This window comes from Bacillus sp. JK74 (genome assembly GCF_053663395.1).
Genome location: NZ_JBSJQB010000007.1, coordinates 1 through 115,343 on the forward strand (window position 1 = coordinate 1; position 115,343 = coordinate 115,343).

A 115,343-nucleotide genomic window follows, 5' to 3' on the forward strand; every position below is an offset into this window, starting at 1 on the left:
TTTTGAGAGAACACTCTCAATGGTTTGGTGGCGATAGCGAAGAGGTCACACCCGTTCCCATGCCGAACACGGAAGTTAAGCTCTTCAGCGCCGATGGTAGTCGGGGGTTTCCCCCTGTGAGAGTAGGACGCCGCCAAGCTGTCTTAAACCAGTTCATGATGAACTGGTTTTTTTATATGAAAGATCACATAGATATATAAAGCTAATGCCTTTCAAGGGCATTAGCTTTTTTGTTTACATTGATTTTGCTTTGCTGTTGTGATTTTGAAGATTGTTTGATTTTATTGTCTCGAGTATTCTTAAACTGAACACAATCAGCAGCATAAGGACCATCAGTGCAGTAAACAGCCAGAATGCAGTTTGTGCGGGATATTCATCTAAGCTCCAGCCGACGGCGATCGGAAGGAGTGAACCTCCTAATCCGTTTGAAGCAAGCAGAATACTGGTAGTCGTTTCTGTCTTTCCGGGATAAAAATGATTCGTGATGATTAGGGCTATTGCAAACATGCCTGCCATGAACAGCCCTAAAAAGAAGCAAAGGGCAAAGCCGAACCATACGTTTTTACTTAGTGCCAATACGGTAAGTGCAGCTAGACCTCCAATGCTTATGAGACGAAGATAACGGTGATATGTCAGCTTTTCTGATACCGGGCCTGTTAATAACCTTCCGATGATCATCCCCGTCCAATACACTGTAACTGTTATCGTTGCCAAAGAGTTGGGGATATCCCATTTCTCAGCGAAAATGGAGGGGATAAAATGTACAATTGAAACTTCACTGCCGCCGTAAAAGAAGAAGTAAGCCCCCGCCAAGGTAATAAAAAGCAATCCGTGTGACTGATAACCGGTGCTTTCTTTTTTAGTGTCATCGGAAGAGACCTCTTTTCGGATGAGAAGCTGATCAATACTGCCGAAACTCATCTGCTTCCATGCGATTAAAAGTGCAAAACTGGATAACCCTAATACTAAAAAAGCAATTGTCCACCTGTGGTTGTTGATAAGAAAGCCTGAGAGCAGAGGCATGAAAAGCGCACCTAATCCGTAGGCCACTTCCATCTTGCTCATGGCCACAGCCTGTCTTTCTTTAATAGCGGTGAGGATGATCGTGCCTACACAGGATTCCACCAATCCGGCGCCAAGCCCCGCGATGCTGACGAGAAGAAAGAGCAGCGGCCAGGGCGGCAGGAAGGTGATGAACATTTCACAGCTGATGAGTGCCATGCCAAAGATAACGACGTTTTTGCGCCCAAGCTTTTTCACCATGTAAGGCATTCCGATGACACCGATGAGAAAGCCCATGAACTGAGAGAATACCAATACACCGCCATTACTGTAGCTTTGTGAATAATGTGTGAGTAACTCAGGCAGTACGGCTCCCAGAATAACAAGTGTAAAAGCAATCGATCCATAAGAAAAACAGCTTATCCACAGCAGACGAGTTTTCATCATTTTATCTCCTTATTGGTAAAATAATATTTCTCTCTACTCGTATGACATGACGTTTTTACAAAAAATCCAAGTATTGTTACTATATCACATAACTTTTTCTCATACATCCCTTATGGTAACGTTAACAAATTGTTAACATTTTTTACAAGAAAGATCGTTGACATTATTTTCAATAATTAATACGATAAAAAGCGAAATTCTAATAATTTCATAGGGGTGGTATTTGTGGGAACGAAGGAAATCACGAATCCAGACAGCTTGTATTACAGTGTTGACGATGTAGTAATGGAGCGCGGAGAAGGGATTTACCTGTACGATCAAGAGGGGAATGAGTACATTGATTGCGCTTCTGCCACATTTAACTTGAATTTAGGATACGGTAACAAAGAAGTCATTGATACGGTTAAAGAACAAGCCGATAAGCTGATCCATGTGACATCATCTTTTCAAACAGACGCTGTAAATAAACTGGCAGAAAAACTAGTAGAAATCGCCCCCGATAATCTCACAAAAGTACACCCTAAAGTCAGCAGCGGTTCCGGTGCAAATGAAGGAGCTATTAAAATGGCTCAGTATTACTCCGGAAAAACCGATGTCATCTCCTTATTTCGAAGCCACCTCGGACAAACGTATATGACTTCCGCTTTGTCCGGCAACTCATTCAGAAAAGAACCTTTCCCGCCGCAAATTTCTTTTGGCCTTCAAGTCCCCGATCCGTATTGCAGCCGCTGTTTTTATAATCAGAAACCTGATTCATGCGGTATGCTGTGCGTAGAAAGAATTAATGATTTTATTGAGTATGCGAGCAATGGAAAAATTGCCGCCATGATTATTGAACCGATATCCGGAAACGGTGGAAACGTCGTTCCGCCTAAAGAGTATTTTAAACAGCTGAAACAGCTTTGTGATGAACACGATATCGCCCTGATTTTTGATGAAATTCAGACCGGGTTCGGACGGACGGGCAAAATGTTTGCCGCGGACCACTTCGATGTGAAACCTAATATGATGACGGTAGCAAAAGGGCTCGGGGGCACAGGCTTCCAAGTCGCCGCCACTCTGACGGAGGACAAGTATACCGGGCTTCCGGGGTATACGCACTCCTTCACGTACGGCTCAAATGTGATGGCCGCCGCTGCCGCGTGTAAAACCATAGATATCATGCAGCGTCCGGGATTTTTGGAAAATGTAACGACGGTCGGTCATTATATTATGGATCGCTTAGAAACGATGAAAGAGGATTTCGCTTTTATTTCTGAGGTAAGAGGCGTCGGTCTTATGATCGGTGTGGAGATTGTAAAAGAGAACAATGAACCGGATGTGGAGCTGACCAATTATATTGCAAAACGGGCAATGGATTACGGGCTGATTCTCCGGACATCCCGTTACGGGTTCGGAAATGTATTTAAAATCCGTCCGCCTTTAACCATTACACTTAGTGAAGCCGAAGTGCTCTGCTACAGACTTCGCAAGCTATTGGAGGAAATCAAGTGAGAGACTATATCATTGAGCTTGGACAATTTGTTTATCATAAGGTGAAAAATCAAAAAGGCACGCTGAAAAACCGGCTCGTAAACGGCTATTCTCCGGGAGGCGACGCCCAATTTAACATAGACGCCGCTGCTGAGGAGGCGGTGCTGGATTATATTCAAGAAAAGGGCCATCCGGTTGCTTTTTACACGGAGGATGGCGGCCTGAAGCTGATTGGAGAAGATCCGCAATATATTTTAATTGTAGATCCGATAGACGGAACGCGCCCGGCCGCCGCGGGGCTTGAAATGTCGTGTATTTCGATTGCGCTTGCTTCATATAAGCCAAACGCAAAGATTAAGGATATCGAATTTGCTTTTTTGCTTGAATTGAAATCGGGCGCTTATATGTACGGTGATATTTACAGCGATGTCATTCAATTTGAGGGGTATCAGGGAGATTTGCCGAATTTGAGCGGAGTGCGGGATATTAAAAATATGTTTTGGAGCCTTGAATTTAACGGGCATCCGGCGAAGCTGATGACGGACGCATACGGCCATCTGATTGACCAATCGGCTAATAATGGCGGGGTTTTTGTTTTCAACAGCGCTTCTTATTCGATTTCACGAATTATCACGGGGCAGATGGATGCTTATGTGGATATCGGCAATCGTCTGCTGAAAGATGATCCGAAGCTGCTTTCAGATTTTCAGCAGGTCGGGAACGGACAGGTGCTGCATTTGTTTCCTTATGATATTGCCGCAAGCGTCTTTTTGGCGAAGAAAGCGGGAGTGGTCATTACGGATGCATACGGCCGGTCTTTGGACGAAACGCTTCTGACAGATTTAAGTTATCAGAATCAGCAATCATGTATTGCGGCATCAACGAAGGAGCTTCATCAAACATTGTTAGACCAAATCCGCTGGGGCAGAAAGGAAGAGAAATATGAAGGCGTTGGTCTGGACTCCTAATGATAAGCTTGAATATCAAGAGGTGGACGAGCCTCAAATTCGGAAATCCAATGATGTGAAAGTGAAAATTTTCGGCACCGGTATATGCGGAACGGATTTAAATGTGCTGAAAGGAAAAATGAATGCAACCCATCATATGATTATGGGGCATGAATCGGTGGGAGCGGTCGTGGAAATCGGACCGGACGTGACAAATGTAAAAGTCGGAGACCGCGTCGTGATAGATCCTACGCAGTTTTGCGGGAAATGTCATTATTGCCGGAGAGGGCTGACGTGTTATTGCGAAACCTTCGAGGATTGGCAGCTCGGAATCGGGGCGCACGGAACGTTTGCGGAATATTACGTGGGAGAAGACAGGTTCATGTACAGAATTCCGGATTCAATGGAATGGGAGCGGGCCACATTGGTTGAGCCTCTCTCCTGTGTGCTGAATGTTGTGGACAAAGCTTCGATTCAGCCGGAGGACTCGGTCTTGGTTTTGGGGTCCGGACCGATCGGACTGCTTGTGCAAATGATGGTGAAAAAACTGGCGCGATTGACGGTTGCGACTGAAATAGGCAGTTTCCGAAGCGAAGCGGCGAGCCGGATATCGGATTATGTCTACCACCCTGAAGCATTAACCGTGGATGAAGTGAAACGGATTAATCAAGGAAGAAAATTTGATGTGATTTTTGACGCGATCGGCAATCAGCTTGATTGGGCTTATCCTTTTATTGAAAAGGGAGGCAGAATCGTGCCGATGGGCTTTGATGATACGTATGAGATGACAGTCAGGCCGTACCAGCTGCTGTCAAACGGCGTAACGATTGTGGGCACAGGTGAAGCCCGTCAGATCATGGAGGCTGCGTTAGCATGCGCGTCCGACCTTCCGCAGCTCTATGATTTTATTACGGAAAAGACGGAACTGAAGAATTATGAAGAAGCCATTGATCATCTCATGGGCATCGACCCGGTGACAAAAGAAAGAAAGGATATCAGCGCAATAAAAACGATTCTTGTGTCTGATCCGGAACTTTTATAAAAGCGGAAACGGCTCCAGTGAGAGCCGTTTTCTTTTCTTATTTATACGGTCTTGCACATTTCTTTAAAGTTTAATATGATACTCTTTGTTAACCATTCCTTTCCTCAACGACATTATACTCTGAGCGTGTCCCCTTTTTCCCCGTAAGCTTGCCTCATATTCCCCAGATAAAAATCAATGTTTCCAACTGATAAGGTGCGGATTTTTATAGTGAAAAGGAGTCGTTATCATTTGAAAGATTATACGTTACAGCAGCAATGGTTCGGAAATGTCCGTAAAGACATTCTGGCCGGTATTCTGGTTGCTCTCGCTCTGATCCCTGAGGCGATCGGATTTTCAATTATTGCAGGTGTCGATCCGATGGTCGGCCTTTATGCATCATTTTGTATCGCGATTATTATTTCTATCTTCGGCGGCAGACCGGGAATGGTTTCAGCCGCTACGGGTTCAATGGCGGTTGTCATGGTGACATTGGTGGCTGATTACGGGCTGCAGTATTTGTTTGCGGCAACCATTTTGACAGGTATTATTCAATTTATTCTTGGTGTCAGTAAGATAGCGAAATTGATGAAATTTATTCCGCGTTCGGTCATGATCGGATTTGTGAATGCTTTGGCGATCTTGATTTTTTCTGCGCAGCTGCCGCAGTTCAAAGGAGCTTCATGGGTCATGTACGCCATGCTTGCCGGATCACTGGCTATCATATATCTTTTGCCGAAGGTTACGACGGCTGTGCCGTCTCCGCTGGTGGCGATTCTTGTCATGACGATCATTGCGGTGGTCTTCCATGCGGATGTCCGCACGGTCGGTGATATGGGCGGGATTACAAGTTCACTTCCGCATTTCTTGATACCGGATGTTCCGTGGACGTTTGAGACATTGCGGATTATTTTCCCGTATTCACTGGCGCTGGCATTCGTCGGATTGCTTGAGTCGTTGCTGACGGCCCAGATCATTGACGAAATGACGGATACGGATAGTGATAAGAACAAAGAAAGCCGCGGACAAGGCATCGCCAATATTGTGAACGGGTTTTTCGGAGGCATGGCCGGATGCGCCATGATCGGCCAGTCTGTCATTAATACGAAAGCCGGCGGACGCGGCCGGTTGTCGGCTTTTACGGCCGGAGCGTTTTTAATGTTTTTAATTGCCGTATTAAGCGGTATCGTCGTGAAAATTCCGATGGCTGCGCTTGTGGCCGTGATGGTTATGGTGTCCATCGGCACGTTCGACTGGTCATCGATTAAAGGTTTGCGGAAAGCGCCCCTTACTGATTCGATCGTTATGGTGATTACCGTCGTGACAGTCGTTCTGACAAATGATTTATCGAAGGGTGTTTTCGCGGGTGTGCTGCTAAGCGCAATCTTTTTTACGGCGAAAATTTCTAAGCTGAAGATTGTGTCACATTCCGAACAGAAAGATGTCAGAACTTATAAGGTCACGGGACAGATCTTTTTTGCTTCCGTGTCTGAACTGATGAATGCCATCGTTTATGATGAAGACGTGAAACGGATTATCATCGATTTGACCGATGCCCACGTGTGGGATGATTCTGGAGCGGCTGCTCTTGAGAAGATTGTCGCCAAATGTAAAGAATACGGAATTGAGGCTGAATTAAAGGGATTAAATCAGAAAAGCCGAGATTTAATGAAGCAAATGGCATAGAATTTGTGAAGTCCGGATGAATATATCCGGGCTTTTTTTCGGTTAAATTTGGCGATGTGCATTGTTATAATGAATGAGACTTGAAAACCGTATATAGGAGACTTGCATATGATGTGGCTTCAGAAGTTGAACCAAGTGTTGGGGAGAATCATGCCGCTTTTGACTCCGTCAAGTGTGGCGGCGGGTGTGCTGTTATCTCAGCATATCAGCTGGATGGCCGGCGCTGTGCCGTGGATATTTGCATTTATTACATTTACGGGCAGTCTGAGTGCCAATTTTCAATCGCTGAAGCGCAGTATCGAGAAGCCGCTCCCGATGATCATGGCATTGTTTGTTCTGCATATTTTCATGCCTGTTTTTGCATGGGGAAGCGGCCATCTGATTTTCAGCGGTGACCCTTTAACTGTGACGGGGCTGATTATGGGTGTGGTGATCCCGACCGGAATTACGAGTTTGATTTGGGCTGCGATGTATAAGGGAAATGTCGGATTGACGCTGTCTATTATCCTGGTTGATACCGTACTTTCTCCTTTTATCGTACCGTTAAGCCTGTCTGTCCTGGCCGGGGCGAATGTTCAGATGGATGTGTGGGGCATGATGAAAGGGCTGGCGGAGATGGTGGTGATTCCGTCCATCGCAGGGATGATGGTCAACCAGTTTTCCCCGCCGGTAAGGACTCAGGCGATAAGCCGGTCATTGTCTCCTTTTTCAAAAATCTGTCTGATGATTGTCATTGCCATTAACAGTTCGGAAATCGCGCCGTATGTCACGCATGTGGATATCAAATTTGCGGGCATCGCTGGCATGGTATTTTTTATTGCCATGACGGGTTATGCCGTGGCTTGGCTGATCGGAAGACTGATGAAGCGGAGCCAGGATGAAATCGTGTCTCTGATTTATACGGGGGGCATGCGCAATATCAGCGCCGGAGCTGTTCTCGCCGTGTCTTTTTTTCCGTCTCAAGTGGCGGTTCCGGTCGTCATCGGGATGCTCTTTCAGCAAATCCTTGCCGCTTTGTTCGGCTATTTGCTGAGACGCTTTGAACTTAAGCCGGTCGTGATCAAGTATGAAAAAAACCGCTCAGCTACGTGAGCGGTTTTTTCCGTACAGCCAGCTTAGTGCTGAATTGAATTGTCGTTTGAACGCTTCTTGATGGTGCACGGCACCCTCTTCGATCGTAAATGAGAGCTGAGATTGAGAAAAGCCTTTTTGCCTCAGGCTTTTGTACACGCCTTTATTTTGTCCGATCATGGTGTTTTGGATGTTACATTTTTGCTCTGCTTCACGGCTGCCGACAGACATATAGATACGCCGCCGTGCCGGCCGCAAAGGTGCGGAGCGGACATAATCTGCTGATTTTTCATACCAGAAGGAACCGGAAATACAGCCGATTCTGCCGAATATTTCAGGCTTTTGCAGCATCGCGTATATCGAAAACAGTCCGCCTAATGACGCGCCGATCAGTCCTCTCGTTTCCGAATGTGCAGAAATGTGATGCATATCTTCAACAGTTGGAATGATGACATTTGTCAGCTCCTCAAGAAAGAGCCTCCCTTTGCCGCCGAAATCATGAAACGCAGGGCTCAGGGAAGGCGCGGGCCACGGTGTGTACTCATCGAGTCTGTCAGCCGGTTTGATGCCGATGAAAATCAATTCGGAAAGTGTTCCGTCTGCAAATTGGAATTCAAGCTTATCTATCTGTTCTAAAAACAAAGATCCTCCGTCAAGTACGTACACACAGGGTAAAGCCCCCGTTTGAACCGAATAGGACGGAGGAAGATACACAGTGCATTCCCTTCCGTTTATCCGGTGTTCTGTAAGGGTGCCTCTCATGCGTCCAGCCCCTTCTTTTGCTTAAACAGAAGAAAAAAGAAATAAGGAACGCCGAGAATCGCAAGAATAATTCCCGCCGGCACTTCTGAAGGCTGAAAGAACAATTTGCCCGCAAAGTCGGCGGATATGACGAGGAGCATACCGACCAGTCCGCTGACCGGTAATGAGTATCTGTGCTCAATGCCGGCGAGCCTGCGGGAAATATGGGGCGCGATCAGTCCGACAAATGCCATGCTGCCCGCTGCGGTTACACATGCGCTGATCAAAGCGATGCAGGCAATGAGTAAAATGGTTTTTTCTTTATTGGTTGAAACACCGAGGCTTTTCACCGTGTCCTCATCGAAACGAATGGTATCCAGCAATGACGTTTTCGCCATAAGAAGAGGAATGAACAAGATCAGCCACGGAAGGATTGCCGTAATGGTCATCCAGTTTGCCGACCAGATGCTGCCGTTTTTCCAAACCATCGCCATCTCATAATCCTGCGGGTCCATTTTTAATGATAGAAATAAAGACAGCGCGCTGAATCCGGAATTCATGGCGATTCCGACGAGAATAATTCTGCCCGATTCCAGATGCCCCCGGTGCCAGGCGAAAATATAGATCAGCACGGCCGCCATCAATCCTCCGATGAGGCCGAAGACAGGCATACCCATCGCAGAGGCAAGTGCCGTCGCTTCAGATTGTCCCTGAAACAGAAGCATAAACGTGACGATTCCCGCTCCGGCTCCTGCATTAATGCCCAAAATACCGGGATCGGCAAGACCGTTTTTGGTAATGGCCTGAATAACGGCTCCGGCTATCCCCAATCCGAGTCCGATGGCAGCAGCCATGACTATGCGCGGCAGCCTCAGCTGAAACAGCAAAATGTCATATTGCGGATTCGGATGGATGCGGAAAAGCGTACTGAGCAGTTCACCCGGCTTTGCGGAAAAAGAACCGCTTGTCATGCTGAAATAGCTTACGAGCAATATGAGAGCAATCAGAATGATATAAATTCCGGCCATTTTACGCACCACGCTGATCCCCTCCTTTTCTTTTAATCAAATAAAGAAAGAAAGGAACACCGATGATAGAAGTGACGACTTCAATAGGCGTCTCAAACGGGTAATTGATGAATCGGCTGGCAAGATCGCAAAGGGTCAGGAAGACGCCGCCGATGATGCACGCGCATGGGATCAGCCTGCTGTAGTCCGATCCGACGAGAAAACGTGTGATGTGCGGAACGACCAAACCGACAAAGGCAATTTTTCCGGCGAGCGCCACCGAGCTTCCGGTCAATATGACAACGGCTGCCATCGCCATGAGTTTGATGGTTCTTTTCTGCTGTCCCAGACTTTTTGAAATGTCGTCTCCTAATGATACGGCAGTGACCTTTTTGCTGAGAATCATGGCCGTGATGATTCCGATCGCAAAAAATGGGACGGCCAGTTTCAAAAAATCAGGGTTCATTTGATGCAGTCTCGCACTGTACCAAAAACTGAGATCCTGCGAAATTTGAAAATAAATCGAAAGCGCAGCCGACAGACTGCTGAGAAGCATACTGGTTACCGTTCCGATAATGGCAAGCTGCACAGGGGTAAAACCGCCGGGAAGAATGGAGGCCAGCCCGAAAACAAGAGCCGCGCCGAATGCGGAACCGATAAACGAGTATATGATCATTTCAATGGATGTCGATTGAGGGAGCAATACCATGCAAAGGGTGATGATAAAAGCGGAGCCGTCCGACACACCCATGATCGAAGGCGAGGCCAGATAGTTCCGTGTGATTCCCTGCATGAGCGCCCCGGAAACAGCAAGGGCGGCGCCGATAAACATAGCGCCGGCAGCCCTCGGGATTCTTGAATGCCATATGATCTGATGGTCGGTATTCTCCGGATTAAAGTGCAGCAATGCGGAGAACACGGTATGGAAGTCAAGCTGCTTTGCGCCGTATAAAACGGAAAGGAGCAGTGACAGAACAATGGCAATCGGTGAAGCAATGATAATAATGTGTGTCCGCCGTTTTGCATACATGTGAAAAACCTACTCTTTATTAGTCTTGAGTCAATTTGTCAGCCGCAACCTGTAAGAAGCTGATTTTACTCCACGCGGTTCCGCCTTGGGCTAATGGATCAATCGTATTGACGTATACATGGTCTTTTTTGACTGCCTTCAGGCTCTTCCAGATCGGATTTTTCTCTAAGTCTTTCAAAGCGTCCGGCTTATCTGCGTTTTCGTCATCAGAAAATTGTACGAAGATATGGTCAGGGTTCATTTCGCTTAATTTTTCAAGAGAGATCAGTTCCTGCGCTTTCGCCGCTTTGACTTCGTCCGGTGCCTTCAGGCCTAAATCACCGTAAAGCGTGGAGTTGAAATAAACTTGTTCAGGATAAATATAAATATTGCCTTGTCTGATTCTGATGACCAGTGCGTTTGACTGTTTCGCTTTGCTGTTGATCTTTGTTTTTGTCTTTTTCAGGTCCTGTTCGTAATCTGCGATGATTTTTTTCGCTTTTTTCTCTTTATCTGTAAGCTGGGCGAGCAGCATCATGTTTTCTTTCCAGTTTGATGAGATATGAGAGACAGGGATGGTTTCAGCGGTGCCGCTCAATTTTTTCAACGTTTTTTCCGGGAATTTGGTTGATGCCAGAATGACGTCCGGCTGCAGCTCAAGAATTTTTTCCATATTCGGCTGCATTTTTTCTCCCGTTGATACGGATTTATCTGTAATATCTTTAAACAGTTCCGGGAATTTGCCGGAGAAAGAAATTGCTCCTGCCGGATGAACGTCAAGCAATTTGGCGTCTTCCATTGATTCTACGCTGCCTGTAATGGCGATTTTGTCAGTCGGCGCTTTGACTTCATATGTTTTTCCGAGATATTCGATTTTCTGTTTATCTGAAGAAGCGTCCTTTCCTTTACTTGCTGTATCAGATGTTTCTGAGCTTCCGCAAGCCGCGGCCGTGAAAGCCAAAAGCAAAATCATGAAAGCGAATGCCAATTTCTTCATCTATTGTTCCTCCTGTTCAATTGATAACTATTATCAATTGGAATTATAGAGAATGAACAGGGATAAGACCATGGATAATTTCCGGCATTACCATGGACGATCTTCGGATAAAATGGAAATGCTTTGCTCGATCATCCGCTGATGTCCGCTTGGAGAATATTCAATCCACGGGTCAGATGAAATGGGAAACACGCGTTTATTGCTGACGGCACTAAGGTTCTGCCATATCCCGGTCTGCTGAATCCGCTGAAAATAGCGAAGCGTTTCCGGTTCTTTACAAGTGAAAAGCATGATGCAGTCAGCCTGGCAATCCGCCAGCATTTCCAAGGAAATCTTTTCGTCAGGAGCAAAAGATTCCGGTTTTGCGGAGGCAAAGTCTAAATCACCGAAGAAGACTTCCTCAATACTGTTGTTATGGGCGATGTACATATTTTCTTTATATACACGGACAAATAAGAACCGCTGATGCCGCACGTGTTTAAGAGCATCTTTCGCTGAATGGGCGAGACTTTGATAAGTTTTAAGCCAGTGCCGCGCCTCCTGCTCTTCATTCAGATATGCGGCTGTGCGAAGAAACTGGTCTCTCCAATTCTCTTGAGCCGGAAGATAAAAAACTTCAGTGATGTCATTCAGGCGCTGTTTTTCTTCTTCACTGACAGAATCGAGACTGAAAATGATGTCCGGGGCAGCTTGAGACAGCGTGTGCAGGTTCTCTTCCCAATTTGCATTATAGCGGTAAGCGCTCAGGTGAACCGGAATATCGGAAGAGAATTGTTTGTAATAATAGGCCGTCCATTTCGGGTGCAGCGCCGCAGCGTAAGGCACGTGATGCAGAGGAATCAGATGCCCCATCGTTTCTTTTCCGTACGCGGCCATTTTTGTTCGTCTTTTTTTCATATAGCTTGTAGGTGAGCTGCCGGTATGTTTTTTAAAGATGCGGCTGAAATAAAATTCGTCCTGGTAGCCGATTTGATGAGCGATTTCCCGCAGTTTGCAGCTTGCCTTGGCCATCAGTTTTTTCGCATTGGTTATGCGGATGTCTGTGATATATTCAGTTACGCTCTGCCCGTATAGTTTTTTAAAGGTTTCACTGTAATGCTTGGGACTGATTCCCGCCATATGAGCGAGCTGGGTGAGTGTGATTTTTGTGTCGGACTGAGCATGTATGAATTGTTTTGTCTGTTCGATCGCCGCTTTCGTATTATTTTGATGGCATACTTTTGCGGCATAAAGGTCGTACATCAGCTGCTGAAAGTCGGCTGTATATTTCATTTTCTGCACTCCATCCGCCGATCGCACGTTTTCAGAAAGTGATTGGAGCCGGCTTGTCAAATGATCAACCGTTTGTAAATTCATTTGCTGAAGTCCGTGGAAGATGTCTTCCCCGTTATCCGGAAGCATCGCTTCATCATCTGAGGAATAGGAGAAAACACGGAGTCTGACGATATACAAATGGATGCCGCCTGACGATATAGGGGCAATATTGAAAGTCTCATCACAAGGACAGATGTAGAGCGTTTCCTTCTGCAGCGGAAAGCTGTCTGTGCCGATATCAATTTGTCCCTCGCCTTTCACATGAAAGATCAATACGGGGGAATCAGTGAGCTGATGCTCTGACAGAAGGTCGGCTGTTTTTTTTACGGAGATGATATCAATGGGCTGAAAGAATAATGTGTTTTTCATGAGAAACCACCTTTTAGGAAACATTCATTTAAATGATAACTGTTATCAATTGAATTGTACCAAATAAATGAATGTTTTCCTATAAAAAGCGGAAATGTGAAATGCGACAAAATGTTACACGTGTAACACGAATGTTGTCAGTATATGAGGTATTGTTTTCTTAGAGTTTTGAATTGGTCCAGCCGGCGTTGATATGTGCCGGTGATGTCTTCAATGGAAGCGCCTTTTTCTATTTTTTTGCGTACCCAGCCGTTACCGATCAGCTTGTCAAAAGAGCCTGTCGGCAAGAATGAAAAGTCATTCGGATATAAGTCATGCATGGTTTTCAGAATGGAGAGCCCTGTTTTTGCCGCTTCAAATGTGTTTCTGTTTGTTACGTAGACTTGTACGCCGTGGCACAGCTTGCCCTGGTGCTTGGAGAAGCTGGGGATGAATGAAGCGGCTCTGAAGGTGACGCCCGGAAGCTTGAGACTGTTCAGGCGTTCTTCGAGCTCGGTGCTTTTCATATAAGGCGCGCCGATAAGTTCAAACGGCTTTGTCGTGCCCCTTCCTTCGGACACGTTTGTGCCTTCGATTAGTCCTGTCGCCGAATATGCGAATATGCTGTCCGGGGTCGGGATATTTGGCGAAGGGAGGACGAACGGCAGACCGGTATCTTCAATCGTCATCGTCCGCTTCCAGCGCTTCATTTTTACGACGGTGAGGTCGGCGCCAATATGAAACTCTTTATTGAATAAAAGAGCAAGCTCACCGATCGTCATGCCGTGCTTCAGCGGGATCGGATACAGTCCGACAAATGAAGCGTAATCCGGTTCAAGAACCGGGCCGTCCGGATTTCGTCCGCCTTGCGGATTCGGCCGGTCCAAGACATAAAAAGGAATGCCTTTTTCTTTGGCCGCTTCCATGGCATAGGCCATTGTATAAATGTACGTGTAGTATCGCGTTCCGACATCCTGAATATCGAAAATCAGCACATCTGTATCTTTCAGCATGTCAGGCGTCGGTTTCCTCGTTTCCCCGTATAGGCTGTAGACGGGAAGCCCTGTTTTTTCGTCTATATAGGATGTGACTTTGTCTCCGGCCTGAGCATCGCCGCGGACACCGTGCTCGGGTCCGAATAATGCCGTCAAATGGATGTCTGGCGCCTCATACAGCACGTCAACGCTGCTTTTCAATGATGCGTTCACACCGGTCGGGTTGGTGATCAGCCCGACCCTTTTTCCCTTCAGTTCCTGTTTATAATCTTTCAGCAGGCGGTCGATTCCTGTTTGGATGCTTGGTTTCTTGGCGGTATGAAGGTTTCTGTCAGAAGCCGCCGAGACTGCCGTCATAGCACTGATGACGACAAGTCCGGCGAGAAGTGCAGCCGTATGTGTTTTCATAATCAGCCCTCCTGTTTAAAGCGGTTTTCCGGTCTTCAGATTGATACCGAAACCATAAGGATACAGTGTCGTTCCCGGATGCGTGACGGAAGGAATGTCAGCGGGCAGCCTGCCTTGCGGTGTTGTCTGTCCGAATATCGCTTCAATGCCTGCCGGAATGTTTGGCTGGAGGAATTGTCCGTCTGTATATCCTTTAAAGCCGTAGACTGCGATAAGGGCTTCAGCTTCTTCAAAATTCGCGGCGTCGTAAGGATTACGCAGGCTCATCAGCACAAAGGGTTTTTGGTTCGATTGTGCGGCTTTCATGACGGCCCGCGGAAATGCGGTCGTCCACTTGCCGGGATCTGTGACGGAATCGTCAATCACGCCGTCGTTTACGACAGGGTCATTTTTTACGACATAGGAGCCTGTAATCACGTAATCCGCATCAGATACCAGCTTTTTGTGTTCATCATGAAATGTGCGCTCGGCGAAGTTCATTTTACTGATGGTTACCGGCCGGATTTTTTTCTTCTTGATGAGCTGCCGGATGGTTTGTTCCATTGACGCTGTTTGATCTTCATAAGGAGCGGCAATGAGAACGCGGCTGTTCTTTTTCGGTTTGAATGGGAGCGTGCGGTTTTTGTTTTGTAAGACGGTGACGGATCTTTCCGCGATTTGTTTTTCAGTTTTCAGGTGATTTTTACTGCCGACGGTTTTCTTTGCTTTTGCAATCTTCTTTTTCAGATTTGTCTCTTTCGGTGCGGGATATATCCCTCGTTTTATTTTCAGGGAAATGATGCGTTCAACTGATTTGTTAATTTGCTGAAGCGGAATTTCCCCTTTTTGCACCGCCTGTTTTAAAGCGGAATGAACCCGGGCAAAGCGGTTTTCCGTTTTCAGCGATGTCACTTGGGCCGGCATCAGGGCAATATCGACTCCTGCTTTTACTGCCATGACGACCGCCTCTTCCTGGCCGAAATGATCGGCAATGGCTTTCATATTTAATGCATCCGTAACGATGACGCCGTTAAATCCCATTTCCTCACGGAGAAGATGAGTCATCACTTTTTTCGAGAGTGTGGCGGGTACGAGGATGTCTGAACCGTCCAGCTTGCTTTTATAGGTTGTATCGTCAAAAGCGGGAAATTGCACATGGGCTGTCATGATCATATCAGCTCCGGCCTGAATGGCCTGCCGGAACGGATAAAGTTCAATTTGACGCAGCCTTTCTTGATTGTGGGTGACAAGCGGAAGACCGTAGTGGCTATCGACATCCGTGTCGCCGTGTCCCGGGAAATGTTTGACGGCGGCAGCGACATTCTGCTTTTGCTGAGCCTTCATTGAGGCAAGGCCGAGTGAAGCTGTCAGATCACGGTCTGAACTGAACGACCTGACGCCGATGACAGGGTTTCCGGGATTATTATTGATATCGAGAACGGGAGCGAAATTCGTATTAATGCCCAGTGCTTTCAGTTCTTTCCCGATAATGGCGCCGGTCTGGGACGCGTAGGCTGTTTTTCTAGCAGCCCCGAGCGCCATATTGCCTGGGAAATGAGTGCCCTCACCAAGTCTAGTTACGATGCCGCCCTCCTGATCAATGCTTAATAATAGCGGAATGTCAGGGCTCGCCTTTTGAAAGGCATCTGTCAGGCGTACCGTTTGCTCAGTATTTTTTACATTTTCTGCAAATAAGATGACGCCGCCGAACCGGTACTTTTGAATAAGCCCTGCGACTTCGTCATTCATTTGGGTAAGAGCCTCAGGTGATGACTGCCCCTTTTTTTGCCAATTACGAAAATCAGGCATAAGCATCTGCCCTAATTTTTCATCTAATGTCATACGGGATACCGCTTGTTCCGCCTGTGACGGAATATCCGGTTTTGTCGATGCATGATGCGTGCCGAAAACAATAAACAACAGTAATACAGCTGAGATGAAAAGTTTCATAATGGTGCCCTCCTGCCGTCATAGTTTGGACAAAAGACATGGGTTGTCATTCAATGGCTTCATAAATCGCTTTTATGACGCTGCCGTAGCTTCCGGTCGGGAAAAGATCCCCTTCAAAAACATTCGGGTTTTCACCGGGGCTGACGACGGGGGAATGCTTTTTATTGGTCAAAAGTGCGATCCCCAGCTTATAAGCGGGATCAATAATCGTGATGGTGCCGGTCCATCCCGTATGGCCGTATGCCTGCCTGCTTGCATAAGGTCCGAACATCCACTCCATATCCGGGCTGCCGTTTTTCCGCCAGCCGAGAGCGAATGTCGGATCAGAGGATGCCGCGGTTGTGAACAAATCGGCCGTTCTTTTATTGAAGAGAGAAACATGTTTATAACTGCCGCCGTTCAGCATGACTTGAAGTAGGACGGCCATATCATCAGCTCTGGAAAACAGCCCGGCGTGTCCGGACACTCCTCCCATTGAGTAAAATGCTTTTTCATCGTGAACTTCCCCCTGCAGCGTATACGTCCTGATGTGAGGGAAATGGATGACTCCGTCACGTGTGTTGCCTAAACGTTCAGTAGCTGCGAATGCTTTTTCTTTAAAACCTTTTCGCAGCGGATTGAACAGTGTGTGCGTCAGTTTCAGCGGTTTGTACAGTTCTTGTTCCGCATAGGTATCAAGGGTTTTTCCGGTTATGTTTTCAATGATGCAGCCGAGAAGCATGTAACCGATATCGCTGTATACGTGTTTTGTTCCCGGCTTGTATTCAAGCGGGATTTGGGTGAGAAAACGGATCGTTTTATCCCGTTCTTGTGAATATAAAGGGCCTGCGGTGTCCGGCTGATAGAAATAAAAGCTTGCCGGCAGACCGGATTGATGCTGGAGCACATCGATGACGCGTATGCGGTCTTTTCCTTGAATCGGATCGCTTTTTCTGTCCTTGAAATCAGGAAGGTAAGCCGAGACTTTTTGATACACATCAAGCTTTCCCTGGCTGACGAGTCGCTGTAGTGCAAAATTGGCCGCGTACATTTTTGTATTGGAAGCTAAATCAAACATGGTTGATGTTTTCATTTTTTTCGGACGGGATAAAAGGGTGTTCCCGTCATATTTTTTGCTGTAGCCGTATGCTTTCTTTTTGATCACCCGTCCGTCCTTTACGACGACGAGGACGGCTCCGGGGAATCCTGCTGCGATGTCTTTTTCAATCATTTGATCAACCTTTCTGAGCTTTGCTGCGTCGTATAATTTGGATTGGGCTTCGGCTTTGTGCTGCGGCAGAAAAGAGAGGCTGATGACCATTGTGAGTACGGCGGCTGTCAGTGTTTTCATATTCTGATCCCTCCCGGTTTATTCAAATTCAGCAGCCATGTCATCCTTAAATCCGAATGCATAAGTGAAGACAAAGCCCGCCGCGTAAGAGATGAAGAGACCGATGATATACAAAACGATTTGAGCCGGCTGTACGAGAAACGAGAGCGGAAGGCCGGAGACACCGATTGAAAAAGTAGCCACTTGAAAATGGGCTTGAAAAGCGCCGCCGATTCCCGCCCCTAAACACGCTGTCAAAAACGGCCGGCCGAGCGGGAGCGTGACGCCGAAGATGAGCGGCTCTCCGATTCCGAGCAGACCGGATGGAAGTCCGCCGCCGATCGCTCTTTTTAATGAGGCTTTTTTTGTTTTCATAAAGATGGCGAAGGCCGCGCCTACTTGACCCGCGCCTCCCATCGCGAGAATCGGAAGAAGCGGGTCATCTCCGATTGATCGAATTAATTCCAAATGTACGGGAGTCAAGCCCTGATGCAGGCCGGTGACGACAAGCGGCAGGAAGGCGGCTCCCAGTACAAACCCTGAGAGCACTCCCCCGACATTCAGCAGCGACAATAAACCTGATGTAATCAGATCAGAAATAAAACCGCCTGCAGGGATAAAAACGACATATGTCACCAGCCCGGTGATAAGTAAAGACAATGTAGGCGTGACGATAATGTCGATGGATTGATGGACGTACTTTCTGATAAACCGTTCGGTATAAGCGATAAAAACCGCAGCGAAAAGAACGCCGATTAATCCTCCCCTGCCAGGGAGCAGATTCTCTCCGAACAAACTGATATTGGCGATCTCAGGGTTAAGGATCAATATGCCCGCAAGGCCTCCCATCGCGGGTGTCCCGCCGAATTCCTTCGCCGCATTGATGCCGACAAGGACGCCGAGGTAAGCGAACAAGCCTGAACCGATAACCGTTAAAATAAGTGCGATTTGAGATTCTTTCGGGAGCCAGCCGGCCTGAATGACGGCTTTCGTAATACCGGTGATTAAACCTGATGCAATGAGTGCGGGAATAAGGGGAATGAAGATGCTTGATATTTTTCTCAGAAACAATTTGATGGGTGTGGTGTTTTTTCTGTTGAGATCGGCTTTTTTCCGTGAGGCGGCTTCTTTTAAATCAATGTTTTTTCCGGATGGCATAAGTTTTGCGAAAGCGTCGGCGACATGATTGACGACACCCGTGCCGAGAATGATCTGCAGTGTTTCAGCTTCGACGACGCCTATTACCCCGTCAAGCCGTTTCAGCGCCTCAATATCCGTTTTGTCCCGATCTAAAGGTGTAATCCTCAGGCGTGTCATACAGTGGGTAAAGCCTGAAATATTCGATGAACCGCCGCAATTGTCCAGGATATCTTTGGCCAGTGACTGATAAAATGCCTCTTTGCTCATGGAGATCCTCCTTTTTCCGTACGATTTTTCCCGGGGAGCTATGCCTGAAACGCGTCCTAAAAGCGCCTGCGCCGAACATGAAAACGGCGCGGGCTCGTAAAAGCACATTATTTTTCACCAAAGAACGATCAGCGTTCTTTTTCTCTTGAAACGTGCTGTTCAATGGCTTTATCAATGAATCCTTCTGATTCTTTGAGCAGTGCCTTCGCGTGTGTTTCGTCCGAATTCGTCTTCAGCATGACGATTGCCGTTTTGACATGGCTGCCTGCGGCCTCAAGCGTTTCTTTTGCCTTGTCGTACGGAACGCCAGTGATGCTTTGGATAATGCCGATTGCGCGTTCTTTCAATTTTTCGTTGCTGACATGAACGTCCACCATTAAATTTTCGTACACTTTGCCGCTTTTAATCATCACGGCCGTGGAAATCATGTTCAGAATCATTTTATGTGCCGTCGCGGCTTTCATTCGTGTTGACCCTGTAATCACTTCGGGGCCGACAATGACTTCAATGCTGTGATCGGCAAAGGTGCTGATCAATGAGTTCTTATTGCATGTGAGCGCGACGGTTTTGGCGCCGATTGTTTTTGCATATTTCAGCGCACCGGCCGCATACGGCGTGCGCCCGCTTGCCGCGATGGCGATCACGGTGTCTTCTGCGGTAAGCCCGATCGTTTTGAGATCGAGAGCGCCGGTTTCCTCGCTGTCTTCTATACCTTCAGCCGCTTGCAAAAAGGCGTCTGCCCCTCCGGCCATCAGACCGATGACGGTGTCGGGACTTACGCTGTATGTAGGCGGGCATTCAACCGCATCCAGTACACCGAGTCTGCCGCTTGTGCCCGCTCCCGCATAAATCAGCCTGCCGTTTCGCCGCAAGGACTGATGGGCGAATTGAACGGCAATCTGAATATCGGGCAGCACCTGCTGAACGGCTTCAGCCACTTTGAAATCCTCTTCGTTAATGATGCGGAGAATTTCCATCGTGTCTGCCTGATGGATTGAAGCGGTCTGCGGGTTTCTGGTTTCTGTGGTCAATCTGTGAATGTTAAGCCGGTCTGTCATGATTGTACCCTCCCAAGTCGTTAATACTTGAAGTATATGGGCTTCTGAATAGATGTTTCAAGAAAAATCGGCAGGGATGAGATGAATAATCAAGCGCTTTCACAAAAAATGATGCAGAATGTGCTGTTCACCGATCGGGCCGATCCTGCGCCGCCCTTTGTCAATAAAACCGGAAGACCGGTACAGGTTCTTTGCACGTTGATTGCGATGGTTTACAGCAAGCACGATTTCATCACACCAAGGAAAATAATTTGCGACAAAAGCGGGGAGCTGCAGCATCGCTTGTTTGGCATAACCTTTTCCCTGATGCGGCGCATGTAATGACAGCGCACTCAGCAAAATGGCAGACACATTGTTCGAATACGGGGCAATGGTTTCTTTTGAGGTATGTAAAATAAAAAAACCGACGGGACGGTCTTCTTTTAAAATGACTGTCGGGTAGCGATCCCGGATGACAAGCGCCTGCGGCAGGACATCTATCGGCAGAGCTGTGAACTTTTTATCTTCTTCACTCAGCACAAACCCGTTCAGCCCGTCTGCATGCTCCGGTTTATAAAAGGACAGGGCTACATCCATGATATCTACTCTCCTTTTTTATAATTGATCCAATTCATCTTCTGATAGAACACGGCAGCCTGCCCGTTTTAAAAGAGCGGAAGTGATGCCGTCTCCGAGTATTTTTTTTCCTGAGAAAGTGCCGTCATAGATAAAGCTGCTGCCGCAGGACGGACTGTTTTCTTTAAGGATGACCGTTGCGGCGCCTATTTCTTTTGCGTATGCTAACGTTTTTTCCGCGCCGTCCATATATAAAGCTGTAACGTCTTCGCCTGATGCCGTTACGATTCTTGCCGTTCCGTTCAGCACGTCTTCACCCGTGCCGCCGATGATTTCCGCCGGTTCGCGGGGAGTGGTGAAGCCGCCCAAAAGTTCGGGGCAGACCATAACAGCTTTCTTTTCTTCTACGAGTCTGCGGATTTTTTCCGAAGCGGCGTGAGAGCCGTTATATCTGCATTCGATACCGCCGAGACAAGAGCTGACTAAGATCATCTGTGTCCATTCCCTTCAATATTTTGATACTTTCATCATAAATGAAATAAGAGAGGAGGGATGAGTTTTTCAGTTAAAAAACGGGTAAAAAAGTTTGAAAATAAAAAAAATATTTTTTCTCTTTACAAATGGGGTGCAACCTGTATATAATAACTTTTGTCAGCTCGACGCGGACACAACGGCCCGTTGGTCAAGCGGTTAAGACACCGCCCTTTCACGGCGGTAACACGGGTTCGAATCCCGTACGGGTCATATGGAGGATTAGCTCAGCTGGGAGAGCATCTGCCTTACAAGCAGAGGGTCGGCGGTTCGAGCCCGTCATCCTCCACCATATTTGCCGGCCTAGCTCAATTGGTAGAGCAACTGACTTGTAATCAGTAGGTTGGGGGTTCAAGTCCTCTGGCCGGCACTGTTTTCCAAAAAAATACGGAGGGGTAGCGAAGTGGCTAAACGCGGCGGACTGTAAATCCGCTCCCTCAGGGTTCGGCAGTTCGAATCTGCCCCCCTCCACCATTTTTGGGCTATAGCCAAGCGGTAAGGCAACGGACTTTGACTCCGTCATGCGTTGGTTCGAATCCAGCTAGCCCAGTATCAGACACCTTTTGCATAAAGGTGTCTTTTTTTATCAGCATTTTGTTTCGATTTTTGATTGTTCATCAGATATACTATTTTTAAGCTGCTGTTAAGGCAGTATATTCTGTATTTTCCATCTACACCCTGCCTGAAATTTGGTAAAATAAATGTAATAAAAAAAATGAAACCTTTTAAAACAATCAACGTATAGATACAGACCGGTGAAGGGCAGAGGTAAGATAAAACATGGAAAACCTGATTAAAAAAAGAATCAAGCAAGTCAAAAAAGGCGATCAAAATGCGTTTGCAGAAATCGTTGACCTTTATAAAGATAAGATTTACCAGCTTTGCTACCGCATGCTCGGCAATGTTCACGAAGCGGAAGATATTGCGCAGGAAGCTTTTATCAGAGCGTATGTCAATATCGACAGTTTCGATATCAACAGAAAGTTTTCAACGTGGCTTTACAGAATTGCGACCAACCTGACCATTGACCGCATCCGCAAGAAAAAGCCTGATTACTATCTGGACGCAGAAGTAGCGGGAGCAGAAGGTCTGACGATGTATTCGCAGATCGCCGCAGACGGGGTTCTCCCTGAAGACGCCGTATTGTCATTGGAGCTGTCGGACACAATTCAGAAAAAGATTTTAAAGCTGCCGGACAAGTACAGAACAGTTATTGTATTAAAGTATATTGACGAACTCTCTTTAATTGAAATCGGGGAGATTCTGAATATCCCTGTCGGCACCGTCAAGACAAGGATACACAGAGGCAGAGAGGCTCTTAGAAAACAATTGAGGGATCTTTAAGTGGGGTGATGAAATGAGCTGTCCTGAACAGATTGTGCAGCTTATGCATAAGCATCTTGATGGAGATATCCTTCCTGAAGATGAAAACGTATTAAAACAACATTTGCAGTCATGCGGGAATTGCAAACGGCATTTTCATGAAATGGAGAAATCCGTAGCACTCGTCCGAAGCACATCGCATGTCACGGCCCCTGCTGATTTTACTGCCAAAGTTATGGCGAATCTTCCAAAAGAGAAAAAACGCGCTTCTGTAAAACGATGGATCAAAACTCATCCGATGATTGCAGCCGCAGCGGTTTTTGTGATTTTAATGGGCGGCGGTTTTTTCAACAGCTGGCATAATGACCACAATTTCAGTGTGTCCAAACAGCCGAACCTTATCGTGCAGAATCACACGGTCACCGTCCCTGAAGGCGAGACCGTAAAGGGCGATGTCACAGTAAAAAACGGCAAGCTGTTCATTGAAGGAAAAGTCGACGGCAATGTGACCGTCGTCAACGGAGAAAAATACATGGCCTCAGCCGGACAAGTCACCGGGCAGATTGAAGAGATTAACCAATTGTTTGACTGGGTCTGGTATGAACTGAAATCGGCGGGCCAGGGCGTCGTGAGCGCTTTGGATCCGAATGAAGATGAGTAAAGCGTATAATCGCTTTACTCTTTTTTTTATGCATCGCCGTGCTGGCCCATTTCACTTGAGAAATCAAAATGTGGTATAATGAGCACGCTATATGATGTACATATTGCTCATGCAGCACAATTCATAACGGAAAAAACGAAATGACTGAATTCTTGGAGGACGAGGAAATGGCTTTTGAGGACATCCCATTTTTGCAATACCTCGGCAATGCCGTTGATATTCTCCTTGTTTGGTATGTGATATATAAATTAATCATGGTCATACGCGGGACGAAGGCGGTTCAGCTTTTAAAAGGAATCGTCGTCATCGTATTGGTCCGGATGGCCAGTTCATATTTGGGACTCAGCACGCTTCAGTGGCTGATGGACCAAGCGATAACATGGGGATTTTTAGCGATCATCATTATATTCCAGCCTGAGCTGAGACGGGCGCTTGAACAGCTCGGACGGGGCCGGTTCTTTTCCAGGAGCGGAACCCCCGTGGAAGAAGCGCAGCATAAGACAATTGAAGCGATTACAAAATCGATCAGCTACATGGCGAAACGCCGCATCGGCGCACTCATCGCCGTTGAGCGCGATACGGGAATGGGCGATTATATTGAGACGGGCATCCCGCTTAATGCGCAGGTCAGCTCGGAGCTTTTGATTAATATCTTCATCCCGAATACACCGCTGCATGATGGAGCGGTCATTATGAAAAATAACGAGATTGCGGCGGCAGCCTGTTATCTGCCGCTTTCTGAAAGCCCGTTTATTTCAAAGGAGCTGGGGACGCGTCACAGAGCGGCTGTCGGCATCAGTGAAGTGACGGACAGCTTAACCATTATTGTATCTGAAGAGACGGGCGCCATCAGTGTGGCCAAAAACGGAGACCTTCACAGAGAATTGACGGAAGAAGAACTGAAAGAAATGCTTGAAGCCGAGTTTAAGAAGAACGCCAGAGACACTTCTTCTAACCGCTGGTACTGGAGGGGCAAGAAAAATGGATAAATTCTTAAACAACCGCTGGGCTGTAAAGATCATTGCATTGCTCTTGGCGCTGCTGCTTTACGTTGCGGTTAACAACAACCAGGCGCCGACTCCGAAAAAGCCGGGGGAATCCTTTTTTCCGACATCAACGACTGACGAGGCTACGCTTACTGATATTCCTGTAAAAGCATACTACGATGAAGCGAACTATGTCGTCACCGGCGTGCCCCAGACGGTAAATGTCACGATTAAAGGCTCGACAAGCGCGGTGAAAAAGGCGAGACAGACGAAGAATTTTGAGATATACGCCGATATGAATAAGCTGAAGACCGGGACTCATAAGGTCGAATTGAAGGCGAAAAACGTATCGGACGGACTGACGATCTCCATTAACCCATCAGTCACGACGGTTACGATTCAGGAAAAAACGGCTGAGAGTTTTCCCGTGGAAGTTGAATACTACAATAAAAGCAAAATGAAAAAGGGATATACCCCTCAGCAGCCGATTATCAGCCCGAAAAACGTGCAGATTACAGGTTCGAAAAATGTGATTGATAACATTTCGCTTGTCAAAGCATCCGTGAACCTTGAAAATGCAAATGAGACCATTGAAAAGGAAGTGAAGGTGACCGTCTATGACAAAGACGGCAACGCACTTCCTGTTGATGTTGAACCGTCAGTCATTAAAGTGACGGTTCCCGTAGCCAGTCCGAGCAAAAAGCTTCCTTTCAAAATCGAAAGAAAGGGAAGTCTTCCGGACGGGGTGAGTGTTGCGAGCATTGACTCGAATCCGAGTGAGGTGACGGTTTACGGCCCGCAGGATGTGCTGGATTCACTGGAATTTATTGACGGCGTATCTCTTGATTTAGGCAAAATTGATAAAGATACCGATATCAATGCCGATATCCCGCTTCCTAAGGGTGTCACTAAGGTATCACCGGAAAAAATCACGCTTCATGTTAAAGTGGACAGTGAAGACAAAAAGGATTTTGACAATGTCGCAATCAAGACGGTCGGACTGGGAGGCTCACAGCAGATTGAGTTTCTCGACCCTGAATCGCAGGCGATAAATATTACGGCCAAAGGCTCTCCCGCCAACATTAAGGCGCTGAAAAAGTCGGACATTGAACTGTATGCCAATGTCTCGGACTTGGATGACGGAGAGCACTCTGTAAAGCTTGAAGTAAACGGCCCGCAAAACGTCACATGGTCCCTGTCAAAAGACACGGTTAAGATCAAGCTGACTTCTAGGAAAAACACAAGTTCAAATAAAAATGACGGCGGCTCCGCTGATTCCGGCAATAAGAACGGCACAAGCGGAGACGCAGACAAAGACAAGAACAAGAACCGGGAAGACGACACTGACAGCGATCAGAATAAAAGTCAAAACCAGGATCAAAATCAAGACCAGGATGAAGACGGATCAAGCGCTGATTCTTCTTCAACAGAATGAAAAAGGAGCGATACAAAATGGGCAAGTATTTTGGAACAGATGGTGTAAGAGGTGTTGCCAACAGCGAGCTTACGCCAGAGCTGGCCTTTAAAGTGGGGCGTTTTGGCGGTTATGTCCTGACCAAAGATAAGCAGCGCCCGAAAGTGCTGATCGGCCGTGATACACGTATCTCCGGACATATGCTGGAGGGAGCCCTTGTCGCCGGACTTTTATCGATCGGAGCTGAAGTGATGCGCCTCGGCGTTATTTCTACGCCGGGGGTATCCTATTTAACGAAAGCCATGGATGCTGAGGCGGGCGTCATGATCTCCGCTTCTCACAACCCCGTACAGGATAACGGAATTAAATTTTTCGGAGGGGACGGCTTTAAGCTTTCTGATGAGCAGGAGGCCGAGATTGAACGTCTCATGGATGAACCGGAAGATAAGCTGCCGAGACCGACAGGCGCGGACCTCGGGCTTGTGAACGATTATTTTGAAGGCGTTCAAAAGTATCTGCAATTTTTAAAGCAGACGGCGGACGAAGATTTTACGGGCATTCATGTAGCGCTTGACTGCGCCCATGGTGCGACATCTTCCATTGCGACGCACCTTTTTGCCGATCTCGATGCTGACGTATCTACAATGGGGACGTCTCCGAACGGATTAAACATTAATGATGGCGTCGGTTCTACACACCCGGAAGCGCTGAGTGCTTTCGTCAAAGAAAAAAACGCCGATATCGGCCTTGCGTTTGACGGAGACGGCGACCGCCTCATTGCCGTTGATGAAAAAGGAAACATCGTCGACGGCGATCAGATCATGTACATATGCGCGAAGTATTTGAAATCAGAAGGCCGTCTGAAGGATGATACCGTCGTATCGACCGTGATGAGCAACCTCGGTTTCTACAAAGCGCTTGAAAAAGAAGAAATCAAAAGCGTTCAAACGGCAGTCGGCGACCGCTATGTCGTAGAAGCGATGAAAAAAGACGGCTATAATGTCGGCGGCGAGCAGTCAGGGCACCTTATTTTCCTTGATTACAACACTACCGGCGACGGTCTCTTGTCCGCGATCATGCTTGTGAATACGCTGAAGGCGTCCGGCAAAACCCTTTCAGAACTTGCGGATGAAATGAAAAAATTCCCGCAGCTCTTAGTGAACGTGAAAGTGACGGATAAATATAAGGTAGAAGAAAACGCTAAGGTGAAGGCCGTTATTTCTGAAGTGGAAAAAGAAATGAACGGAGACGGCCGGATTTTAGTGCGCCCGTCAGGCACCGAACCGCTCGTACGCGTGATGGCGGAAGCGAGAACAAAAGAGCTTTGTGACGAATATGTCACAAAAATCGTGGATGTCGTGCGGACAGAAATGGGAGCGGAGTAGCGAAGTTTATAAGCAGAGAGCGAACAAGACAAGTGCGATCAGCATAAAATGATAGTAAACATGATGCCGGGGCGGCAAAAAATAATTGACCGTCCTTGGCACATGCTGTAAAATCAAGCTTGTTCAGCCTTTGTTTTTCACTTGCAGGAAAGGCGGGATTGTTTGCATCTTTTATAATTACAGCGCCCGAACTAAGCGCCCGAAAAACGGCTTAGTTGACGAGGATGGAGGTTATCGAATTTTCGGCGGATGCCTCCCGGCTGATTCATTTAGATCACAGCCGTAAGGATTTCTTCAAACCGGAGGGGCGACTCTCCGAACAAAGAGAAATCACATGATCTTCCAAAAAAACATGTGGGAGGGGACGATTGAAAGTCCCCTTGTAATTTGACTTTCTTCGTCTCCTTTTACACCTTTAGGAGGAAGAAAATATGTGTGGAATTGTAGGTTACATCGGTCAGCTTGATGCGAAAGAGATTTTGTTAAAAGGATTAGAGAAGCTGGAGTACCGCGGCTATGACTCTGCCGGTATCGCTGTGGCGAATGAGCAGGGCGTGCATGTGTACAAAGAAAAAGGCCGCATCGCCGACCTTCGTGAAGTGGTGGATCACACGGTTGAATCTCAAGCGGGAATCGGCCATACACGCTGGGCGACTCACGGCGAACCAAGCTTCCTGAACGCTCACCCGCATCAAAGCGCACTCGGCCGCTTTACACTTGTTCATAACGGTGTGATCGAGAACTATGTTCAGCTGAAGCGCGAGTATCTTGAAAACGTTGAACTGAAAAGCGACACGGACACTGAAGTAGTCGTTCAAATGATCGAGCAATTTGTGGCGGGAGGACTCAGCACAGAAGAAGCGTTCCGTAAAACACTGACTCTGTTAAAAGGCTCTTACGCAATTGCATTATTTGACGGTGAAAACACAGACACCATTTACGTTGCAAAAAACAAAAGCCCTCTGTTAATCGGCCTTGGAGATACGTTTAACGTCGTGGCATCTGACGCGATGGCTATGCTTCAAGTAACGAATGAATACGTTGAGCTTTTGGACAAAGAAATGGTGATCGTGACAAAAGACGAAGCCGTGATTAAAAACCTTGACGGTGAAGTCATGACACGTGCGTCTTATATCGCTGAGCTTGACGCCAGTGATATCGAAAAAGGCACATACCCTCACTACATGTTAAAAGAAACGGATGAGCAGCCGCTTGTTATGCGCAAAATCATCCAAACGTATCAGGACGAAAACGGCAGACTGGCCGTGGCGGGCGATGTCGCTGACGCCGTGGCGGAAGCGGACCGCATTTATATCGTGGCTTGCGGAACGAGCTACCACGCCGGTCTTGTCGGGAAACAATATATTGAAATGTGGGCAAACGTACCGGTTGAAGTGCATGTAGCGAGTGAATTCTCTTACAACATGCCGCTTCTGTCTAAGAAGCCGCTCTTTATCTTCCTTTCTCAAAGCGGAGAAACAGCGGACAGCCGCGCCGTGCTTGTTCAAGTCAAAGCGCTGGGTCACAAAGCGCTGACGATTACAAACGTTCCGGGATCAACGCTTTCCCGTGAAGCGGATTACACATTGCTTCTGCACGCAGGCCCTGAGATCGCCGTGGCATCAACAAAAGCGTATACGGCTCAGATTGCCGTCCTCGCGATCCTTGCATCAGTTGCGGCAGAACGCAACGGCGTTGATATCGGCTTTGATTTAGTCAAAGAATTAGGTATCGCGGCAAATGCCATGGAAGCCCTCTGCGACCAGAAGGACGAAATGGAAATGATCGCGCGTGAGTACCTGACTGTTTCAAGAAACGCTTTCTTCATCGGCCGCGGCCTCGACTACTTCGTATGTGTCGAAGGCGCCCTGAAGCTGAAAGAGATTTCTTACATTCAGGCAGAAGGCTTCGCCGGCGGCGAGCTGAAGCACGGAACAATCGCCCTGATCGAAGAAGGAACACCGGTCTTTGCGCTTGCGACACAAGAACACGTCAACCTGAGCATCCGCGGAAACGTGAAGGAAGTCGCAGCCCGCGGCGCCAACACTTGCATCATCTCGCTGAAAGGCTTAGAAGACGCAGACGACAGATTCATCCTGCCGGAAGTCAACCCTGCGCTTGCTCCGCTGGTATCTGTTGTTCCATTGCAGCTGATCGCTTACTACGCTGCGCTGCACCGCGGCTGTGACGTTGATAAACCGCGCAATCTTGCGAAGAGTGTGACTGTGGAATAATATATTTAACCCCTTTGGTTATTAGCCAGAGGGGTTTTTTAATGCGGAAATGAGAAATACATACTCTTTGCGATTGTAAAGAAATCCCCTTTTATATATTGAAAAGGAATAACACCTGCTTTATAATACGAGATGCATTCCGGTTAACATCCATAAATGTAATCATTAGTAAATCATTTTTGTGTATGTCTCATCGGAAAGTAAACACCTCAGCAGTTTTCATCATGAACTTCCATTATATAAACGTAATCAATCGATTACACATCCAAATTATGATTAAAAAAGACTTTAAAATCCCTTTTGAATTTGCCGGCTCCTGACCCATTATGAACACCTAGACTAGATATGAAAATAACAACATTTTGCAATACTCCGGTTCAATTCTTAAAAAAGTCCTGACAACAATGATAGGAGTGGAATGATGTCAAATCTTTTAGAAATCAGAAACATCAGCAAATCTTTTGGTCATAAAGCTGTTTTAAAGGATGTTACATTCAATGTGCCTGCCGGATCAATTGTCGGTTTTATCGGTGATAACGGCGCAGGCAAATCAACAACATTTAAAACGATATTAGGGTTAATCTCTCAAGATAGAGGAAAAGTGAAAATCTTTGGTGAGGAGAATCTGGATAAACATATAAAGTTTAAAGAAGATATTGGGGTCGTATTTGATGCGATGAATCTGCCCGCGCACCTTACGATAAAGCAGCTGAACCATGTATTTAAGAAACTATTCGACGCTTGGGACCAAGACCATTTTTACCGGTTGGTTCATTCTTTCTCTTTACCTATGGACAAAAAAGTGAATACATTCTCGCGCGGCATGTCAATGAAGTTATCTGTAGCTGTTGCTTTGTCGCATAATGCAAAATTATTACTCCTGGATGAAGCAACGGGAGGGCTTGATCCTTCTTCAAGAGATGATCTGTTAAATGAATTAAAAAGCTTTGTGAGTAAAAGCAACGGCGGTATTTTACTTTCATCGCACATTATGACTGATGTCGAGAAGATAGCCAGCCATATCATTATGATGAAAGATGGCGAAATTTTATTAAATGAAGAGAAAGATAAGGTTCTTGAAAGCTATACCGTTATAGATGTTGATGAAGGCCAATTGGCTGAGCTTGACGAAGATATCGTTCTAGCAAAAAGGAATCATGGATCTTATTGGAGTGTGCTTGTATCGGATCAACAGAAGTTGCCGAATGGCGTAACGGCCAACACCATTTCCATAGAAGAAATCAGCGTCTTTTTAACGAGGAGTGAAAACATTGAGAGGTCTGTTACTGACTAACTATTACTTGGTTTATCGGAGTTTCTTTGCATACACAGGGTTGGCCATATTGGTATCAGCAGTCATTTTTTATTTTGGGGATGCTTCAATGCATCGTTTTGTTGCTATGCTGATTATATTGTTTGTCGTTATGCCCGCACTTGAGGTTATAAAGTATGAGAGCAAGTCTGGCTATGACAGGTATGTCCTGACTTTACCGGTCAGCAGAACAAATATTGTTCAAAGTCACTATTTCTTTTATCTTTTGATTGTTGTGATCGGAGCTGTAATATCTTATGGTATTTTCGTTGTATACAGCCTGGGTTCTGATGAACCAATTGACGGCATATTTAATATTGTCTCTTTTGGAACGTTCATCGTTCTCTTTGCCGGTGCAATCGTTTATCCTCTTCTCTACATGATAGGCCCGGAAAAATCCGATGCTATCGTGATTGGAGGGGCAATGGGGGGACTTTTTGCTACCTTTGGATTGCAAAGTGTCGTTGGGTATGTAGCAGAACAAGTACCGCTGTCATTTTTGCACATAAATCCTTCTTTATATGTTCCGATTATATATCTCATGATCGGCGTTATCTTATATATCATTTCATTTTTCATTGCCGCAGCTATCTATCATAAAAAAGAATTTACAACAGGATAAGGCAAGGAACGGGCTCATAAATTCACTTAAACTTTAAGCAGACAGCCGCCCGCACAATGGGCGGCTGTTCTTCTAATTAAAACTGCGTTGTCACATCGTACTCATAATCAATCTTCAATTTCACATTTTTCATAGCCGATTTTGCTGTTGCGAGTGTGTTGTATTTAAAATTCCAGATGCTTGAGACTGAGAGGTTATCTTCCAGTGTGATATCGTAATTTCCTTGAGTGGAGCTGTTTGCGAGTGCGCGGTGCCACACTTTATTTTCTTCTGACATTATGCAGTGTCTTGTGTTTCCTTGACTTGGTATTTGAGTCGCGGCGGTGCTGATTCTTTTCACTATGGCGTCTTTTGGAATGCTTGTCTGTTTGGTTAAGTCGAGCCTGAGAACAGTTGAATCTGATCCATTCGGACTGAGGTTTGTATTTCCTTTATTTTCAGCCGTGCCGCTGAATGAGAAGGTCTCGCTTCCGGTTTTGATTCGATCGTAAATGGAGAGTGTAAAGTATATATCGTCAGTGTATGAGCCGCGGGACACTTTTACGTAGAACGTCTCGTTGTTTTCTTTCGCATCTGTAATGGCATAGATAAAAGGAAGCGGCGTATCAGGGTTTATCACTTCTGTGCCTTTACTGATCAGCACTTTGTTTTTATTATAAATTTCAATGCTCATTCCCTTGTATTCACTTCTTGTTGAGCTCCTAACATAGAGTCTTTCTCCCTTATTTGCCGTGAAAGTGAAGTACGATTCTTTTTCCCCTTCCGGCAATATGGCAGTATCAATATTTTTATATTTCCAGTAGCCTACTGGATTGGCAGTTTCAAATGAGTGATTTCCTGTAATAGCGCTTATTTGTGATGAGTTCTTTTGAGACGCAGAGGCAGAGGCTGAAGGTGCAAACAATACGCCTGATAATACGATTGCACTGACAAATAGTATAGATATATACTTTTTCATGGAAAAATCCCCCTTTTTGACTACATCATACATAAAAAACCCCCATAATGTAAACATTTGTTATTTTAGGTTAAAATCAACTGGAAAACAGCCGATACAAACACTAGAACATTATCTCAAGCGGAGGTTAAAAACATGCGCCTAAACGCTCGTTATATAAAAAATCAAATAATGGCTCAGCAAGCGCTTCAGCGGTATTCTTCCAAAACAAATGTGAAAGATGCGGCAAAAGGGCCGGACAGCTTATTGATTCAGGCAAGCGGCACCCGCGATCTCAGCCAGGTGAATTATTCAAGGAGCGGTGTCACTGAGAAAGGGAGCAGTCTGTCCCGTTTATATCAATCCGCAAATCAGAAAACGATTACGGATAATGGGAATGAGACGGTAATAGACGCTAATAATCGGTATGAGTCTGAGAGTGATATTGCGAGCAAGATTCTTGATGAGAAATACAGCCGTATCAATGAAATCAATAAACGAAAACCAGATCCTTTGCATTATATTAAGGACAAATACCAGCGTGCCTATTCACCTTATTTCAGAAGTGATTTATCAGAATCGGAGCGTCAGGCTGCTTATCATAATGAAACGGAATGGCTGTTTAAGGGGAAAGCCCAGAGCTATGATTTCCGTGATGCGGCGTTTCGGGGTGAAACGCTCAACGGAGAGATTCAAGGAGAAAATGAAAAGGTGTTTCAGAGAGGGCAGGTCAATCAGCAAATCGGTGTGCTTTTTCATCGGAATCATATTCAGATTCCGGAGGGTGCGAATCTTACATTTACGATATCACCGATTGATTATCTGTTAAAAGTGAGCGGGATTGACGATAAAGAGCTCACTCAGCAGATTGAAGCCGTCTTAAACTCCGGGGAAAACAGCAAAGAGCTGTTTGCGCACATCATTCGCAGCCGGAGTGATGACTCCTCGCAGTTTACGCCGGAAACATATGAGAAATATCAAGTCGTTCGGGAAATGTATGAGGTGACCGGCTATCATCTGAAAGACTTGCAGATCGTGGACGGAAAGTACGTCACAGAAGACGGCCGTGACCTTTTAGACGTCTATAAGGAAGCGCTGCAGCACGATCCTTTGCTGAAACATACGGCGGCAGAAGCGGCCGCCCATTACGGACAGGCGCTCACGAAGCTTGCGAGAACGGGTTATGACGCCATTCCTGATTTGGTGCTGTCCATTGAGTATAAAAACGGATCTCTGCGTGATGCCGGTCAAAGCAGGCAATACGGATCTGGGGATACAGATTGGCTTTCTGAATGGAAACGGGAGCTGGGTGTGCGTATATAAAATGAGAAAAAAGCTGACGAATGATGCCGTCAGCTTTTCTTTATGTGTTTTCTTAAAACTCCTCATACTCCGCCGGGTCTTGGCCGTTTATGCGTCCGTCGGGGCGGGTAAGCGAGTCGATGATGTTCATGTCGTTTTCATCAAGGGAGAAATCAAAAACAGAGATGTTTTCAAGCTGGCGCTCGGGCGATGCTGATTTTGGAATCGGGATGGCGCCCAGCTGGATATGCCAGCGCAAAATGACTTGAGAAATGGTTTTGCCGTATTTGTCCGCAATCTGTCCGAGTTTTTGATCGTTTAATACTTCGCCGGCGCGGGATAACGGGCTCCATGATTCTGTCACGATGCCCTGTTCTTCGTGCCATTGGCGCTGCTGCTGCTGATTAAAAGCGGGATGCAGTTCAATTTGGTTGATGCCTGGCTTTACGCCGGTTTCACGTTCGAGCCGTTCGATATGCTCAGGCAGGAAATTACAGACGCCGATGGAGCGGATCAGGCCCCATTTTTTCGCATCAATCAGTGCCTGCCATGCTTCCAGATAGCGGTCTTGTTTCGGATTCGGCCAATGGACGAGATACAGGTCATAGTAGTCCAGACCGGCGCGGTATAAAGATTCTTGGATGGTTTGTACAGCTTTGTCATAGTCATGGTAGCGCCCGGGCAGCTTGGACGTCACGTATAGCTGTTCTCTCGGAACAGAGCTTCTGCGGATGGCTTCTCCGACCGTCCCTTCATTTTCATAGTTATAAGCGGTATCAATCAGACGGTAGCCGATATCAATGGCGCTGGTAATGGCATGAACGCCATTGTTTCCATTAAGAGCGTATGTACCGAAGCCGATCGCGGGAATGCTTGTCCCATCCAGCAGTTTCTTTTGCGGAATTGTCCCAGTCATCATTAAATCCCTCCTTGTTTTCTACTTTACCATTATTCTTACAAATGAAACATAATAATGGAAGGAAATGAGATGATCCGCACATGAAAAAAGCTGACGGAGAACCGCCGGCTTTAAATTTGAAACATCCATGCTACAACAGGGCCGAAGACCGACCCTAACACGGCGCAGAGCGTCATGGAAACAGAACTCATGGAGACCGTTAATTCTCCGTACTCCATTGCTTTTGAGGTGCCGAGCGCATGGGAGGCGCTCCCGAATGCAATTCCCTTCCCGAGTGAGCTGCGGATGCGGATCCACTTGAGAAGCAGCGGTCCTAAGATAACGCCGGAAAACCCTGCGATCATGACGAACACGACTGTCATGGAAGGGACACCGCCGATACCGGACGCAATCTGTATGGCGACAGGCGTCGTAATTGATTTTGGGATAATTGACAAAATCAAACTCCGGCTGATGCCGAACAGCTCTGCAAATAGCAGGCCGCTGACCATTCCGGAGAATAAACCGGCCAACACGCCGCCGATGATCGGAAACATATACTTGATTAACACCCGGCGCTGCTTATAAAGCGGGTATGCCAAAGCCACCACGGCGGGGCCGAGCAGTGAATTGATCCATTGTCCGCCGATCATATAGTCTTTATACGGAATATGAAAAACAAGCAGCACGGCGATAATGAAAATCGTAGTCGTCAAAACCGGTATGAGAAAGGGATATGGAAAGCGCACATATAATCTCACCATAGCCAGATAGGCGGCGGCCGTGAACAAAATTATAACGATTGCGATACATGCTTGCTGCACTTCTTTTTCTCCTTTCTCTGATTGGCTTTGTGCTCTAACAGCTGGCTCGCGTATCCTGCGGCGATCATTGTGACGATGGTGCTCAGCACGATGATCAGAAACAGAGCAGCCCCGCTGGCGGAAAACAGTGACGGGTAATTGATGACACCCGTCATGGCCGGAATGAATAAGAGCGGAAGAAAAGACAGCAAAAATCCGGCTCCGTCTTCAATCATTTTGACGGGAATGATCTTAACCGATAAACATATGATCAGCAGGATCAAACCGATGATGCTTCCGGGAATGGGCAGGTGAAAGAACTGCTGAACGGCTCCCCCGATAAAGGAAAATGCGAATAAAATAATGATTTGCAAGATGATGCGTATGACTTTCACGACAATGCTGTTCTTTGGAGAAGAGCAGCTTCCCCCTTTCTTGATGTTTCTATAAGTTTCTTTACTTTTGGCACATATATTTGTACTATACAAATATATGTATGCAAAATATTTCTATATGTTTTTTGAGTAAATGTGCATATGTTTGTATTATACAACTAATGTTGCTGTTGTCAATGTAAGGAGTGAGGCGTTTGTCAAAACAAGATCCGATTGAATTAATTGAATATGAGCTCACCACTTTTATCAGGAGAGCTGTTTATCTTGATAACTCCGACCGTAAAATCGGACATCTGGAAAGGGCTGCGTATTTGTTACTACGGCAGCTGGATGAATTCGGGCCTGCGCGTGTGAAGGAATTGGCCGAATCATTTAAGCTGGATATTTCTACATTGTCACGCCAGGCAGCGGCCTTGGAGTCGAAAGAGCTGATCCAGCGTTTTTCTGATCCTTCTGACGGGCGGGTCAGTCTGTTTGCGATTACGAAGCTTGGCAAACAGAGGTTAAAAGCTGATAAAAAGATGCGCCTTGAGCGGTATCATCGTATGCTTGACGATTGGTCCGGCGATGAAAAAGAAATGTTCGGCCGGCTTTTGCTGCGGCTGAATGAGGCATTTATCGATTAATGCATGATTTTTGCCGGGTTAAGCAGGATTATGGCGTATACAAGGGAGAATGGAAGAGAGTAAGGCTTTACGCCATTCTGCTTAGCAAAAATAATATTGAATAGGGGGCGGAAAACGTTTCTCCTGGGAAATAATGTTTCTCGGAGGCTGCGGCATTTATTATCTCAATATTCATAATTCAATGAAAATGAAAGCGCTTTATTTTTACTCCGGTGGTCCAGAGTGTAAGGTGTTTGCCTGAAAAAAACAATTGTATTTTCCACGAAAATTTATTATGATGGAATAAGGAAATTGGAGATTATATAACGATAGGAAGATAGAATATTTCTAATATTGCGGGAAATGAAGATTGAGTTAGGGTCAACAGGTGCACCTTCTGCTTCATTATTTCACATATATCAGAGCTGTTAAGAGGAGGAAGCGAAGTGGCAAACAAAGAATTAAAGAGAGGCTTAGGCGCGCGTCATATACAGATGATTGCGCTGGGCGGCACGATCGGTGTCGGTTTATTCATGGGGTCATCCAGCACGATCGGATGGACCGGGCCGTCTGTCCTGCTGGCTTATGCGATCTCGGGTATCTTTATCTTTTTTATCATGCGTGCGATGGGCGAAATGCTCTATGTAGAGCCGAGTACAGGGTCGTTTGCGACATTCGGCCATAAGTATATACATCCGTTAGCCGGCTATATGACGGCGTGGAGCAACTGGTTTCAATGGGTGATCGTCGGGATGTCTGAAATTATCGCCGTCGGTTCGTATATGAAATATTGGTTTCCTGATCTGCCGGCATGGATTCCCGGCATTATCGCCATGGCCATTCTCGGTGCGGCGAATTTAATTTCAGTAAAATCTTTCGGTGAGTTTGAATTTTGGTTTGCCATGATCAAAATCGTCACCATTATTCTGATGATTGTGGCCGGAATCGGAATTATTTTCTTCGGTTTCGGTAACGGAGGGCATGCGATCGGATTATCTAATTTATGGTCGCACGGCGGTTTCTTTACAAATGGTTTTTCAGGATTTTTCTTTGCTTTGTCTTTGGTTGTTGCGGCCTATCAAGGGGTCGAGCTGATCGGAATTACGGCAGGGGAAGCGAAGGACCCGCAAAAAACGCTGCGAAGCGCGATTCAGAGCATTATCTGGCGGATTTTGATTTTCTACATTGGTGCGATTTTCGTAATCGTTACCGTATATCCGTGGAATGAGCTTCACTCACTCGGCAGTCCGTTTGTTTCGACATTTGCGAAAGTCGGGATTACGGCGGCGGCCGGTTTGATTAACTTTGTTGTGATTACCGCTGCGATGTCCGGATGCAACAGCGGGATATTCAGTGCAGGACGTATGCTTTATACGTTAGGCGTGAACGGACAGGCACCGAAATTCTTTAAGAAAGTTTCTTCGAGCGGTGTGCCGATATTCGGTACGCTTGCGGTATTAATCGGACTTGTGATCGGTGTCGTGCTGAACTACATCGCGCCTCCGAAAATTTTTGTTTATGTGTACAGCGCGAGTGTGCTGCCGGGAATGATTCCGTGGTTCGTCATTTTGATCAGCCATCTCGGTTTCAGAAGAGCGAAAGGCGCTGAGCTTGATAAGCATCCGTTTAAAATGCCTTTTGCGCCGTTTACAAACTATTTGACGATCGCTTTCTTACTCATGGTATTGATCGGCATGTGGTTTAACAAAGATACGCGGATTTCTTTGGTTGTCGGGGTGATTTTCCTGGCGATTGTGACGGTCAGCTATTATGCGTTCGGTATCGGCAAGCGCATGCCTGGTGAAAAATCGAAAATAGAAGACGCTGTATAATTCAAAAAGACACCTCTCTTACAGGGGTGTCTTTTTCGGCTTGTCCGCGAGTGGTATACTGGTTAAAAAAAGCAGAACCGGGGGAAACATCGATGAGTCATTACCGTACGTTATTATTTGATATAGACAATACGCTGCTGGATTTTACCGCTTCAGAAACCGATGCTCTTCAAAAATTGTTCCAAGGTTCAAAGCTGGAGCTGACGGCAGAGGTGGAAGCCCGTTATAAAGCGTTAAATCAAGGGCTGTGGAAGGCGTTTGAAGAGGGGGAAATGACCCGCGATGAAGTGGTGAATACACGGTTTGCCCTTTTGTTTAAAGAATACGGACTTGAAGCCGACGGCGTGCTGATGAATCAGGCGTACCGCCAATACTTAGAAGAAGGGCACCAGATGATAGACGGAGCTTATGAGCTGATTGAACGGCTGAGTCCTTTATTTGATTTATACATCGTGACGAACGGCGTCTCAAGATCACAATATAAGCGGCTGGGCGACTCCGGTCTGTATCCGTTTTTTAAAGATGTGTTTGTATCTGAGGACACGGGTTTTCAAAAGCCGATGAAGGAATACTTTGATTATGTATTTGCGAGAATTCCCGGTTTTTCTGCCGGGCACGGGCTTATTATCGGCGATTCATTGAGCGCGGACATAAAAGGCGGTCAGATGGCGGGAATGGATACGTGCTGGTTTAATCCCGGAAAGAAAGCAAATGAGTCCGGGATCATCCCGACGTATGAAATTCATTCGCTTGATGAGCTGTATGATGTGCTGAACGTGGAGCGAAAAGCCGCCGCTCATCTGTAAGGAGAATACGATGAAGATTGCACATACGAAGTTACTGATCAGGGGTTTTGCATTACTATCAATCTTTCATGCGATTCTTCAGCTTCCTCCCGGCCGGGGGGAGCTGAAGGTTTTTTTGTCTGTGCTCGTGATGATGCTGACGGCTAATGACTGCCTGCGGCCGCTATATATGAAGAGAAGGCCGGCTGTATATCAAGGCTCTTTTCTCCTGAGCAACGTTATCGCGGGAGTTCTTTTGTACAATGTCTATAGTGTGGGGACACAGGCCGTAATGGTGCTTTTATTGGCGGAGGTGCTTATTACTGATCAGCAGATTCCGGCTGTTTTGTTAACGGTGAATGCCGCCGCATTTGCCGCAGCTTTATACGCCGGAGGAGCGGGTGTCAGTGATATCGTGCCGCCATACTTCATCATGTTTGCGGTGATTTATTTATATCGGAAAAACCTGCAGGAGAAGTCGAAGGTAGAATTGCTGAACCGAGAGCTGAAAACCGCTAATGATACACTGAAGGAATATTCAGACCGGATTGAGGAACTGGCCGTTACGAAAGAAAGAACAAGAATTGCGCAGGAGCTGCATGATTCGCTCGGTCATTATCTGACTGCTCTGAAAATGAATTTAGAATTTGCCGGGAAGACAGCCGGGCATCAGCCGGACAAAGTGAAGCAGATCATTCATAAAGCGCATGATCTTACGAAAGAATCCATTTTAAAGCTTCGCCAGGCGGTTACGCTGCTGCAGGGCTCTTTGGCCGGGCGGGCGTTTGAGCAAGAGCTCCGTGACATTTTCAGTCATTTTCAAGAGGCGGGAGGCATTCGCTTCGAGCTGGAGACGGACGCGGCCATAGAAGCGGAACAGCCGGATGTGAAGCATTGTCTTTATCAATCCGTTCAGGAAACGATTACGAATGCGATAAAGCATGGACATGCTTCATATGTTTCTGTCCGGATTCAAAAAAACCGAAACATGATATTGGCGCATATTCATAATAACGGCTCAGCCTGCGGAACGATCATAAAATCAAATGGTCTGAAAGGAATTGAGAAAAGAGCGGCCGCACTTGGCGGAGAGGCTGTTTTCTCTTCCGGGAAGGAAACGGGTTTTGACGTGAAAATAAGGATTCCATGCAAGGAGGAATAATCAAGTGAATGTCATGATTGCAGACGACCAGTCCATTGTGAGAGAGGGGCTGAAAATGATTCTGAGTCTTCACGAAGGAATTCAAATATCGGGAGAGGCTTCTTGCGGCGAAGAGGTACTCCGGCTGCTTTCTCAAACCGAAACCGATGTGATTTTGATGGATATCAGAATGCCCGGTATGGACGGAATCGAAACGACAAAAGCGGTAAAAGTGCGATATCCTTCCGTAAAAGTCATCATTCTGACAACGTTTGAAGATGATCACTATATTTTTGCCGGGCTGAAAAGCGGAGCCGACGGCTATCTCTTGAAGGATGCTGATTCAGATGAAATTACCGCCTCCCTTCAAGCCGTTTATGAAGGGAAGATGATGCTGAATCCCAAAATCACGGTTTCCGTCGTAAAAGCGCTGAACAATTTGGAGATCCCTGCGGTGCAGGAAGAGCCGCGGTCAAAGCTGAAGGAGATTCTCACGCCGAGAGAGCTTGATGTGGCGAAACACATTATGGAAGGCAAAAGCAATAAACGCATTGCCGCAGACTTATTTCTGACTGAAGGCACTGTGAAAAACTATGTATCCAGAATCCTCGATAAACTTGAAGTGTCAAACAGAACCGAGCTTACCTTATATTTGCAAAAATTGCTATAACCCCGCTTCACCCTCCTCTCTCCCTTTTTATCACTAAACATATGACGAAAGTAATACCCATATCGAGTACGAAAGTGAATAGAAAACAAGGATCGCCAAGAGTAGAATAAGTGCAGACATGACACAAGGAGTGCTGCACGAATGCTCGAATTAACGGATTTGACAAAGAAGTACGGCGATTTTACCGCTGTCAATCATATATCACTGCGCATCGAAAAAGGAGAGATATTCGGTCTGCTGGGGCCAAACGGCGCCGGTAAATCAACAACGGTGTCGATGATCAGCACCGTGCTCCCGCCGACGGGCGGAACAATCTGTATTGACGGAGCCTCATTGCAGGAGCAGCCTGCGGCCATAAAAAAAGTGATGGGAGTCGTCCCGCAGGAAATCGCTTTATATCAAGCGTTAAGCGCAAAGGATAATTTGGCTTTTTTCGGAAGTCTGTACGGACTTTCCGGTAAGGAACTTTGTAAACGGGTTGATGAAGTGCTGGACATCATCGAATTACAGGAACAGCGAAATCAAAGGATATCTGAGTTTTCGGGCGGCATGAAAAGACGGGTGAATATCGGTGCCGCGCTAATGAATGAACCGAAACTATTCATTTTAGATGAACCGACCGTCGGAATTGATCCGCAATCCAGACACCACATTCTTGAAACCGTGAAGACGTTAAATCAAGAAAAAGGGATGACCGTCATCTACACGAGCCATTACATGGAAGAGGTCGAATACCTCTGTGAAAAAGCGGCGATCATGGATCACGGCTCAATCATTGCCTGCGGGACGAAAGACGAATTGAAGCAGTCAGCCAAAGCCTCTGATACCCTGACCGTGAATGCAGAGGGGCTGAATGATGATGCCGTTAAAAAAATCCGCCGCATTCCCGGTGTTGCTGAGGCTGCTGTCAGCCGGCAGACCATTACGATGCTCGTCTCTGCGGCAGATCGCAATATCCTTGATATTGCGGATGATATCAGGAAAACCGGTATCACCATTAAGGGCATTCATTTCGAGGAAGCCAATCTGGAAAGCATTTTCCTCCGGCTCACCGGCAAAACGCTGCGGGATTCATAGGGGGCGTCATGAAAATATTATTCAGGCTGATCTTATTAGATTTTCGGTTATTGGCCGGCGCAAAGTCTTTCTATATAAAACTGCTTCTGTTTCCGGCGCTGATGATTTTCATTTTAGGAACGGTTTTTCACGGCGATTCGAAAGTGAAGCCATTTCAGACCGCGTTTTATAATGCGGATCACGCGGAGAGTTCTTTGGGTGAGATATTAAAGAATGACGTGCTGAAACAAAACGATCTCATCCGTGTAAAAGATATAGGCAGTTATCAAGAAGGGAAACAGCTTGTCGAAAGCGGCAAAGTCTCCGTTTTTGTATACGTGCCGAAAGGCTTTGCAAAAGCGGCGGAACACAATAAAAAAACAAGTATCAAAGTCATCTCGGACCAACAAGGCTCTGTAAACGGAGACATTGTGGAAATGATGGCCGATTCGTTTATCACCAGAGTAAAAGCGGAATTCAGCGAAGAAAAAGCGGTGCTGAAGCAGTCGGGACATCTGTCAAAGGGAGATGTCAGCAAAATCATCAGCGGCCTTTCGGGTGAACGTGGACAGGCTGTCACCATTCCGAAACAGTCCGCAGGCAATCACGCGGCTCCGATTGATGCGATGCAGTATTATTCAATCGCAATGGTCGTCATGTTCTCCATTATGACCGCGTTTGCGCTCATTCACGGGATAGTGGAAGAGAGACAGCAGCACACGTTATTCAGAATCAAATCAATGCCTGTTTTACGTATCCAATACGTGGCGGGTAAGCTTTTGGGAATCATGTTTGCCATCCTGATGCAAATGGCTGCTGTCATCATCGCAAGCAGCATCTTATATCAGGTAAAATGGGGCAATTTGTTTGAAGTATTGCTGGTGACGATCGTTTATTCATTTGCGATCGGCAGTATTGTGCTCCTTTGGGGGGCTGCTGCAAAAAACCACGAGACCGTCTCAAGCATGGCGGCTCCTATTCTGTATGGCTTCAGTTTTTTAGGAGGAAGTTTTATCGCAAAAGACGGCTTGCCTGACAGTTTGAAAATCGTGCAGGAGCTGATACCGAACGGCAAAGCGATCAACAGCTATGTCAGTGTCACGCAGCATGCCGGTCTGAGCGGTATTGCGGCGGATTTGGCAGAGCTTGCTGCCATCGGCGCCGTGTTTGTATGTTTGACCGTCTGGGTGTTTAAACGGAAGGAGGCGGTTTCATGACGCAGCTGTTATTCATGATCAGACATCAGCTGAAACTGATGCTGCAAAATCGGGCTGCCATCTTTGCGACGATTTCCGCCCCGCTCCTTCTCACATATTTCTTTTCCTTTTCTGCGGAAGGCAGTCAGCAGAAGGAAGTATATGTAGCTGATGAGGATCAGAGCGCCTATTCAGCGCAATTTATGAAAATGATTCAGACAGCCGGCCATATAAAAGTCACGAAGGTCACGGAGGACGTATTAAAAACAAAGGTTAATCATCAGGATATATCCTTTGGATTGCTGATCGGCTCTCATTTTGAAGAGACATTATTTTCCGGAGATGAATTGAACGTTTCATTTATTCAGAATGAAGAAAAGGGTGATGCTGTTTTGACAGAGCAGCTGATTGCGCAGCAGGCGGGCGCGCTGAAAAAAATAGTCCGCGATGCAAAAGTGATATCCCGCACGCTGCACACCGACGGGAAGCAGGTGGCAGCTGATCTCTTGAAGGATATTCAGGGTCATTCCGCCGTCACCGTTGACCGCCATCACGTTTATGAAGGCGGACAGGCAGCCGACAGACTTATCGGATTTTTAGTGATGTTTATCTGGTTCGTTGCAGTCCAAAGCCTGCGATCATTTATAGATGAACAAGAAAATCATACATATGACAGATTGCTGAGCACGCCCGTTTCCTATACGGCATATGCAATTTCTAAGTTTGCGGCGGCGTATCTTTTCGGACTTCTCCATATTATCGTGATTCTCGCTGCCGGAACATTCATGCTGCACATCCGTTTTGCTGATCATGTTTTTGCTGCTGGAGCGGTGCTTGCGGCCTGCTCGTTTGCGCTGACTGCTGTAACGATGGCCGTGATACCATTCATGAAGAGCCAAAAGCAATTCACGTCGCTTGCTTCCGTTTTTATAGCTGTCACGGGTTTATTGGGAGGGGCTTTCTTCACATTAGACACGGCTCCGGAGTACATGCGGATGCTGTCATTGTTTACCCCTGAAAAATGGGCGATCGGCGCGTTTCAAAACAATGGCGGAGGCAGCATGCAGATAGTGCCGCTGAGCCTGTTTCTTGCCGCCGGTGCAGCGTCATTGGTTTTATCACTCTATTTGATAAACCGTAATATGAAAAAACACAGTTAGGAGGATGGCTGCTTTGTATATGGCAGAAATCATCGGAATCATAGAAGTGCTCGCTGGAGCCGCAATGAACGTATGGATCGGCTGGCTCGGAAAAACCTTTTTCGGTAAGGATGACAGAAGTTCAAGAGTCGTGTTAAGAATCTGCGGCATCTTTCTCATAATCAATGGCGTTTCCAGAGCGTTTCATATCTAGTTCACAAAATATTCCGGACTCTTTTATAAAATGTAATCTTTTTCCTTGGGAATCATGTAAAATAGTATAGGATTCTACGAAAAGAATAAGAGGAGGAAGAAACATGAAAAAGAGACTCGTTTTGCTATTTGCCGCGGCCGCTGCTGCTTTGTTGCTTGTGAGCGGGTTGTGGGCTCCGTCAGCGTCTGCGGCGCCGGCCCCTGCTTTAACACAAATCCGTATTATCGGTGTGACGTCTGACGGTCAGAATTACCAATGGGAAAATATCGGGCCGAACCAAATCAGCGCATCAAAACCGATGAAGGGGACAACGGGTTATTTAGCCGTATATTTCCAAGGGTATCCGAACAATAACTCGATTCAGGCGTTTAACAACGGAACGAATATTACAAATCTTACGTCAAAAGCGCTGGAAGATGAATATACGAAAAACGGCAATATCGTTACAGGCTATATTAAATATTACAGCGTTCCTCTTTCTTATGTCAGTTCAGGAACGTTCTCTTTCTCCGCAACGGGACTGAACGGTCCGTACACGCCGTTAAGCAGCGGATTTTTCTCCATTCAGGTACAGAGTTAAAACAGCCGCCCGGTGCTTTCATGTATAGTTTTTCTCTCTTTCCGGGAAGCTATTCCTAAAGAAAAGGGAGGGCTTACATGATGGACAGGACACTTGGATATTTGCGCGAGTCGCTTTCGAACCACTTGGAGCATGATGTGTGCCGGGGGATTTATAAAAAGCTTCAGGTGAAGCATTATGCAAATGAAGGCGAGTTCGTGAAAGATCTAAATGATCTGGAAATGGATGCGCTGAATCAGGTGCTTGAAAAGGAAATCAAATATGCTGAGAACGAGCAGGATGAGAAGCGCACGATGGAATTGAATGAAGTATATGAGCTCCTGTTTTAAAAAGCCTCCCGGCGGCCGGGAGGCTTTTTATTGTTTCGGAAACAGTTTACAGAATCATCCAACCCTTTGTATAATGGATAGTTGTGAAAAACACAGACGGAGGAGAAACATGAACGAAATAAAAAAACAGACGGTTCTTGAGTTGTCATCGGTTGAAAAAGCTTTGGTTTTTCTGGTGCCGCCATTATTAGGGCTGGTCATCGGATGGTTTCTGCCGGTCATTGCGAAGTGGGCCGTAACATTGGATTGGCTGCCTTTTCACGGGCCGCTGGAAATAATCGCTTCCTTTCACGGATGGAAGGCTGCGGCTGCAACCGCCGTTATCGGCTTAATTGGGGGAGTGTGGCTGACGCAGGCAGCTTTTAAAGAAAGTCTTGTGGCAGTCGTGACGGACAGCGAGGTGTCCTTAACCATATATAATGAAGAAAGCGTGTTTTCGAAAGACAGCATTTCCGGTGTGTTTACGGATGGGAAGTATCTTGTCTTATTAGGCACTGAAGGACAGGAGCTTTTTCGGGAGAAGCTTGAGCCGGCGGTTGAAAAAGCGGCTGATGCGTTTCGCGCGCATGGGTATGTCTGGCTGGGGACGGAAGATCCTTTTAAAGAAGAATACAAACGGTGGGTGCCGGACACGCCGGATTTGGAGCCTGGGGCAAATGCTCTTTTAAAAGCGAGAGAAAAGGCGCTGAAAGAGGAGGAAAAGGCAGATGCGAAAGAGCTGAAAGCGGAAATATCCAAACTGGGCATTACTGTGCGGGAGAAAGGATCGCGCCAATATTGGCGGATCTATAAAACGCCGTCTGCATAAAAAAGCTGCCGCCGTTTGATACGGCCGGGCAGCCCGGGAACAGATTATTTCTTCTTGTCATCATAATATTGAACCGGGTACATGGAGCCTTCCGATACCATTTTGTTGTCTTCAATATCTTCGGGATGCGGATTGCCTGCTTTGTTGACGGGGAATGATTCAATATCCTGCTTCCCGGAGAGCGATGTTTTCATATTGCGGATAAAGTTCATCACCTTTTGGCGGTTTGATTTATCTTTGAGCAGGTAGGAAGTCACTCCGACAGTCGACACGGCAAGTCCTGAAATGAGCAGTTTTTGTTTCACGATAAAAACTCCTTTCTATTTCTGGCTTGCAGTAGTTATTCCCGCTTAACGGCTGTTTAAACATCGGAAGGTTAATTTTGGCTTGCCGCTTTAATGCGATAAAGATTGACAAAACTATTTTCAGAATAATATTATAAATATATGATAGCGCTGGAGTCATATTTTAATTGAAAGGTGTTAACTTTATGAATCAATTACATCGCAGAATGGGAACGTTTGCACTCATGATGGTCGGACTTGGGTCGATGATTGGCTCCGGTTGGTTATTCGGGGCGTGGCGGGCGGCTCAGATTGCGGGACCTGCCGCAATTATTTCCTGGATTATCGGTATGATCGTTATTTTGTTTATCGCACTTTCTTACAGTGAATTGGGTTCAATGTTCCCCGAAGCCGGGGGAATGGTAAAATATACTCAATATTCTCATGGATCATTTATTGGATTTATCGCAGGATGGGCAAACTGGATTGCGATTGTTTCCGTTATTCCGGTGGAGGCGGTTGCGTCTGTTCAATATATGAGCTCATGGCCGTGGGACTGGGCAAAGTGGACAAGCAATCTCGTTCACAACGGCACACTTACGGGAGAGGGGCTCGGCTTCGCATCCGTATTGCTGATTATTTACTTTTTACTGAATTATTGGACAGTTAACTTGTTTTCAAAAGCGAATTCATTGATTACCATCTTTAAAATTATTATTCCGGGGCTGACAATCGGAGCGCTGCTGTTTACCGGTTTTCACGGCGGAAACTTCACATCCGGTTCAAGCATTGCGCCGAACGGCTGGGCGAGCGTGCTGACGGCGGTGGCCACATCAGGTATCGTATTTGCGTTTAACGGGTTTCAAAGCCCGATTAACATGGCCGGAGAAGCAAAAAATCCCGGCAAATCGATTCCGATTGCGGTTGTCGGTTCGCTGTTGGTCGCAACCGTCATTTACGTCCTATTGCAAATCGCATTTATCGGTGCGGTTGAACCTTCCATGATCGTTCACGGCTGGAGTCACCTGAACTTTAACTCTCCATTTGCCGATTTGGCGATCGCATTGAATATCAATTGGCTTGTCATTATTCTTTATGCGGATGCGTTCGTATCTCCGTCGGGAACGGGTATCACATATACCGCTACGACGTCACGCATGATTTACGGCATGGAAAAAAATAAATATATGCCGAGCATTTTCGGAAAGCTTCATCCGCTGTACGGCGTGCCGCGCCAAGCGATGATTTTCAACCTGATCGTATCGTTTATCTTTCTGTTTTTATTCAGAGGATGGGGCGTGCTTGCTGAAATCATTTCCGTTGCGACGCTGATTTCTTATATCACGGGTCCAGTGACGGTGATGACGCTGCGGCGGACGGCGGCGGATTTGTACAGGCCTCTCCGTCTGAAAGGCCTCAGCGTGGTTGCACCGCTCGGCTTCGTGTTCGCGTCTCTCGTGCTGTATTGGGCGCGCTGGCCGTTAACAGGGCAGGTGCTGTTTATCATTTTGATCGGCCTTCCGATTTATTTCTACTACCAAGCGAAAGTGAAGTGGAAAGGATTCCGCAGAAACTTTAAAGGCGGCGTCTGGATGGTTGTCTATCTGCTCAGCATGATGGTCATTTCATGGCTCGGAAGTGAAAAATTCGGCGGTCTGAACATCATTCCGTACGGATGGGATATGGGGCTGATCGCAATCGTTGCCCTTGCCTTCTATGCGTGGGCGCTGAAGAGCGGATTCAAGACTGAGTATTTGAAAGACGCCAAAGCAATCAACGATCAATTAAAAGGCGGACAGGCGGAAGCCGCCGCCGGAAAAGAATAATGATTGATAAAAACCTTGCGGTAACGTTCCCGCAAGGTTTTTTTATCGGGCAAAAAAACATGGGTTCGGCATCATCCCCGAACCCATGCTCGCTCGATACAGGCTGACGATGATTGAGAGCAAGCCTAACGACGAAAACCAAGGCCAGTATTCTTTTTTTTCATGATTTCTCCGCCTTATCAATAACTGCCTTCCATACTAAACAATGAATGTAAAATATATGTTGGGCAACTATTAATCTTTTATGTTTCTTCTTCTCCATGCTTCATCCTTTTTCCTGTACTCTAAAGTCAAAGTTTTAGAGACAAAACAAATAATTAACCACAGAAAAAATACAGTACGTAAGTTTAGATTACAATAATTGTATAATAAATTAAAATATAGGATAATAAACAAATAGCACGAGGTAATAAGTATGAAAACGCGAAAATTTTTTGCAACGTTATGCATCGTTACTCCCTTAGTGTTTGGAAGTTTTACGAGTGTTAAGGCTGTGGACTCGTATAATTCAGAAACAGTAAACTACATATTGAAAATGAATCCGAATCTGGCGAAAAAAGAATTAATTGAATCCGTTAATGATCTAGTTAAACAAGATAATAAAACATCTAATGAAATCTTAGAGGAAATTAAAACAGAATTAAAGAAGCAAGAAAAGCTAGATAAAGAAGAAGATAAAAGTAATAGAATGAGCACAATGGGCAAGAATAGCGGGCCAAAAATTATAGGATCAAGCTCCAAAGGTAATGTTTACTATACACCTGCATCTACTTTTGGGCTTCCGCATGGACATGTTGGTATGTACTATAAGGGAAATCAAATTGTCGAATCGGTTCCTAAAAAAGGTGTTCGTGCAATAGCATCCTCGAAACGTAAGGTCGAAAAAAACGCTGTAATTCAAAATGTAAAAGTTTCTAGTTCTAAAAAAATAATTCAGTAAATTGGGGTTATAGCAGGGTTGGGAAGGATGGTTATTCATATAATTTTGCAACAAATAGAAAATCAAGTCATTATGGTGATAAAAACTGTTCAAAACTATTATGGTCAGCTTTTAAGCTGAAGGCTGGCATAGATATGGATAAGGATAAAGGACTGGGCGTCTACCCTAGAGACATCAGAGATTCCGGTTATACAAAAACTATTAAAACAATTAGATGAATTATTTTCACTCCCTAAGTTTATTTAGGGAGTCATATTATTTTAAGGAGTGAGATTATATTTGAACAAGATTAAGTGGTTAATAATAATTGCGGTCATAGTATTAATAGGTATATTTATATGTATCGGAACTTTTAAATATACTAATACAGTTTCTGATGTTAAACAAACTGAAACAGAAAAAGAAAAGAATTTCTTGAATGATAAAATTGCAGCTATATATTATTCAGCTACAATAGATTACCCTAAAGATGGGAGTTATACTGTATATATTGATGAAAAAGGAAAAGCAACAGCTGTAAAAGGAGATGCTATTGAAGTTGGAACCATTGCACAAGATGAAAAAAACATAGTTAGACAGGACAAAAAAGAAGTTTATATGATAGGCGATAACTTTAAAAAATTCCCGATGCAGCATCAAGTACATACAAGTTATGGGCAATCATCAGGCCATTTAATAAAAGAAAATATCTTTTATTTTTTGAATAATCAAGGAGTCGGTGAAAACCATTATAATAGTTTAATTAGATGGGGTAACAGCAGTGGATTTCATGAAAAAGTTATTCCGGGTTTCTATACAAGTACCGGTAATGACGGTGAATATATTTACGTGATAAATGAAGATTCTTCAATCAAAACACCGACTTTTCAGGGTATTAAAATAGATAAAGATAAAGTTACAGTTGGGAAAGGAACAACAATTCCTATATTAAATGAAGAAAATTGGAGTGTTTATTCACAGATAATAGTTAAAAAAAGCTCAGCCTTTTTTATACTATATAACCAAACGGATAAATCAAACAAAGTACAATTCAAAGTAGCAAAAATTGATTTAAAGCATAATAAGTTTAAAGGTGCATATCCTTTAGGCAGTTATCATATCCCTGATGAAATTTCTCAGCTGGCTATTCCTCTTTCCACTAATAACTTTTTTGTAAAAAATGACACTTTATATCATTTGGCAGCTAATTCAATACTTTATACTTTCGATCTGAAAAGTATGAAGCCGAAGAAAAAACTCCCATTACATAGGTCAACAAAATTTGAAAACCAAGCAAAATTCACTTATTTTGACGAGTCTGAAATTTTCTTGTTAGAAATAAGCAAGGGCGGGAAATATGTGATTAATTCTTACTCTTATAAAAACGGAAAAAAATTAAAATCTACTCCTATCAGAGGACTTGAGAAAATTATTAACAATACCCATGTTTCTGAATATGACTTTTTTATGATTAAGAAAAACAAAGAAGTATGGAGTGATTAGATATAAATGGCTAGGCAGCTGAGTGAGTATACTTAAGGGGAAATTAAATTCACGAAGGAGAATAATAATGGATGAGCTAGATATTGCTTTTGGTATTTTACCACTTTCTATTATTGTCTTATCGATTATATTCACTTATATTTTCAAAAAAGTGTATATAATGCCGCTTGTCAGCATAGTTGTTTCTGTCATACTAATGTTTACTGTTTTTAATCTATCTTTCTGGGGATGGGTTGTTGTCTATGGTTTAGTATCACTAATATTATCATATATTACAAATAGTATAAGAAAGAAAATAGATAATAGAAATAAATAATTATATTCCTTTGATTAAAAAGGTATCACAAGTAATTCATCATTACTGTGATACCTTTTTACAATTAAGGTGAATCTCAGCCTAATAATAACATGCCCCGCCCGCTATATAACCCATGATGGCGTTTGCATTATCGGGCAAAAAACATGGGTTCGGCATCATCCCCGAACCCATGCTGGCTTTATGATTTGTATTCTTTTTTAACCTTTTGGAATATATCCGCATAGTTGGTAAACACACCGGTTACGCCCCAATTCAGCAGACGGCGCATGTCCGTCTCGCTGTTCACGGTGTAAGGGTGAAGCAGTAGGCCGTGGCTGCGTATGTTCCGGACGTTTTGAGCGTTCAGCGCTTTGTAATCCGGTCCGATTCCGACGGCATATGTTTTGATGTCCGTTAAATCTGCGTCAGTCATTGACGTCATCTGTTCCGCTTCAAGCAATTGGACGGCGGGAAGTTTCGGATCGAGCTGTTTGATTTTCAGAAGGCTCTCCCTGCTGAAAGACTGAATGATCACTTGTCCAAGTTTCGCATGCTTACCTGCCAATTTGTATTTTTTCAGTGAGGCGATCAGTTTTTCTTCCATACCCGGATATGTTTCGGGCGCCTTTGTTTCAATATAATAGTTTGCATGTCTGCCGAACCGTTTTAACACGTCATCAAGTGTGGGAACGCGAAGTCCGGCGTATTGCGGTTTTGCTTTTTCCGGATAGGCCTTATTGAACCAAGAACCGGCGTCGAGCTTTTGAATCTCTGCTAATGTATGATCCTTCACCCAGCCTTGTCCGTTTGTGGTGCGGTCCAGTTTTTCATCATGCATGACGATCAGCTTGCCGTCTTTTGTCATTTGTAAATCCAGCTCAATATAGTCAGCCTTCATTTTTTGCGCAGTTTCATAAGAAAGGATCGTGTGCTCCGGGACATACCCCGAAGCACCGCGATGGGCAATGGTTAAAATTCTGTCAGGAGACAAGAGGTTTCCTTTTCCCGCCGCCGATACAGGCGTGACGATGAATGACAATAAACCGAATGAAAGCAATACCAAAGCAAACAACTTATGTTTCCGCATGTTTTCTTCCCCCTTAAAAATCAATATCTGTCTCTAGTGTAGAAAATCGTTGTAAATGCTGTACTGCAAAAATATTAATCTTTTATGTTGTTTTCTTACACATGCTCCGCCCGCTTGCCCGTATTCCACGTCATAGCCAAGAAGACGATGGACAGCACGCATGAGGAGATAAGCATGATAAAGCCGCCGTTCCAGTCAAAGCGGTCTACGACATAACCCATGATGGCGTTGGCGAAAGCAGAGCCTCCGATGTAGCCGAAAAACCCGGTTAAGCCGGCTGCCGTTCCCGCCGCTTTTTTAGGCGCAAGGTCAATGGCCTGAAGTCCGATCAGCATGACAGGCCCATAGATTAAGAATCCGATGCTGATCAGCGCGATATTATCGATGAGCGGATGACCGGCAGGGTTAAGCCAGTAGACCAATACAGCGATAAATACGCCGGCCATGAACAGCACGCCGGCCGGTGCGCGGCGGCTTTTGAAAAATCGGTCGCTGATCCAGCCGCACAAAATCGTTCCCGGAATTCCCGCATATTCATAAAGGAAATAAGACCATCTGGAGTCTTCAGGAGAGAACCCTTTCGCTTCCGTCAAATAAGTCGGCGCCCAGTCAACGACACCGTACCGCACGAAATAAACAAAGACATTGGCAAATGCGATATACCACAGAAATTTATTATTCAGCACGTATTTGAAAAGAATTTCTTTGGTCGTCATCTCTTTTTCCTGGTCTTTGAACGCATGTTTCGGATAGTCATTCCGGTATTCTTCAATCGGCGGAAGCCCGCAGGATTGCGGCGTGTCCCGAACGAGAAGAACAATCACAAATGAAATGACGATGGCGATAATCGCCGGAAAGAAAAATACGCTTTTCCAAGTAACAAACATGGCGATGCCGAGAGTCACGAGCGGGGCGAGAATACCTCCGCCTATGTTATGGGCGACATTCCATATCGACATTTTCGTGCCGCGTTCACTGATGGAAAACCAATGAGCCATCGTCCGTCCGCAAGGCGGCCAGCCCATTCCTTGAAACCATCCGTTAATAAACATAAAAATGAACATAATCGTCACGCTTGACGTGACCCATGGCATGGAAACAAATAAAATGTTGACGACACCTGACAAAAACAGACCTGTCGCAAGGAAATACCTCGGGTTGCAGCGGTCAGACACCATCCCCATAATAAATTTGCTGAAGCCGTAAGCGATTGATACGGCCGCAAGCACCAAGCCAAGTTCCCCTTTTGAAAACCCTTGTTCCTGAAAATAAGGAATAGCGAAGGCAAAGTTTTTGCGAAGTAAATAATACCCGGCATACCCGATGAAAATCCCCAAAAATACCTGCAGCCTGAGCCGTTTATAGGCCGCATCCGTCTTTGAATCATCCAATCTCTCAATATGCGGAGCCGGCTTGAACAATTGAAACATCATATCCTCCCCTTTGCTGAACGTCTATCATGATGTATGTATGACTCCTTTCCTTAGAAATGACAAAAAGAACCAGAAATCACCCTTATGAAAGGGCGCGGTTTCCTGGTTCTCCTCATCTCCATCCAAAAATCATTAACTTGTATATGATAGCGCTTTCTTAAATTACCACAGTCTGACGTGGATGTAAACGCTTTAAGGAAAGTTTTCATTTTTTTGAATAAATAACCGGAGGGAATATCAGCCGGAGCGCGAAAGATTTGAGGTACTCGATTTTGTACTCAGGCATAAGATGTGTTAGGCCGAACTAAGAAAAGCGAAGGGAGTGCATCTGTTGATTGATGAATTGGATTTTGCGTTCGGTGTTCTGCCGCTTTGTATCATCATCCTGTCAGTCGCCGGAACGTACCTGTTTAAAAACGCGTTCATTATGCCGGCTGCCGCTTTGGCCGTTTGCCTTATATGCACCTTTACCATATTGAATTTCTCGTTTATCGGGTGGGCCGTCGTGTACACGCTCGTCTCTTTCGCGTTATCGCATATTACGATGGTGGTGATCAGCCAAAATAAAAAATAGGATCGGCGGCAGCCGATCCAGCTATCAAAAGCAGAGAACACATCTCTGCTTTGTTTTATTTATGAATGTGCAGGAATTCCTTGATGACCGCGGTCTGTTCTTCTTTCGGATAGCTTCTGTACAGATGGCTGGCTAAGCGGACGGGGTCACCGAAGAAGTACCGCTCATATTGTGTCTGCCTTGTTCCAAAGGGGCTCATGGTCAAATCCCATGCGAGGCGGAACACTTTTACCCGGTCTTCAGCGTTCAATTCGGCCGCCTGCAAATATTGGTCAAGGTCTCCTCTGATGTCGGAACGGAACGCTTTTTCAGTCGGCAAAGTCACCATTCCGCTTGCCCCGATCAGCTGGATGATTTCCGTGAAGCGCGGGTAGATGTCAGGGAAAATCGCGCTGACCACACGAAGCGGAGTGACACTCGGACGCATATAACCCCATTCGTCTGTTTCCGCATCATTCTCCGACTTTTCCAAAAGGGCTTTCATCGTTTCCAGACCGGTGATGATCTCAGCCATCTTAGCCTGAATATGCTGATATTCGCCTACATCTATCGCATCGACAAGCGTTTGGGCGAGGCCAAGGAGAAACTCCGTCTTTACAATTTGTCTCGTGATAACTTGATGAAATGCGAAGGCGTTAAAAGAGCTTTTCATATTAAAATCAAAAGCCGCCTCGTAATTATTGTAAAAAAATACGCGTTCCCAAGGGACCAAAACGTGATCAAATACAACGATAGAATCCATTTCTTCATATCTTGAGCTGAGCGGATAATCAAACGATGATTTTCCGAGTACGAAAGATTCCCTGCAGATAAATTTTACTCCCTTTGTATTGGAAGGAATTGAAAAAGCGAACGCTTCATCCGATTCAAAATACATCTTAGGCAGAGAAACCACGAGCACTTCATCCGTCAGGCCGCCTTGTGTGGCTAAAATCCGCGCGCCGTGTATGATGAGGCCTTTTTCATTTTTATCGACGACTTTTGCCGAGATAGGTGTCGGCGATACGTTTACGCCCATTTGTGAACGATTCACCTGAGGGGTGATAAACGTGTGCGTAAAAGAAAGATCCTGTGCGGCAGCGCGTTCGTACAGCGCTTGAACATGTTCCGGAAAACAATGATCGCGGTCTTTCAAAAGCGCGGCAGAGGAGGCGAAGCTCATCAGCACGGTATTCATATAATCCGGGCTTCGTCCCATCATTCCGTGCGTGTGCCTGGCCCAATGTTCGAACATGTTTCTTCTTCTTTTTACGTCTTCTTTCGTTTTCGGCTGCAGGTATGAAAGCCCGGCCCGTTCTTTTTTACCGGGAAGACTGTAAGTCATTTGATCTATCATGTCCGGTTTCGTTTGCAAATCATAAAGAGAGCGCTTCGTTTCCAGAAGGCCCTTAAATGCGGGATGTTCAGAAATCTGTCCCTCGATCTTTTCACCATCAAGCCAAATCTCATTTCCAAGCTGATTTAATCGGTCAATGAACATTTTGCCATTAATGATACCCATCATGTCGCCCTTCTTTCTTTGCAGATCCACTACCTCATTATATTGAAAACGAAATTGGGTGTTCCGGTTATTTCCAAAGGGGAAGAGCCTTTTTTGATAAGGGGGGTGAAGGGATTGCATCATAAAAAAACCCCTTAAGCAGAGGGGTTTTTAACTGATCATGTCTTTGTATCGTTGTTCGAGGACAAAGTCTATCATTCCGGTGATACGGGTGTTTTCAGATTTTTGTCTGAAACGGTCAGACACTTGGATTTTCCTTGAAAACGGAAATACAGCAAAAATCCAAACAAGGCCGGCCAGGCCAAAAACCATTTGCAGAACCATTTCAATCAATTCATTAAAATGAGTGCTGAAAAAAAAGATATATAATGTGATGAAAGTGACTGTACATACGATTTTGACAGTATGTCGGAATGTGAGGGGCGGTTCAGTGAAACACATTTTCATTTGATTCAGTGTGAGCGAATCTTGTTTCATCAAATATGTAAGCAGTTCTTTGTCATTTTGACTTCGCGGAATCAAATCATTTTCTATTTTTTGAACGGTTTCCCTGTATGTCTCCATATCAATCTTCATGCGAATCCTCCTTTAAAAATAACTCCAAGAATACTCATTGAGCATTCCTGGAGCAAGGAGCTGCCTGTTCAATTATAGAAATAGTGATAAAACTGTGCTGAACAAGGCTGCAGCTCCTCCTAATTCAGGTGCTAAAACGACTAAAGCACCGATCCCTACAATAACAATAATTCCTGCGCCTGCAATAGCCATGGTATTCACGACAGAATCCCAATCCGGAGAGTACACCTCTTCGGAATCCGGCAGCCTGAAGCTCTTTTGTTTTATTTTAAATGTAATGGTAGTTGTTAGTCCAGTTGTAGCACTGTCACCGACCGGAATATCAGGTGTATAAATTTTAAATTGAATATTCAGCGATCCCGCAGACGGATTGACATACACTTCTAAATAACCGTTGCGGACTGACAAGCTCAGACTGTTAAGCAGGTTTTGATAGGAATCAATTTGTGATGCTGTAAAAGAGACTTGTGAATCTCCCATCAGACCGGTAATATAAGCTCCCGGTTTGCCGTTTGTAATGGTAACTGTGTTGGGAGAACCTTCGCTTGGCACTGTTGCCAAAAGTGAAGTGGATAAAAGAATATCCATTTCAGGTGATGTATAAATGGTTTCTGTCTTGTCGAATTCAAACATGGCATTCGCAAGATTCGATATATTTTCTAAAGCAGGAATGGTTGTTAAAATGTCCGTCAGTGTACGCAGTCTTGCATCATACACAGGATCAGAAGGCGGATGGACGCTGCTTGCACCCGAGTCTTTTCCGGAGTATCCGTCTTTGTCAATGGCGACTTTTCCCGCTCCGCTTCCGATCGTTCCTTCATAAAATTGATCAAAAGCCCAGTTTTTCGGCATCGGGTATCCGAGGTTGCCGCTGAATCCGGTCGACATGTTAGCCGTAAAGCTATATTTGGTCAGACCTGCTTCTGACGTCCGGATACAAATGTTTCTCGGTCCGTATACCCCGATTTCATATTTCGGCGCAGTTGAGAACGCCTGCATTTTCATAAAAGCTGACTTGATTTCTTGGAAGTAAGGGATGATTTTATCCGTGACTTCATAATCATACGCATCAAAATCGACGGCAAAGTAAATGGTCGTTCCTGACGGAAAACCTAATCTTCGGGCGGCTGATGCAGCGCTGTACGCATCTCTCGTTCCTTGGTCTTTTACAAAATAAGAAGATTCATAGCCGCCGTCCTGATAAATCGGAAACACGCTTAAGCCGGCATTGAAAATCGCGGAAAGTTCTTTTGACGTTAACGCTTTCGATGTCAGTCCGCTGCTTGTCCGCACATTCCCGGTCAGATATCTTCCCACGATCTTATAGCCATTCTCACGCAAAGTTTTAGCCGTATCTGCCGTCAAAATGGCAGCGGTGTCACAAGCTGAAGCAGCCCGCGTTGTGTCGCCTGAGCTTGATAATAAAGCTTTAATCGTCGGCATGTCCGCATAACCTGTCTGCGGCAGACACATAAATTCTTGGAAAGCTTTCACTGCCGATACAACTCCGACGCCGTATTTTCCGTCGAATTCACCGGGGTCAAATGATTTCCCATTACAGTAAAGCGCGTATTGCACAATCAAAACAAAGCCTGTCCGTGAATCGCCGGGAGTCAAGGTAGGACATAAGCTGGTCGTTCCGTTCCCGAAAAATCCATTGGCGACGCTTGTGCTCATGCCTTCTTCTTTTTGCAGAGCATAAATGAGAGCCTTGTTTGTATCGCGGGCATATAAGCCGTCACAAGGCATCAAGCCGATGTAGTCATTGTAATCCCGGTTCAGGTTCTGCTGGATTTGGCGGATTCTTTTGTCGCCTCCCGCTACTAACCGAAAAGCGCTCATATCCAGCAAGGCCTTCATAATGAGTGCCGTGACGATGCCGTCTTGCTTAGTGAGCCCGGCCGCTTTTTGAAACTCTTTTACAGCGCTTTCGGTATTTTCATAGAAAACGCCAGAAAATCCGCCCGGGTTAAATCCTTTACACCACAGCGCCCCCTGCAGAATGTAATTCATGTTTGTCGGCTTAGAATCGGGAGCCTGCTTTTTCAGCGGTTTAAACAATCTTTGTGTCGTCGGTCCGAAGTTATCGGCGGGTTCTGAAATACCAAGCTCAATTTGAAGCGCCCGTGTCAGACCGTAAATGGTATCCCAGCCTGTTTTTCCGTTTTCCGGCACCTTGTTGTACCCGTGTCTGCCTTTGTACGTCTCATTCAGCCATTGTTGTGTTTCCAGGACCATTTCGTCCATTGCAATCCCTCCATTATGTGTAGTGTGCGTTCATTCATAGGTGGCAAACGTATGACAGTTTGTCATGGGCGCAGGAGTTTGTCCGAGGACAGCCCCATCATACAATCGCAGCACAAACGCCGAAAGAGAGGCATTGATAGGAAAAGATCTCTCTATGACAATTGATATAAAAACAGCAAAATGGATAGCGGTTTAAAGTAACTTTATCACTTAGTCAGAAATAACAAGAATCATAAGTAGTAGTCATATAGTCATTTTTAGGGCTGTTCATACCTCTTCCTGCAGTCAAAATGGTTAGTTGGACGGATTTATGATTAGCTATATTGTCATTAACATAAATAGGGTAAATAGTTACAGGGAGGAAGGGTTTTCTCGATGAAAAGCAAAAAGATTTTTAAGTCGCTCATCATTATTTTTACTCTTTTAATCAGCGGAATTGGTTTTATGGGTTTTTCTTCTCCGCAAAAAGCAGAGGCTAAAGACTGGCTTCATACTTATAAAAGCGGGTATTTCACTAACTATGTGATCAATACGTATCACCCTAAATTCACTAAGACGACAAAAAAGTACAGCTTGAGAGCCGTGACTTTTAAATCCAACAGTAAAGGGAAGGGCACGTATAAAATATACGTCCAAAAGCAAGTCAACGGCAAAGGTGCCTGGAAAACAATCAAAACCGCCAATGCAAAGAAAAATGGAACGACTTATTTTGAAACACCTTCGTTAAAAAAAGGAGATTCATACAGATTTAAAATGGTCAATCAAGGTTCGAAAAAACGTGTCAATTATAGTGCGAGTTGGATTGTATTCGCTTCATAATTTTGATTTTCAGCTTATAATGTTTTAGCTGCCGCAGCTGCGGCAGCTTTTTATTTTCTCCGGAGCTCAACCGCCAGGAGGGCCCCCACCTGTCTCTTCGGGCGTACGTTTGTATTCACCGCATCATTCTGGATTATGCGGAAAGGTACATCGCTTCAATGATAAGCCAATCCCGGGTCCTTTTGATTTGTTTGAAAATGTTCTGATATAAAAAAGGCGTGCCGCGGTGTAAAATGGCTATATTGATAAATATGGAGGTTGAGATGGATCAAGATTATATGACTGAGCTTGTCTCAGTCCAGCTGAAGAAAATCCGGTCGGAGAGAGGCTACACACAGGAGAAAATGGCGGATGTGATCGGCCTTTCTAAAAAGTCGCTGGTGCAGATTGAGAAAGGGCGGGCGCTTGCGGAATGGCCGCACGTTGTGGCGGTTTGCGCGCTTTTCAGATCGAGTGAAACACTGCAATCCGTATTAGGAGATGATCCGCTGGAGGTCATTGAAACGGTTGCTCACCGCACAATTGACAGGCCGAAGGGGAAGACGATGGGCGGCAAGGTGTGGTGGAAAGCCATCGAGAAAAAAGGCGAGTTCCGCTTGCAGCAGCATTTGATTTCCCACCATTACCGCATCCTTGATTCTTATGATGATCTGTGGTTCAGCAGTTTTGAAAAGGCAGAGGCTTTGGAGCGGCTTGATGAGCTGTTTTTGGAGGCGGAGGAAGCGAAGCGCTGACGCACCTCCGGTTGATGTATTTTCTGACAAGTGAGAAAATATGTATAAATTCCAGCCGAAGGAGAGATTCGAATGAAGCCTGAAGATATCGTCCGAAGCGGCCCGAATCAGTACATATGCAAGGAAGGAATCGCAAAGGAACTTCCGGGGCTGCTGGAGACATTCAGAAAACCCGTTATTGTGACCGGAATCAAATCCTATCAGGCGTTCTCCGATTACGGCGGCGGTTCTTCCTGGGATGTGATTCAGCACAACGGATACTGTTCACCTGAGGCGGTGCGTAAGGTCTGTGAGCAGGCGGAAGACGCGGATGTGATCATCGGTATCGGAGGCGGCACGATTTTGGATTTGGCAAAAGCGGCGGCAGACCGGCTTGATATTGAGGCTGTGATGGTTCCTTCCATTGCGGGGACGTGTGCGGCAAGTACGCCGTTGAGTGTCATATATGATGAGAGCGGCAATTTTATCAGAGTTGATTATCACAAGCGTTCAAGCTATTTGACGCTTGTTGATCCGCTGTTTTTGCTTTCCTCTCCCATTGAATATATGAAAAGCGGGATCGGTGATACGCTGGCGAAATGGTATGAGGCCGAGGCGGTCATCAGAAATACGGAGGAGGCGCCGCCGCTGATGGCGCAGGCGGGGCTGAGACAGGCGGAATATATCCGTCATCTGTTATTGCGTTACAGTGAAGCCGCCGTCGTAAGCATGGAGAAAGGCGAGCTGTCCGTGCCGTTCATCCATACGGCGGAAACGATCATTATGCTTGCGGGAACGGTCGGCGGGTATGGCGGCCGTTTGTGCAGGATGGCAGGGGCGCATGCGGTCCACAACGGCCTCAGTTTTCTTCAGGAGACACATCAGGTGCTGCACGGCCAGAAGGTTGCTTACGGCATATTGGTGCAGCTCGCGCTTGAGAATCGGAGACATGAGATTGAAGAGCTGCTTCCGTTTTACCGCCGGCTCGGTTTCCCCGTCAGTCTCTGTGATCTCGGCATCCTTGACAACCATGAGGAAGCAAAGCGCCGCATCGCTTCTCACGCCTGCCGGGCGGAAGAATCGTTATGCTTAATGGGGCAATATTGCGAGAAGGACGTGTCAGCGGCGATTGAATCGCTCGAATCAGCGCAAAAGACAGGATAGAGCTTGTAATCTGTCTTGTCTTTATTTTTTGAATATTTCCGTTATAATGAGTGGGGTATAGAAAGGGAGGGGCCAAAGGACATGTATCAGGCGAAGAAGATGTTGTTATTAGGATCAGGCGAGCTGGGGAAAGAAGTCGTCATTGAAGCGCAGCGGCTCGGGGTTGTCACTGTAGCCGTTGACAGCTATGAGCATGCTCCCGCCATGCAGGCCGCGCACAAAAGCTATGTGATTGATATGCTTGATAAAGCGCAGGTCAGAGAAGTCATTGAGAAAGAAAAACCGGACTTGATCGTGCCGGAAGTGGAAGCCATTGCGACGGATGAGCTGCTGAAGCTTGAGGAAGAAGGGTTTCACGTCATTCCGAATGCGCGTGCGGCAAAGCTGACGATGGACCGTGAAGGCATCAGACGGCTTGCGGCAGAGACGCTTCATCTTCCGACTGCCGGCTATGAATTCGCGAATACATATGAAGAATTTAAAGAAGCGGCAGAAACAATCGGCTTTCCGTGCGTGGTAAAGCCGCTGATGAGCTCTTCCGGAAAAGGGCAAAGCGTGTGCCGCTCGGCTTCCGGGCTGAAAAGCTGCTGGGACATGGCAATGGAAGGCGGCCGGGTGAAAAACGGCCGGGTCATCGTTGAGGAATTCATTCCATTTGAGTCAGAAATCACTCTTTTGACAGTGCGCGCGGCGAACGGTACGTCCTTTTGCGCGCCGATCGGACATGAACAAAAAGACGGTGACTATATTGAATCATGGCAGCCTCATCATATGACGGAACAGCAGATTGAAGAGGCGAAACACATTGCGAAAAGCATAACGGATGAGCTCGGCGGATACGGTTTGTTCGGGGTGGAGCTTTTCCTTACTGAAGATAAAGTATATTTCAGCGAGGTGTCTCCCCGTCCGCATGATACGGGGCTCGTTACGCTTGTGACGCAAAATTTGTCAGAGTTTGCGCTGCATGTCCGCGCGATATTGGGATTCCCGATTCCGGAAATCACTCAGCTGTCGCCGGGGGCAAGCCGTCCGCTGAAGGCGCCTAAAGAGCTTGCTGATTATGCGGTTGAAGGTTTGGAGAAAGCTTTGGCGGTAAAAAGCACTCAGGTCCGCGTATTCGGTAAACCCGTCACGAAAGTCGGACGCCGTATGGCGGTTGCGCTTTCTGCAGCCGAGACCGTTGAAGAGGCCAGAGAAAGAGCGGCCGAAGCACTCAGTCATTTATCAATTACATAAAATGATCTTAAAAGGCGTTTTACCGTAATGGTAAGGCGCCTTTTTTGTTTGGACAGACTATATACTGGAAAACGGGGTTGTGAGATAATGTATGAGGCCGTTTTGTGCTGGTTTTTTAATTCTTGAAACTTTTTATGTCCGCAATCGTTATATGTAATGTTCTCATTTGACGGAGAAGGAAATAACAATACATCATACGGCTTTTCATTCATCAAGAACGGACAATCCGGATCGCAGCATGGAATATTTAAGCAGGGTAATCCGGAATAGAGGAAACCATGATTGCTTACCTTAATATGAACGGCGAAAAAACAAAAATCACCAGATTAGATTGTTCAAATAACACCAAATGCTGTATAATAAAAGAATTTGAATGATAGCATCGAAAGAATTTCATTTTATGTTTCCTTAAAATGTATTCTTTATGCATACGCAGTCCGATTTGATATGGTTTTAATTGGAGGTTTGTGTAAACTGTGAATTATATACCTAGTATGATTACAATTGGAAATTTCATTTGCGGGCTCTTATCGATTCATTCCCTTTTGTATCATAATATACACTCTGCGGTGATCTTTATTTTCACCGGGATGTTTCTTGATTTCTTTGACGGTTTGGCCGCCCGTAAGCTGAACGCGGTATCGGAGATGGGAAGAGAGCTTGACTCTTTTGCTGATCTCGTGACGTTCGGCGTAGCGCCGTCCATGCTCGCTTACAGTGTTTCACTATATACGCTTCCGTTCATCGGAATTTTAATCGCGCTTTCCTACAGCATCTGCGGGATGATCCGTCTTTCCAGATTTAATATTGAACAAAGCAAGCTGCCGACGTTTATCGGGATGCCGATTCCGTTTGCGGGTATGTGTCTTGTCATTTTGAGCTTTATCAATAACGCTTTTCTTCTGGGGGCGGGAACGATCGCGCTCGGTTATTTAATGGTCAGCAATATTAAATTTCCGCACTTTAAAAAACAGGCGCCTGAAAACCTGGAGAGCAGAAGATGGAATTAGTTCAGCAATTAATATCCGATTACGGATATATCGCGATTTTTCTCATGCTGACACTCGGTATTATCGGATTGCCTATTCCGGATGAAGTCATGATGACGCTTGTGGGCTACTTCGCTCATATAAACGTGCTGAATTACGGGCTCTCCATTCTGATCAGCTTTATCGGAGCGCTCCTTGGGATGATTATCAGCTACTTCATCGGCAGAAAAGCCGGCCGCCCGTTTATTAATAAGTTCGGGAAATGGGTCGGCCTGAAGGAAAAGAGGATGGCGAAAGTAGACAGGTGGATGAAGAAGTACGGGCCGTACACCATTATTTTAGGCTATTTTATCCCCGGCATCAGACACGTGACCTGCTACTTTTCCGGAATCGGCAGAATGGAATTCAAAACCTACTTATGCTTCGCCGCCATCGGAGCGTTTTTATGGTGTTTTATTTTTATTACTATAGGAAAATTCATAGGAGTAATCAATGTTTAATACTGCCGCTAAAGTTCTTTACCGTTCATTGATTGAACTGACTAATAATCGATTGACGTCTTATCTCATTAAAAACTTCTGTGAATCGAAACTGAGCAAGCCGATGATTCCGCTGTTTTCCAAACACTATCGCATTAACTGGAATGAAACGGAACGCACGGCTTCTGACTTTGATTCACTGGCGTCATTTTTCATTCGTGATATTAATTTGAATCTCCGCCCCGTGGCAAAAGAGAAGAACGCCATCGTCAGCCCGGTGGACGGCGTCGTTCAGACGGTGGGCATGATTAATCCCAATCAAACTTTCATGGTAAAAGGGAAGGATTATTCGTTCGCTGAACTGACGGGGTTTAAAAGCGCCGATCACAAGTATAACGGCGGGTGTTTTGCCGTGCTTTACCTGAGCCCGAGACATTACCACCGCTTCCATTCTCCCGTCAGCTGCACGTATCAAAAGCTGGCCGAGCTGGGGAAACGCTCCTATCCCGTTAATACGATGGGGTTAAAGTACGGGAAAGATGTGCTCTCAAAAAATTACCGTTATGTGTACGAGCTGACCCGTGCTGATCAGCAGATGCTCATGATTCCGGTAGGTGCGATGAATATTAACTCGATCGTTCAGACAAACACCGGAAACCGGCTTGAGACGGGGGAAGAGCTGGGCTATTTTTCATTTGGATCGACCGTTATTTTAGTATTCGAGAAAGATATGTTTACCCCTTCGGATAACCTGACTGAAGGCCGTGAATTACAGGTCGGTCAGATCATCGGTTATGCGGAGTCACAGGAGGAGGCGTCCGCTTTATAAAAGCTGCTCCTCTTTTTTATATGGTGTAAGGAAGTGAACTTTATGGAAGAAAAGGATTTGGGAAAGCTGATAGAACAGTACCGGCATACAGGCGATCAGCAAATTCTTGAAGCGGTGCGGGAAGCATGCCGGCCTGTTGTTGAGGCGCTCATCTCAGAACTGGCTGAAGACAGCGCCGATCTTCTGCGGGCAAAAGGCCGTGACCGTTTTCCGTTTATTATCGGCAAGTATCAGACCGCGGCCGGCCTTTCGCTTGAGACCTTTTTGCGCAATACGTATCGGTTTTATTTTCAGCAGGTTTTAAAAGGCGAAGCGTGACTGGAAGAAAGAGTACGGACGGAAATGTTCATCTTTCGCCCGTTTTCCTGTATGATATAGTATAGTGTGCGTGATCATTAATATAATTGAACAGGGTGTATAAATCATGGAAAAACAATATAGAGTTTTACTTTATTATAAATATGTAAAGATTGATGAGCCTGAAGAGTTCACGGCTCAGCATTTGAAGTTTTGTAAGGAGCTCGGTCTGTTAGGCCGTATTTTGATTTCTGAGGAAGGCATTAACGGCACGGTGTCCGGAACAGTTGAACAGACGGATCAATACATGAATGCGCTGAAAGCTGATCCGCGTTTTGCCGACATGCCGATCAAAATTGACGAGGCTGACGGCCATGCATTCCGCAAAATGTTTGTGCGCCATAAAAAAGAGCTGGTGACGCTTCGTCTCGAAGATGATGTTGATCCGAATGTCACGACGGGCAAGCATTTGAAACCGAAAGACTTTTATGAGCAAATGCAGGATCCTGACACGATCGTGATCGACGCCAGAAACGACTATGAGTATGACCTCGGTCATTTCCGCGGAGCGGTCAGACCTGATATTGAGGCGTTCCGTGAGCTGCCGGACTGGATTGAAGAACACAAAGACATGCTTGAAGGCAAAAAAATCCTCACGTACTGCACAGGAGGCGTACGTTGTGAGAAATTTTCCGGCTGGCTGCTGAAGCAGGGCTTTGAAGACGTGTCCCAGCTTGACGGCGGTATCGTCACTTACGGTAAAGATCCTGAAGTGCAAGGGCAGCTGTGGGACGGACAGTGTTATGTGTTTGACGAAAGAATCAGCGTACCGGTCAACCGCGTAGAGCACGTTATCATCGGAAAAGATTATTTCACGGGCGAGCCGTGCGAGCGTTATGTGAACTGCGCAAATCCGGCATGTAATAAAAAAATGATCTGCACACCTGAGAATGAATACAAATACATGCGCAGCTGCAGTCACGAATGCCGTACGAACGAACGCAACATGTATGTGAAAGAGCACGAAATGACTCAGGAAGAAATCAATGAACGCCTTGCTTTGATTGAAAAAGAGGATCATGCGGCGATTGATTAATAGAAAAGACCACCAATGAGGTGGTCTTTTTTGTGTTTACATACTTTCTGTCCGTGCGGTCTGGTCTGCCGTGACAGGTCCTTTATATGTGAAAGCTTTTTCCCATTTGGATACGACGATGCAGGCGACCGCATGGCCGGGCACGTTGACACCGGTTCGCGCCATGTCCATGACGCGGTCGACACCGGCAATGATGGCGACGCCTTCCGCGGGGAGACCGACCGCATTCGCTGTCGCCAGAAGCACGACGAGTGAGCCTGACGGGACGGCGGCAATGCCTTTGCTTGTCATGACGAGCACAAGCATCATCAGAAGCTGCTGAGAAAGCGGCATCTCCACATGAAACGCCTGCGCCAGGAAAATACAGGACACCGATAAATAGAGGCTGGAGCCGTCACAGTTCAGCGATAAACCTGACGGAACCACAAAGGAGACGACCCTCTTCGGACAGCCATATTTCTCCATCCGATCCATCAGCTGAGGCAGAATGGTTTCTGTGCTTGTCGTGGAGAAAGCGATCAAAAACAGATCCCAAATCATTTTCAGCACTTCAAAGTACTTGATTTTAAAGATAAGCCCCACGATCGGAAACAGAACGAAGAGTATCAGGAACAGCCCGAGAAACACAGTGCCGATCAGCTTCAGCATCGGGAGCAAAAGCGCGATTCCGAATTGCCCGACGGAGGCGGCCATCAGGGCGAGAACGCCGATCGGAGCGGTGACCATCACCATCTGCGTCAGCTTGAACATAATATTTGCCGTGGATTCAAAGAAATTCATGACAGGTGCGGAGGCTTTGCCGATGCCGGCTGCGGCAACACCGAATAGGATCGCGAAAAAAATGACGGCGAGTAGATCATTTTTCGCCATAACGTCAATGATGTTAACGGGGATAATATCAAGAAGCATTTGTTTCAGGTCGACTACTTTTTCCGTATAGCCGGAAAGCTCGTGAATGTCTTTTTTAGCAAGATGAGAGAGGTTAAGTCCGACTCCCGGCTTCAGCACGTTTGCCAATAACAGACCGAGCGCCAGAACGAGCGTCGTAATCACTTCAAACCAAATAATCGTTTTGATGCCGAGACTGCCCATTTTTTTCATACTGCCGCTGCCGGCGGCTCCGATAACAATGGTCGAAAACACGATCGGCACGACAATCATTTTAATCAGGCGGATAAATCCGTCTCCGACGGGCCGCAGCGCCATCCCGAAATCCGGGAAGAAATGGCCGATCAATGCTCCGATGGCTAAAGCGATCAAAATCTGGAATGCGATAAATTTTTTCAAGCGAATCCCCCTTTTACTTGCGCATTTCTTACGTAATTCGTGAAGCAGGCGGCAACCACCTTCCTCTCCGCCATAAATTTGTCACATTATTGACTGTGCGAAAGGAAGGATTGCTTTACATTATGTAAGCGCAATCATTGAATATGACAAAAAGTCCGCATTGGAAAAAAAGAAGGAGCATAAAAATAAAGAAAGATTTCTGCTGAAAATATTAAAAATTTTGATAATTATCCTCTTATAAGTGGTATATTTGATATGATATGGTCAACTGCATTCTCATATATCTGTGCATACAAGATTCGGGACAGAAAAAACATGCAGCCCAGAAAAGACTGAAAATTTAAACAATTAGAAGAAAGGTGTGCTTTTGTTGAATCAACTGATTGAAAGACGTAAGGTCACAGCTAGAAAAGAAAAACCGGATTCCGCTTCATTGGGATTTGGCAAGTACTTCACAGATTACATGTTTGTCATGGATTACGAAGAGGAGAGAGGGTGGCATGATCCGAGAATCACACCTTATGAACCGGTCCATCTGGATCCTTCCGCATCGGTTTTCCATTACGGGCAGGCCGTATTTGAAGGGCTGAAGGCTTACAGGTCAGAAGACGGACGGGTGTTGATGTTCCGTCCTGACCAAAATATAAAACGGCTGAATAAATCGTTACGGCGGATGAGCATGCCGCCTCTTGACGAGAAGCTGGCGCTGGAAGCATTGATACAATTGGTGGAGCTGGAGCGGGAATGGATACCGATAGAAAAAGGAACCTCTTTATATATCCGTCCGTTTGTGATTGCGACTGAGCCTTCTTTAGGCGTCCGGCCTTCAAAGCGTTACAAGTTCATGGTTGTTCTGACGCCGGTCGGTTCGTATTACGGCGATCAGCTGAAACCGATCCGCATTTATGTGGAGGATGAGTATGTGCGTGCCGTCACCGGCGGAGTGGGCGACGTCAAAACGTCCGGAAATTATGCGGCCAGCTTACAGGCTCAGCGGAAAGCCGAAGAACTGGGGTACGATCAGGTGCTTTGGCTCGACGGGGTGGAAAAGAAATATGCCGAAGAGGTAGGGAGTATGAATATCTTTTTCATCATAAACGGAGAGGCCGTAACGCCGGCGTTAAACGGAAGCATTCTCGGGGGCATCACACGCGCATCTGTGATAGAGCTGTTAAAAAGCTGGGGCATCCGTGTCAGAGAAGAACAGGTCGCCATTGATGACATCTATGAGGCTGCAATGAGAGGCGAGGTGTCAGAAGTATTCGGTACGGGAACCGCAGCCGTCATCTCACCGGTCGGCGAGCTGCACATTCACGGAGAAACAATTGAGCTGAATAACGGCTTGATCGGTGAAGTGTCAGAAAGGCTCTATGAAACGATTACCGGCATCCAGGTCGGGAAGGTGCCGGATTCGTTCAGATGGGTGGTTGAAGTATAAATGAAAAAAGAACCCCTGCGCTGCAGGGTTCTTTTTTGGATTATTGGGATTTTACGGCTTGCACGCGGGCTCTGCTTTTCCGGTTTTTCAAGTAATAAGCGGTGTAGCAAACGGCCATAAAGGCAATTCCGCAATAAAGGGCGATGGCCTGGTTCGGATCAAAAGCGATGCCGATACAGGAGGCGAGGCATAGGAGAAAGGCCGCTATCGGTACGGCCGGATATCCCGGCGTCCTGTATTTCAAGTCTGAAAGCTGGTGCCCTTCTTTCAGAAACCGTCTTCTGAACAAAAATTGCGAGGCGGCGATGCTCATCCACACAGCCACTACCGCAAATCCTGAGACAGAGACGAGAACAAGATAGACTGTATCCGCTGCAAATACGCTTGACAACAATGACAGAATGCCGCCGATCATACTGAAGATCAGAGCGTTAAAAGGAATGCCTTTAGAGGTCAGCCTGGCAAAGGCGGGATGAAGCTCCCCTTCTTTAGACAGGGACCACAGCATACGTGATGACGCGTACAGCCCTGAATTGGCCGCGGACAGAAGCGCCGTTAAAATGACGAAATTCATCAGATCGGCCGCATAAGGCACGCCGACTCTGTCAAATACCGTGACAAACGGGCTTTCAATCACACCGGCTTCCTTGATGGAGATCATCCCTGACAGCACAAAAATCGTTCCGATAAAGAAAAGCGCCAGCCGCCAGACTGTGGTCTTAATGGCGCGCGGAACGGTTTTTTCCGGATCGGCGCTTTCCCCGGCAGCGATTCCGATCAATTCCGTCCCTGAAAAGGCGAAGTTTACTGAAAGCATCGTCATCAGTATCGGGAAAAAGCCATTTGGAAAAAGGCTGCCGCCATCCGTAAAGTTCGACAGCATAGGTGCGGCCTCACCGCTTTTCATCGGGACGAGGCCGAACATCGCCGCTCCGCCCAATAAAATAAACAGTAAGATGGCTAAGACTTTAATGCTTGAGAACCAAAACTCCGATTCAGCAAAAAATTTCACGGAGAAGGCGTTTAATAAAAAGATGAAAAGAGCGAATACCGCACTCCACATCCAAACTGAAGTATGCGGGAACCAGCGCTGCATGAAGAGCCCGGCCGCCGTGAATTCAGAGCCCAGCGCCACCGCCCACGTCAGCCAGTACAGCCATGCGACCGTAAAGCCCGTCGCGGGCCCGATATAGGTCTTCGCATAGGTGTGGAATGCGCCCGTCACCGGCATGGCCACTGATAGTTCACCGAGGCAAAGCATGACAAGATAGACGATGCCCGCGCCCAAAAGGTAAGCGAAAATGGTGCCCGCCGGACCCGCCTGATGAATGGTATACCCAGAGCTTAAAAACAGCCCCGTTCCGATCACACCTCCGAGTGATAGCATAAAGAGGTGTCTGCTTTTCATACTTCTCTGAAAATTCGTCTCGTTCTTGTTGTTCATTGTTTTCCAACTTTCTGCGAGGGCCGTTCTAATAAAAAATCTCATGCCGGCGAACGGCACGAGATTCCGGCGAACCGGCTTTTTGAATAGAATATACAAACTATTCCGATTAGTCAAGTTGTTTTTAAGGTCTTGGCCCAATCGGCAATGGCTTGGATGTCCTCAGGTTTCGTCCGGCAGCAGCCTCCGATCAGGCTCACGCCGTTTTCGTACCAGCTTTGCGCGCTTTTTCCGAAATGGTTTTCGCACGCTGCGCCTTTCCAGGTTTTTGTCACCGGGTCATATTGTTCACCGGAGTTCGGATAGGCGATAATCGGTTTGGATGCTGCCCGTTTGATTTCTTCTATCAGCGGCGGAATATGTTCGATCGGTGTGCAGTTGATGCCGATCGCTGCGATTTGGCTGCAGGAGTCAAGCAGGGACGCGCATTCGGAAATAGGCGTGCCTTCGCTGATATGCCGTCCGTCTTTAGCGCTGAAGCTGATCCATGCATAAGTGCCGGGGAATTCCTCCAGCAGCCTTGTGATCGCTTTTGCTTCTGACAGGCACGGAATGGTCTCACAGGCCAAAAGATCGGCACCGGATTCTATGAGGGCTTTCATCCGGGGGCGGTGAAAGCTGATCAGCTCATCTTCCGTCAGTCCGTAATGCCCGCGATATTCAGAGCCGTCAGCGAGGCTCGCGCCGTAAGGTCCGATAGAAGCGGCGACCAAAGGTTTGGGCCGGTGTAAACGGTTTTCTTCATGCGCCCAAAATTCATCGCGTGCTTGTGCGGCAAGTTCAACAGATGTCTGAATGAGACGTATCGCATCGGTTTCCGGGATGCCGCGCGCTGCAAATCCTTCAATTGTCGATTGATAACTGGCGGTGATCGCGCAATCAGCGCCGGCGGCAAAATATTCTGCATGCACCTGTTTGATCAGTTCGGGTCTCTCCAAAAGAATTTTGGCCGACCACAGATCGTCATGTAAATCACAGCCCATCCGCTCAAGCTCGGTTGCCATCGCGCCGTCTATGATCATAACCGGGTATTCATTTAATATTTGTGTAATGGGATTCATAGGCCTTCCTTTCTGACTTTACTGAAAATATATAAAAAGGGTAATGGACGCTATTCTCTTTGTCAATGAACCGGCGGAAAAAAGGTGTTCAGGACGCTGCCCGAACACCTTTTGTTTAGGAAATGTTTTTGCCTTTCGCGCTTTTCGCGATATCTGAATACTCCCAGCATTCGATCCCGTCATCATCAGGGAGCACATCTCTGTAAAAGACGGGGTCCTTTCCGGCTTTCTTTTGCCGGGCATAATCGCTCAAAGCGGCAAACGCTTTTTTCGACAGAAGGAAAATCGCGATTAAGTTCACGACCACCATTAAACCCATGAACAAGTCAGCCATATCCCACACAAGCTGGACTTTGGAAATACAGCCGAACAGTACCATTCCGAGCACGCAGATACGGTAAATGAACAGCCATTTTTTGTTCTGGCTTAAAAATCCGATATTGGTTTCTCCGTAATAATAGTTGCCCATCAGAGCGCTGAAGCCGAACAAAAGCATTAAGACGGCAAGGAAACCTGACGCCCACGCGCCGACATGATCGCTCAAGGCAGCCTGAGAAAGCGCGATGCCGCTCAGTCCCGGCTGGTGATAAGCGTCTGAAAATAAAATGATAAGCGCCGTGCTTGTACAAATGACGAGCGTATCCGTCAGGACGCCGAATGCCTGAATGAGCCCCTGTTTCACCGGGTGGCTCGTCGTAGCTGTCGCCGCCGCGTTCGGAGCGCTTCCCATACCCGCTTCATTTGAGAAAATCCCGCGTCTTACACCTTGCATCAAGGCCGCACCTAAAGCGCCGCCCGCTGCCTGATCAATGCCGAACGCATTTTTTACGATTAGCGACAGAACGCCGGGCAATTGGGTGATGTTCGTCAGAATGACAAAGAAAGCGACACCGATATATAAAACGGCCAAGACGACTACGATGTATTCCGCCATTTTCGCAATTCGTTTGACGCCGCCGAAGATTACGCCGCCGAAAACCAAGATTAAAATAATGCCCAATGTAAGACGGCTGGTGCCGAATGCGTTTTGAAAGGCGACGCTGATCGTATTGGATTGAACGGAATTAAAAACAACCCCGAATGACAGTGTGATTAATACGGCGAACAGCGCGCCCATCCAGCGTTTCTTCAGGCCTTTTTCCATGTAATAGGCAGGTCCGCCGCGGAATCCGTTTTGATCTTTTACTTTATAAATTTGGGCCAGCGTGCTTTCAACAAAGCTTGAAGCCGAACCGATGACTGCGATAATCCACATCCAGAAAATAGCGCCCGGACCGCCGAGTGCGATCGCAATGGCGATTCCGGTAATATTCCCTGTTCCGACACGCGCCGCCATACTGATGCAAAATGCCTGAAACGGGGAAATGCTGTTTTTTGTCCGGGCGGCCGCGCCTTCCTTCAAAACCCGGATCATTTCCTTCAGCATGCGGATTTGCAGACCCTTTGATCTGAACGTAAAAAACAGTCCCAGAGAAAGAAGCAGTACGATTAACAGTTTTGACCATAAAAAATCATTTGCCGAGCCGATTACATTTTCAAGGAATTCCTGCATCCAATCACCTCTTGGTTCGTTTGATTAAAAAATACTGAGCTCCCACTCCTGTGCGATATGTTTCAGCAGCATGCCGCCTGTCAGGCTGTTGCCGTATTCATCAATGGCCGGACCGTAAATGCCGATGCCGCAGCCGTTATGAAAAGGCTGTTCTCTTCTGGCGCTTGGGGGAACCAATGCCATAATGCCGCCGGATACCCCGCTTTTGGCCGGGACGCCGACGAAAGCCGCATATTTGCCTGACGCATTGTACATCCCGCACGTCAGCATCAGGGCTTTGGCGAGTTTCGCGACATCTTTCGGAATGACCTGTTCCCGTCGGATCGGATGGTAGCCGTCATGGGCAAGTATCAATCCGATTAAAGCGATGTCCTCGGTTGTACTCTCCATGGCGCACTGCTTTAAATACACTTCAAGCGTTTCTTCCACATCCGCCTCGAGAAAGTTTGTTTCTTTTAAATAGTAGGCGAGCGCTCGGTTCCGATGTGCGGTCTGCCATTCAGAACGGAAGACCTCCTCGTGAATGTGAGGCCGTTTCCCTATTAATTTTTCAAAAACGGAAAAGAGATATTCTAATTTATTATGCGCCGTTTCACCCGGAAGCAGCGAGGCGACGGTAATGGCGCCGGCATTGATCATCGGGTTGAAGGGCTTCCCGGGTTTATGGATTTCAAGCCGGATGATAGAATTAAACGCATCACCTGTCGGCTCCACGTCCACACGATCGAGCACATAAGGAATGCCTCTGGACATGCAGGCGGCAATAAAGCTGATGACTTTTGAGATGCTCTGCAATGTGAACGGGACATTCCATTCACCGGCATGAATCATTGAGCCATCCGGCTCTAATATGCAAATGCCCAGCTGAGAGTCGTTGATTTCTCCGAGGGCGGGTATATAATTTGCGCTTTTTCCATTGACGGAAAACGGTCGGTAATGCTCGACCCAATCTTGTAAAAGTGAAGCCAGTTCCTCTTTTTCAAGGCGCTCTCTGACCATATCTTTCATAACATTCCTCCTCTATTGCAAGCCTGTCCGAAGCGGAAACCGGTCTTGGAAAACGTTTTCAAAAATAGCGTGTTCCATGTTAATGTATAATGACATCTACAGAATCATACAAAATACGACAAAATCATTCTTAAAATAAGCCGATAGATTTATAAATCAGCCGGAGTGTCCCGCCATTCGGGTCTAAAGAAATTTGCGGACTGTATCGGTCTTGTTCAAAATAGACAGAAGAAGGAAGTGATTATGATCAGGCTCGACTATTTACTGAAAAAAGACGGCTATCTTTTCGCCCTTATGCTGATCACGGTGCCGCTGGCGGGGGAACTGAAATTTTACCCCCTGAATGAGGTGTACCGGATCAGCTTCGGCGCCCCGGCTTTTTTCTTTTTTCTTCTGCTGCTTCGGCATGTGCCGGCGGTATTGTCAGGGCTGTTGACAGGTGCAGCCGTTGTGGCATTCCGAATCGGCCTGGCTTGCTGGGGAGGAGAGCATGCCGGATTTACGGCGGCTTTTTTCAGCCAATATCCCAGTTTCTTTTTTTACTTTACATATGCCTGCTTGTTTTATGTGCTGAAGGTCAGGCTTTTTTGGGATCGGCCGCTCATGATCGGGTTTCTCGGTTTTCTCATTGAAATGGCGTCCGATGCCGTTGAAATGACGGTTCAGTTTTCCGGCGGCAAGCAGATTATGATGCCGGACAAGCTGGCGGATATCGCGGTTATCGCTGTTTCTCACACATTTATTGTGCTGAGTTTTTTCAACGTGATGAAGCTGCACGAATCTCAGGTCAGGGAAAAACAAACAAGAAAGCAGCATGAGCACATGCTGATGATTGTATCTAACTTATATGAAGAAACGATTCATTTGAAAAAAACGTTAAAAACGACGGAGCATGTGACGAAAGAATCCTATCAGCTGTATCGGGAAATGAGCGGGAACGACCGGGAGCTCGGGAGCCGAATGCTGCGCCTTGCGGGAGAAATTCATGAAGTGAAAAAAGACAATCAGCGAATATTCGCCGGCCTGTCGAAGCTGATTTCAAATGAGAGATTCCGGGATTACATGAAGGCCGCCGATCTGGTCGGCCTCGTTATCCGCATCAATGAAAAATACGCCGAATCTTTAGGCAAAGACATTCAATTCAAAAGCGTGATTGAAGGAGAACACCCCGATTATCACGTCTTTACCGTCCTGTCGATCTTAAATAACCTGACCGCCAATGCCGTCGAAGCCATGGGTGACAGGGGTGAGATCCGCCTCGCGCTGCGCAGGGCTGAGGGGGAGATGGCCGAATTTGAGGCGGAAGATGACGGTCCCGGCATCCCGGAAAAAATCGGAGAGGTAATCTATGATCCCGGATTTACGTCCAAATACGATGAATTCGGCACACCTTCAACGGGCATCGGGCTTTCATACGTGAAGGAAATCGTCACCGAACTTGACGGAGACATTTCCTTTCATAACAAGCCAAAAGGCGTCATATTTACGATTAAGCTGCCGGTGAAGCATTTGATTGCAGAAAGGATGAACTCATAATATGCGTTTTTTTATAGCTGATGATGACCGGGCGATCCGTTCCATTTTAAAACAGATGATTGAGGACGAGGACTTAGGCGAAGTCGTCGGTGAGGCAGAGGACGGAAGCCAGATTGAAGGGCATTATCTCCATTTTAAACAAGTCGATATTTTATTAATTGATCTGCTGATGCCGGGCCGGGACGGGATTGAGACGATCCGGCATCTTCAGGGGGCGTACAACGGAAAAGCGGTGATGATATCGCAGGTGGAGGCAAAGGAAATGGTGGGAGAAGCTTATTCTCTCGGCATCGAATACTTTATCCATAAACCGATCAACAAAATCGAGATCGTCACCGTTTTGCGAAAAGTAAAAGAGCGGATTGAACTGGAAACCTCGATCGGCGACATCCAACATTCATTAAGCCGTCTTATTCAGCGGAATGAACCGAAAAAAAGCGGGCCGGGGGGGATGCACGAGAAATCAATCAAAGAAACAGGAAAATTTCTTTTGTCGGAATTAGGCATCGTGGGAGAAAGCGGGGCGCATGACCTCATGGCCGTCCTTCACTATTTATTTGAGGATGGACAGGCGGAAAGAAACATCCCGTCTTTAAAGCAGATGTTTACAAACGCCGCCATCCGGAAGCTGGGGCCTGCGGCGGCACAAGCCGAGGTTAACAGAGAAATCAAAGCCTCGGAACAGCGGATCAGAAGGGCCGTCATTCATTCGTTAAACCATTTCGCTTCATTGGGCACAACAGATTTTTCAAACCCCAAATTTGAATATTACGCCTCGAAATTCTTTGATTTCCCCGCTGTCAGCAAGAGAATGAAAGAAATGCAGGCCAAGGAAACCGTGCCGCTTTCTCCGGTTAAAGTGAATATGAAAAAATTCATTCACGTCTTTTTTTTGGAGGCGAAAGATTTACGCGAAGGATCAAAATTTGTCAGCGGAGGCAGCCGGTAAGCTGATAAATAGGGTTTACGTATATAAGGTTTTTGTGTAAAATAATGTTAACTAAGAAGGAACGGAGGGATCCTGATGGCTGATCAAATTCCGGTTTACGCACTAATGAAATAGTGTCAAAGTCTCTGCCTTGAGCGCGGAGGAAACCGGGATTGTCTGCCTGAATAAGGAACCTGACAGTAATAGTGAGGGGGCGGCGATTATGCCGCCCTCTTTTTGGCGTCTTCACACATCTCTTTCTCCTCCGCCTAAAGGCGAAGCTCTGTGTCAGTAAATAAGGGAAATGGGGAAACGAAATGACAAAACAAAGGGAAATAGAATCCGTTCTGAACATCGCAAAGGAAAATGGCTTACGGTTAAAATATGAAGGGGCGGACATAAATGAAACGGGTATGGACTTCCAAGTCGTATTTGCTGAAGATGACAGCGGCGTGACATGGGTGCTCCGAAAGCCGCGCCGTCCCGATGTTATCGAAAGAGCGGCTGCAGAAAGCGATGTTCTCGCGTTTCTCCGCAGCCATGCCGCGGTATCAGTCCCCGATTGGCGGATTCATACACCGGAACTGATCGCTTATCCGAAACTGGACGGAATACCGGCTGCCGCAATTGATCTGGATAAGAAACAGTATGTCTGGAATATGGAACACGAGCCGCCTTCAGACGGTTTTGTCGGCTCGCTTGCCGCGGCATTAGCCGGGCTGCACGGGGCAGACCCGGATGCGGCCTCCAGATCCGGAATTGAAATTATAAAACCGGATGACGTCAGGCAAAGGGCGGCGGAATCAATGGATCATATAAAAAAAGAAATCGGGGTTTCAGAACAGCTTTGGAAAAGATGGCAAACGTGGATAAATGACAGCTCGTACTGGCCTGATTTTTCCGCGCTGATCCATGGCGACTTGCATCCTCCGCATATTTTGATCGGCGAAAATCAGCGTGTGACGGGTCTCCTCGATTGGACGGAGGCGAAGGTTGCCGATCCGGCCAAGGATTTTGTCCTTTATCAAGTGATATTAGGAGAAAGAGAAACAAAACGGCTGATGAAGAGCTACGAAGCTGAAGGCGGGCGCGTCTGGCTGAAAATGCAGGAGCATGTGACAGAATGGCAGGCCGCTTACCCTGTGGAAACGGCGAAGTTCGCGCTTCAGACGGGGCAAGAGGAGCATATGCAAATGGCGCGGGACATGCTCGGCCTGTCCGATCCGAAAGGTTATTGACTTCCGCCGGATGACAGCGTATGATACATTTTAAAATCATAGAACGGATGAACAATGCTGAGGAAGAGTAAGTACGCATCAGCGCGCGGGGTTCAGAGAGTCGGTGGCCGCTGTGAACCGATCCCCGTCCGGTGCCGAATGGGCTTCTGAATTGCTGCGCTGAAATGACAGTAGGCGGTGCCGGGATTCTTTCCCCGTTATCAAGAAAGGAGTATTGAAACCCTGAGTTTCTGTACTTTTTGAGAGAATGGCTTTTCAGCCGTTAATAAAGGTGGCACCGCGAAAACCTCGTCCTTTGATGGACGGGGTTTTTTTGTGTTGTTAAGGAGGTGATGGCCATGGAAAGTGACTGGAGACGGGCAGACAATCAAAAAAGGAGGGATATTCATGGTGATCGCAACCGACGATCTTGAGCTCACGTGCCCGCATTGTGAAGGAACCGGCGAGGAGAAAGAAGGGACGCCCTGTCCGAAGTGCGGCGCGAAGGGCGTCATATTGACCGCTCAAGGAAACACGCTGCTGCATTTTATCAGAAAGCATATGGATCAGTGAAATCAAACGAATATGTAAAGAAACAGCACAAAACAAAAAAGCTTGTAGAAAAACATCGTTTTCTCTACAAGCTGCTTTTTCATTCTTCAAAATAAGGATTCACATGGATGAGCACTTCTTCAACATCTGAAAAGTGTCTTTTGATTTCATTTCGGATTTCGCGGGCTATATCGTGTCCCTGCTTAATCGTCAAATCATGATCCAAAGATAACCGGACATCAAGCAATTTATAGTGGCCGTGTTCTCTCGCTCGGATTTTATCGAGCCGTTTGACTTGAGGACAATGCAAAATAACCGATTTATATTCCTCTATCAGTTCGGGATCGACACTTTTTTCCATGAGAACGTCAACAGACGGCCTGATTAATTCCATTGAAATCTTAAAAATGAGGTACGCCACAATGACACTGGCAATTGCATCGGCGTACAACAGATAGGACCATCCGCGTGTGTTCCCGATAATCGCCAATAGGACGCCGATAAAAGCGGCAAGAGAGGCAACGATATCGCCTTTATGATCGTAAGCAATCGCTATAATCGCTTTACTGTTCCATTTTTCCCCTTGTTTGATCGAATAACGATATAAGATCTGCTTAGCCACGTAGGATATCAGAGCCGCAAACAATGCGCTGTATTGCGGGATGCTTGGACCTTCAACAAAGGACGAAATCGCTTCTATCAGAATATACACGGAAACGAGCACTAATATGATTCCTACAATCGCTTCGCTGATGACCTCAGCTTTGCCATGCCCGAAAGGATGGTCTTGATCGGGCGGCTTATTAGAAATACCGATGACGGCCAGGACAGCAATTGAAGCCACGACATCCGCTGCAGAATGTATACCGTCGGCAAAAACTGCTTCACTATCGCCTATCAGTCCAAAAAAGATCTTTCCTGTCATTAAGATCAGATTGGCTATCAATGCAATCAAAGCAACTTTTTTGCTTATTTGTTCTCTTTCACTTGTCATTTTTTCCTCCTATAAAACTGCACAAAAAAATAGGAGCGCTTTTGATTCGCTCTCCGTATCCTTTCTTGTGTAATCACTTTGCTTATCATATCAATTCAGTTTCGAGTGGGTCTATAGCAAGGTTGTTTCCTGTTTACTAATAAATAAGGTGACAGAAAAAAAGTTGGAGCAGGGCTAAATAGTACATAAACAAAATTGCGCTGAATTTAAAAATGAACTGTTGACATTTGAGTATTTATCTTTTATTATTATCTTGAATTCAAGATATTTTAATTCGAGATAATTTAATTAGATTGCAGGATAAGAACCTGCCGATCGTTTCGTTTTTTGATCATATGCTATTTGATTTTTTATACCATAATATCTCGAATTCGAGATAAAGGGGAGTGCGAGAGAAATGGCTGAATTTGTACAGCTGGTGAATGAAAGAAGATCTGCAAGCAACTTTCTTCCAGAACATCCAATCACAAGAGATGAGCTCAACGAAATGTTTGAATTGGTTGCGTTGGCTCCATCAGCTTTTAATTTGCAGCATACAAAATATGTGACGGTTCTTGACCCGGAGGTAAAAGAAAAGCTGAAGCAGGCCGCAAACGGACAATATAAAGTGTTCAGCTCATCAGCGGTTCTTTTGGTTTTAGGGGATAAGCAGGCATATCAGCAAGCGGCTGGCATCTATGAAGGGTTGAAGATGCTGGGGGTATTAAATAAACAAGAGTATGATCACATGGTTCAAGACACCGTTTCGTTTTATGAAAACAGGGGAGAACTGTTTAAGAGAGATGAGGCGATAAGAAATGCTTCACTTTCTGCGATGATCTTTATGCTGACTGCTAAGGAAAAAGGCTGGGACACCTGTCCGATGATAGGGTTTGATACTGAAGCCGTGAAACAGATTTTGAATATAGATGATCAATTTGAGGTCGTCATGATGATTACAATCGGGAAAGAAAAAATAGAAAGCAGAAGGCCGCGCGGCTACCGAAAGCCTGTGAATGAGTTTGTGGAGTATATTTAAATATTTGTAAAGGAGCGGATAAAAATGGCTAAAAAAACGATGGGAATTCATCATATTACAGCAATTGTCGGTCACCCTCAAGAGAATGCTGATTTCTACGCTGGAGTGCTGGGGCTGCGATTGGTCAAGCAAACGGTCAATTTTGATGATCCGGGTACGTATCACCTTTATTTTGGGGATGAAGGCGGGAAGCCGGGAACAATCATCACATTCTTTCCGTGGGCGGACGCCCGTCAAGGCATCATTGGAGACGGACAGGTTGGCGTGACATCTTACGTCGTGCCGAGAGGTGCCATGGCATTTTGGGAAAAGAGACTTGAAAAGTTCAACGTGCCATACACCAAAATCGAGCGTTTTGGAGAACAATATATAGAATTTGATGATCCGCATGGCCTGCATTTAGAAATCGTGGAAAGAGAAGCAGGGGAGGCCAATACGTGGACTTTCGGTGATGTAACCCCGGATGTTGCCATTAAAGGCTTTGGCGGTGCAACCCTGTTATCAGCACAGCCTGAAAAAACAGGTGAACTGCTGGAAAACATCATGGGGCTTGAGCGAGTCGGCAAGGAAGGAGACTTTGTTCGTTATCGTTCTGTCGGTGATATCGGGAATGTGATTGATCTTAAATTAACGCCGATCGGCCGCGGACAAATGGGTGTCGGCACAGTGCATCACATCGCTTGGCGGGCTCAGGATGACGAAGATCAATTAGATTGGCAAAGATTCATTGCTGCGCACGGATATGGTGTAACTCCTGTTCAGGATAGAAACTATTTTAATGCGGTTTACTTCAGAGAACATGGGGAAATCTTATTTGAGATCGCAACTGATCCGCCGGGCTTTGCACATGATGAATCACAAGAAACAATGGGGGGAAAATTGATGCTCCCTGAGCAGTATGAACCGCATCGGGCACAAATTGAACAAGGGCTGCTGCCGTTTGAAGTAAGGGAATTAGATTAGTCTTAATGACTGCTGACGCATGAAGAAAAAGAAAGAGACATATATTCAACAGATGTTTGCTGGAAGCGACTGTTGGTAAACAAGCTGCCTTGCAGCACATCATATAATATGAAAAATAAGGAGAGATAAAAATGGAAGATGCAGGACTATTACTTATTCGAATCATGATTGGTGTGGTGTTTCTGTTTTATGGATCACAAAAATTATTCGGCTGGTTTGGCGGATACGGGATTAAAGGAACCGGACAATGGTTCGAGTCAATTGGAGTTAAACCAGGCAATGCCGCGGCCGCTTTATCAGGTCTCGGGGAACTCGCAAGCGGAATTTTATTTATTTTAGGTGTATTCCTCCCGCTTGGAGCTGCTATCATAACGATCATTATGTTAGGTGCCATTGTAAAAGTTCATGGAGCGAAAGGGTTTGCGAACGGTGCCGGCGGTTTTGAATATAACGTGGTGCTGATTGCCGTCTCCATCGGAGTTGCACTCATCGGTTCAGGAGCTTACGCTTTGCATTTTTAATATAAGTATCTAAGAACAGTTACTGAAAAGCGGTAACTGTTCTTTTATTTTTCAAGCACGACGTTAAGGTGCTCTGAATCGCAAAAAAGCGGATATGATCCATATAAATGTGTATAGTGAATGTACGAGTATTGATGAGCTTGGTCATGAAAGACGAGCCGATTTGAAGGAGGGTTTTGATGAAAGAGCTGACAGACTTACATTCATTAGATTCTATCGAGAATTTTATTAAGCAGCATCAATTCAGTTTTATCTACATTTCAAGACCTGCCTGTACAGTATGTCACGCCGTTCTGCCGCAACTCAGAAACGTATTGGATCAGTTTCCGAATATCAAATTGGGGCATACCAACGCTGACGAGGTAGAAGAGGTTGCCGGCAGGTTTTCAGTCTTCACTGTCCCCGTGCTTCTTTTGTTCATTGATGGGGATGAGTTTCTGAGAGAAGCCCGCTTTGTTCATTTTGAACAGCTCGAAGAAAGGCTGAAAAGGGTTTATCAGTTATATCAAGATGTATAAAGCGTTACTTTACAAATAAAAAGCCCCCCTTTAAGGGGCTCAGGCTGTCGAGGAAATCTCGACAGCCTTTATTTTTCCCTTAAAATATCCATTCCCCTGTCATAAAATAAAAGACCCGCACAAGAGACGCTTCTCAAAACCCAGGCGAATTCGTTCTGTTTGACCAACTCGTCGAAGAGGATCACCTGCTTCGAAAAATTGATAAATACATAGATGTCCTTTTTCTGCACCTGAAATCAAATGAATATGTAAAGAAACAGCAAAAACAAAAAAGCTTGCAGAAAAAACATCATTTTCTCTACAAGCTGAAGGCCGTTATCCGGCCTTTTTTACATTATTCGGACCGGGGTTCTAAAAAACGGGACCCGCCCAAGTCTTTTCTCATCAGATAGATATGGAAAAAATATTCTCCGACGGCGATGATCACGGCGGAAATAAGAGCGGCAAACGCCAGTCTTCCTCCGGAAATGCCCATGGACAGCGGCATTCCCATCAGCCAGACAACAAGAAACGCGATTCCGAAATCAGCGGACGCCGCCGTGATATTATTCCATCTCGGAAGCACATACAGGTCGCCCGTAAAGTAGGAAACGGCTCCCAGCACAATGGTCATCAGCAGCACGTCACCGAATGTAAAGCGAAAACCTAAGCCGAGTATCAGATACAGAATAATGATGGTCATAATGCCTTTAATGGCAAGCGCTTTAATGTGTTCCATGCGAATTCCTCCTTATGGAAATCATGTTAGTATGTTTCCTCATAACGTGAAATATAAACCCTTTTTTCGTGAACATTTGTTTTCTGGCTTTTGGCTGTCATCACTGGGCCGCTGCTGAATATGATGAAAGGAGAAAATACGGGAGGTGTCATGATGGCAGTCGTAAAAGCGTCGAGCGCCGATGTCGATCTAATGGCAAGGCTGCTCAGGGCGGAAGCGGAAGGCGAAGGGAAGCAGGGAATGCTTTTGGTCGGCAATGTGGGAATCAATCGGGTGCGGGCGAATTGTTCTGATTTTAAAGGCCTGCGCACCATCAGGCAGATGGTGTTTCAGCCGCACGCGTTTGAAGCGGTGACTCACGGATACTTTTACCAGAGACCGCGTGAATCCGAGCGGAGGCTTGCCCGCAGGAACATTAACGGAGAACGGTTTTGGCCGGCTAAGTTCAGTCTGTGGTACTTTAAGCCGCCGGGCAACTGCCCGCAGACTTGGTATGGCCAGCCGTTTGTCGCCAGATTCAGATCCCACTGCTTCTATCAGCCGACAGGTGAGACGTGCGAAAACGTATACAATACATTTTGATCCCGGGCGCACCGTTCTTAAAATGAACGGTGTTTTTTTAATGTTTTGTGAAGAAAAATAGGAAAAAAGTGCGCTTGACGGATGACAAGCCAAAAAGAAACAGAGGGGGTTTTCTTCCGGCGGGGCAAGGTTTGTCGAAACAATGTGAAAAATGTCTCCCGCCGTCCATTTTTCAGCCTTACAAACCCTTCACACTTCTTCATAGCGGTTTAACATTTCTTTTTTATAATAAGGGCGATCAATGAGACGAAAGGGGAACTGACATGACACATGACGGCCGTTTAGATGAATGGATCAAGGAATTGGAGAACAAAAGCTTTCAGAACAATACGTTTGACCGCCGCGCATTTATACAGGGCGCCGGGAAAATCGCCGGTCTTTCCCTTGGGTTAGCGATCGCGCAATCCATCGGCGCGTTTGAAGTGAATGCCGCTCCAAAATTTTCAAACTATCCGTTCACCCTCGGCGTAGCTTCCGGCGACCCGCTGTCTGACAGCGTCATTCTCTGGACGCGTCTTGCCCCTGACCCGCTGAATGGGGGCGGCATGCCGAAGCAGGCCGTGCCGGTAAAATGGGAAATCGCCGCAGATGAACATTTCCGTCACATCGTCAAACGCGGAACGGAAATGGCCAAGCCGAATCTCGGACACTCCGTCCATGTCGAGGCGGACGGGCTCAAGCCCAATAAAGTGTACTATTACCGGTTTAAAAGCGGGCATGAGCTCAGTCCCGTCGGCCGGACGAAAACGCTGCCCGCTCCAGGCGCTGACGTATCCGCCATGACGTTTGCATTTGCCTCATGCCAGCAGTATGAACACGGCTATTATACGGCGTATAAACATATGGCGAAGGAAAAGCTTGATCTCGTATTCCATCTCGGAGATTACATTTATGAATACGGACCGAACGAGTATGTGTCAAAAACGGGAAATGTCAGGACGCACAGCAGCGCCGAAGTGTACACACTGTCAGATTACCGCAACCGTCACGCCCAATACCGCTCTGATGCCAATCTGAAAGCCGCCCACGCCGCATTTCCGTGGGTCGTGACGTGGGACGATCATGAGGTGGAAAACAATTATGCCAATGTTATCCCTGAAAAAGGCCAATCCGTTGAAGCGTTTGTGCTCAGGAGGGCCGCAGCTTATCAGGCTTATTATGAACACATGCCGCTCAGGCGCATGTCATTGCCGAACGGTCCTGATATGCGGCTGTACAGGCAATTTTCTTATGGCAATTTAGCATCGTTCAATGTGCTTGATACAAGACAGTACAGAGATGATCAGGCCAACGGCGACGGGAATAAGCCGCCTTCTGATGAGTGGAGAGACCCGAAGCGCACATTGATGGGGACAGAGCAGGAGCAATGGCTCTTCGAAAATTTAGCGGCCTCAAAAGCGAAGTGGAATGTGCTGGCGCAGCAAATCTTTTTCGCGCAATGGAATTTCGGAACAACCGCCAATCCGATATACAGCATGGATTCATGGGACGGCTACCCGGCTCAGCGGGAGCGGGTCATCAATTTTATAAAAAGCAAAAACCTGAACAATGTCATCGTGCTGACGGGTGATGTTCATGCAAGCTGGGCGTCAAACCTGCATACCGATTTTAATCAAACGAATTCAAAAATTTTCGGAGCCGAATTCGTCGGGACTTCCATTACATCTGGAGGAAACGGGGCGGATAAACGGGCCGATACGGATCAGATCTTAAAACAAAACCCGCATATTAAGTTTTTCAACGATTACCGCGGCTATGTCCGCTGTACGGTGACTCCTGCCCAATGGAGAGCGGATTACAGAGTGGTGCCGTACGTGACGGAGCCGGGGGCTGAGGTATCCACGCGGGCTTCATTCATTTATCAGAAAGACCAGACGGGGATTCGGAAGGTCTCTCAAGCGGCGGTTGCAGGTGGTTTAAAGCAGTCAAACGAGGTGGAAGAGGATCGTTTCTTCGCCCATAACAATGCGCATGAAAAGCAAATGAGAAAGAAACGGGCCAAAATCTCACAATAAGGAGGCACACTCATGTTTTCAAATATCGGCATTCCCGGGTTGATCCTGATTTTCGTCATCGCTCTCATCATTTTCGGGCCTTCAAAGCTTCCGGAAATCGGCCGTGCCGCCGGCCGCACGCTGCTTGAATTTAAAAGCGCCGCAAAAACATTGGTCTCAAATGAAGAGCCGGACAAGCAGACCGCTGAGAAAGACAAAACGGCAGGCTGAATCCTGACATGGGGGCAGACGAATCCGCTTCTGCCTCTTTCTCTATAAGGAGGATGTACGATTGGATAAAAAAGAAACCCACTTGATCGGGCATTTAGAGGAAGCCCGGCAGCGTCTCATTAAAACCGTTATCGCCTTTCTCGTGTTTTTTATCGGCGCCTGCTGGTTTGTGCAGGATATTTATGACTGGCTGATCAAGGATTTGCATGGCAGGCTGGCCGTTTTAGGGCCGAGCGAGATTTTATGGGTGTATATGATGATTGCGGGAATATGCGCCCTTACGGCAGCGATTCCGGTTGCGGCCTTTCAGCTCTGGCGTTTTACGGCGCCGGCTTTGACCCCGTTTGAACGCCGCGCCGCTTTGCTTTACATTCCGGGGCTTTCGCTTTTGTTTATTATCGGAATTTCCTTCGGGTATTTTGTGCTGTTTCCGATTGTGCTCGGATTTTTAACACAATTATCCGCCGGCCATTTTGACATGGTATTTACGGCGGACAAGTATTTTACCTTTATGCTGAATCTTACATTGCCGTTCGGATTTTTGTTTGAAATGCCTCTGGCCGTCATGTTTCTGACACGGCTCGGAATCGTGAATCCAACCCGGCTGGCAAAGGCGCGGAAGCTTTCGTATTTTTTGCTGATCGTCGTCTCGGTGCTGATTACGCCGCCGGATTTTATGTCTGACTTTCTCGTCATGATTCCGCTGCTCGTCCTCTATGAAATCAGTGTGACGCTGTCCCGCATCGTTTACCGGAAGAAATGGGCCGAGGCGCCGTCTGCAGCTTAGTGAAGTTCGCCTCCGCCGGTCTCAATATCGTCCTCATGCGCCGCGGCGGTCACCGCGGCGATTTTGAGCGCTTTTGTCACGAGATCCAGGCTGAGGCTCGGCGCAGACTTCTGCAAGGTTTGCTCCGGAATGTACGGGATGTGTATAAACCCGCCGCGGATGTGCGGATGATGGCAGGTGATTTCATCCATCAGCCCGTAAAAGAGATGATTGCATACAAACGTCCCCGCCGTGTAGGATACAGCCGCGGGAATGCCTTCCTTTTTGATTTCCTCAACGATCCGTTTAATCGGAAGGCCGGTCCAATAGGCTGCGGGACCGCCTTGAGAAATGTTTTCCCCGACAGGCTGGTTTCCTTCGTTATCCGGTATGCGCGCCTCATTCAGATTGATTGCGACCCGTTCCGGCGTGATCTGCATTCTGCCGCCTGCCTGTCCGACACAAATGATAATGTCAGGCTGATGCTTTTTGACCGCTTCGCGCAGCACGGCAAGAGACTTATAAAAAACGGTCGGCACTTGTTCAGATACGATAGAGGCAGGGCCCTCAGCGGCACCGTCCAGCCGTTTGACCGCTTCCCATGAAGGATTGACCGTTTCCCCGCCGAAGGGGTCAAAGCCTGTCAGCAATACTTTTTTCTCCATATAAAACCCTCCTTTTCTTTTTACCATACTCTATAATGGACATATATTCCTGCCGAAGGGGGAAACATGTCTTGAATTCGCCTCTGGTGCAATACCGATCTTTATTTCCGGCGCTCCGCACACATACGATGCTCGCCAGCTGCTCTCAAAGCGCTCTTGCCCTGCCGGTTTCAAAAGCGGTCAATGACTATCAGGAAAGCCTGCTTCAGCATGGCGGAAACTGGGAAGAAGCCATTGGACGTACGGAGCAGGCAAGGTGTGAATTTGCGAAATTGATCGGCGCCCATCCTGAAGAAATCGCCGTTTTACCTTCAGTAACGGCTGCTGTCTCTGCCGTCGTTTCTGCTTTAACGGATTGCCGAAAGAAACAGGCGGTGTATACGGAATTGGATTTTCCTGCGATCGCCCACATTTTGAAGGCACAGACTGAGATGGAGCTTTCAGTCGTGCCGTCTGAAGATGGAATGATCCCGTTAGAGCGGTATGAGACGTACATATCGGAGCAGACGCTTTTCACCTGTGTGCCCCATGTGTCATATACGTCGGGGTTTGTCCAGGATATGAAGCGCATTGCCGAGATATCCGCAAAGAAGGGATCGCTTCTTTTTGTCGATGCTTATCAATCTGCGGGGCACATCCCGATTGATGTAAAAGAATGGGGAGTTGACATGCTGGCCGCGGGCGCGAGAAAGTATATGCTCGGCATACCGGGAACGGCGTTTCTTTATGTCAGAAAGGAACTTGCCGAACGGCTGAAGCCGAAAGTCACCGGGTGGTTCGGGCAGCAGCGGGCGTCGATGCCGGATTTAACCCGTTTTTCTTATGCGGACGGAGCCAAACGCTTTGAGACCGGGACCCCGGCATTTATCAGCATATATGCGGCACAGGCGGCTTTATCTCTATTAAACGATGCCGGCACAGACCGCATTCACCAAGAAGTAAAAAAACTCAGCGCATTTGCGTATGAATACGCTTCTGAAAAAGGACTGAATCTCACAGGGCCGCCGTCTGCCGATGACAGACCCGGCATGATTTCCATACGGGATGAAAAAGCGGCGGAAACGGCTGCGCTGTTGAGGCGGAAAAACATCGTATGCGCACCCAGCGGGCAAATCATCCGGCTGGCGCCTCATTTCTATAACACGGCTGACGATCTGACTTATGCGATTGATGAACTGGCTGAAGCGCGCGGTATATAAAAAAACAGCAGACTCCCGGGGAGTCTGCTGTTTTCTTATCAATGATTCACTTTAACCCGTTTCATAAAGAAAGCGCTGATCAAGCCGATAACGGCGACAATCATCGCGAAGATAAAGGCGTGCTGGACGCCCGCAATCAGCGCGTGAGAGTATGCGGAAGGATCATTCGGGTTTTTCGCGGTGCTCATATAATTTTTCTGGCCGGCCGCCATGATGCTGACCGCCACCGCAGTGCCGATTGCGCCGGCCATCTGCTGGAGCGTATTCATAATGGCTGTTCCGTCCGGATAAAATTCCGGCGGCAGCTGATTTAAGCCGTTCGTTTGCGCCGGCATCATGATCATGGAAATGCCGATCATCAGGCATGTATGAAGCGCGACAATCAGAAGCGCCGTAGAAGCGCCGTTAATGTTTGAGAAAAACGAAAGCACAGTTGCCGTGATGACAAACCCGGGAATGACAAGCCACTTCGGCCCGTATTTATCAAACAGACGCCCCGTCACCGGAGACATAAAGCCGTTTAAAATACCGCCCGGCAGCAGGATGAGCCCGGACGTAAACGCCGTCAGCATCAGTCCGCTTTGTAAATACATAGGCAATAGGAGCATTGTCGATAAGATAACCATCATACAGATGAACACAATCACGACACCGAGAACAAACATCGGATAGCGGAAAGCGCGCAGATTCATCATCGGCTGCTTCATTGTCAGCTGCCTGATGGAAAATAAGATGAGCGCGATCGCACCGACAGTGAGCGAACCGATAACCGTCGGGCTTGACCAGCCGTCTGATCCTTCGCCCGCATTGCTGAATCCGAATACGATGCCGCCGAACCCGATCGTAGACAGAATAATGGAAAGCACGTCAATTTTCGGTTTTGTAATGTCAGACACGTTCTGCATGTAGGCGATGCCGAATAAAAGAGCCAACACAAGAAACGGCAGAGAAATCCAGAAAATCCAATGCCAGTTCAAATGCTCTAACACAAGCCCTGAAAATGTCGGACCGATCGCAGGAGCGAACATGATGACAAGCCCGATCGTCCCCATCGCCGCTCCGCGCTTATGCGGCGGGAAGATGACGAGGATTGTATTAAACATCAGCGGCAGCAGCAGCCCGGTTCCTAAAGCCTGCACGATTCTTGCCGCCAAAAGAAACGGAAAGCTCGGCGCAAGCGCTGCAATCAGCGTGCCGATAATGGAAAAAGCGAGTGAAACGATAAACAGCTGTCTCGTCGTAAACCATTGCAAAAGCAGACCTGATACCGGCACAAGAATACCGAGAACGAGCAGATAGCCCGTCGTCAGCCACTGGACGGTCGCAGGAGTGATATGTAGCTCCTTCATCAGATCAGTCAGGGCGATATTCAGCGCCGTTTCACTGAACATGCCGATAAACCCTGCCGTCAGCAAAGAAATCATGATCGGCATGACTTTATATTGTTTGGAAGGCTGAGCGTTTTCCAAAATCATTCTCCTCTCTTTCTATACGTACATGTCTCTCGTATTTTATGTCTTCAGCAGGTTGGGGATTTGTTTAGAAATATGGAGGATCGGCATTTTGTCTTTTTTGGCTAAGGACACAATGATGCCGCCTTCTATCATGGCATTTAAAACAGTGCTGATTTCCGCCGCTTTCTCATCAGAAAAACCAGCTGATCTTAATTTGCCCGCGAACAGATTCTCCCATTCCTGATAAGCGCTTTGACAGGCCTGCCGGAGCTTTTCGCTCTTTAAAGCAGTCTCGGCAGCCAGTAAACCGACAGGAAACCCTTCAAAATTCTCCGGACATGTGAATTGGCTTGATAAGTCCTGTAAAAACGCTTGAATGCTTTCCGCAGGATCAGGATAGGCATCAAGGCTTTCTTTTATTTTCATACGGATATAATGGCTCATTTCATTGACAGCCTCAATGGCGAGCTGCTCTTTGCCGTCCGGAAAATGATAGTAAAGAGAACCTTTCGGCGCACCGCTTTCTTTAATAATCTGATTCAGTCCCGTGCCGTAATACCCCTGAAGCTGAAACAGCCTGGTTGCCGCGGCGAGGATTTTTTCACGAGAATCTCCATAGCTCATAATGTTCCCACCTTACTGATTTGTGACAAATTTAAAATATAGTGACTGGTCTATTATCTGGATTTCGCATGACGGTGTCAAGGATTTTTAACGGTTATTTTCTTCGGAAGGTTGCCTGACAAGCGCGTTGACCGGTGAGAGGAAAATCTTCATAAATAAAGAAAAGGAGAGAAAAGAATGAAAAAACAATTCATGCCCTTCATTACATTTATCACGGCTCTGCTCTTCATCGCGGCCGGCTGCTCCCAATCTCCTCAAACGAAAGAAACACCGCCCCAGATGGCAGCCGCAGCCTCTGCGAAAAAAGACGGACTTCAGAATATTAAAATTCTTGCCACCGGCGGCACAATTGCAGGCGCTGCTCCTTCAAAGACGTCCGCTACGGAGTACAGGGCGGGGGCAATCGGAGTTGATGCCCTGATTCAGGCCGTTCCGGAGATAAAAGAGGTCGCGCATGTGAGCGGAGAACAGGTTGTGAATATCGGCAGCCAGAATATGAATAACGAGACACTGCTGAAACTTGCAAAACGGGTAAACAAGCTGCTCAAGTCTGATGATACAGACGGCATTGTCATTACACATGGAACAGACACACTTGAGGAAACCGCCTACTTTCTCAATCTGACGGTCAAAAGTGACAAGCCCGTTGTTGTCGCCGGGTCAATGCGGCCGTCCACGGCGATCGGAGCGGACGGGCCGTCCAACTTATATAACGCGGTAAAAACAGCGGCTGCGCCTGAGGCGAAAGGCAAGGGGACGCTTGTCGTATTAAATGACAGAATCGCTTCGGCGCGTTATGTGACAAAAACCAATACAACCGCGACCGACACTTTCAAATCGGAAGAAATGGGTTATATCGGAACAATTGCCGATGACGTCTATTTTAATAACATCATCACCCGAAAGCATACGAAGGATACAGATTTCCAGATAGATAAACTTGATAAACTGCCGCAGGTCGATATTATATACGGCTATCAAAATGACGGAAGCTATCTCTTTGAAGCCGCCGCAAAATCAGGGGCGCAAGGCATTATTTTTGCAGGCCCGGGAAACGGCTCAATGTCTGATGCGGCGCTAAAAGGCGCTGTAAAGTCGGTCAAAAGCGGGCTGGCGGTCGTCCGTTCCACAAGGACGGGAAACGGAACGGTAACACCTAATCGAGAGTATGAAAAAGACCATTTGACAGCTTCAAACTCTCTCAACCCTCAAAAAGCGCGGATTCTGCTCATGCTCGCGCTGACAAAAACGCATGATCCTAAGCGGATTCAAACCTATTTCAATGAGTACTAGGAGAAGAGAACCGGGTGTTCTCTCCTTTTTCGGTATGACGTATTAAAGCATAAGCGTGCTTTCGGGAAAGGGGCGTCTTTCTCATTTTTTCGCCTCTTTTTCAATTGTTGAAAACAGTAAAAAATACACTATTTTTTCCTTTCCTTCTCTAATAGAATGAAAATTGCAAAAATATTACATAGCAGGAGGAAAGTTCATGAAACAAATCAAAAGCAAAATCCTAGCGATTCTTACAGTTTGCATGCTGTCCGTCATTTCCGTATTTGCCTTCCAGCCGACCGTATCGAAAGCCTCCTCAGGGCATAACCCTGTTGTCATGGTCCACGGAATCGGCGGGGCGTCCTTTAACTTCGCGGGAATCAAAACATACTTGGCATCCCAAGGCTGGTCAAGAAAAGAGATGTACGCCATTGATTTCTTAGACAAAACCGGAAACAACAGACACAATGCGCCGAGACTGTCCAATTACGTGAAAAAAGTGCTCAGCGAAACAGGCGCGAAAAAAGTCGATATCGTCGCGCACAGCATGGGCGGCGCCAACACGCTCTATTACATTAAAAATCTTGACGGCGGAGACAAAATCGCCAACGTCGTCACACTCGGCGGAGCGAACGGCCTTGTGACCAACCGGGCGCTTCCGGGGACTGATCCGAACCAAAAGATTTTATATACATCGATTTACAGCTCAGCGGACTTGATTGTCCTGAACCCGCTGTCACGACTGATCGGCGGGAAAAACGTGCAGATTCACGGTGTCGGACACATCGGACTTTTGATGAACAGCCAAGTAAACGGGCTGATTAAAGAAGGTCTGAATGGCGGCGGACAAAATACAAATTAACAGTTTCAAAGCCCCCGGAGAATGAGAATATCCCGGGGGCTTTTTTTCTTCCATATTCTTTTTTCGCCGTAAACCAAGCCCTCTGAAGTTATTTTTGTTAAAATAATAAAGTTATATCAGAATTCGGAGGGTTTATTGTGGGAAAAGTGAAAAGAAATGCCCCTTGCCCATGCGGCAGCGGGAAGAAATATAAAAAATGCTGCGGAAGCAAAGAAGCTGCCATTCCGGCAGACATCGCGGCAAAAGAAGCGAAACAGATTCAGGAAAGCTTAATGGAGTACGCCTTTACAGCACATAGAGACGGCATATCATCATTTATTAACCAGCACGCGTTCATTACGGAGCTGGACAGACAGACTAAAGACATCGGAGTCTTCAACCTCGGCATCTGGGGAATTTTCTTCCGTCCGCTGGCAGGCGGCAAGACGATTTTTGAAGAATATCTTCAGAAAAAAGCCGGCAGCATCAACCGCCCGAAAACACGGGAAATCGTTGAATCATGGAAAAGCATGACACCAGCGGTTATGGTGCTTGAAGATGTGAAAGAAGGAATGATTCACTTTGAAGATGTGATGACAAAGAAACAATTCAAAGTGGAAATGGACGTCAGCCAGCAGGATCTTCCGCCGGCGGGAAGCCTGATTCTGGGCTATCCGATCCACGAAGCGGAAAAAGCGGAGTTCTTCATGCAGTTTACGATCTTCCCTGTGAAGCGGACCGAAGCTCTAATCAGCAAAGTGAAAAAGGCGGCTGCCCCGGCCCTTGCGGAAGGAAAATCGCCTGAGCGCTTTATGCAGGAGGACTTCGACACTGTGCTGGCCGCTCTTTTAGGAACGGCGGAAGAGCCTGAGCAGGCTGCTGAAGAAAAACAGACAGAGTGGGCGAACGACATGGAGAAGGAAACGGCGGACGCTATTGAAAAAGGCCTGAGCGGGGATGAATACCCGGCTGAGCTGGTTCCGGCCGTTATTGACCTGTGGAAAACGTTCTGTGTCAAAAAAACACCGACGATCAGAAAGCCGGAAGCTTTCGCGGCGGCGGTCGAATATTACGTAAACAGTATTTCTCTGAACGGCGCGTCCGTTTCTCAAGCTAAGCTGGCGAAGAAGTACGGCGTCAGCGCCTCAACGATTTCCAGCCGTTATAAGGAAATTGAGGGTGCTCTCACGGATGAAGCCGAACGCTTCGCCGCAGCTCTGACATCTTAATACACAGCCAAAAAACCTTGAAGGGCACATGCTTTTCAAGGTTTTTTCTGCAGAAATGCTCTCGGGGCAGGATAATTCTTACCGGTTATCTAATACTAAACAGAGCGATAAAAGGAAGGGAGCCTGAGCCATGGATGAGACACGTACGCTGGGCAGGACGGATTTACGGGTAAAGCGTATCGGTTTTGGCGCTAATGCGGTCGGAGGACATAATCTGTTTCCGAATCTTAATGATGAAACGGGAAAAGAACTCATCCGCACAGCGTTGGACGGCGGCGTCAATTTTATTGATACGGCGTTTATATACGGTTTGGGGCGTTCCGAAGAGTTAATCGGTGAAGTTGTCGCAGAGCGCGGCGTGCGGGACAGCCTCGTGATTGCGTCAAAAGGCGCGCACAAAGAGGTCAACGGACAAATCGAGCTGGACAACAGCCGTGAATTTCTCTGGAGTGAGGCGGAAAACAGCCTGAAGCGGCTGAAAACAGACGTAATTGATTTGTATTACGTCCACTTCCCTGACGGCAAAACACCGCTCTCCGAAGTGGCGGGCACGCTAAAAGAACTGAAGGACGAAGGGAAAATCAGAGCAATCGGCGCGTCCAATCTCAGCTTCCGGCAATTGCAGGAGTTTAACGCCGACGGTTATTTAGAGGTTTTTCAATCGGAATATTCACTGATTCAGCGTGAGGCGGAGCATGATCTGCTGCCTTATTGTGAAAAGAACGGCATTTCTTTTATTCCTTATTTTCCGCTTGCTTCCGGCTTGCTGACGGGAAAGTTTACAAAAGACACAGTCTTTGAGGACAGCCGAAAGAACAGGCCGCCGTTTCAGGGAGAAGCTTTTCACCAAAACTTGGAGCGAGTGGATAAGCTTCGGTCCGTTGCGGAAGAAAAAGGGGCGCAGACAGCGCATATCGCACTCGCGTGGCTTCTGTCGCAGCCGGCGGTGGATGCGATCATTCCCGGAGCCAAACGCCCTAGCCAGCTGAAACACAATCTGGGCGCGCTTGATGTGCAGTTGACCGAGGATGAGGTTCAATATATCAGTGACATCTTCAAGTGAAAATAAAAAAAGGAAATAGCCTGCGCTATTTCCTTTCTTGCTGTCAGGACGTTTTCAAAAACGCTTCTGTCAATCCTTCCAGATCCGCGTCTGTATCCAGATACCACTGGCCGCGGGCGTTTTTCTTCATCTCGATTTCTCTTGTTACGGAAGAAGAAGCCGGTTTCAGGCGCATAAACTCTTCCGGATAGACAGAAAGCAGGTGGCTGACAATTTCGTTTTCATCAGCATCGGGGTGCTTTCCGGCATAGTCTTGCACGCGGTCTTGCAGCTGGCCCGCAAGCGGAGACATATCAAGCGGCGTCACTTTTGCTTCAAGGACGGCTTTTTTGCCTGACATGGATTTGGTATGCACCTTGAGCTCTGTGTTATCCCGAAGCGCTGATGACATGGCGTCAATAATAGCGGAAATGGCTTTTGAATCCGCCTGTTCTTGTGAAATGCCTGCAGAAGCGATAAAGCTGGCTTTCGCCGATTCCTGATATGCGGCGGCCGTCATTTTTTCATTTACACCGGTCAGGCGGGTGAAATCTTTATTGTGCTTGCCGTACAGCATCACATCAATGTATGCGGATAATGCGTCCGCCGGGTCAGGTTTTGCGTTTGAGGCTGTGCCTTTGACTTTCAGTTTATAAGATAAAGGCTTCGCGTCTTTTGCCTGCGGCTGATATACCAATTCATATGATTTGCCTTCGTCAGCCGTGAAGTACAGATTGCCCGTCACTGTCTTGCCCGCATGAAGCGTGCCGCTCTGCATCTGGTCATCCTTATCGGCCGCCGCTGTTTTCGCGTCATCCTGATAAAGCGAGAAGTCGCTGCTTTTGACGGTAAGCGGGTCTTTGCCCGTATTTTTGACGGTGACCGTTACTTTCAGCGCGGCCGGATGTTCAGTATCGTCTGAAGCGGCCCATGCCGTCTCTTTTATTTTCACTTTCGCCGTGCTGCTTTCCTGGCCGCCGCTCGTTTCGCTGCTGCATGCGGCGGTAAATGCCGTGAGAAGCAGTATGAAAAACACGGCGCTCATTTTTTTGATGGACATCTGGTTTACCCCCTGTTGTTATAATGATTAATTCAATAGTCATGAAGACAGACAGGTTAATTATACTAGTTTTGTATAAAAGAGTCTTGGTAATCATCAATCTTTTTGGAAGAAAAGGAAGTGTTATGATGAAAAAAGAAGAATTGAAACAGCTGGCTCTCCGGATCGGAAACGTACCTGCCCGCTACGAGAGTAATGTGGAAGAATACCAAGAAGATGAGGTTTTGTTTTGGTGGGAAGATAAGAATGATCCGGAAGCCGGCATCATGGTTGAACTAGACCGGGACGGAAAACTGAAATCCTTATCCCGTCCGGCTTTCCGGACTGATTTGCCGGCTCTTTCGGAATCGGACATAGAAGAGCGGATGCGGGCGTTTGTAGAAACCCATCGTCCGGGGGCATTGGCTGAGTTCGAATTGGAAAACAGCGGCTCCGCCAATGATGATGATGTGAGATATTCCTATGTTCAGATGGCTGACGGTCTGCCGCTTCCGCTGACCGGGTTTTACGTCGACCTGTCTTTGACAGGGGAAGTAACCGGCTTTTCTTACCATGGGAAGGCCGATAATCTCTTAAGACCCGGAACAATTGCGGACAAGCGGGAAGCATTGGCTCACTTTGTCAAACATATTGAAGCGGAGCTGTTGTTCACCGTACTGCATCAGTCCGTCTATGTGCAGGGGGATGACAAGCCCCATCTCGTCTATGAAATCGTGTCTCCGACGCGGCCGATATCGGCCGACCTGAAGGAAGAGAATGCAGAAATAGATGAATATGAAGAGCTGGAAGACGGCACGCTGCCGTATGTCCCGATTTCACGCCCTGCACCTGAAGCGGAAAAGATGAGCATCAATGACATGATCGGGCTGCACGACGGTTTTTATAAAGAGAGGGAAAGCGATCTTGGAGAGGGCAGTATCGGTATTGCCTGGCGCCCTGAAAAAACAAAATCCGTACGGGAAGATAAAAGTTTTGAAAGTCTGTTAAAAGAGCGGAATGAACATGTATTGAAAACAAGGTATGATAAAGAATCGGGCCGGCTCACCGGGGTAATGTCATTTATACATAGTGAAGGCGAACCGGAGTTTTCCGAGGAAGAATGCCATCACATGGCCATCCGCTTTTTGTTCGCCATGTTTCCGGAAGCGGATCAGTATTTCCGGGTTCAATATGATGAGCCGGATGATGAAGGAGAAAACGTGGGACTTACATATAAGGCTTGTTCGGGCGGCGTTGATTTGCGATTCGGAGAGGGGAGAATCTGTGTCAGCAAAAAGACGGGTCTTGTCACTGTATATATGCCGCCGGAAATTGATCCGAAAGAGCTCGAGGAAATCGATCCCGTTCCTTCATTGACAATGGAAGAGGCGAAGGACGCGATCCGCCGGGCCATCAAAGCCGAGCTCGCTTGGGATCGTTGTTACGAAGACGGCAGCTGCGGAAAAGTGTACAGGCTCGTATATAAGCCGGTTTTCCCGCGGTTTATTGAGGCTCATACGGGAGAAGTGATCACGAGTTTAATAGGCTGAAGGTCATGGGCGTTCGTCCCGGGTCTTTCATGGGAAATGTGACTTTTGTATGGGAAACAACCGCTCTGAATACGGCTCTTTTCCCTCTTTGCTAAAAATAGACACATAAAAGGCACTTTCTTCCCTTTAAAAGGATAAGGACGTTTTTATATAATTAAAAACAGTTCTTTTTTATACACTCTTCTGAAAGGATGACCCCATTGCTGAAAGAACATCTGAGAAAAAAAGCGCTGGAGATCGGGAATATACCGCCGCACTATGAGCTTGAAATAGAAGATTATGATGAAAAACAAAAAACGAGAGCCTATTATATATGGAAAGATCGTAACCATCCGGATAAAACGGTAACGATTGAGCTGGGCGACGACGGATCTTTGCTTACATACTCACGCAACGACTGTCCGGGTTCAGACATGCAGCTGTCAGACGCCGAATTAAAGCTGACGGCTCTTCGGTTTGCGGCGAGACACCGCCCGCTTACTTTTATGAATTTCATCTTTCAGGCGAGGGAAGAACGCAATGGGTGCATCCGATTTATCTATACAAAAAAAGTGCTCGGCCGGCCGCTTCCCGATTCAGGTTTTTTCGTTGATGTAACCAGGAGCGGCTTCGTCGTGCAGTTTATCTATTACGGGGATAAGGGTGAAGCGCCCGTCCCGGAAACATTCGTCGATCGGGAAAAAGTCGTCTCGCATTATATGAGTGTGCTGACATTCAGTCTCGTCTATGATGTGGTCAATTTTGAGAAAATACCGCGTCTCGTCTATGAACCGATTCTGCCGGCTTACAGCTATCCGGCCGGTGAAGATGATATCGTGCCGGATCAGCAGCTTTGCGAAGACAGGAATGAGCCGGCAAAACCGCTTCCCGCGTTTGAACATAAACGGGAAATCAGCCTGGATGAATTAATGGGGTTTACCTCGGATATGGTTCAGACGCGCCGGCGCGATCTCGGGGATGAGATCGGAACGACATGGCGGAAAGGATCGGTTCCGGAACGGAAAGATTTGAGTATCGAAAGCTATTTTGAAACCAGCAACAAAAATACAATGAAGATGAAAACGGACAAAAAGACAGGGAAAATGACAGCCTTTAAATCTTTTATTGAGCATCAGGGCCCGGCCTTTTATTCTGCGGAAGAGTGTGAGACCGTCGCGCTTCAATTTTTATACAAGCTTTATCCGAGAGCGGACGAGTTTTTTAAAATGAACCCGCTGAAAACGGACGGAAGGGGCAGGTTCCGCTTCCATTTTTCCGTATGGCATCAGGATATTCCGCTGCGGTTCGGCGCTGCGAGAATACTTGTCAGTCCCGTAACGGGGCTTGTGGAAGCTTACATGGCGCCTGACATTGACCCGGAGCAGCTGGAGAAGATCAATCCGGTGCCGGCCGTTACTCCCGAAGAAGCAAAGGCCGCTTTTTTATCCGATTTCCATTTGCGGCTGGAGTGGCAGCGCGATTTTACGCCGTCCGGCAATGAAGGATATAAGCTTGTGTACAGGCCTGTCTATCCTCCGTACATTGATGCGCAAAAGCGAAAAAAGAAAAGGTTTTATTAGCCAGGGATCATTTGTAAATGAGGATAATCTTTAAAGCCTCTCCAATCGCCTCCCCAATCAAAACCGAGCGTTTTGGCAATCGATACGACCTCAAGCCAATCGGGCGTGCCGTTTCGGTTTCCGTCGTACGTCATATCCCACATCAGGCTTCCATCCTTTTTTTGCAGGGCGAAGTCGATCGCAAGGCCGTAATTGTGGTAAGATTCCCCGCCTTTTGCGTAGGTGACGATATTTCCTTTTTTTGAACGTCCTTGACGGTACAATTCGTTTTGTTCCTCAATTGATCTGAAACCCTCTGTGATAACGACGGTGATGCCTTTTTTCAGAGCGGCCGTCCGCAATAGCTCCGCATTCTGTTTCACGAGCGGATGAAGAGCGCTTGGAATGGCTCTATCTTGTAATGCCGTCTGCGGCCTCAATTCTTTCTGCACATAGGAAAAACATAGGTCTGCGGAAAAGAAGAGGATCAAAAGCAGTGCAATTCTGACTGGTAGTTTCATGGTGAATTCTCTCTTTCTTTAATTGATTAAAATCTTTGTTTGCTCACTGCCATAAATTTGCTATGATAAAATATAACATAATTAGTAGCCGGAGGAAGGAGGCAAATCTATGAAATCCAAGATTCCATCTGAAGAAGTGGCCGTTAAGATGAATGAATGGTATAAGCTGATCCGCGCGTTTGAAGCCGATAAAGCTGAAGCGCTGAAGCGGGAGATTCAATATGAACTCGAAGATATGGAAGAAAATCAGGATTTATTGTTGTATTTTTCATTAATGGAATTTAGGCACCGCATCATGCTGGATAAATTAAAACCCATGAAAGACGGCGACTGCCAGCCTCCGTTCTCTGAAATGCTCACTGAGATTGAGATGAACCAGCAAAAGCTGACCGGCTTACTGGAATATTATTTTTACTATTTCAGGGGAATGTATGAATTTAAGCAGAAAAACTTCATCTCAGCGATTTCTCATTATAAGCGGGCTGAGGAAAAGCTTGAATATGTGGAAGATGACATAGAGAAAGCCGAGTTTCTGTATAAAATTTCTGAGGTGTACTATCATATCAAGCAGACTTTCTTTTCGATGAATTACGCGGGACAGGCGCTTGATATTTACAAGAAATATGAATTATACGGAATGAGAAGGGTGCAGTGCAAATTTATCATTGCCGGAAATCTGATGGACGCCCAGCAGCATAAAAAAGCGCTGGAATACCTCGAATGCGCCTTGGAGCACGCGGAGCGGCTTGATGATCAATATATGATTGCTGCGGCCTATTATAATATCGGGCACTGTATGTACAGTCTGGGTGACTTTTGCAAGGCGGCGGAGGATTTTGAACGGGCGGCTGCCGGATTTGAAGCACACAGCTTCCGGCAGGTCATCCAGGCTGTTTTTTCACTCACACATATCTACTTTAAAACGGAAAAATACAGTGAAGCCGCCGCCAGCTGCGCGCGGGGCATGAGAAGCGCGGCGGAGTGGGAAGATGAGATCTATATGACGAAATTCCGTCTGATTAAAGAGCTTTATCAGGGGGAAGGCGGACAGGATTCGCTCAAAGAGTATTTTGACATCCTGGAATCAAAGGAGCTGTTGGCTGACACAGAGGAACTGCTTCAGGACGCGGCTCATTTCTTTCATAAACGGGAGAACTACAAAGCGGCATCTTATTTTTTCAGCAGGCTTGTCGGCGTGCAAAAAAGGCTGCAAATGAACAACTACGCATAATGAAAAAAAGAACGAGGGAGCTTCGGTTTCATCGTTCTTTTTATGATTCCTTTTGTTTTCAGCCGATTAAAACCGGGTACATGCTCTGTATTAACATCAGGGAGGAAATGAGACAATGTATCAGGATTTACAGGGAAAAACAGCGATTGTAACAGGTTCTTCGAAAGGAATCGGAAAAGCCATTGCCGAACGCTTCGGCAAGGAGCGGATGAATGTGGTTGTGAACTACCTCGGTGATTCCGCCGGAGCGGAAGAAGCGGCGGACATCATTGAGAAAGCGGGAGGCAGAGCCGTCACCGTAAAAGCCGATGTATCCTCAGAAGAAGGGATTCAGGCGCTGTTTAATGCCGCGCAGGAGTATTTCGGGGGCGTGGATGTGATGGTCAACAATTCCGGCTTTAACGGAGCCGAAGCGATGCCCCATGAAATGAGCCTGGAGGATTGGCAAAGGGTCATCGACGTCAACGTGACCGGCACCTTTTTGGGGGCGAAAGCGGCACTGAAACATATGCTCGAGCGCGGCAAAAAAGGAACGGTCTTAAACATATCGAGCGTTCATCAGCAAATACCGCGTCCTGAAAACGTGCAGTACTCGGCATCCAAAGGCGGGATCAAAATGATGACGGAAACGATGGCGCTCAATTACGCAGACAAAGGCATCCGGGTGAATGCCATCGCTCCCGGAACGATCGCCACAGAGTCCAATAAGGATCTGGAAGATGAAACACATAAACAGGCCCAGCTGAAAAAAATTCCGATGAACGCCTTCGGAAAACCGGAAGAAGTCGCCGCGGCCGCCGCATGGATGGTGTCGGAAGAAGCGAGTTACGTAACCGGAACGACACTTTTCGTCGACGGAGGCATGACGCTTTATCCGTCTCAGCTGGAAAGTTAAAAAGAGGAGGGGAAACCTTCTCTTTTTTGTTTAGAGAAGGGTCATAAAGGAAATGGTTCTCTAAAAAACAGGAGGGCCGCAAGATGGCGAGTGACTGGTGGAAAGACGCCGTTGTCTATCAAATCTATCCGCGAAGCTTCCAAGATACGAACGGCGACGGCATAGGCGACCTGCGGGGGATTATCGCGCGTCTCGATTATATAAAAGAACTTGGCGCTGATGTGATATGGATCTGCCCGATTTATCCGTCGCCAAACGTCGATAACGGCTACGATGTGACGGATCATCAAGCGATTATGGAATCATACGGAACGATGGAGGACTTTCACGATCTGCTTACAGAATGCCGCAACCGCGGATTAAAGCTTGTGATGGACTTCGTCTTAAATCATACCTCCACGGAGCATCCTTGGTTCAAAGAGGCGGAAATGAATCCGGACAGCAAATACCGCGATTATTATATTTGGCGGCCGGGCACCGCGGACGGCCCGCCGACCGATTGGGTGTCGGATTACGGACAATCCGTCTGGCAGTACGAAGAACATACGGGCGAATATTACCTGCATATGAACGCCGTCAAACAAGCCGATCTGAATTGGGAAAATCCCGAGGTTCGGCAATCAGTATACGAGATGATGAGATTTTGGCTCGATAAAGGCGTGGACGGATTGCGAATAGACCAGCTTCATCTTCTGTCAAAAAAAGAATACTTGCCGCCGTATGAAGATTATATCGCTCGCCGGGCCGATCCAAAGCCTTTCCGGCCAAACGGAGCACGGATACATGATTACTTAAAAGAAATGACGAAAGAGGTATTTTCTAAATATGACGTGATGTCGGTCGGCGAGGCGGGATCAGTGACGCCTGAGGAGGGGCTCGTTTATACGGGAACCGATGAGCATGAGCTGAATATGATTTTTCATTTTCAGCATATGGAGCTTGATCAAAAGCCGGGCCAAGAGCATTGGGATGTAAAACCGCTTGAGCTGGCCGATTTGAAGAAAGTGCTCACAGACTGGCAGGAAAAACTGGAACATCAAGGCTGGAATACGCTGTATTGGTGCAATCATGACCAGCCCCGGATCGTATCCCGTTTCGGAGACGAAGGCACATACCGCAAAGCATCCGCCAAAATGCTTGCCGCCCTGCTTTATTTCATGAAAGGCACGCCGTACATTTACCAGGGGGAAGAAATCGGCATGACAAACGCTCCGTTTGACAGAATAGAGGATTATCAAGATATTCAGACCGTCAATATGTATCATAAAAGGGTATTTGAAATGGGCCGTGACAGAGAAGAAGTCATGGCGTCCATTATGGCGAAAAGCCGGGACCATGCACGAACACCGATGCAGTGGGACGGCAGCAAGAATGCCGGATTTACGGAGGGCGAACCGTGGCTGAAGGTCAATCCCAATTACAAAACCGTCAATGCGGCCGAGGCTCAGGATGATCCCGATTCTATATTGAACTTTTACAAAAAACTGATCCGCCTGCGAAAACAGTATGCTGATATCATAAAAGGCAGCTACACGCTGTTGCTTCCTGATGATCCGCAGCTGTTTGTGTATGAAAGACAGGCAAACGGGCAAAAACTCATGTCCATCAGTAACGTATCGGAAGAAGAAGCCGTCTTTTATTGGCCGGACGGTTCCGAATCTGAAAGGGCCGAGCTGCTTCTCAGCAACTATGAAAATGGCGGCGGCGCGGAATCCCGCATCACATTCCGCCCTTATGAAACAAGAGTCTATCTGCTTGCCTGATATGTGATACGACGCCCCCGTCCATACATGGCGGGGGCGCTTTTTAGGTAAGTCGGATATCAATTTAGAAAAAATATCTTGCAAAACGTAATTACTTCGTTTTATTATGGTATAGGTAACAAATGAACGAGAAAGTACGCTTTGGAAATCGTCATCATTCTGATTTACAGAACAGGGGGAAACGGCTTGTTTAAAAAATGGAGCGGAATCATTGTCATTGCGGCATGCTTTTTAATCGCGGCGGGCTGCGGCAATTCATCTTCGAAAGGTTCGTCAGGTTCTTCGAAAAGCGGCAAACTGCACGTCGTGACGACCTTTTATCCTATGTACGAATTCACGAAACAAATTGTCAAAGACAAAGGCGATGTAGACATTCTCATCCCGTCTTCGGTCGAACCCCATGATTGGGAGCCGACGCCGAAGGATATCGCCGGCATTCAAAACGCCGATCTTTTCGTATACAACAGCGAATATATGGAGACATGGGTTCCTTCAGCGGAAAAAAGCATGAGCTCTGATCATGCGAAGTTTGTAAAGGCGTCAAAAGGAATTGACTTGCTCGAAGGTTCGGATGAAGAGGAAGAGGAACATGGACACGGCGGTCATGACCACAGCCGCAGCATGGACCCTCACGTGTGGCTCAGCCCGGTTCTTGCGCAAAAAGAGGTCAAAACCATTACGGCGCAGATCGTAAAACAGGACCCGAAGAATAAAGCATACTATGAGAAAAATAGTAAAGAATATATTGCAAAACTGCAGGATCTTGATAAACTATACCGTACAACATTAAATAAAGCGTCGAAAAAAGAATTGATCACACAGCACGCGGCATTCAGCTATCTCGCCAAAGAATACGGCTTAAAACAAGTCGCGATTGCAGGCCTTTCTCCTGAAGAAGAGCCGAGTGCGGCTAAACTGGCGGATCTCAAAACGTTTGCCAAAAAGCATGATGTGAAGATCATCTACTTTGAAGAAGTTGCATCGCCTAAAGTTGCAGATACACTTGCCGGTGAAATTGGCGCGAAAACGGAAGTGCTCAATACACTGGAAGGTTTAAGCCAAAAAGAACGGGATAAAGGCATCGGTTATATCGACATTATGGAGAAAAACCTTGATGCACTGAAAGATTCGCTATTGGTTAAATAACATAGTGTGCGCCGCGGGGTGCACACTATTTCTATGCGGGAAAGGAAGGTCAGCATGAATCTCGTTACATTACAGGATATCGTTTTTGGTTATTCGCATACACCCGTGCTTGACGGTGTGTCGCTGGAAATCAAAAGCGGCGAATTCGTCGGCATTACAGGACCGAACGGCGCGTCAAAATCGACGCTCATGAAAGTCATGCTCGGCATGCTCAGACCTTGGGAAGGAACGGCCGAGATCAGTAAAAAAAACGCTGCCGGAAAACGCCTGACAATCGGCTATGTTCCGCAGCAGATTTCTTCATTTAACGCAGGATTCCCAAGCACGGTTCTGGAGCTTGTGCAATCAGGCCGTTATACGAAAGGAAAATGGTTTAAACGATTGAACGAAACGGATCACCACGAGGTGGAAAACGCGCTGAAGATGGTGGAAATGTGGGATTTCCGCCACCGGAAAATCGGCGATTTATCCGGCGGACAGAAGCAGAAAATCTGCATTGCGAGAATGCTTGCAAGCAATCCGGATCTGCTGATGCTTGATGAACCGACAACCGCGGTTGATTATGAAAGCAGACAGGGTTTCTACGAATTTATGCACCATCAGGTGAAAAATCACAACCGCACTGTCGTCATGGTGACACACGAACAAAACGAAGTACAGCAGTATTTGGATAAAGTCATACGGCTTGAGAGGGGGGAAAAAGGCGGATGGAAATGTTTGACTTGGAATTCATGCGACGAGCTTTTTTAGCGGGAAGCATGATCGGAATTATGGCGCCGATATTAGGCGTATATCTCGTGCTGAGAAGACAGGCGCTGATGGCGGATACGCTGTCTCATATTTCATTGTCGGGCGTGGCCATCGGTTTTTTTCTCAGTACCAATATTACGGCGGCGAGCATCGTTGTCGTCACGATCGGAGCGATCGGCATCGAATATATGCGGCGGGCATACCGTACATATTCAGAGGTATCCATCGCAATCTTAATGGCGGCCGGGCTGTCGTTTGCGATGTTTCTGATCAGCCTGTCAAAAGGCGGCGCGTCGATGAGCATCGATCAATATTTATTTGGATCGCTTGTCACGGTCAGCCAGCAGCAGGTCTATATTATCGGAGGCATTACCCTGCTGATTCTGCTTTATTTCATTATTTTAAACAGACCGCTCTATCTCCTTACCTTTGACGAGGCGACGGCAAAGACATCAGGCATTAACACAAACCTCCTGTCAATGTCATTCAGCATCGTGACGGGGCTGGCGATTTCGGTCATTATTCCGATTATCGGCGTGCTGCTCGTTTCCGCGCTCCTCGTACTGCCCGCGGCTTTTGCAATCCGTATCGCCAAAGGGTTTAAATGGGTGTTTGCGGCAGCCATTATTATTTCTCTTTTCAGTGTGTTCATGGGGCTGACGTCTTCGTATCAGCTCGGAACGCCTCCGGGGCCGTCAATCACTTTACTGTTAATCATTCTGCTTCTGCTCGGCTTTATGCTGCAGGGGATTTGGAATGCGTTTAAAAAAGGAAAAGAACGAAAAAACCGCCGTTAAGCGGTGCAGCAGTTTCATCTGCTGCTCCGTTTGACGGCTTTTTTTTACAGAAATATATCAGCAAGACGCTCATATGACTCTTTTTTCGCTTCGAAATCAAAGACGTTGCACAGCACCATCATCTCTTTTGTCTGATAACGTTCGGAAAGTTCAAGCAGACGGCGTTTCACTGCGGCAGGTGAGCCGATCACCATCCGCTTCCTGTTTTCTGCAATCTGTTTACGGTCCTCCGGCGAATACGGATAAGCCTTCGCTTCTTCCACACTCGGCACGCGGCTGTCGGCGCCTTTTCCAACACGAAGAAGCCATAAATCCTGGCTTAAGGCGAGTTCTTCCGCTTTCTCATCCGTAGCTGCGCATATGACGAAAATGGCACAGAGTGAGGCCGGAGCGGAAAAATGGGCGGAGGCCCGGAAATGGTCCCGATAGATCTGAAAGGCTTTTTCCCCGCGTTCCGGATTAATGAAATGGCCGAAGACATAGCCCGCACCTTGAAGAGCGGCGCGTCTGGCGCTGTTTTCCCCGAGGCCGAGCACCCAAAGCTGCGGGGCTGTTTCAATCAAAGGCGCTGTTTTTATTCCGGCATAAGCATGGTCCGAGGGAACCGAATCTGTCAGAAAGGATGATAAATCCTGAAGCTGCCTGTTAAACTCGGTCATACTTTTCTTTACCCCGTCTGTGAGGGCGAGCCGGATTTTCGTCGTGCCGCCCGGTGAGCGTCCGACCCCAAGGTCAATCCGGTTCGGATGCAGCGCCTCAAGCTGACGGAAAGTTTCCGCGACTTTATAGGGGCTGTACTGCGGCAGCAGCACGCCGCCTGATCCGACACGGATGGATGTTGTGGCTGCGGCGGTATGAGCGATCATAATTTCCGGCGAAACGCTTGCGAGCCCTCTTGTGCCGTGATGCTCGGCAAACCAGTACCGCTTATAGCCCCAACCTTCGCTGAGGCGGGCGAGCTCCGCTGAACGGCGGAGCGTCTCGTGCGGCCCGTTTCCTTTGGATACGGGCGCCTGATCAAGTATGCTTAAATCAATCACTCGTCTGCCCCTTTCCTGACATGTATTGATACAAGGATAGGAAAAATGTTCAGTCTCCGTCAATTTCTTTGTTTTCTCTATTCTCTCCGGAACGAAGGAGAATATAGGAAGTAATTTTTCGCCGTTTTTCGCCAAAAATTCTTATGTTTTATGAAACTTTGATATAATAAAAGACGTATATCTTAATAAACACCGGGATTCTTGTCCCGGAATTTAGTAAAAATGCGCACTTGCGGCGTGCTTAGCGGCACCCTTACAGAATAGGAGTGAATCATATGGCGATCTCTTTACAAAAAGGACAGCGGATTGATTTAACAAAAGGAAAAGCCGGCCTGTCAAAACTGCTGGTCGGACTCGGCTGGGACCCTGTATCATCCGGCGGCTTTTTCGGAAAGCTGTTCGGCGGAGGCGGTGCCAATATCGACTGTGACGCTTCCGTACTGATGCTTGAAAATGATAAAATGACAGACAGCAAAAACGTCATCTATTTCGGCAATCTGAAAAGCCGGTGCGGCGGTGTCGTACATACGGGTGACAATCTGACGGGTGAAGGCGACGGCGATGATGAACAAATTCTCATCGATTTGGCGAAAGTGCCCGCTCAGATTAATAAACTTGTGTTTGTCGTCAATATTTACGACTGCGTCAGACGAAAACAGGACTTCGGCATGATTCAAAACGCGTTCATCCGCGTCGTTGATCAGGCTAATCGCGAAGAACTGGTGACGTACAATTTAAGAGATAACTATTCAGGCAGAACGAGCCTGATCGCGGCTGAAATCTACCGCGAGGACGGCGAGTGGAAATTCGCCGCGGTAGGAGAAGGCACAAACGATACAAAAATCGGCGATATCGTTAACCGATACGCCTAAACAATAAAAAGGAGAGTGCACACATGGCAATTTCATTGGCAAAAGGACAAAAAGTAGATTTGACTAAAACAAATCCGGGTCTTTCTAAAGTCGTTGTCGGCCTTGGCTGGGATACAAACAAATACGACGGCGGACATGATTTTGATTTAGATTCCAGCGTCTTTCTATTAAATGAAGCAGGAAGATGCGCGTCGCCCGATGATTTTATTTTCTATAATCAGCTTGAAGGCGGAAACGGCTCTGTCGCACATTCAGGCGACAACCTCACAGGCCAGGGCGAAGGCGATGACGAAAGTGTAAGGGTCAACCTGAGCGCGGTGCCTGCGGCTATTGACAAAATTTCATTCGTCATCACGATTCATGAAGCGGAAGCGCGCGGCCAAAACTTCGGACAAGTTTCCAACGCGTTCGTGCGCATTGTCAATGAAGAGACAAATGAAGAGCTGATCCGCTACGATCTGGCTGAAGATTTCTCAATTGAAACAGCCATTATCGCAGGAGAGCTTTACAGACATAACGGCGAATGGAAATTTTCCGCGATCGGCTCAGGCTATCAAGGCGGACTGGCCCGTATTGCGACAGATTACGGCCTGCAAATCGGCTAAAACCATATCAAGCACAGAAGGGAGAGACGGCACATGGCTATTCAATTGGCGAAAGGACAGCGTGTTGATCTGACAAAAACGAACCCCGGTCTTACAAAAGCGGTGATCGGCTTAGGCTGGGATACGAACAAGTACTCCGGAGGGCATGACTTTGACCTTGACGCGTCGGCTTTTCTTGTCGATGCCCATGACAACTGTGTAAATGATCTTGATTTTGTTTTCTACAATAACCTGGAACACCCGAGCGGCGGCGTCATCCATACGGGAGACAACCGGACGGGCGAGGGAGAGGGAGACGATGAACAAATTATCGTCGATTTCTCAAAAATACCCGCAAATATTGAAAAGATCGGCATCACCGTCACGATTCATGATGCGGAAGCGCGCGGCCAAAACTTCGGACAAGTTTCGAACGCGTTCGTGCGCGTCGTCGATGAAAACAGCCAGAATGAACTGCTTCGTTTCGATTTAGGGGAAGACTTCTCAATTGAAACGGCGGTTGTCGTTTGTGAGCTTTACCGCCATGGGGCTGAGTGGAAGTTTAACGCCATCGGCAGCGGGTTTTCCGGCGGTCTGGCATCACTTTGCCGGAATTACGGCTTGCAGGTGTAAGCAGGAAATTACCGTTTTACTAAATAGGAGGAAAAAACTTGGATTTTCTACATCATATTATGTCGACCTACGCTTCCTTTTTTGATTGGAAAATGTGGGGTGAGGTGCTGACTGACCCTGTATCATGGGGGCTGATCGGTTCCTTGGTTCTGCTGGAAGGGCTGCTGTCGGCCGACAATGCGTTAGTGCTTGCGGTTATGGTAAGGCATCTGCCTGAAAAACAACGGAAGAAAGCATTAACATACGGATTGTTCGGGGCATATATTTTCCGTTTTATCTTTATCGGAATCGGGATGCTGCTCATTAAGTTCTGGTGGATCAAAGTGCTTGGCGCGCTGTACCTGGCTTGGCTCGTCATTAAGCATTTCTGGATCGGAGAAGGTGATGACGATACGGAAGGCATGAAGAAAAATTCATGGATGGTCCGTACGTTCGGAATTTTCTGGGCCACTGTCGTTTCAGTTGAGTTAATGGATCTGGCCTTCTCTGTTGACAGCATTTTAGCCGCGTTTGCGGTATCGGAAAAAGTGTGGGTGCTCTTGATCGGCGGTATGCTCGGCATTCTCATGATGCGTACAGTCGCAAAAGTATTCCTTGTGTTAATTGATAAAATCCCTGAACTTGAAAACACGGCTTTTGTGCTGATCGGGATTATCGCCGTGAAAATGGCGGCGAGCGCCTTTGATTATGAAATGCCGCACGTGGTGTTCTTCGGAATCATCATCGCTGCGTTTGTGGTCACGTTTATTATCCATTATTTCAACAAACAAAAGCAGGTTCAGGAGCAGACGGCTGCATCTAAAGAAGAATAAAACAAAAAAGGAGGGAGAGTTCATTTCCTTCCTTTTTTGTACCGATTATCATGAAGAGAAAGGAGGAAAATGATGAAGCAGGAGGAATTGGTGATCCGAAAGGCCGAGCCGGAAAATGATGACTGGGAAACGTTTCTGATGCGGCCGCTGCCGGAACGTCCCGGTTACGAGCGGGAAAACGGGCTGGCGTTTACCCGTCTTGCCGTCCGGATTTTGGGCACTCCTTATGATGAGACGGAGTATTACAGTAAGCTTTTCGAGCTGTCTTCTCATGAAAACATCCATGTGTTGAGCGAGACGCTGGATAAGACCATCGCGCCGGAAACGTTTCAGGCGCTGCAGCACATCCATTCGGTCAATCAAAAAGAGAAAGGGCTTTCGGTTTCCAGGTTTGTCGCGTTTCTCGATGGGGGCAGGCTGCTTGCCAAACACGCTGATCCGCTTATGCACCGCCGGCTGAGAACCGCGTTTATGACGCTTTTGGAAACCTTTGCGGACCGGCATGAAAACGGGCTGAATCATCCCGATTTCCGGCGTGTGCTCTTGGATGTGTCAAAGTTTTCGCTGAACCACCTGAATCCATGGCTCGAACAAGCCGATATAGAGCGTGAGATGCCGAAGGTGGTGTGGTATGGAGACGCGACCAAAAGCCAGCTCTATTTTCTCTATTATCTCATGCTGATCGGCTGTGATGTCCTATTGTTTCATCCGGCTGCGGAAGATCCGTTCAGCTTGATTGATCCGGATGAGGAGCTCAGCTTTGTGATAAAGCTCCCCGCAACAGGCGGTCTTGAGCCTTTTCCGAAAGAAAAGCCGGACAGAACGTCCACGACGGCCTACCGGTCAACGAAAGAAATTGAGCATGTGCTGAACCATGAGGAATCCATGATGTATAAGCCTTGGCAGTTCAGGGAGCACACCCCGCAGTCCGTGACCTTAAAAACGACGTATGATGAGTTATTTCTCATTGCGAAGGAGCGGGCGTTTATCCGGCCGCAATTTAAAGCGGACAGGGAGCGGGTGGCCGTTCCGAACCTTTTTGCTAAAGTGATGGGGGTTTCCAAAGATACGAAAGAATATTGGAACAGACTCCATACCGCCGCGGACTATCAGGAGACACACATGATCCGCAGTTTTCCGTTTACGGAAGAGCTGAAAGCCAACTACCAGTATCACTACAGTCAGGTTTTAAATGAAAAAGGAGAGGTTGACGCGGACAGGCTGAAAAGAAGCAACATCTGGCAGTACAAGCATCTGCCTTCAGGTGTGCAGAGCGCCATCGCCAATGTGATTTCTGACATGTGCAGAAACCCAGGGCTGAAGGCTTTGCCCGGGGAGCAGTCAAGGGATGCCGCAATCTATTTGTTCCGCCAGGCGACGAATCTGCCCGCTTCGCTGCTGCAATTGATTCAGACGTTTGATTACGCCCAAACCGTTCCGAAACTCGTTTTATATCATACGGAACAAAATGGCGAACTCACACGTTCTGATGCCGCCGCTCTTTTGTTTTTAAATAAATTCGGCGTCGATATCATCTTGTATAATCCGCCGGGTCATCAGGACATTGAGCATTATATTGAAGAAAGCCAATTTGATGTCCATTGGCTGGAGGACATGGTGTTTCGGCAGGAATATAAGGAGCCGTCACTCGTAAGAAAGCTGTTTAGAACCATTACGCAAAAGCAGGGAGAGTAAATAAATATGACAGAAAATCAAAATCCGCTTGTTCTTGATAAAAATGAAGAGATTTCTGAACAAAAAGCAGATGACATCAGGGCGCAGCTGCGCCAAGACCCTGAGGTGCAGCGCATTTCGCAGCAGATTGACGTGAAAAACCAAATGGAGCTGCTGGAGTACGGAAAAGAACCGGCAGTTGAGATCTCGAAGTTTTCCGACCGCATCTTAAATATGATGAAAACAACAAGTGTCACAGATTCAGGCACAATGCTGACGCAGCTCGGAAAAATCATGGACCGTTTCGACAAAAATGATTTCGATGAACCAAAAGGATTCCTTGCTAAAATGTTCAAACGCGGCAACAGCATGATTGAAAAGATCTTTCAGAAGTACCGCACCCTGGGCGGAGAAATTGAAAAAATCCATGTTGAAATTTCGAAATACAAAGATGAAATGGCAAAGACGAACCATACACTTGAAGAGATGTACGAAAACAACATTAACTACTACATGGAGCTTGAAAAATATGTCGTTGCCGGGCAGATGAAGCTTGAGGAAATGCAGGCGCTCATTCCTTCTTATGAAGAAAAAGCGGCCGGCGGGAACCAGCTTGCGCAAATGCAGCTCGATACGCTGCGCGATGGGCTTCAAGCGCTTGAGGAACGTGTCTATGATTTAGATATGGCGCGGATGGTCGCGCTGCAAACGGCACCGCAGATCCGCCTCCTTCAGCGCGGGAACACGAAGCTCATCGGGAAAATCAATTCTGCATTCGTCATTACGATTCCGATTTTCAAAAACGGCATCATTCAGGCTGTTACCGTCAAACGCCAAAAGCTTGTGGCTGATTCAATGAGCGAACTGGACCGACGCACGAATGAAATGCTGAAGCGCAACGCTGAAAATATTTCAAACCAAAGCGTGGAGATCGCCCGTATGGCAGGCCGTCCGAGCATTGACATTGAGACGATCGAAACGTCTTGGAATACGATTGTCAGCGGTATGCAGGAAACGAAACAGATCGAGGAAGAGAACAGACGTATCAGAGAAGACGGAGCGAAACGGATTCAACAGCTCCAGGATAATATTAAAAACGCAGTCTTAAAGAATTAACCGGTACCCCGCTTGCTTACGGCAAGCGGGATTTTTTTTGTGAAAAAGGTAATGACAATGTGTAAAGACAGGTGTAAACTTATACGGTAATCATTTTCGATTTGAGGTGCTGCTTATGAACAAACAACCTGCCGTCACTCCGCGAAAACTTCTGGGGATTGCCGGAATGGGCTGGCTGTTTGATGCGATGGATGTCGGAATTTTATCGTTTATTATCGCCGCGCTACACACTGATTGGAATTTAACACCCGATCAAATGAAATGGATCGGAAGCGTCAATTCCATAGGTATGGCAGCGGGTGCGTTTGTATTCGGAATGCTGGCCGACAGGATCGGCCGGAAAAAAGTGTTTATGATCACGCTGTTATTCTTTTCTGTCGGAAGCGGCATATCCGCTTTCGCAACGGGATTGACGGTTTTTCTCATATTGCGTTTTCTGATCGGAATGGGGCTTGGCGGGGAACTGCCTGTTGCCTCGACGCTCGTGTCAGAAGCGTCCGCTCCCGAAAAGCGGGGACGGATCATCGTGCTGCTTGAGAGCTTTTGGGCCGCGGGCTGGCTTCTTGCGGCGGTGATTTCCTACTTTGTCATACCGGCATTCGGCTGGCAGGCCGCACTGCTCTTAACGGCGCTGGCCGCGTTTTATGCGCTGTACTTGCGGAAAAGCCTTCCGGAATCACCGGCGCATCAGGCATTGCCGCAGAAAAAAAGCATACGCGGGCAGGCGGGAAGTGTCTGGACGAAACCGTATATCCGGGCGACGGTGCTGCTGTCTGTCGTTTGGTTCTGTGTCGTCTTTTCTTATTACGGCATGTTTTTATGGCTGCCGAGCGTGATGCTGATGAAAGGCTACAGCATGATTGAGAGCTTCGAATACGTCCTTCTGATGACACTTGCCCAGCTTCCCGGATATTTCTCAGCGGCGTGGCTGATCGAAAAAGCGGGGCGGAAGACCATCTTAGTCATCTATTTGCTCGGAACGGCGGGCAGCGCTTATTTCTTCGGTGCCGCGGATTCATTGGGCATGCTGCTCACAGCCGGCATGCTGCTGTCCTTCTTCAATCTCGGCGCATGGGGCGTGCTTTACGCCTATACACCGGAGCAGTATCCTGCGGCGATCCGTGCGACCGGTTCCGGAACAACGGCGGCCGTCGGCAGAATCGGCGGCATTTTCGGTCCGCTTCTCGTCGGATCGCTTGCAGCACGGAACGTTTCGTTTACAGTGATTTTCGCCGTCTTTTGTGCGGCCATCCTGATTGCCGTCATCACCATTATTATTCTCGGAAAAGAAACGAAACAGACAGAGCTTGCGCAATGAGCACCCTTTTGGGGTGCTTTTTTTAGTGGGGCTGTCTGTTGGCAGACCTATATTTTTCCTTAAAATTCCTTATTTTTAGGAAGCGAAAACTTCTTTTTCCGGGACAATGTCGCAAAAAAGTTCTTGTATTTGTAAAAAAAGGATAGGAAATCAGTTTGCAGCACATTCGATGGAAACGTTCTCAAGCCTGATAAAAGCCCGGTTTCCGTTATAATTTATCCTCAATAAGGAGGATTAGAGAGTATTTAGAAGCATACCAGAGGAAAATAAGACACAGGGATGTTTTTAAAGTAATGATACAAAATAAAAGGGATTATGATGTTTGTTTGACTTATTACAAACGTGTTACGGTATTAAAGATTGCTTATTATGGAGGGAAAATATGAATTTGGATGAGAAACCAATTAAGATAAAAGTCGAAAATGTATCTAAGGTTTTCGGAAAACAGACAAAAAAAGCCATTCAGATGCTGTCCAGCGGAAAAAACAAAAAAGAGATCCTGAAAGCGACCGGATCAACCGTTGGTGTCAATCAAGCAAACTTTGATGTATATGATGGGGAGATATTTGTCATCATGGGTCTATCGGGGAGCGGTAAATCAACTTTAGTTCGGCTGTTAAACCGGCTTATTGAACCGACTGCCGGGAATATTTATATTGATGGTGACATGATAACAAATATGTCAAAAGACCAGCTCCGGGAAGTGCGCCGGAAAAAAATCAGCATGGTCTTTCAAAAATTTGCGCTGTTTCCGCACAGAACGATTCTTGAAAATACGGAATACGGGTTGGAGCTCCAAGGCGTCGACAAAAAAGAGCGTGAGCAAAAAGCGCTTGATTCGCTTAAACTTGTCGGTCTTGAAGGCTTTGAACACCAATTCCCTGATCAGCTCAGCGGAGGAATGCAGCAGCGTGTCGGACTTGCCCGCGCATTGACGAATGATCCTGACATTCTTCTGATGGATGAAGCTTTCAGTGCGCTTGATCCGCTGATCCGCAAAGACATGCAGGATGAGCTTTTAGACCTTCATGACTCTGTCGGCAAGACGATCATCTTCATCACGCATGATCTTGATGAAGCATTGCGCATCGGTGACAGAATCGTGCTGATGAAAGACGGTAACATCGTTCAGATCGGGACGCCTGAAGAAATTCTGATGAGCCCGTCCAATGAATACGTTGAGAAATTCGTTGAGGACGTTGACTTATCCAAAGTTCTGACAGCGGGCCACATCATGAAGCGCGCTGAAACCGTGCGGATTGACAAAGGGCCTCGTGTAGCGCTGCAGCTCATGAAGAATCTCGGTATTTCTTCTATTTACGCCGTTGATAAACAGAAACAGCTTCTCGGCGTCATTCACGCGGCGGATGCGAAAAAAGCGGTGGAATCCGACTTATCGCTTCAGGATATTTTAAATACTGAATTTACGACTGTGCATGAAAGCACATACTTGACGGAAATTTTCGATGTCGTGTCTGATGCGAATATTCCGATCGCCGTCACGGACGATAAGGACCGCATGAGAGGCATTGTCGTAAAAGGCGCATTAATCGGCGCGCTTTCAGGAAATAACGATTATATAAATGTTGAAGATTCTGCTGAACAAGCTCAGGATTCTTCTGTTCAGGGGGTGAAGTAAATGGACAGATTGCCTAGAA

At 46.9% G+C, this 115,343-nt stretch carries 111 protein-coding genes, 5 tRNA genes, 1 rRNA gene and 1 other annotated feature (1 of these 118 running past the window's edge); of the genes, 81 read left to right on the forward strand and 36 right to left on the reverse strand.

Features of this window, described 5'->3' with window-relative positions:
* The first annotated feature begins 23 nt into the window (after positions 1-23).
* Positions 24-139: ribosomal RNA gene (rrf, locus tag ACWJJ5_RS17200) — 5S ribosomal RNA — on the forward strand.
* Between the two features lie 95 nt (positions 140-234).
* On the opposite strand, the gene ACWJJ5_RS17205 is transcribed toward rrf, so the two are convergent.
* Entirely contained in the window at positions 235-1,446 is a 1,212-nt protein-coding gene (locus ACWJJ5_RS17205) for an MFS transporter (RefSeq protein ID WP_180992941.1), read from the reverse strand.
* 228 nt (positions 1,447-1,674) lie between these two features.
* On the opposite strand from ACWJJ5_RS17205, the gene ACWJJ5_RS17210 reads away from it, so the two are divergent.
* The 5 genes from ACWJJ5_RS17210 to ACWJJ5_RS17230 all read left to right on the forward strand — a co-directional run bounded on the left by ACWJJ5_RS17210 (position 1,675) and on the right by ACWJJ5_RS17230 (position 7,668).
* Entirely contained in the window at positions 1,675-2,943 is a 1,269-nt protein-coding gene (locus tag ACWJJ5_RS17210; protein ID WP_102421953.1) for an aspartate aminotransferase family protein, read from the forward strand.
* On the forward strand, positions 2,940-3,890 hold the full coding sequence (locus ACWJJ5_RS17215) for an inositol monophosphatase family protein (protein ID WP_101562638.1): 951 nt from the start codon (positions 2,940-2,942) through the stop codon (positions 3,888-3,890). The genes ACWJJ5_RS17210 and ACWJJ5_RS17215 overlap by 4 nt, the downstream gene beginning before the upstream one ends.
* Positions 3,865-4,911 carry a zinc-dependent alcohol dehydrogenase gene (locus ACWJJ5_RS17220; RefSeq protein ID WP_003156784.1) on the forward strand — a complete coding sequence of 349 codons (1,047 nt, stop codon included), beginning with the start codon at positions 3,865-3,867 and terminating at the stop codon, positions 4,909-4,911. Before ACWJJ5_RS17215 ends, ACWJJ5_RS17220 begins: the two co-directional genes overlap by 26 nt.
* Positions 4,912-5,142: 231 nt before the next feature.
* Positions 5,143-6,576, forward strand: coding sequence for a SulP family inorganic anion transporter (locus tag ACWJJ5_RS17225; RefSeq protein ID WP_102421951.1), 1,434 nt, complete (start codon positions 5,143-5,145; stop codon positions 6,574-6,576).
* 150 nt (positions 6,577-6,726) lie between these two features.
* Entirely contained in the window at positions 6,727-7,668 is a 942-nt protein-coding gene (locus tag ACWJJ5_RS17230; protein WP_094247904.1) for a bile acid:sodium symporter family protein, read from the forward strand.
* Here ACWJJ5_RS17230 and ACWJJ5_RS17235 read toward each other — a convergent pair.
* The 12 genes from ACWJJ5_RS17235 to ACWJJ5_RS17290 form a co-directional block, all read right to left on the reverse strand.
* Positions 7,657-8,409, reverse strand: a complete 753-nt coding sequence (locus tag ACWJJ5_RS17235; RefSeq protein WP_070081283.1) for an alpha/beta hydrolase — start codon at positions 8,407-8,409, stop codon at positions 7,657-7,659. The genes ACWJJ5_RS17230 and ACWJJ5_RS17235 overlap by 12 nt on opposite strands.
* Positions 8,406-9,416: an iron ABC transporter permease FeuC gene (feuC, locus tag ACWJJ5_RS17240; RefSeq protein WP_032872817.1), complete on the reverse strand. Its 1,011-nt coding sequence runs from the start codon at positions 9,414-9,416 to the stop codon at positions 8,406-8,408. The genes ACWJJ5_RS17235 and feuC overlap by 4 nt, the downstream gene beginning before the upstream one ends.
* A 1-nt stretch (position 9,417) precedes the next feature.
* Positions 9,418-10,425: a FecCD family ABC transporter permease gene (locus tag ACWJJ5_RS17245; RefSeq protein ID WP_007609051.1), complete on the reverse strand. Its 1,008-nt coding sequence runs from the start codon at positions 10,423-10,425 to the stop codon at positions 9,418-9,420.
* 19 nt (positions 10,426-10,444) lie between these two features.
* Positions 10,445-11,401: an ABC transporter substrate-binding protein gene (locus tag ACWJJ5_RS17250; protein ID WP_077721704.1), complete on the reverse strand. Its 957-nt coding sequence runs from the start codon at positions 11,399-11,401 to the stop codon at positions 10,445-10,447.
* 87 nt (positions 11,402-11,488) lie between these two features.
* The gene (gene btr / locus ACWJJ5_RS17255) at positions 11,489-13,084 is read right to left on the reverse strand and encodes a bacillibactin transport transcriptional regulator Btr (RefSeq protein ID WP_454022575.1); all 1,596 of its coding nucleotides are present in this window, start codon (positions 13,082-13,084) and stop codon (positions 11,489-11,491) included.
* A 137-nt stretch (positions 13,085-13,221) separates the two neighbouring features.
* A complete protein-coding gene (locus ACWJJ5_RS17260; RefSeq protein ID WP_198863453.1) occupies positions 13,222-14,466 on the reverse strand; it encodes an exo-beta-N-acetylmuramidase NamZ family protein in 1,245 nt (414 codons plus the stop codon).
* Positions 14,467-14,481: 15 nt separating this feature from the next.
* On the reverse strand, positions 14,482-16,395 hold the full coding sequence (locus ACWJJ5_RS17265) for a glycoside hydrolase family 3 protein (protein WP_094247290.1): 1,914 nt from the start codon (positions 16,393-16,395) through the stop codon (positions 14,482-14,484).
* A gap of 46 nt (positions 16,396-16,441) precedes the next feature.
* On the reverse strand, positions 16,442-17,725 hold the full coding sequence (gene pbp4b, locus ACWJJ5_RS17270; RefSeq protein ID WP_094247289.1) for a penicillin binding protein PBP4B: 1,284 nt from the start codon (positions 17,723-17,725) through the stop codon (positions 16,442-16,444).
* A gap of 18 nt (positions 17,726-17,743) precedes the next feature.
* Complete coding sequence (locus ACWJJ5_RS17275) at positions 17,744-19,111, reverse strand: PTS transporter subunit EIIC (protein WP_003156771.1); 1,368 nt, start codon at positions 19,109-19,111, stop codon at positions 17,744-17,746.
* 128 nt (positions 19,112-19,239) lie between these two features.
* A complete protein-coding gene (murQ, locus tag ACWJJ5_RS17280) occupies positions 19,240-20,169 on the reverse strand; it encodes an N-acetylmuramic acid 6-phosphate etherase (RefSeq protein WP_070081289.1) in 930 nt (309 codons plus the stop codon).
* 99 nt (positions 20,170-20,268) lie between these two features.
* A complete protein-coding gene (locus tag ACWJJ5_RS17285) occupies positions 20,269-20,745 on the reverse strand; it encodes a GNAT family N-acetyltransferase (protein WP_014304238.1) in 477 nt (158 codons plus the stop codon).
* A gap of 18 nt (positions 20,746-20,763) precedes the next feature.
* Complete coding sequence (locus tag ACWJJ5_RS17290) at positions 20,764-21,216, reverse strand: DUF523 domain-containing protein (RefSeq protein ID WP_003156767.1); 453 nt, start codon at positions 21,214-21,216, stop codon at positions 20,764-20,766.
* 180 nt (positions 21,217-21,396) lie between these two features.
* Between ACWJJ5_RS17290 and ACWJJ5_RS17295 the strand changes: the two genes are divergently transcribed.
* The 13 genes from ACWJJ5_RS17295 (at position 21,397) to ACWJJ5_RS17355 (ending at position 31,192) form a co-directional block, all read left to right on the forward strand.
* Positions 21,397-21,468, forward strand: a tRNA-Glu gene (locus tag ACWJJ5_RS17295).
* 3 nt (positions 21,469-21,471) lie between these two features.
* Positions 21,472-21,547: transfer RNA gene (locus tag ACWJJ5_RS17300), tRNA-Val, on the forward strand.
* A gap of 5 nt (positions 21,548-21,552) precedes the next feature.
* A tRNA-Thr gene (locus tag ACWJJ5_RS17305) sits at positions 21,553-21,625 on the forward strand.
* A 19-nt stretch (positions 21,626-21,644) separates the two neighbouring features.
* A tRNA-Tyr gene (locus tag ACWJJ5_RS17310) sits at positions 21,645-21,729 on the forward strand.
* A 4-nt stretch (positions 21,730-21,733) separates the two neighbouring features.
* A tRNA-Gln gene (locus ACWJJ5_RS17315) sits at positions 21,734-21,805 on the forward strand.
* A gap of 230 nt (positions 21,806-22,035) precedes the next feature.
* On the forward strand, positions 22,036-22,599 hold the full coding sequence (gene sigW / locus ACWJJ5_RS17320) for an RNA polymerase sigma factor SigW (protein WP_003156766.1): 564 nt from the start codon (positions 22,036-22,038) through the stop codon (positions 22,597-22,599).
* 13 nt (positions 22,600-22,612) lie between these two features.
* Complete coding sequence (rsiW, locus tag ACWJJ5_RS17325; RefSeq protein ID WP_065180897.1) at positions 22,613-23,239, forward strand: anti-sigma-W factor RsiW; 627 nt, start codon at positions 22,613-22,615, stop codon at positions 23,237-23,239.
* 167 nt (positions 23,240-23,406) lie between these two features.
* A complete protein-coding gene (gene cdaA, locus ACWJJ5_RS17330) occupies positions 23,407-24,228 on the forward strand; it encodes a diadenylate cyclase CdaA (protein ID WP_065180898.1) in 822 nt (273 codons plus the stop codon).
* The gene (locus ACWJJ5_RS17335) at positions 24,221-25,660 is read left to right on the forward strand and encodes a CdaR family protein (protein ID WP_317461728.1); all 1,440 of its coding nucleotides are present in this window, start codon (positions 24,221-24,223) and stop codon (positions 25,658-25,660) included. The genes cdaA and ACWJJ5_RS17335 overlap by 8 nt, the downstream gene beginning before the upstream one ends.
* A gap of 17 nt (positions 25,661-25,677) precedes the next feature.
* Positions 25,678-27,024, forward strand: coding sequence for a phosphoglucosamine mutase (gene glmM / locus ACWJJ5_RS17340; protein ID WP_007408011.1), 1,347 nt, complete (start codon positions 25,678-25,680; stop codon positions 27,022-27,024).
* 431 nt (positions 27,025-27,455) lie between these two features.
* On the forward strand, positions 27,456-29,258 hold the full coding sequence (gene glmS, locus ACWJJ5_RS17345; protein ID WP_003156758.1) for a glutamine--fructose-6-phosphate transaminase (isomerizing): 1,803 nt from the start codon (positions 27,456-27,458) through the stop codon (positions 29,256-29,258).
* A 421-nt stretch (positions 29,259-29,679) separates the two neighbouring features.
* Positions 29,680-30,552 (forward strand): ABC transporter ATP-binding protein, encoded by an 873-nt coding sequence (locus ACWJJ5_RS17350; RefSeq protein WP_017419297.1) that lies wholly within the window; start codon positions 29,680-29,682, stop codon positions 30,550-30,552.
* Positions 30,530-31,192 carry an ABC-2 transporter permease gene (locus tag ACWJJ5_RS17355; RefSeq protein WP_026092313.1) on the forward strand — a complete coding sequence of 221 codons (663 nt, stop codon included), beginning with the start codon at positions 30,530-30,532 and terminating at the stop codon, positions 31,190-31,192. The genes ACWJJ5_RS17350 and ACWJJ5_RS17355 overlap by 23 nt, the downstream gene beginning before the upstream one ends.
* Positions 31,193-31,268: 76 nt before the next feature.
* On the opposite strand, the gene ACWJJ5_RS17360 is transcribed toward ACWJJ5_RS17355, so the two are convergent.
* Positions 31,269-32,150, reverse strand: coding sequence for a hypothetical protein (locus ACWJJ5_RS17360; RefSeq protein WP_454022576.1), 882 nt, complete (start codon positions 32,148-32,150; stop codon positions 31,269-31,271).
* A 135-nt stretch (positions 32,151-32,285) separates the two neighbouring features.
* Between ACWJJ5_RS17360 and ACWJJ5_RS17365 the strand changes: the two genes are divergently transcribed.
* Entirely contained in the window at positions 32,286-33,452 is a 1,167-nt protein-coding gene (locus ACWJJ5_RS17365) for a DUF4885 family protein (protein ID WP_353575522.1), read from the forward strand.
* Between the two features lie 52 nt (positions 33,453-33,504).
* On the opposite strand, the gene ACWJJ5_RS17370 is transcribed toward ACWJJ5_RS17365, so the two are convergent.
* The 3 genes from ACWJJ5_RS17370 to ACWJJ5_RS17380 all read right to left on the reverse strand — a co-directional run bounded on the left by ACWJJ5_RS17370 (position 33,505) and on the right by ACWJJ5_RS17380 (position 35,527).
* Entirely contained in the window at positions 33,505-34,350 is an 846-nt protein-coding gene (locus ACWJJ5_RS17370; protein ID WP_079891451.1) for an aldo/keto reductase, read from the reverse strand.
* Between the two features lie 110 nt (positions 34,351-34,460).
* The gene (locus tag ACWJJ5_RS17375) at positions 34,461-35,153 is read right to left on the reverse strand and encodes an LrgB family protein (protein WP_063636933.1); all 693 of its coding nucleotides are present in this window, start codon (positions 35,151-35,153) and stop codon (positions 34,461-34,463) included.
* Complete coding sequence (locus ACWJJ5_RS17380; RefSeq protein ID WP_003156751.1) at positions 35,123-35,527, reverse strand: CidA/LrgA family holin-like protein; 405 nt, start codon at positions 35,525-35,527, stop codon at positions 35,123-35,125. Before ACWJJ5_RS17380 ends, ACWJJ5_RS17375 begins: the two co-directional genes overlap by 31 nt.
* 194 nt (positions 35,528-35,721) lie before the next feature.
* On the opposite strand from ACWJJ5_RS17380, the gene ACWJJ5_RS17385 reads away from it, so the two are divergent.
* The 12 genes from ACWJJ5_RS17385 (at position 35,722) to ACWJJ5_RS17440 (ending at position 45,882) form a co-directional block, all read left to right on the forward strand.
* Positions 35,722-36,153 (forward strand): MarR family winged helix-turn-helix transcriptional regulator, encoded by a 432-nt coding sequence (locus ACWJJ5_RS17385; protein WP_003156749.1) that lies wholly within the window; start codon positions 35,722-35,724, stop codon positions 36,151-36,153.
* Between the two features lie 425 nt (positions 36,154-36,578).
* The gene (locus ACWJJ5_RS17390; protein ID WP_003156747.1) at positions 36,579-37,964 is read left to right on the forward strand and encodes an amino acid permease; all 1,386 of its coding nucleotides are present in this window, start codon (positions 36,579-36,581) and stop codon (positions 37,962-37,964) included.
* A gap of 92 nt (positions 37,965-38,056) precedes the next feature.
* Positions 38,057-38,770 (forward strand): YjjG family noncanonical pyrimidine nucleotidase, encoded by a 714-nt coding sequence (locus tag ACWJJ5_RS17395; RefSeq protein WP_044053412.1) that lies wholly within the window; start codon positions 38,057-38,059, stop codon positions 38,768-38,770.
* A gap of 10 nt (positions 38,771-38,780) precedes the next feature.
* On the forward strand, positions 38,781-39,911 hold the full coding sequence (locus tag ACWJJ5_RS17400; protein WP_454022577.1) for a sensor histidine kinase: 1,131 nt from the start codon (positions 38,781-38,783) through the stop codon (positions 39,909-39,911).
* 4 nt (positions 39,912-39,915) lie between these two features.
* Positions 39,916-40,560 (forward strand): response regulator, encoded by a 645-nt coding sequence (locus ACWJJ5_RS17405; protein ID WP_017419306.1) that lies wholly within the window; start codon positions 39,916-39,918, stop codon positions 40,558-40,560.
* Positions 40,561-40,701: 141 nt separating this feature from the next.
* The gene (locus ACWJJ5_RS17410; protein WP_264101302.1) at positions 40,702-41,637 is read left to right on the forward strand and encodes an ABC transporter ATP-binding protein; all 936 of its coding nucleotides are present in this window, start codon (positions 40,702-40,704) and stop codon (positions 41,635-41,637) included.
* Between the two features lie 8 nt (positions 41,638-41,645).
* A complete protein-coding gene (locus tag ACWJJ5_RS17415) occupies positions 41,646-42,833 on the forward strand; it encodes an ABC transporter permease (protein WP_454022578.1) in 1,188 nt (395 codons plus the stop codon).
* Positions 42,830-43,972, forward strand: coding sequence for an ABC transporter permease (locus ACWJJ5_RS17420; protein ID WP_454022579.1), 1,143 nt, complete (start codon positions 42,830-42,832; stop codon positions 43,970-43,972). Before ACWJJ5_RS17415 ends, ACWJJ5_RS17420 begins: the two co-directional genes overlap by 4 nt.
* Before the next feature lie 13 nt (positions 43,973-43,985).
* Positions 43,986-44,165, forward strand: coding sequence for a hypothetical protein (locus ACWJJ5_RS17425; protein WP_003156739.1), 180 nt, complete (start codon positions 43,986-43,988; stop codon positions 44,163-44,165).
* A 103-nt stretch (positions 44,166-44,268) separates the two neighbouring features.
* The gene (locus ACWJJ5_RS17430; RefSeq protein WP_101562650.1) at positions 44,269-44,745 is read left to right on the forward strand and encodes a DUF4879 domain-containing protein; all 477 of its coding nucleotides are present in this window, start codon (positions 44,269-44,271) and stop codon (positions 44,743-44,745) included.
* Positions 44,746-44,825: 80 nt separating this feature from the next.
* Entirely contained in the window at positions 44,826-45,074 is a 249-nt protein-coding gene (locus ACWJJ5_RS17435) for a sigma-G-dependent sporulation-specific acid-soluble spore protein CsgA (RefSeq protein WP_007408989.1), read from the forward strand.
* 109 nt (positions 45,075-45,183) lie between these two features.
* The gene (locus ACWJJ5_RS17440; protein WP_063174898.1) at positions 45,184-45,882 is read left to right on the forward strand and encodes a YqeB family protein; all 699 of its coding nucleotides are present in this window, start codon (positions 45,184-45,186) and stop codon (positions 45,880-45,882) included.
* 44 nt (positions 45,883-45,926) lie between these two features.
* On the opposite strand, the gene ACWJJ5_RS17445 is transcribed toward ACWJJ5_RS17440, so the two are convergent.
* Complete coding sequence (locus ACWJJ5_RS17445; protein ID WP_003156732.1) at positions 45,927-46,187, reverse strand: hypothetical protein; 261 nt, start codon at positions 46,185-46,187, stop codon at positions 45,927-45,929.
* A gap of 185 nt (positions 46,188-46,372) precedes the next feature.
* On the opposite strand from ACWJJ5_RS17445, the gene ACWJJ5_RS17450 reads away from it, so the two are divergent.
* The 4 genes from ACWJJ5_RS17450 (at position 46,373) to ACWJJ5_RS17465 (ending at position 50,730) form a co-directional block, all read left to right on the forward strand.
* Positions 46,373-47,992, forward strand: a complete 1,620-nt coding sequence (locus tag ACWJJ5_RS17450) for an APC family permease (RefSeq protein ID WP_063174899.1) — start codon at positions 46,373-46,375, stop codon at positions 47,990-47,992.
* A 415-nt stretch (positions 47,993-48,407) separates the two neighbouring features.
* The gene (locus tag ACWJJ5_RS17455; RefSeq protein WP_257997155.1) at positions 48,408-48,932 is read left to right on the forward strand and encodes a hypothetical protein; all 525 of its coding nucleotides are present in this window, start codon (positions 48,408-48,410) and stop codon (positions 48,930-48,932) included.
* 279 nt (positions 48,933-49,211) lie between these two features.
* A complete protein-coding gene (locus ACWJJ5_RS17460) occupies positions 49,212-50,414 on the forward strand; it encodes a hypothetical protein (RefSeq protein ID WP_063174900.1) in 1,203 nt (400 codons plus the stop codon).
* A 67-nt stretch (positions 50,415-50,481) separates the two neighbouring features.
* Positions 50,482-50,730, forward strand: coding sequence for a DUF2651 family protein (locus tag ACWJJ5_RS17465; protein ID WP_063174901.1), 249 nt, complete (start codon positions 50,482-50,484; stop codon positions 50,728-50,730).
* 181 nt (positions 50,731-50,911) lie between these two features.
* Here ACWJJ5_RS17465 and ACWJJ5_RS17470 read toward each other — a convergent pair whose 3' ends face one another.
* Positions 50,912-51,799: a glycerophosphodiester phosphodiesterase gene (locus ACWJJ5_RS17470; protein WP_003156727.1), complete on the reverse strand. Its 888-nt coding sequence runs from the start codon at positions 51,797-51,799 to the stop codon at positions 50,912-50,914.
* Between the two features lie 95 nt (positions 51,800-51,894).
* Positions 51,895-53,229, reverse strand: a complete 1,335-nt coding sequence (gene glpT / locus ACWJJ5_RS17475; RefSeq protein WP_003156725.1) for a glycerol-3-phosphate transporter — start codon at positions 53,227-53,229, stop codon at positions 51,895-51,897.
* A gap of 334 nt (positions 53,230-53,563) precedes the next feature.
* Between glpT and ACWJJ5_RS17480 the strand changes: the two genes are divergently transcribed.
* On the forward strand, positions 53,564-53,806 hold the full coding sequence (locus ACWJJ5_RS17480; protein ID WP_003156724.1) for a DUF2651 family protein: 243 nt from the start codon (positions 53,564-53,566) through the stop codon (positions 53,804-53,806).
* A gap of 55 nt (positions 53,807-53,861) precedes the next feature.
* On the opposite strand, the gene hpaB is transcribed toward ACWJJ5_RS17480, so the two are convergent.
* From hpaB to ACWJJ5_RS17495, 3 genes are all read right to left on the reverse strand, one after another.
* The gene (hpaB, locus tag ACWJJ5_RS17485) at positions 53,862-55,307 is read right to left on the reverse strand and encodes a 4-hydroxyphenylacetate 3-monooxygenase, oxygenase component (protein WP_146276035.1); all 1,446 of its coding nucleotides are present in this window, start codon (positions 55,305-55,307) and stop codon (positions 53,862-53,864) included.
* Positions 55,308-55,457: 150 nt separating this feature from the next.
* Entirely contained in the window at positions 55,458-55,883 is a 426-nt protein-coding gene (locus ACWJJ5_RS17490) for a hypothetical protein (RefSeq protein WP_156735985.1), read from the reverse strand.
* Positions 55,884-55,955: 72 nt separating this feature from the next.
* Positions 55,956-58,130 (reverse strand): glycoside hydrolase domain-containing protein, encoded by a 2,175-nt coding sequence (locus ACWJJ5_RS17495; protein WP_063174905.1) that lies wholly within the window; start codon positions 58,128-58,130, stop codon positions 55,956-55,958.
* Positions 58,131-58,505: 375 nt separating this feature from the next.
* Between ACWJJ5_RS17495 and ACWJJ5_RS17500 the strand changes: the two genes are divergently transcribed.
* From ACWJJ5_RS17500 to trhO, 9 genes are all read left to right on the forward strand, one after another.
* Positions 58,506-58,949, forward strand: a complete 444-nt coding sequence (locus tag ACWJJ5_RS17500) for a hypothetical protein (protein WP_017419322.1) — start codon at positions 58,506-58,508, stop codon at positions 58,947-58,949.
* A 263-nt stretch (positions 58,950-59,212) separates the two neighbouring features.
* On the forward strand, positions 59,213-59,683 hold the full coding sequence (locus tag ACWJJ5_RS17505) for a helix-turn-helix transcriptional regulator (protein WP_003156718.1): 471 nt from the start codon (positions 59,213-59,215) through the stop codon (positions 59,681-59,683).
* A 72-nt stretch (positions 59,684-59,755) separates the two neighbouring features.
* Positions 59,756-60,826 carry an iron-containing alcohol dehydrogenase family protein gene (locus tag ACWJJ5_RS17510; RefSeq protein WP_167859846.1) on the forward strand — a complete coding sequence of 357 codons (1,071 nt, stop codon included), beginning with the start codon at positions 59,756-59,758 and terminating at the stop codon, positions 60,824-60,826.
* A gap of 81 nt (positions 60,827-60,907) precedes the next feature.
* Positions 60,908-62,062, forward strand: a complete 1,155-nt coding sequence (gene purT, locus ACWJJ5_RS17515) for a phosphoribosylglycinamide formyltransferase 2 (RefSeq protein WP_070081308.1) — start codon at positions 60,908-60,910, stop codon at positions 62,060-62,062.
* 476 nt (positions 62,063-62,538) lie between these two features.
* Positions 62,539-63,072, forward strand: coding sequence for a CDP-diacylglycerol--serine O-phosphatidyltransferase (gene pssA / locus ACWJJ5_RS17520; RefSeq protein ID WP_003156712.1), 534 nt, complete (start codon positions 62,539-62,541; stop codon positions 63,070-63,072).
* Positions 63,063-63,551: a DedA family protein gene (locus tag ACWJJ5_RS17525; RefSeq protein ID WP_025650172.1), complete on the forward strand. Its 489-nt coding sequence runs from the start codon at positions 63,063-63,065 to the stop codon at positions 63,549-63,551. Before pssA ends, ACWJJ5_RS17525 begins: the two co-directional genes overlap by 10 nt.
* Positions 63,544-64,359, forward strand: coding sequence for a phosphatidylserine decarboxylase (locus ACWJJ5_RS17530; protein ID WP_015239079.1), 816 nt, complete (start codon positions 63,544-63,546; stop codon positions 64,357-64,359). The genes ACWJJ5_RS17525 and ACWJJ5_RS17530 overlap by 8 nt, the downstream gene beginning before the upstream one ends.
* A gap of 42 nt (positions 64,360-64,401) precedes the next feature.
* Complete coding sequence (locus ACWJJ5_RS17535; protein WP_071181507.1) at positions 64,402-64,677, forward strand: hypothetical protein; 276 nt, start codon at positions 64,402-64,404, stop codon at positions 64,675-64,677.
* A gap of 106 nt (positions 64,678-64,783) precedes the next feature.
* On the forward strand, positions 64,784-65,752 hold the full coding sequence (trhO, locus tag ACWJJ5_RS17540) for an oxygen-dependent tRNA uridine(34) hydroxylase TrhO (RefSeq protein WP_025853808.1): 969 nt from the start codon (positions 64,784-64,786) through the stop codon (positions 65,750-65,752).
* 36 nt (positions 65,753-65,788) lie between these two features.
* Here the strand turns inward: trhO and gltP are convergent, their stop codons facing one another.
* Positions 65,789-67,039 carry a glutamate-aspartate/proton symporter GltP gene (gltP, locus tag ACWJJ5_RS17545; RefSeq protein ID WP_015388750.1) on the reverse strand — a complete coding sequence of 417 codons (1,251 nt, stop codon included), beginning with the start codon at positions 67,037-67,039 and terminating at the stop codon, positions 65,789-65,791.
* A 370-nt stretch (positions 67,040-67,409) separates the two neighbouring features.
* Between gltP and ACWJJ5_RS17550 the strand changes: the two genes are divergently transcribed.
* Positions 67,410-68,477: a branched-chain amino acid aminotransferase gene (locus ACWJJ5_RS17550; protein WP_454022580.1), complete on the forward strand. Its 1,068-nt coding sequence runs from the start codon at positions 67,410-67,412 to the stop codon at positions 68,475-68,477.
* Between the two features lie 40 nt (positions 68,478-68,517).
* Here ACWJJ5_RS17550 and ACWJJ5_RS17555 read toward each other — a convergent pair whose 3' ends face one another.
* The 4 genes from ACWJJ5_RS17555 to ACWJJ5_RS17570 form a co-directional block, all read right to left on the reverse strand.
* A complete protein-coding gene (locus ACWJJ5_RS17555; protein ID WP_161985653.1) occupies positions 68,518-69,921 on the reverse strand; it encodes an amino acid permease in 1,404 nt (467 codons plus the stop codon).
* Positions 69,922-70,034: 113 nt separating this feature from the next.
* Positions 70,035-70,982 carry a homocysteine S-methyltransferase gene (gene mmuM, locus ACWJJ5_RS17560; RefSeq protein ID WP_104843048.1) on the reverse strand — a complete coding sequence of 316 codons (948 nt, stop codon included), beginning with the start codon at positions 70,980-70,982 and terminating at the stop codon, positions 70,035-70,037.
* Between the two features lie 115 nt (positions 70,983-71,097).
* Positions 71,098-72,534: an alanine/glycine:cation symporter family protein gene (locus tag ACWJJ5_RS17565; RefSeq protein WP_102421787.1), complete on the reverse strand. Its 1,437-nt coding sequence runs from the start codon at positions 72,532-72,534 to the stop codon at positions 71,098-71,100.
* A 24-nt stretch (positions 72,535-72,558) separates the two neighbouring features.
* Positions 72,559-73,542 (reverse strand): glutaminase, encoded by a 984-nt coding sequence (locus ACWJJ5_RS17570; RefSeq protein ID WP_017419333.1) that lies wholly within the window; start codon positions 73,540-73,542, stop codon positions 72,559-72,561.
* Positions 73,543-73,785: 243 nt separating this feature from the next.
* Between ACWJJ5_RS17570 and ACWJJ5_RS17575 the strand changes: the two genes are divergently transcribed.
* The 4 genes from ACWJJ5_RS17575 (at position 73,786) to ACWJJ5_RS17590 (ending at position 77,796) form a co-directional block, all read left to right on the forward strand.
* A complete protein-coding gene (locus ACWJJ5_RS17575) occupies positions 73,786-75,078 on the forward strand; it encodes a sensor histidine kinase (protein ID WP_077721743.1) in 1,293 nt (430 codons plus the stop codon).
* Position 75,079: 1 nt separating this feature from the next.
* Positions 75,080-76,027: a DNA-binding domain-containing protein gene (locus tag ACWJJ5_RS17580; RefSeq protein ID WP_454022581.1), complete on the forward strand. Its 948-nt coding sequence runs from the start codon at positions 75,080-75,082 to the stop codon at positions 76,025-76,027.
* Between the two features lie 296 nt (positions 76,028-76,323).
* Positions 76,324-77,244: a macrolide 2'-phosphotransferase gene (locus tag ACWJJ5_RS17585; protein ID WP_173613195.1), complete on the forward strand. Its 921-nt coding sequence runs from the start codon at positions 76,324-76,326 to the stop codon at positions 77,242-77,244.
* A 48-nt stretch (positions 77,245-77,292) separates the two neighbouring features.
* Positions 77,293-77,543, forward strand: a binding site (T-box leader).
* An 88-nt stretch (positions 77,544-77,631) separates the two neighbouring features.
* The gene (locus ACWJJ5_RS17590) at positions 77,632-77,796 is read left to right on the forward strand and encodes a tryptophan RNA-binding attenuator protein inhibitory protein (protein WP_015388747.1); all 165 of its coding nucleotides are present in this window, start codon (positions 77,632-77,634) and stop codon (positions 77,794-77,796) included.
* Between the two features lie 79 nt (positions 77,797-77,875).
* On the opposite strand, the gene ACWJJ5_RS17595 is transcribed toward ACWJJ5_RS17590, so the two are convergent.
* Positions 77,876-78,769, reverse strand: coding sequence for a cation diffusion facilitator family transporter (locus ACWJJ5_RS17595; protein ID WP_265210274.1), 894 nt, complete (start codon positions 78,767-78,769; stop codon positions 77,876-77,878).
* A gap of 397 nt (positions 78,770-79,166) precedes the next feature.
* Between ACWJJ5_RS17595 and ACWJJ5_RS17600 the strand changes: the two genes are divergently transcribed.
* The 4 genes from ACWJJ5_RS17600 (at position 79,167) to ACWJJ5_RS17615 (ending at position 81,789) form a co-directional block, all read left to right on the forward strand.
* Positions 79,167-79,787, forward strand: a complete 621-nt coding sequence (locus ACWJJ5_RS17600) for a nitroreductase family protein (protein ID WP_182069821.1) — start codon at positions 79,167-79,169, stop codon at positions 79,785-79,787.
* Positions 79,788-79,811: 24 nt separating this feature from the next.
* Positions 79,812-80,750, forward strand: a complete 939-nt coding sequence (locus tag ACWJJ5_RS17605; protein WP_146276048.1) for a ring-cleaving dioxygenase — start codon at positions 79,812-79,814, stop codon at positions 80,748-80,750.
* A 131-nt stretch (positions 80,751-80,881) separates the two neighbouring features.
* The gene (locus tag ACWJJ5_RS17610; protein WP_003156689.1) at positions 80,882-81,271 is read left to right on the forward strand and encodes a DoxX family protein; all 390 of its coding nucleotides are present in this window, start codon (positions 80,882-80,884) and stop codon (positions 81,269-81,271) included.
* 179 nt (positions 81,272-81,450) lie between these two features.
* Positions 81,451-81,789, forward strand: coding sequence for a thioredoxin family protein (locus ACWJJ5_RS17615; RefSeq protein WP_070081317.1), 339 nt, complete (start codon positions 81,451-81,453; stop codon positions 81,787-81,789).
* 334 nt (positions 81,790-82,123) lie between these two features.
* Here the strand turns inward: ACWJJ5_RS17615 and ACWJJ5_RS17620 are convergent, their stop codons facing one another.
* On the reverse strand, positions 82,124-82,507 hold the full coding sequence (locus tag ACWJJ5_RS17620) for a DUF2512 family protein (RefSeq protein WP_003156684.1): 384 nt from the start codon (positions 82,505-82,507) through the stop codon (positions 82,124-82,126).
* A 153-nt stretch (positions 82,508-82,660) separates the two neighbouring features.
* Here ACWJJ5_RS17620 and ACWJJ5_RS17625 point away from each other — a divergent pair, with 153 nt between their 5' ends.
* The 4 genes from ACWJJ5_RS17625 (at position 82,661) to tatC (ending at position 86,101) form a co-directional block, all read left to right on the forward strand.
* The gene (locus tag ACWJJ5_RS17625; protein ID WP_003156683.1) at positions 82,661-83,089 is read left to right on the forward strand and encodes a cell wall hydrolase; all 429 of its coding nucleotides are present in this window, start codon (positions 82,661-82,663) and stop codon (positions 83,087-83,089) included.
* A gap of 263 nt (positions 83,090-83,352) precedes the next feature.
* A complete protein-coding gene (locus ACWJJ5_RS17630) occupies positions 83,353-85,104 on the forward strand; it encodes an alkaline phosphatase D family protein (protein WP_043866804.1) in 1,752 nt (583 codons plus the stop codon).
* Positions 85,105-85,116: 12 nt separating this feature from the next.
* A complete protein-coding gene (locus ACWJJ5_RS17635; RefSeq protein WP_003156681.1) occupies positions 85,117-85,314 on the forward strand; it encodes a twin-arginine translocase TatA/TatE family subunit in 198 nt (65 codons plus the stop codon).
* Positions 85,315-85,375: 61 nt separating this feature from the next.
* Positions 85,376-86,101: a twin-arginine translocase subunit TatC gene (gene tatC, locus ACWJJ5_RS17640; RefSeq protein WP_326359181.1), complete on the forward strand. Its 726-nt coding sequence runs from the start codon at positions 85,376-85,378 to the stop codon at positions 86,099-86,101.
* Here the strand turns inward: tatC and pcp are convergent.
* A complete protein-coding gene (pcp, locus tag ACWJJ5_RS17645; protein ID WP_101562663.1) occupies positions 86,098-86,745 on the reverse strand; it encodes a pyroglutamyl-peptidase I in 648 nt (215 codons plus the stop codon). The genes tatC and pcp overlap by 4 nt on opposite strands.
* Positions 86,746-86,816: 71 nt before the next feature.
* On the opposite strand from pcp, the gene ACWJJ5_RS17650 reads away from it, so the two are divergent.
* Positions 86,817-87,944, forward strand: a complete 1,128-nt coding sequence (locus tag ACWJJ5_RS17650) for an aminotransferase class V-fold PLP-dependent enzyme (RefSeq protein WP_454022582.1) — start codon at positions 86,817-86,819, stop codon at positions 87,942-87,944.
* 38 nt (positions 87,945-87,982) lie between these two features.
* On the opposite strand, the gene lmr(B) is transcribed toward ACWJJ5_RS17650, so the two are convergent.
* Positions 87,983-89,419, reverse strand: a complete 1,437-nt coding sequence (gene lmr(B), locus ACWJJ5_RS17655; protein WP_412838441.1) for a lincomycin efflux MFS transporter Lmr(B) — start codon at positions 89,417-89,419, stop codon at positions 87,983-87,985.
* Between the two features lie 36 nt (positions 89,420-89,455).
* Positions 89,456-90,022 (reverse strand): TetR/AcrR family transcriptional regulator, encoded by a 567-nt coding sequence (locus ACWJJ5_RS17660; protein ID WP_070081323.1) that lies wholly within the window; start codon positions 90,020-90,022, stop codon positions 89,456-89,458.
* Positions 90,023-90,199: 177 nt separating this feature from the next.
* Between ACWJJ5_RS17660 and ACWJJ5_RS17665 the strand changes: the two genes are divergently transcribed.
* From ACWJJ5_RS17665 to ACWJJ5_RS17680, 4 genes are all read left to right on the forward strand, one after another.
* Positions 90,200-91,315 (forward strand): type II asparaginase, encoded by a 1,116-nt coding sequence (locus ACWJJ5_RS17665; protein WP_454022583.1) that lies wholly within the window; start codon positions 90,200-90,202, stop codon positions 91,313-91,315.
* Between the two features lie 196 nt (positions 91,316-91,511).
* On the forward strand, positions 91,512-92,156 hold the full coding sequence (locus ACWJJ5_RS17670) for an esterase/lipase family protein (protein ID WP_070081325.1): 645 nt from the start codon (positions 91,512-91,514) through the stop codon (positions 92,154-92,156).
* Positions 92,157-92,293: 137 nt separating this feature from the next.
* Positions 92,294-93,364 carry a helix-turn-helix domain-containing protein gene (locus ACWJJ5_RS17675; protein WP_454022584.1) on the forward strand — a complete coding sequence of 357 codons (1,071 nt, stop codon included), beginning with the start codon at positions 92,294-92,296 and terminating at the stop codon, positions 93,362-93,364.
* 130 nt (positions 93,365-93,494) lie between these two features.
* Positions 93,495-94,427 carry an aldo/keto reductase gene (locus ACWJJ5_RS17680; protein ID WP_454022585.1) on the forward strand — a complete coding sequence of 311 codons (933 nt, stop codon included), beginning with the start codon at positions 93,495-93,497 and terminating at the stop codon, positions 94,425-94,427.
* A 43-nt stretch (positions 94,428-94,470) separates the two neighbouring features.
* On the opposite strand, the gene ACWJJ5_RS17685 is transcribed toward ACWJJ5_RS17680, so the two are convergent.
* Positions 94,471-95,466, reverse strand: a complete 996-nt coding sequence (locus tag ACWJJ5_RS17685) for a DUF5105 domain-containing protein (protein WP_014304282.1) — start codon at positions 95,464-95,466, stop codon at positions 94,471-94,473.
* Positions 95,467-95,594: 128 nt separating this feature from the next.
* On the opposite strand from ACWJJ5_RS17685, the gene ACWJJ5_RS17690 reads away from it, so the two are divergent.
* On the forward strand, positions 95,595-96,995 hold the full coding sequence (locus tag ACWJJ5_RS17690) for a YcdB/YcdC domain-containing protein (RefSeq protein ID WP_454022586.1): 1,401 nt from the start codon (positions 95,595-95,597) through the stop codon (positions 96,993-96,995).
* 200 nt (positions 96,996-97,195) lie between these two features.
* On the forward strand, positions 97,196-98,554 hold the full coding sequence (locus ACWJJ5_RS17695) for a YcdB/YcdC domain-containing protein (RefSeq protein WP_077721754.1): 1,359 nt from the start codon (positions 97,196-97,198) through the stop codon (positions 98,552-98,554).
* On the opposite strand, the gene ACWJJ5_RS17700 is transcribed toward ACWJJ5_RS17695, so the two are convergent.
* The gene (locus tag ACWJJ5_RS17700; protein ID WP_160249120.1) at positions 98,551-99,054 is read right to left on the reverse strand and encodes a M15 family metallopeptidase; all 504 of its coding nucleotides are present in this window, start codon (positions 99,052-99,054) and stop codon (positions 98,551-98,553) included. The two genes, ACWJJ5_RS17695 and ACWJJ5_RS17700, sit on opposite strands and share 4 nt — an antisense overlap.
* Before the next feature lie 109 nt (positions 99,055-99,163).
* Here ACWJJ5_RS17700 and ACWJJ5_RS17705 point away from each other — a divergent pair, with 109 nt between their 5' ends.
* The 6 genes from ACWJJ5_RS17705 to ACWJJ5_RS17730 all read left to right on the forward strand — a co-directional run bounded on the left by ACWJJ5_RS17705 (position 99,164) and on the right by ACWJJ5_RS17730 (position 105,636).
* Positions 99,164-100,285, forward strand: coding sequence for a response regulator aspartate phosphatase (locus ACWJJ5_RS17705; RefSeq protein WP_003156660.1), 1,122 nt, complete (start codon positions 99,164-99,166; stop codon positions 100,283-100,285).
* Between the two features lie 115 nt (positions 100,286-100,400).
* Positions 100,401-101,180: a glucose 1-dehydrogenase gene (locus ACWJJ5_RS17710; RefSeq protein ID WP_077721756.1), complete on the forward strand. Its 780-nt coding sequence runs from the start codon at positions 100,401-100,403 to the stop codon at positions 101,178-101,180.
* Between the two features lie 83 nt (positions 101,181-101,263).
* Positions 101,264-102,943, forward strand: a complete 1,680-nt coding sequence (locus ACWJJ5_RS17715; RefSeq protein ID WP_454022587.1) for a glycoside hydrolase family 13 protein — start codon at positions 101,264-101,266, stop codon at positions 102,941-102,943.
* Positions 102,944-103,129: 186 nt separating this feature from the next.
* Positions 103,130-104,089, forward strand: coding sequence for a metal ABC transporter substrate-binding protein (locus ACWJJ5_RS17720; RefSeq protein WP_003156656.1), 960 nt, complete (start codon positions 103,130-103,132; stop codon positions 104,087-104,089).
* Positions 104,090-104,143: 54 nt separating this feature from the next.
* Positions 104,144-104,839, forward strand: coding sequence for a metal ABC transporter ATP-binding protein (locus tag ACWJJ5_RS17725; protein WP_003156655.1), 696 nt, complete (start codon positions 104,144-104,146; stop codon positions 104,837-104,839).
* Complete coding sequence (locus tag ACWJJ5_RS17730) at positions 104,797-105,636, forward strand: metal ABC transporter permease (RefSeq protein ID WP_003156653.1); 840 nt, start codon at positions 104,797-104,799, stop codon at positions 105,634-105,636. Before ACWJJ5_RS17725 ends, ACWJJ5_RS17730 begins: the two co-directional genes overlap by 43 nt.
* A gap of 44 nt (positions 105,637-105,680) precedes the next feature.
* Here ACWJJ5_RS17730 and ACWJJ5_RS17735 read toward each other — a convergent pair whose 3' ends face one another.
* Positions 105,681-106,676: an LLM class flavin-dependent oxidoreductase gene (locus tag ACWJJ5_RS17735; protein ID WP_003156651.1), complete on the reverse strand. Its 996-nt coding sequence runs from the start codon at positions 106,674-106,676 to the stop codon at positions 105,681-105,683.
* Positions 106,677-106,951: 275 nt separating this feature from the next.
* Between ACWJJ5_RS17735 and ACWJJ5_RS17740 the strand changes: the two genes are divergently transcribed.
* From ACWJJ5_RS17740 to opuAB, 9 genes are all read left to right on the forward strand, one after another.
* Complete coding sequence (locus ACWJJ5_RS17740) at positions 106,952-107,548, forward strand: TerD family protein (protein WP_003156649.1); 597 nt, start codon at positions 106,952-106,954, stop codon at positions 107,546-107,548.
* A 23-nt stretch (positions 107,549-107,571) separates the two neighbouring features.
* Positions 107,572-108,153 (forward strand): TerD family protein, encoded by a 582-nt coding sequence (locus tag ACWJJ5_RS17745; protein WP_003156648.1) that lies wholly within the window; start codon positions 107,572-107,574, stop codon positions 108,151-108,153.
* A gap of 33 nt (positions 108,154-108,186) precedes the next feature.
* Positions 108,187-108,765: a TerD family protein gene (locus ACWJJ5_RS17750; protein WP_003156645.1), complete on the forward strand. Its 579-nt coding sequence runs from the start codon at positions 108,187-108,189 to the stop codon at positions 108,763-108,765.
* A gap of 38 nt (positions 108,766-108,803) precedes the next feature.
* Complete coding sequence (locus tag ACWJJ5_RS17755; protein ID WP_003156644.1) at positions 108,804-109,577, forward strand: TerC family protein; 774 nt, start codon at positions 108,804-108,806, stop codon at positions 109,575-109,577.
* Positions 109,578-109,649: 72 nt separating this feature from the next.
* Positions 109,650-111,272, forward strand: coding sequence for a YceG family protein (locus tag ACWJJ5_RS17760; protein WP_014304294.1), 1,623 nt, complete (start codon positions 109,650-109,652; stop codon positions 111,270-111,272).
* 6 nt (positions 111,273-111,278) lie between these two features.
* Positions 111,279-112,367 (forward strand): toxic anion resistance protein, encoded by a 1,089-nt coding sequence (locus tag ACWJJ5_RS17765; RefSeq protein ID WP_032857831.1) that lies wholly within the window; start codon positions 111,279-111,281, stop codon positions 112,365-112,367.
* A 115-nt stretch (positions 112,368-112,482) separates the two neighbouring features.
* Positions 112,483-113,685, forward strand: a complete 1,203-nt coding sequence (locus ACWJJ5_RS17770) for an MFS transporter (protein ID WP_454022588.1) — start codon at positions 112,483-112,485, stop codon at positions 113,683-113,685.
* 382 nt (positions 113,686-114,067) lie between these two features.
* Complete coding sequence (opuAA, locus tag ACWJJ5_RS17775; RefSeq protein WP_069448531.1) at positions 114,068-115,324, forward strand: glycine/proline betaine ABC transporter ATP-binding protein OpuAA; 1,257 nt, start codon at positions 114,068-114,070, stop codon at positions 115,322-115,324.
* On the forward strand, positions 115,325-115,343 hold the start of the coding sequence (gene opuAB, locus ACWJJ5_RS17780; RefSeq protein ID WP_003156639.1) for a glycine/proline betaine ABC transporter permease subunit OpuAB. It continues 830 nt past the right edge of the window; 19 of the gene's 849 nt are visible here — the first part of the coding sequence; the start codon lies at positions 115,325-115,327; its stop codon lies beyond the right edge, outside the window.

Excerpts from the sequence above, each read along its gene's own strand:
- ACWJJ5_RS17205 (WP_180992941.1), bottom strand. The coding sequence starts at position 1,446 with ATGAAAACTCGTCTGCTGTGGATAAGCTGTTTTTCTTATGGATCGATT.
- ACWJJ5_RS17220 (WP_003156784.1), top strand. The coding sequence starts at position 3,865 with ATGAAGGCGTTGGTCTGGACTCCTAATGATAAGCTTGAATATCAAGAG.
- ACWJJ5_RS17230 (WP_094247904.1), top strand. The coding sequence starts at position 6,727 with ATGCCGCTTTTGACTCCGTCAAGTGTGGCGGCGGGTGTGCTGTTATCT.
- ACWJJ5_RS17235 (WP_070081283.1), bottom strand. The coding sequence starts at position 8,409 with ATGAGAGGCACCCTTACAGAACACCGGATAAACGGAAGGGAATGCACT.
- feuC (WP_032872817.1), bottom strand. The coding sequence starts at position 9,416 with ATGGCCGGAATTTATATCATTCTGATTGCTCTCATATTGCTCGTAAGC.
- ACWJJ5_RS17245 (WP_007609051.1), bottom strand. The coding sequence starts at position 10,425 with ATGTATGCAAAACGGCGGACACACATTATTATCATTGCTTCACCGATT.
- ACWJJ5_RS17250 (WP_077721704.1), bottom strand. The coding sequence starts at position 11,401 with ATGAAGAAATTGGCATTCGCTTTCATGATTTTGCTTTTGGCTTTCACG.
- btr (WP_454022575.1), bottom strand. The coding sequence starts at position 13,084 with ATGAAAAACACATTATTCTTTCAGCCCATTGATATCATCTCCGTAAAA.
- ACWJJ5_RS17260 (WP_198863453.1), bottom strand. The coding sequence starts at position 14,466 with ATGAAAACACATACGGCTGCACTTCTCGCCGGACTTGTCGTCATCAGT.
- ACWJJ5_RS17265 (WP_094247290.1), bottom strand. The coding sequence starts at position 16,395 with ATGAAACTTTTCATCTCAGCTGTATTACTGTTGTTTATTGTTTTCGGC.
- pbp4b (WP_094247289.1), bottom strand. The coding sequence starts at position 17,725 with ATGAAAACACTGACAGCCGCCGTACTCACAATGGTCATCAGCCTCTCT.
- ACWJJ5_RS17275 (WP_003156771.1), bottom strand. The coding sequence starts at position 19,111 with ATGAGCAAAGAGGCATTTTATCAGTCACTGGCCAAAGATATCCTGGAC.
- murQ (WP_070081289.1), bottom strand. The coding sequence starts at position 20,169 with ATGACAGACCGGCTTAACATTCACAGATTGACCACAGAAACCAGAAAC.
- ACWJJ5_RS17285 (WP_014304238.1), bottom strand. The coding sequence starts at position 20,745 with ATGGATGTAGCCCTGTCCTTTTATAAACCGGAGCATGCAGACGGGCTG.
- ACWJJ5_RS17290 (WP_003156767.1), bottom strand. The coding sequence starts at position 21,216 with ATGATCTTAGTCAGCTCTTGTCTCGGCGGTATCGAATGCAGATATAAC.
- sigW (WP_003156766.1), top strand. The coding sequence starts at position 22,036 with ATGGAAAACCTGATTAAAAAAAGAATCAAGCAAGTCAAAAAAGGCGAT.
- rsiW (WP_065180897.1), top strand. The coding sequence starts at position 22,613 with ATGAGCTGTCCTGAACAGATTGTGCAGCTTATGCATAAGCATCTTGAT.
- cdaA (WP_065180898.1), top strand. The coding sequence starts at position 23,407 with ATGGCTTTTGAGGACATCCCATTTTTGCAATACCTCGGCAATGCCGTT.
- ACWJJ5_RS17335 (WP_317461728.1), top strand. The coding sequence starts at position 24,221 with ATGGATAAATTCTTAAACAACCGCTGGGCTGTAAAGATCATTGCATTG.
- glmM (WP_007408011.1), top strand. The coding sequence starts at position 25,678 with ATGGGCAAGTATTTTGGAACAGATGGTGTAAGAGGTGTTGCCAACAGC.
- glmS (WP_003156758.1), top strand. The coding sequence starts at position 27,456 with ATGTGTGGAATTGTAGGTTACATCGGTCAGCTTGATGCGAAAGAGATT.
- ACWJJ5_RS17350 (WP_017419297.1), top strand. The coding sequence starts at position 29,680 with ATGTCAAATCTTTTAGAAATCAGAAACATCAGCAAATCTTTTGGTCAT.
- ACWJJ5_RS17360 (WP_454022576.1), bottom strand. The coding sequence starts at position 32,150 with ATGAAAAAGTATATATCTATACTATTTGTCAGTGCAATCGTATTATCA.
- ACWJJ5_RS17365 (WP_353575522.1), top strand. The coding sequence starts at position 32,286 with ATGCGCCTAAACGCTCGTTATATAAAAAATCAAATAATGGCTCAGCAA.
- ACWJJ5_RS17370 (WP_079891451.1), bottom strand. The coding sequence starts at position 34,350 with ATGATGACTGGGACAATTCCGCAAAAGAAACTGCTGGATGGGACAAGC.
- ACWJJ5_RS17395 (WP_044053412.1), top strand. The coding sequence starts at position 38,057 with ATGAGTCATTACCGTACGTTATTATTTGATATAGACAATACGCTGCTG.
- ACWJJ5_RS17400 (WP_454022577.1), top strand. The coding sequence starts at position 38,781 with ATGAAGATTGCACATACGAAGTTACTGATCAGGGGTTTTGCATTACTA.
- ACWJJ5_RS17410 (WP_264101302.1), top strand. The coding sequence starts at position 40,702 with ATGCTCGAATTAACGGATTTGACAAAGAAGTACGGCGATTTTACCGCT.
- ACWJJ5_RS17415 (WP_454022578.1), top strand. The coding sequence starts at position 41,646 with ATGAAAATATTATTCAGGCTGATCTTATTAGATTTTCGGTTATTGGCC.
- ACWJJ5_RS17420 (WP_454022579.1), top strand. The coding sequence starts at position 42,830 with ATGACGCAGCTGTTATTCATGATCAGACATCAGCTGAAACTGATGCTG.
- ACWJJ5_RS17430 (WP_101562650.1), top strand. The coding sequence starts at position 44,269 with ATGAAAAAGAGACTCGTTTTGCTATTTGCCGCGGCCGCTGCTGCTTTG.
- ACWJJ5_RS17435 (WP_007408989.1), top strand. The coding sequence starts at position 44,826 with ATGGACAGGACACTTGGATATTTGCGCGAGTCGCTTTCGAACCACTTG.
- ACWJJ5_RS17440 (WP_063174898.1), top strand. The coding sequence starts at position 45,184 with ATGAACGAAATAAAAAAACAGACGGTTCTTGAGTTGTCATCGGTTGAA.
- ACWJJ5_RS17450 (WP_063174899.1), top strand. The coding sequence starts at position 46,373 with ATGAATCAATTACATCGCAGAATGGGAACGTTTGCACTCATGATGGTC.
- ACWJJ5_RS17455 (WP_257997155.1), top strand. The coding sequence starts at position 48,408 with ATGAAAACGCGAAAATTTTTTGCAACGTTATGCATCGTTACTCCCTTA.
- ACWJJ5_RS17465 (WP_063174901.1), top strand. The coding sequence starts at position 50,482 with ATGGATGAGCTAGATATTGCTTTTGGTATTTTACCACTTTCTATTATT.
- ACWJJ5_RS17470 (WP_003156727.1), bottom strand. The coding sequence starts at position 51,799 with ATGCGGAAACATAAGTTGTTTGCTTTGGTATTGCTTTCATTCGGTTTA.
- glpT (WP_003156725.1), bottom strand. The coding sequence starts at position 53,229 with ATGTTTCAATTGTTCAAGCCGGCTCCGCATATTGAGAGATTGGATGAT.
- hpaB (WP_146276035.1), bottom strand. The coding sequence starts at position 55,307 with ATGGGTATCATTAATGGCAAAATGTTCATTGACCGATTAAATCAGCTT.
- ACWJJ5_RS17490 (WP_156735985.1), bottom strand. The coding sequence starts at position 55,883 with ATGAAGATTGATATGGAGACATACAGGGAAACCGTTCAAAAAATAGAA.
- ACWJJ5_RS17495 (WP_063174905.1), bottom strand. The coding sequence starts at position 58,130 with ATGGACGAAATGGTCCTGGAAACACAACAATGGCTGAATGAGACGTAC.
- ACWJJ5_RS17500 (WP_017419322.1), top strand. The coding sequence starts at position 58,506 with ATGAAAAGCAAAAAGATTTTTAAGTCGCTCATCATTATTTTTACTCTT.
- ACWJJ5_RS17505 (WP_003156718.1), top strand. The coding sequence starts at position 59,213 with ATGGATCAAGATTATATGACTGAGCTTGTCTCAGTCCAGCTGAAGAAA.
- ACWJJ5_RS17510 (WP_167859846.1), top strand. The coding sequence starts at position 59,756 with ATGAAGCCTGAAGATATCGTCCGAAGCGGCCCGAATCAGTACATATGC.
- purT (WP_070081308.1), top strand. The coding sequence starts at position 60,908 with ATGTATCAGGCGAAGAAGATGTTGTTATTAGGATCAGGCGAGCTGGGG.
- ACWJJ5_RS17525 (WP_025650172.1), top strand. The coding sequence starts at position 63,063 with ATGGAATTAGTTCAGCAATTAATATCCGATTACGGATATATCGCGATT.
- ACWJJ5_RS17530 (WP_015239079.1), top strand. The coding sequence starts at position 63,544 with ATGTTTAATACTGCCGCTAAAGTTCTTTACCGTTCATTGATTGAACTG.
- ACWJJ5_RS17535 (WP_071181507.1), top strand. The coding sequence starts at position 64,402 with ATGGAAGAAAAGGATTTGGGAAAGCTGATAGAACAGTACCGGCATACA.
- trhO (WP_025853808.1), top strand. The coding sequence starts at position 64,784 with ATGGAAAAACAATATAGAGTTTTACTTTATTATAAATATGTAAAGATT.
- ACWJJ5_RS17555 (WP_161985653.1), bottom strand. The coding sequence starts at position 69,921 with ATGAACAACAAGAACGAGACGAATTTTCAGAGAAGTATGAAAAGCAGA.
- mmuM (WP_104843048.1), bottom strand. The coding sequence starts at position 70,982 with ATGAATCCCATTACACAAATATTAAATGAATACCCGGTTATGATCATA.
- ACWJJ5_RS17565 (WP_102421787.1), bottom strand. The coding sequence starts at position 72,534 with ATGCAGGAATTCCTTGAAAATGTAATCGGCTCGGCAAATGATTTTTTA.
- ACWJJ5_RS17570 (WP_017419333.1), bottom strand. The coding sequence starts at position 73,542 with ATGAAAGATATGGTCAGAGAGCGCCTTGAAAAAGAGGAACTGGCTTCA.
- ACWJJ5_RS17575 (WP_077721743.1), top strand. The coding sequence starts at position 73,786 with ATGATCAGGCTCGACTATTTACTGAAAAAAGACGGCTATCTTTTCGCC.
- ACWJJ5_RS17580 (WP_454022581.1), top strand. The coding sequence starts at position 75,080 with ATGCGTTTTTTTATAGCTGATGATGACCGGGCGATCCGTTCCATTTTA.
- ACWJJ5_RS17585 (WP_173613195.1), top strand. The coding sequence starts at position 76,324 with ATGACAAAACAAAGGGAAATAGAATCCGTTCTGAACATCGCAAAGGAA.
- ACWJJ5_RS17590 (WP_015388747.1), top strand. The coding sequence starts at position 77,632 with ATGGTGATCGCAACCGACGATCTTGAGCTCACGTGCCCGCATTGTGAA.
- ACWJJ5_RS17595 (WP_265210274.1), bottom strand. The coding sequence starts at position 78,769 with ATGACAAGTGAAAGAGAACAAATAAGCAAAAAAGTTGCTTTGATTGCA.
- ACWJJ5_RS17600 (WP_182069821.1), top strand. The coding sequence starts at position 79,167 with ATGGCTGAATTTGTACAGCTGGTGAATGAAAGAAGATCTGCAAGCAAC.
- ACWJJ5_RS17605 (WP_146276048.1), top strand. The coding sequence starts at position 79,812 with ATGGCTAAAAAAACGATGGGAATTCATCATATTACAGCAATTGTCGGT.
- ACWJJ5_RS17610 (WP_003156689.1), top strand. The coding sequence starts at position 80,882 with ATGGAAGATGCAGGACTATTACTTATTCGAATCATGATTGGTGTGGTG.
- ACWJJ5_RS17615 (WP_070081317.1), top strand. The coding sequence starts at position 81,451 with ATGAAAGAGCTGACAGACTTACATTCATTAGATTCTATCGAGAATTTT.
- ACWJJ5_RS17620 (WP_003156684.1), bottom strand. The coding sequence starts at position 82,507 with ATGGAACACATTAAAGCGCTTGCCATTAAAGGCATTATGACCATCATT.
- ACWJJ5_RS17625 (WP_003156683.1), top strand. The coding sequence starts at position 82,661 with ATGGCAGTCGTAAAAGCGTCGAGCGCCGATGTCGATCTAATGGCAAGG.
- ACWJJ5_RS17630 (WP_043866804.1), top strand. The coding sequence starts at position 83,353 with ATGACACATGACGGCCGTTTAGATGAATGGATCAAGGAATTGGAGAAC.
- ACWJJ5_RS17635 (WP_003156681.1), top strand. The coding sequence starts at position 85,117 with ATGTTTTCAAATATCGGCATTCCCGGGTTGATCCTGATTTTCGTCATC.
- pcp (WP_101562663.1), bottom strand. The coding sequence starts at position 86,745 with ATGGAGAAAAAAGTATTGCTGACAGGCTTTGACCCCTTCGGCGGGGAA.
- ACWJJ5_RS17660 (WP_070081323.1), bottom strand. The coding sequence starts at position 90,022 with ATGAGCTATGGAGATTCTCGTGAAAAAATCCTCGCCGCGGCAACCAGG.
- ACWJJ5_RS17665 (WP_454022583.1), top strand. The coding sequence starts at position 90,200 with ATGAAAAAACAATTCATGCCCTTCATTACATTTATCACGGCTCTGCTC.
- ACWJJ5_RS17670 (WP_070081325.1), top strand. The coding sequence starts at position 91,512 with ATGAAACAAATCAAAAGCAAAATCCTAGCGATTCTTACAGTTTGCATG.
- ACWJJ5_RS17680 (WP_454022585.1), top strand. The coding sequence starts at position 93,495 with ATGGATGAGACACGTACGCTGGGCAGGACGGATTTACGGGTAAAGCGT.
- ACWJJ5_RS17685 (WP_014304282.1), bottom strand. The coding sequence starts at position 95,466 with ATGTCCATCAAAAAAATGAGCGCCGTGTTTTTCATACTGCTTCTCACG.
- ACWJJ5_RS17690 (WP_454022586.1), top strand. The coding sequence starts at position 95,595 with ATGAAAAAAGAAGAATTGAAACAGCTGGCTCTCCGGATCGGAAACGTA.
- ACWJJ5_RS17700 (WP_160249120.1), bottom strand. The coding sequence starts at position 99,054 with ATGAAACTACCAGTCAGAATTGCACTGCTTTTGATCCTCTTCTTTTCC.
- ACWJJ5_RS17705 (WP_003156660.1), top strand. The coding sequence starts at position 99,164 with ATGAAATCCAAGATTCCATCTGAAGAAGTGGCCGTTAAGATGAATGAA.
- ACWJJ5_RS17710 (WP_077721756.1), top strand. The coding sequence starts at position 100,401 with ATGTATCAGGATTTACAGGGAAAAACAGCGATTGTAACAGGTTCTTCG.
- ACWJJ5_RS17715 (WP_454022587.1), top strand. The coding sequence starts at position 101,264 with ATGGCGAGTGACTGGTGGAAAGACGCCGTTGTCTATCAAATCTATCCG.
- ACWJJ5_RS17725 (WP_003156655.1), top strand. The coding sequence starts at position 104,144 with ATGAATCTCGTTACATTACAGGATATCGTTTTTGGTTATTCGCATACA.
- ACWJJ5_RS17730 (WP_003156653.1), top strand. The coding sequence starts at position 104,797 with ATGGAAATGTTTGACTTGGAATTCATGCGACGAGCTTTTTTAGCGGGA.
- ACWJJ5_RS17740 (WP_003156649.1), top strand. The coding sequence starts at position 106,952 with ATGGCGATCTCTTTACAAAAAGGACAGCGGATTGATTTAACAAAAGGA.
- ACWJJ5_RS17745 (WP_003156648.1), top strand. The coding sequence starts at position 107,572 with ATGGCAATTTCATTGGCAAAAGGACAAAAAGTAGATTTGACTAAAACA.
- ACWJJ5_RS17750 (WP_003156645.1), top strand. The coding sequence starts at position 108,187 with ATGGCTATTCAATTGGCGAAAGGACAGCGTGTTGATCTGACAAAAACG.
- ACWJJ5_RS17760 (WP_014304294.1), top strand. The coding sequence starts at position 109,650 with ATGAAGCAGGAGGAATTGGTGATCCGAAAGGCCGAGCCGGAAAATGAT.
- ACWJJ5_RS17765 (WP_032857831.1), top strand. The coding sequence starts at position 111,279 with ATGACAGAAAATCAAAATCCGCTTGTTCTTGATAAAAATGAAGAGATT.
- ACWJJ5_RS17770 (WP_454022588.1), top strand. The coding sequence starts at position 112,483 with ATGAACAAACAACCTGCCGTCACTCCGCGAAAACTTCTGGGGATTGCC.
- opuAA (WP_069448531.1), top strand. The coding sequence starts at position 114,068 with ATGAATTTGGATGAGAAACCAATTAAGATAAAAGTCGAAAATGTATCT.